This window comes from Streptomyces sp. NPDC006339 (assembly GCF_040612775.1).
GTDB lineage: Bacteria > Actinomycetota > Actinomycetes > Streptomycetales > Streptomycetaceae > Streptomyces.
The window spans coordinates 109,325-218,425 of record NZ_JBEXQW010000008.1 but is presented as its reverse complement, the minus strand read 5'-3'; the positions used below and the strand labels follow the sequence as shown (position 1 = coordinate 218,425).

92 protein-coding genes, 3 tRNA genes and 1 pseudogene (1 of these 96 running past the window's edge) are annotated in these 109,101 nt (G+C 73.0%); 46 read left to right on the top strand and 50 right to left on the bottom strand.

What is annotated here, in order from left to right; all coding sequences use genetic code 11:
• The 3 genes from ABZ135_RS09345 to ABZ135_RS09335 all read left to right on the top strand — a co-directional run.
• Positions 1–528: ATP-binding cassette domain-containing protein (locus tag ABZ135_RS09345; protein ID WP_356693467.1), on the top strand; the 528-nt coding region annotated here is incomplete at its 5' end.
• A gap of 42 nt (positions 529–570) precedes the next feature.
• A complete protein-coding gene (gene cutA / locus ABZ135_RS09340) occupies positions 571–891 on the top strand; it encodes a divalent-cation tolerance protein CutA (protein ID WP_356693465.1) in 321 nt (106 codons plus the stop codon).
• Positions 888–1,331: a gamma-glutamylcyclotransferase family protein gene (locus ABZ135_RS09335; protein WP_356693463.1), complete on the top strand. Its 444-nt coding sequence runs from the start codon at positions 888–890 to the stop codon at positions 1,329–1,331. The genes cutA and ABZ135_RS09335 overlap by 4 nt, the downstream gene beginning before the upstream one ends.
• On the opposite strand, the gene ABZ135_RS09330 is transcribed toward ABZ135_RS09335, so the two are convergent.
• The 3 genes from ABZ135_RS09330 to ABZ135_RS09320 form a co-directional block, all read right to left on the bottom strand.
• A complete protein-coding gene (locus tag ABZ135_RS09330) occupies positions 1,297–3,399 on the bottom strand; it encodes a molybdopterin oxidoreductase family protein (RefSeq protein ID WP_356693461.1) in 2,103 nt (700 codons plus the stop codon). The genes ABZ135_RS09335 and ABZ135_RS09330 overlap by 35 nt on opposite strands.
• Positions 3,400–3,471: 72 nt before the next feature.
• Positions 3,472–4,185 carry an ElyC/SanA/YdcF family protein gene (locus ABZ135_RS09325; protein WP_356693459.1) on the bottom strand — a complete coding sequence of 238 codons (714 nt, stop codon included), beginning with the start codon at positions 4,183–4,185 and terminating at the stop codon, positions 3,472–3,474.
• Between the two features lie 41 nt (positions 4,186–4,226).
• Entirely contained in the window at positions 4,227–4,952 is a 726-nt protein-coding gene (locus tag ABZ135_RS09320) for an aquaporin (protein WP_356693457.1), read from the bottom strand.
• Positions 4,953–5,027: 75 nt separating this feature from the next.
• Here ABZ135_RS09320 and ABZ135_RS09315 point away from each other — a divergent pair, with 75 nt between their 5' ends.
• From ABZ135_RS09315 to ABZ135_RS09285, 7 genes are all read left to right on the top strand, one after another.
• Complete coding sequence (locus ABZ135_RS09315; protein ID WP_356693455.1) at positions 5,028–5,735, top strand: hypothetical protein; 708 nt, start codon at positions 5,028–5,030, stop codon at positions 5,733–5,735.
• Positions 5,736–6,120: 385 nt separating this feature from the next.
• A complete protein-coding gene (locus tag ABZ135_RS09310; RefSeq protein ID WP_356693453.1) occupies positions 6,121–7,059 on the top strand; it encodes a sirohydrochlorin chelatase in 939 nt (312 codons plus the stop codon).
• 99 nt (positions 7,060–7,158) lie between these two features.
• The gene (locus tag ABZ135_RS09305; RefSeq protein WP_356693451.1) at positions 7,159–10,797 is read left to right on the top strand and encodes an NB-ARC domain-containing protein; all 3,639 of its coding nucleotides are present in this window, start codon (positions 7,159–7,161) and stop codon (positions 10,795–10,797) included.
• A 59-nt stretch (positions 10,798–10,856) separates the two neighbouring features.
• Entirely contained in the window at positions 10,857–12,206 is a 1,350-nt protein-coding gene (locus tag ABZ135_RS09300) for a deoxyguanosinetriphosphate triphosphohydrolase (RefSeq protein ID WP_356693449.1), read from the top strand.
• A gap of 160 nt (positions 12,207–12,366) precedes the next feature.
• The gene (locus ABZ135_RS09295) at positions 12,367–13,629 is read left to right on the top strand and encodes an FAD-dependent oxidoreductase (protein ID WP_356693447.1); all 1,263 of its coding nucleotides are present in this window, start codon (positions 12,367–12,369) and stop codon (positions 13,627–13,629) included.
• 66 nt (positions 13,630–13,695) lie between these two features.
• The gene (gene dnaG / locus ABZ135_RS09290; protein ID WP_356693445.1) at positions 13,696–15,585 is read left to right on the top strand and encodes a DNA primase; all 1,890 of its coding nucleotides are present in this window, start codon (positions 13,696–13,698) and stop codon (positions 15,583–15,585) included.
• Between the two features lie 179 nt (positions 15,586–15,764).
• The gene (locus ABZ135_RS09285) at positions 15,765–16,826 is read left to right on the top strand and encodes an RNA polymerase sigma factor (protein ID WP_356693443.1); all 1,062 of its coding nucleotides are present in this window, start codon (positions 15,765–15,767) and stop codon (positions 16,824–16,826) included.
• Here the strand turns inward: ABZ135_RS09285 and ABZ135_RS09280 are convergent.
• From ABZ135_RS09280 to ABZ135_RS09260, 5 genes are all read right to left on the bottom strand, one after another.
• Positions 16,823–18,022, bottom strand: coding sequence for a TerD family protein (locus ABZ135_RS09280; RefSeq protein ID WP_356693441.1), 1,200 nt, complete (start codon positions 18,020–18,022; stop codon positions 16,823–16,825). The genes ABZ135_RS09285 and ABZ135_RS09280 overlap by 4 nt on opposite strands.
• Before the next feature lie 33 nt (positions 18,023–18,055).
• Positions 18,056–19,981, bottom strand: a complete 1,926-nt coding sequence (locus tag ABZ135_RS09275) for an ABC transporter ATP-binding protein (protein ID WP_356693439.1) — start codon at positions 19,979–19,981, stop codon at positions 18,056–18,058.
• Entirely contained in the window at positions 19,981–21,714 is a 1,734-nt protein-coding gene (locus tag ABZ135_RS09270) for an ABC transporter ATP-binding protein (RefSeq protein ID WP_356693437.1), read from the bottom strand. Before ABZ135_RS09270 ends, ABZ135_RS09275 begins: the two co-directional genes overlap by 1 nt.
• Positions 21,715–21,811: 97 nt before the next feature.
• A complete protein-coding gene (locus tag ABZ135_RS09265) occupies positions 21,812–23,248 on the bottom strand; it encodes an FGGY family carbohydrate kinase (protein WP_356693435.1) in 1,437 nt (478 codons plus the stop codon).
• A 69-nt stretch (positions 23,249–23,317) separates the two neighbouring features.
• Positions 23,318–23,602: a YtxH domain-containing protein gene (locus ABZ135_RS09260; RefSeq protein WP_352080637.1), complete on the bottom strand. Its 285-nt coding sequence runs from the start codon at positions 23,600–23,602 to the stop codon at positions 23,318–23,320.
• A 135-nt stretch (positions 23,603–23,737) separates the two neighbouring features.
• Between ABZ135_RS09260 and ABZ135_RS09255 the strand changes: the two genes are divergently transcribed.
• From ABZ135_RS09255 to ABZ135_RS09245, 3 genes are all read left to right on the top strand, one after another.
• Positions 23,738–23,810, top strand: a tRNA-Asn gene (locus ABZ135_RS09255).
• A gap of 5 nt (positions 23,811–23,815) precedes the next feature.
• Positions 23,816–23,888, top strand: a tRNA-Asn gene (locus ABZ135_RS09250).
• A gap of 165 nt (positions 23,889–24,053) precedes the next feature.
• A tRNA-Ile gene (locus ABZ135_RS09245) sits at positions 24,054–24,130 on the top strand.
• A 177-nt stretch (positions 24,131–24,307) separates the two neighbouring features.
• Here ABZ135_RS09245 and ABZ135_RS09240 read toward each other — a convergent pair.
• The gene (locus ABZ135_RS09240) at positions 24,308–26,884 is read right to left on the bottom strand and encodes a glycoside hydrolase family 9 protein (RefSeq protein WP_356693493.1); all 2,577 of its coding nucleotides are present in this window, start codon (positions 26,882–26,884) and stop codon (positions 24,308–24,310) included.
• A gap of 416 nt (positions 26,885–27,300) precedes the next feature.
• Here ABZ135_RS09240 and ABZ135_RS09235 point away from each other — a divergent pair, with 416 nt between their 5' ends.
• Positions 27,301–28,326 (top strand): LacI family DNA-binding transcriptional regulator, encoded by a 1,026-nt coding sequence (locus ABZ135_RS09235; protein WP_356693433.1) that lies wholly within the window; start codon positions 27,301–27,303, stop codon positions 28,324–28,326.
• A 169-nt stretch (positions 28,327–28,495) separates the two neighbouring features.
• Here the strand turns inward: ABZ135_RS09235 and ABZ135_RS09230 are convergent, their stop codons facing one another.
• Together ABZ135_RS09230 and ABZ135_RS09225 are read right to left on the bottom strand one after the other, a co-directional pair.
• On the bottom strand, positions 28,496–30,709 hold the full coding sequence (locus ABZ135_RS09230) for a glycoside hydrolase family 6 protein (protein WP_356693431.1): 2,214 nt from the start codon (positions 30,707–30,709) through the stop codon (positions 28,496–28,498).
• 44 nt (positions 30,710–30,753) lie between these two features.
• On the bottom strand, positions 30,754–32,976 hold the full coding sequence (locus ABZ135_RS09225) for a glycoside hydrolase family 3 N-terminal domain-containing protein (RefSeq protein ID WP_356693429.1): 2,223 nt from the start codon (positions 32,974–32,976) through the stop codon (positions 30,754–30,756).
• A gap of 390 nt (positions 32,977–33,366) precedes the next feature.
• Between ABZ135_RS09225 and ABZ135_RS09220 the strand changes: the two genes are divergently transcribed.
• Both ABZ135_RS09220 and ABZ135_RS09215 read left to right on the top strand, forming a co-directional pair.
• On the top strand, positions 33,367–34,785 hold the full coding sequence (locus ABZ135_RS09220; RefSeq protein WP_356693427.1) for a cellulase family glycosylhydrolase: 1,419 nt from the start codon (positions 33,367–33,369) through the stop codon (positions 34,783–34,785).
• A gap of 132 nt (positions 34,786–34,917) precedes the next feature.
• Complete coding sequence (locus ABZ135_RS09215) at positions 34,918–35,571, top strand: DoxX family protein (RefSeq protein WP_356693425.1); 654 nt, start codon at positions 34,918–34,920, stop codon at positions 35,569–35,571.
• On the opposite strand, the gene ABZ135_RS09210 is transcribed toward ABZ135_RS09215, so the two are convergent.
• The 3 genes from ABZ135_RS09210 to ABZ135_RS09200 form a co-directional block, all read right to left on the bottom strand.
• Positions 35,521–37,092 (bottom strand): PQQ-dependent sugar dehydrogenase, encoded by a 1,572-nt coding sequence (locus ABZ135_RS09210; protein ID WP_356693423.1) that lies wholly within the window; start codon positions 37,090–37,092, stop codon positions 35,521–35,523. The two genes, ABZ135_RS09215 and ABZ135_RS09210, sit on opposite strands and share 51 nt — an antisense overlap.
• 184 nt (positions 37,093–37,276) lie before the next feature.
• The gene (locus ABZ135_RS09205; protein WP_356693421.1) at positions 37,277–37,948 is read right to left on the bottom strand and encodes a lytic polysaccharide monooxygenase; all 672 of its coding nucleotides are present in this window, start codon (positions 37,946–37,948) and stop codon (positions 37,277–37,279) included.
• A gap of 168 nt (positions 37,949–38,116) precedes the next feature.
• Entirely contained in the window at positions 38,117–39,265 is a 1,149-nt protein-coding gene (locus ABZ135_RS09200; protein WP_356693419.1) for a lytic polysaccharide monooxygenase, read from the bottom strand.
• Between the two features lie 473 nt (positions 39,266–39,738).
• Between ABZ135_RS09200 and ABZ135_RS09195 the strand changes: the two genes are divergently transcribed.
• The 3 genes from ABZ135_RS09195 (at position 39,739) to ABZ135_RS09185 (ending at position 42,498) form a co-directional block, all read left to right on the top strand.
• A complete protein-coding gene (locus ABZ135_RS09195) occupies positions 39,739–40,557 on the top strand; it encodes a methyltransferase domain-containing protein (RefSeq protein ID WP_356693417.1) in 819 nt (272 codons plus the stop codon).
• Positions 40,558–40,687: 130 nt separating this feature from the next.
• Positions 40,688–41,815 carry a histidine kinase gene (locus ABZ135_RS09190; protein WP_356693415.1) on the top strand — a complete coding sequence of 376 codons (1,128 nt, stop codon included), beginning with the start codon at positions 40,688–40,690 and terminating at the stop codon, positions 41,813–41,815.
• Complete coding sequence (locus ABZ135_RS09185; RefSeq protein WP_356693413.1) at positions 41,812–42,498, top strand: response regulator transcription factor; 687 nt, start codon at positions 41,812–41,814, stop codon at positions 42,496–42,498. Before ABZ135_RS09190 ends, ABZ135_RS09185 begins: the two co-directional genes overlap by 4 nt.
• Positions 42,499–42,522: 24 nt before the next feature.
• Here the strand turns inward: ABZ135_RS09185 and ABZ135_RS09180 are convergent, their stop codons facing one another.
• On the bottom strand, positions 42,523–42,690 hold the full coding sequence (locus ABZ135_RS09180) for a hypothetical protein (protein WP_356693411.1): 168 nt from the start codon (positions 42,688–42,690) through the stop codon (positions 42,523–42,525).
• A 207-nt stretch (positions 42,691–42,897) separates the two neighbouring features.
• Between ABZ135_RS09180 and ABZ135_RS09175 the strand changes: the two genes are divergently transcribed.
• Positions 42,898–43,968, top strand: a complete 1,071-nt coding sequence (locus ABZ135_RS09175; protein ID WP_356693409.1) for a glycosyltransferase family 2 protein — start codon at positions 42,898–42,900, stop codon at positions 43,966–43,968.
• A gap of 23 nt (positions 43,969–43,991) precedes the next feature.
• Here ABZ135_RS09175 and ABZ135_RS09170 read toward each other — a convergent pair whose 3' ends face one another.
• From ABZ135_RS09170 to ABZ135_RS09160, 3 genes are all read right to left on the bottom strand, one after another.
• The gene (locus ABZ135_RS09170; protein ID WP_356693407.1) at positions 43,992–44,342 is read right to left on the bottom strand and encodes a hypothetical protein; all 351 of its coding nucleotides are present in this window, start codon (positions 44,340–44,342) and stop codon (positions 43,992–43,994) included.
• 174 nt (positions 44,343–44,516) lie between these two features.
• Complete coding sequence (locus tag ABZ135_RS09165) at positions 44,517–46,571, bottom strand: phosphocholine-specific phospholipase C (protein WP_356693405.1); 2,055 nt, start codon at positions 46,569–46,571, stop codon at positions 44,517–44,519.
• A 280-nt stretch (positions 46,572–46,851) separates the two neighbouring features.
• Positions 46,852–47,268, bottom strand: a complete 417-nt coding sequence (locus ABZ135_RS09160; protein ID WP_356693403.1) for an organic hydroperoxide resistance protein — start codon at positions 47,266–47,268, stop codon at positions 46,852–46,854.
• A gap of 118 nt (positions 47,269–47,386) precedes the next feature.
• On the opposite strand from ABZ135_RS09160, the gene ABZ135_RS09155 reads away from it, so the two are divergent.
• Positions 47,387–47,845 carry a MarR family transcriptional regulator gene (locus ABZ135_RS09155; RefSeq protein WP_356693401.1) on the top strand — a complete coding sequence of 153 codons (459 nt, stop codon included), beginning with the start codon at positions 47,387–47,389 and terminating at the stop codon, positions 47,843–47,845.
• A gap of 193 nt (positions 47,846–48,038) precedes the next feature.
• Here ABZ135_RS09155 and ABZ135_RS09150 read toward each other — a convergent pair whose 3' ends face one another.
• On the bottom strand, positions 48,039–49,160 hold the full coding sequence (locus tag ABZ135_RS09150) for a nucleotide disphospho-sugar-binding domain-containing protein (protein ID WP_356693399.1): 1,122 nt from the start codon (positions 49,158–49,160) through the stop codon (positions 48,039–48,041).
• 170 nt (positions 49,161–49,330) lie between these two features.
• On the opposite strand from ABZ135_RS09150, the gene ABZ135_RS09145 reads away from it, so the two are divergent.
• From ABZ135_RS09145 to ABZ135_RS09135, 3 genes are all read left to right on the top strand, one after another.
• Positions 49,331–49,834, top strand: a complete 504-nt coding sequence (locus ABZ135_RS09145) for a GNAT family N-acetyltransferase (RefSeq protein ID WP_356693397.1) — start codon at positions 49,331–49,333, stop codon at positions 49,832–49,834.
• Positions 49,831–51,099, top strand: coding sequence for an MFS transporter (locus ABZ135_RS09140; protein ID WP_356693395.1), 1,269 nt, complete (start codon positions 49,831–49,833; stop codon positions 51,097–51,099). Before ABZ135_RS09145 ends, ABZ135_RS09140 begins: the two co-directional genes overlap by 4 nt.
• A gap of 222 nt (positions 51,100–51,321) precedes the next feature.
• A complete protein-coding gene (locus ABZ135_RS09135) occupies positions 51,322–51,501 on the top strand; it encodes a hypothetical protein (RefSeq protein ID WP_356693393.1) in 180 nt (59 codons plus the stop codon).
• Between the two features lie 31 nt (positions 51,502–51,532).
• Here ABZ135_RS09135 and ABZ135_RS09130 read toward each other — a convergent pair whose 3' ends face one another.
• The 6 genes from ABZ135_RS09130 to ABZ135_RS09105 all read right to left on the bottom strand — a co-directional run bounded on the left by ABZ135_RS09130 (position 51,533) and on the right by ABZ135_RS09105 (position 59,505).
• Complete coding sequence (locus tag ABZ135_RS09130) at positions 51,533–53,167, bottom strand: carboxyl transferase domain-containing protein (protein WP_356693391.1); 1,635 nt, start codon at positions 53,165–53,167, stop codon at positions 51,533–51,535.
• Positions 53,160–54,608: an acyl-CoA synthetase gene (locus ABZ135_RS09125; RefSeq protein WP_356693389.1), complete on the bottom strand. Its 1,449-nt coding sequence runs from the start codon at positions 54,606–54,608 to the stop codon at positions 53,160–53,162. Before ABZ135_RS09125 ends, ABZ135_RS09130 begins: the two co-directional genes overlap by 8 nt.
• Before the next feature lie 20 nt (positions 54,609–54,628).
• Positions 54,629–55,816 carry an MFS transporter gene (locus tag ABZ135_RS09120; RefSeq protein ID WP_356693491.1) on the bottom strand — a complete coding sequence of 396 codons (1,188 nt, stop codon included), beginning with the start codon at positions 55,814–55,816 and terminating at the stop codon, positions 54,629–54,631.
• A gap of 153 nt (positions 55,817–55,969) precedes the next feature.
• Positions 55,970–57,457: a GAF domain-containing protein gene (locus ABZ135_RS09115; RefSeq protein ID WP_356693489.1), complete on the bottom strand. Its 1,488-nt coding sequence runs from the start codon at positions 57,455–57,457 to the stop codon at positions 55,970–55,972.
• A gap of 155 nt (positions 57,458–57,612) precedes the next feature.
• Positions 57,613–58,731: a rod shape-determining protein gene (locus tag ABZ135_RS09110; protein ID WP_356693387.1), complete on the bottom strand. Its 1,119-nt coding sequence runs from the start codon at positions 58,729–58,731 to the stop codon at positions 57,613–57,615.
• 147 nt (positions 58,732–58,878) lie between these two features.
• Positions 58,879–59,505, bottom strand: coding sequence for a hypothetical protein (locus ABZ135_RS09105; RefSeq protein WP_356693385.1), 627 nt, complete (start codon positions 59,503–59,505; stop codon positions 58,879–58,881).
• Between the two features lie 122 nt (positions 59,506–59,627).
• Here ABZ135_RS09105 and ABZ135_RS09100 point away from each other — a divergent pair, with 122 nt between their 5' ends.
• Positions 59,628–60,494 carry a hypothetical protein gene (locus ABZ135_RS09100; protein ID WP_356693383.1) on the top strand — a complete coding sequence of 289 codons (867 nt, stop codon included), beginning with the start codon at positions 59,628–59,630 and terminating at the stop codon, positions 60,492–60,494.
• Positions 60,495–60,531: 37 nt separating this feature from the next.
• On the opposite strand, the gene ABZ135_RS09095 is transcribed toward ABZ135_RS09100, so the two are convergent.
• Complete coding sequence (locus tag ABZ135_RS09095) at positions 60,532–60,969, bottom strand: MarR family transcriptional regulator (protein WP_356693381.1); 438 nt, start codon at positions 60,967–60,969, stop codon at positions 60,532–60,534.
• Positions 60,970–61,082: 113 nt separating this feature from the next.
• On the opposite strand from ABZ135_RS09095, the gene ABZ135_RS09090 reads away from it, so the two are divergent.
• Entirely contained in the window at positions 61,083–62,102 is a 1,020-nt protein-coding gene (locus tag ABZ135_RS09090; RefSeq protein WP_356693379.1) for an NADP-dependent oxidoreductase, read from the top strand.
• 64 nt (positions 62,103–62,166) lie between these two features.
• Positions 62,167–62,589 carry an organic hydroperoxide resistance protein gene (locus tag ABZ135_RS09085; RefSeq protein WP_356693377.1) on the top strand — a complete coding sequence of 141 codons (423 nt, stop codon included), beginning with the start codon at positions 62,167–62,169 and terminating at the stop codon, positions 62,587–62,589.
• 89 nt (positions 62,590–62,678) lie between these two features.
• Here ABZ135_RS09085 and ABZ135_RS09080 read toward each other — a convergent pair whose 3' ends face one another.
• Positions 62,679–65,210, bottom strand: coding sequence for a M14 family zinc carboxypeptidase (locus ABZ135_RS09080; RefSeq protein ID WP_356693375.1), 2,532 nt, complete (start codon positions 65,208–65,210; stop codon positions 62,679–62,681).
• 108 nt (positions 65,211–65,318) lie between these two features.
• Between ABZ135_RS09080 and ABZ135_RS09075 the strand changes: the two genes are divergently transcribed.
• Together ABZ135_RS09075 and ABZ135_RS09070 are read left to right on the top strand one after the other, a co-directional pair.
• A complete protein-coding gene (locus ABZ135_RS09075; RefSeq protein WP_356693373.1) occupies positions 65,319–66,131 on the top strand; it encodes an EI24 domain-containing protein in 813 nt (270 codons plus the stop codon).
• 28 nt (positions 66,132–66,159) lie between these two features.
• Positions 66,160–66,288: pseudogene (locus tag ABZ135_RS09070) on the top strand (pectate lyase); the annotation flags it as partial.
• Positions 66,289–66,352: 64 nt separating this feature from the next.
• Here the strand turns inward: ABZ135_RS09070 and ABZ135_RS09065 are convergent.
• Complete coding sequence (locus ABZ135_RS09065; protein ID WP_356693371.1) at positions 66,353–67,066, bottom strand: carbon-nitrogen hydrolase family protein; 714 nt, start codon at positions 67,064–67,066, stop codon at positions 66,353–66,355.
• An 8-nt stretch (positions 67,067–67,074) separates the two neighbouring features.
• Complete coding sequence (locus ABZ135_RS09060; RefSeq protein ID WP_356693369.1) at positions 67,075–67,992, bottom strand: LysR family transcriptional regulator; 918 nt, start codon at positions 67,990–67,992, stop codon at positions 67,075–67,077.
• A gap of 58 nt (positions 67,993–68,050) precedes the next feature.
• Between ABZ135_RS09060 and ABZ135_RS09055 the strand changes: the two genes are divergently transcribed.
• Entirely contained in the window at positions 68,051–68,929 is an 879-nt protein-coding gene (locus ABZ135_RS09055) for an NAD(P)-dependent oxidoreductase (protein WP_356693367.1), read from the top strand.
• A gap of 185 nt (positions 68,930–69,114) precedes the next feature.
• Entirely contained in the window at positions 69,115–70,326 is a 1,212-nt protein-coding gene (locus tag ABZ135_RS09050; RefSeq protein WP_356693365.1) for a serine hydrolase domain-containing protein, read from the top strand.
• Here ABZ135_RS09050 and ABZ135_RS09045 read toward each other — a convergent pair.
• Together ABZ135_RS09045 and ABZ135_RS09040 are read right to left on the bottom strand one after the other, a co-directional pair.
• Positions 70,313–71,575, bottom strand: coding sequence for a pyroglutamyl peptidase (locus ABZ135_RS09045; RefSeq protein WP_356693363.1), 1,263 nt, complete (start codon positions 71,573–71,575; stop codon positions 70,313–70,315). The genes ABZ135_RS09050 and ABZ135_RS09045 overlap by 14 nt on opposite strands.
• 72 nt (positions 71,576–71,647) lie before the next feature.
• On the bottom strand, positions 71,648–72,226 hold the full coding sequence (locus ABZ135_RS09040; RefSeq protein ID WP_356693361.1) for a TetR/AcrR family transcriptional regulator: 579 nt from the start codon (positions 72,224–72,226) through the stop codon (positions 71,648–71,650).
• Positions 72,227–72,366: 140 nt separating this feature from the next.
• Here ABZ135_RS09040 and ABZ135_RS09035 point away from each other — a divergent pair, with 140 nt between their 5' ends.
• Complete coding sequence (locus tag ABZ135_RS09035; RefSeq protein ID WP_356693359.1) at positions 72,367–74,856, top strand: glycoside hydrolase family 3 C-terminal domain-containing protein; 2,490 nt, start codon at positions 72,367–72,369, stop codon at positions 74,854–74,856.
• An 80-nt stretch (positions 74,857–74,936) separates the two neighbouring features.
• Here ABZ135_RS09035 and ABZ135_RS09030 read toward each other — a convergent pair whose 3' ends face one another.
• A complete protein-coding gene (locus ABZ135_RS09030; RefSeq protein ID WP_356693357.1) occupies positions 74,937–75,827 on the bottom strand; it encodes an SGNH/GDSL hydrolase family protein in 891 nt (296 codons plus the stop codon).
• Between the two features lie 274 nt (positions 75,828–76,101).
• Between ABZ135_RS09030 and ABZ135_RS09025 the strand changes: the two genes are divergently transcribed.
• The gene (locus tag ABZ135_RS09025; RefSeq protein WP_356693355.1) at positions 76,102–76,596 is read left to right on the top strand and encodes a DUF3145 domain-containing protein; all 495 of its coding nucleotides are present in this window, start codon (positions 76,102–76,104) and stop codon (positions 76,594–76,596) included.
• A gap of 237 nt (positions 76,597–76,833) precedes the next feature.
• On the opposite strand, the gene fabF is transcribed toward ABZ135_RS09025, so the two are convergent.
• The 5 genes from fabF to fasR all read right to left on the bottom strand — a co-directional run bounded on the left by fabF (position 76,834) and on the right by fasR (position 81,721).
• Complete coding sequence (gene fabF, locus ABZ135_RS09020) at positions 76,834–78,096, bottom strand: beta-ketoacyl-ACP synthase II (RefSeq protein WP_356693353.1); 1,263 nt, start codon at positions 78,094–78,096, stop codon at positions 76,834–76,836.
• A gap of 79 nt (positions 78,097–78,175) precedes the next feature.
• Complete coding sequence (locus ABZ135_RS09015; protein WP_356693351.1) at positions 78,176–78,424, bottom strand: acyl carrier protein; 249 nt, start codon at positions 78,422–78,424, stop codon at positions 78,176–78,178.
• Between the two features lie 59 nt (positions 78,425–78,483).
• The gene (locus ABZ135_RS09010; RefSeq protein WP_356693349.1) at positions 78,484–79,515 is read right to left on the bottom strand and encodes a ketoacyl-ACP synthase III; all 1,032 of its coding nucleotides are present in this window, start codon (positions 79,513–79,515) and stop codon (positions 78,484–78,486) included.
• A gap of 14 nt (positions 79,516–79,529) precedes the next feature.
• Positions 79,530–80,450: an ACP S-malonyltransferase gene (locus tag ABZ135_RS09005; protein ID WP_356693347.1), complete on the bottom strand. Its 921-nt coding sequence runs from the start codon at positions 80,448–80,450 to the stop codon at positions 79,530–79,532.
• Between the two features lie 89 nt (positions 80,451–80,539).
• Complete coding sequence (fasR, locus tag ABZ135_RS09000; protein ID WP_356693345.1) at positions 80,540–81,721, bottom strand: fatty acid biosynthesis transcriptional regulator FasR; 1,182 nt, start codon at positions 81,719–81,721, stop codon at positions 80,540–80,542.
• Positions 81,722–81,800: 79 nt separating this feature from the next.
• Here fasR and ABZ135_RS08995 point away from each other — a divergent pair, with 79 nt between their 5' ends.
• The gene (locus ABZ135_RS08995; protein WP_356693343.1) at positions 81,801–82,472 is read left to right on the top strand and encodes a pirin family protein; all 672 of its coding nucleotides are present in this window, start codon (positions 81,801–81,803) and stop codon (positions 82,470–82,472) included.
• A 113-nt stretch (positions 82,473–82,585) separates the two neighbouring features.
• Here the strand turns inward: ABZ135_RS08995 and ABZ135_RS08990 are convergent, their stop codons facing one another.
• The 3 genes from ABZ135_RS08990 to ABZ135_RS08980 all read right to left on the bottom strand — a co-directional run bounded on the left by ABZ135_RS08990 (position 82,586) and on the right by ABZ135_RS08980 (position 85,369).
• Complete coding sequence (locus tag ABZ135_RS08990; RefSeq protein ID WP_356693341.1) at positions 82,586–83,179, bottom strand: hypothetical protein; 594 nt, start codon at positions 83,177–83,179, stop codon at positions 82,586–82,588.
• A gap of 451 nt (positions 83,180–83,630) precedes the next feature.
• Positions 83,631–84,158 carry a DinB family protein gene (locus ABZ135_RS08985; RefSeq protein WP_356693339.1) on the bottom strand — a complete coding sequence of 176 codons (528 nt, stop codon included), beginning with the start codon at positions 84,156–84,158 and terminating at the stop codon, positions 83,631–83,633.
• A 41-nt stretch (positions 84,159–84,199) separates the two neighbouring features.
• The gene (locus tag ABZ135_RS08980; protein ID WP_356693337.1) at positions 84,200–85,369 is read right to left on the bottom strand and encodes an Ig-like domain-containing protein; all 1,170 of its coding nucleotides are present in this window, start codon (positions 85,367–85,369) and stop codon (positions 84,200–84,202) included.
• Positions 85,370–85,600: 231 nt separating this feature from the next.
• Between ABZ135_RS08980 and ABZ135_RS08975 the strand changes: the two genes are divergently transcribed.
• The 5 genes from ABZ135_RS08975 to ABZ135_RS08955 all read left to right on the top strand — a co-directional run bounded on the left by ABZ135_RS08975 (position 85,601) and on the right by ABZ135_RS08955 (position 91,397).
• Positions 85,601–86,794 carry a peptidoglycan bridge formation glycyltransferase FemA/FemB family protein gene (locus tag ABZ135_RS08975; protein WP_356693487.1) on the top strand — a complete coding sequence of 398 codons (1,194 nt, stop codon included), beginning with the start codon at positions 85,601–85,603 and terminating at the stop codon, positions 86,792–86,794.
• Positions 86,791–88,506: a murein biosynthesis integral membrane protein MurJ gene (gene murJ, locus ABZ135_RS08970; RefSeq protein ID WP_356693335.1), complete on the top strand. Its 1,716-nt coding sequence runs from the start codon at positions 86,791–86,793 to the stop codon at positions 88,504–88,506. Before ABZ135_RS08975 ends, murJ begins: the two co-directional genes overlap by 4 nt.
• 64 nt (positions 88,507–88,570) lie before the next feature.
• Positions 88,571–89,254, top strand: coding sequence for a response regulator transcription factor (locus tag ABZ135_RS08965; RefSeq protein WP_356693333.1), 684 nt, complete (start codon positions 88,571–88,573; stop codon positions 89,252–89,254).
• Positions 89,251–90,738: a HAMP domain-containing sensor histidine kinase gene (locus ABZ135_RS08960; RefSeq protein ID WP_356693331.1), complete on the top strand. Its 1,488-nt coding sequence runs from the start codon at positions 89,251–89,253 to the stop codon at positions 90,736–90,738. Before ABZ135_RS08965 ends, ABZ135_RS08960 begins: the two co-directional genes overlap by 4 nt.
• A complete protein-coding gene (locus ABZ135_RS08955; protein ID WP_356693329.1) occupies positions 90,735–91,397 on the top strand; it encodes a hypothetical protein in 663 nt (220 codons plus the stop codon). The genes ABZ135_RS08960 and ABZ135_RS08955 overlap by 4 nt, the downstream gene beginning before the upstream one ends.
• 72 nt (positions 91,398–91,469) lie before the next feature.
• Here the strand turns inward: ABZ135_RS08955 and ABZ135_RS08950 are convergent, their stop codons facing one another.
• Complete coding sequence (locus tag ABZ135_RS08950; RefSeq protein ID WP_356693327.1) at positions 91,470–92,297, bottom strand: serine hydrolase domain-containing protein; 828 nt, start codon at positions 92,295–92,297, stop codon at positions 91,470–91,472.
• A gap of 52 nt (positions 92,298–92,349) precedes the next feature.
• Between ABZ135_RS08950 and ABZ135_RS08945 the strand changes: the two genes are divergently transcribed.
• Complete coding sequence (locus tag ABZ135_RS08945) at positions 92,350–92,772, top strand: MerR family transcriptional regulator (RefSeq protein ID WP_356693325.1); 423 nt, start codon at positions 92,350–92,352, stop codon at positions 92,770–92,772.
• The gene (locus tag ABZ135_RS08940) at positions 92,769–93,800 is read left to right on the top strand and encodes an aldo/keto reductase (RefSeq protein ID WP_356693323.1); all 1,032 of its coding nucleotides are present in this window, start codon (positions 92,769–92,771) and stop codon (positions 93,798–93,800) included. The genes ABZ135_RS08945 and ABZ135_RS08940 overlap by 4 nt, the downstream gene beginning before the upstream one ends.
• A 50-nt stretch (positions 93,801–93,850) precedes the next feature.
• Here the strand turns inward: ABZ135_RS08940 and ABZ135_RS08935 are convergent, their stop codons facing one another.
• The 7 genes from ABZ135_RS08935 to ABZ135_RS08905 all read right to left on the bottom strand — a co-directional run bounded on the left by ABZ135_RS08935 (position 93,851) and on the right by ABZ135_RS08905 (position 101,352).
• Positions 93,851–95,071 (bottom strand): acyltransferase, encoded by a 1,221-nt coding sequence (locus ABZ135_RS08935; RefSeq protein ID WP_356693321.1) that lies wholly within the window; start codon positions 95,069–95,071, stop codon positions 93,851–93,853.
• Complete coding sequence (locus tag ABZ135_RS08930; RefSeq protein ID WP_356693319.1) at positions 95,068–96,048, bottom strand: alpha/beta hydrolase; 981 nt, start codon at positions 96,046–96,048, stop codon at positions 95,068–95,070. Before ABZ135_RS08930 ends, ABZ135_RS08935 begins: the two co-directional genes overlap by 4 nt.
• 157 nt (positions 96,049–96,205) lie before the next feature.
• Positions 96,206–96,889, bottom strand: a complete 684-nt coding sequence (locus tag ABZ135_RS08925; RefSeq protein ID WP_356693317.1) for a response regulator transcription factor — start codon at positions 96,887–96,889, stop codon at positions 96,206–96,208.
• 8 nt (positions 96,890–96,897) lie between these two features.
• Entirely contained in the window at positions 96,898–98,157 is a 1,260-nt protein-coding gene (locus ABZ135_RS08920; RefSeq protein WP_356693315.1) for a sensor histidine kinase, read from the bottom strand.
• Between the two features lie 141 nt (positions 98,158–98,298).
• Positions 98,299–99,177 carry a DUF4429 domain-containing protein gene (locus ABZ135_RS08915; protein ID WP_356693313.1) on the bottom strand — a complete coding sequence of 293 codons (879 nt, stop codon included), beginning with the start codon at positions 99,175–99,177 and terminating at the stop codon, positions 98,299–98,301.
• Between the two features lie 75 nt (positions 99,178–99,252).
• The gene (locus tag ABZ135_RS08910; protein ID WP_356693485.1) at positions 99,253–100,533 is read right to left on the bottom strand and encodes an alpha/beta hydrolase; all 1,281 of its coding nucleotides are present in this window, start codon (positions 100,531–100,533) and stop codon (positions 99,253–99,255) included.
• Positions 100,534–100,719: 186 nt separating this feature from the next.
• On the bottom strand, positions 100,720–101,352 hold the full coding sequence (locus ABZ135_RS08905; RefSeq protein WP_356693311.1) for a TetR family transcriptional regulator: 633 nt from the start codon (positions 101,350–101,352) through the stop codon (positions 100,720–100,722).
• A gap of 129 nt (positions 101,353–101,481) precedes the next feature.
• On the opposite strand from ABZ135_RS08905, the gene ABZ135_RS08900 reads away from it, so the two are divergent.
• Positions 101,482–103,104 (top strand): MFS transporter, encoded by a 1,623-nt coding sequence (locus ABZ135_RS08900; protein WP_356693309.1) that lies wholly within the window; start codon positions 101,482–101,484, stop codon positions 103,102–103,104.
• Positions 103,105–103,232: 128 nt separating this feature from the next.
• Positions 103,233–103,667, top strand: a complete 435-nt coding sequence (locus tag ABZ135_RS08895) for a peptidase inhibitor family I36 protein (RefSeq protein ID WP_356693307.1) — start codon at positions 103,233–103,235, stop codon at positions 103,665–103,667.
• On the opposite strand, the gene ABZ135_RS08890 is transcribed toward ABZ135_RS08895, so the two are convergent.
• Together ABZ135_RS08890 and aceE are read right to left on the bottom strand one after the other, a co-directional pair.
• Positions 103,648–104,415, bottom strand: a complete 768-nt coding sequence (locus ABZ135_RS08890; protein ID WP_356693305.1) for an ion channel — start codon at positions 104,413–104,415, stop codon at positions 103,648–103,650. The genes ABZ135_RS08895 and ABZ135_RS08890 overlap by 20 nt on opposite strands.
• Positions 104,416–104,535: 120 nt before the next feature.
• Positions 104,536–107,268, bottom strand: coding sequence for a pyruvate dehydrogenase (acetyl-transferring), homodimeric type (gene aceE, locus ABZ135_RS08885; protein ID WP_356693303.1), 2,733 nt, complete (start codon positions 107,266–107,268; stop codon positions 104,536–104,538).
• A 417-nt stretch (positions 107,269–107,685) separates the two neighbouring features.
• Here aceE and ABZ135_RS08880 point away from each other — a divergent pair, with 417 nt between their 5' ends.
• The 3 genes from ABZ135_RS08880 to ABZ135_RS08870 form a co-directional block, all read left to right on the top strand.
• Positions 107,686–108,108 (top strand): DUF3052 domain-containing protein, encoded by a 423-nt coding sequence (locus ABZ135_RS08880; protein WP_356693301.1) that lies wholly within the window; start codon positions 107,686–107,688, stop codon positions 108,106–108,108.
• Between the two features lie 133 nt (positions 108,109–108,241).
• Entirely contained in the window at positions 108,242–108,712 is a 471-nt protein-coding gene (locus ABZ135_RS08875) for a peroxiredoxin (protein ID WP_356693299.1), read from the top strand.
• A gap of 187 nt (positions 108,713–108,899) precedes the next feature.
• A protein-coding gene (locus tag ABZ135_RS08870) for a TerD family protein (RefSeq protein ID WP_352080695.1) crosses the window boundary here: on the top strand, positions 108,900–109,101 show its 5' end (the start). It continues 374 nt past the right edge of the window; 202 of the gene's 576 nt are visible here — the first part of the coding sequence; its start codon is at positions 108,900–108,902; its stop codon lies beyond the right edge, outside the window.

The window sequence follows — 109,101 nt, the reverse complement described above, 5'->3', positions numbered from 1 at the left end:
TCCCGCGAGGACCTGCGCTCCGGCATCGGCATGGTCCTCCAGGACACCTGGCTCTTCGGCGGCACCATCGCCGACAACATCGCCTACGGCGCCACCCGCGAGGTGACCCGGGCGGAGATCGAGGAGGCCGCGAAGGCCGCCCACGCCGACCGCTTCATCCGCACCCTCCCCGACGGCTACGACACCCTCCTCGACGAGGAAGGCGGCGGCCTCAGCGCCGGCGAGCGCCAACTCCTCACCCTGGCCCGCGCCTTCCTCTCCGAGCCCGCCGTCCTCGTCCTCGACGAGGCGACGAGCTCCGTCGACACCCGCACCGAGGTCCTCATCCAGAAGGCCATGGCCCGCCTCGCCCACGGCCGTACGTCGTTCGTCATCGCCCACCGGCTCTCCACCATCCGGGACGCCGACGTCATCCCGGTGATGGAGAACGGCACGATCGCCGAACAGGGCACCCACGAGGAACTCCTCGCCACCGACGGCGCCTACGCCCGGCTGCACGCGGCCCAGTTCGCCCAAGGGGCGGCGTAGCAACGGCGCCCCCCGCCCCCCGCCCTGTCGTACCGTGGGCGGATGATCCTCACCGTCCTCACCACCACCGACGCCCGCGCCAAGGCCGAGGCCCTGGCGCGCGGGGCCGTCGAGGCGCGGGTCGCCGCGTGTGCGCAGATCTCGGGGCCGGTCACGTCCGTCTATCACTGGGACGGGAAGGTCGAGACCGCCGAGGAGTGGCAGGTGGTGTTCAAGACCACCGAGGCCCGTTACCCCGCCCTGGAGACCCATCTCCTCGCCGCCCACGACTACGACACCCCCGAGATCGTCGCGACGCCGGCGGTCCGGGTGAGCGCGGACTACGCGGCCTGGGTCGAGCGGGAGACCACGCCGGTCCCATGACGACCACCCGCGAGCTGCCGTTCTTCGTGTACGGGACGCTGCGCCCCGGCGCGTACAACCACGACCGTTACCTCCTCGGCCGCACCGCCGCCGAGGAGGACGCGGTGCTGCCCGGGGCGGTCCTCCACGAGGGCCCCGGGTATCCGTACGTCGTCCCCGGCGAGGGCCGGGTCACCGGCGCGCTGCTGACGGCCGCGCCCGGCGCGTACGGCGAACTGCTCGACGTACTCGACCGGATGGAGCTGCCCGCCGGCTACGAGCGCAGCGCGCGGGACGTGCTGCGGCTGCGGGACGGGGCGGCCGTGCGCGCCTGGGTGTACGAGGCGGCGCCGGGCGTGCGGCCCGGGCCGGTCATCGCGAGCGGCGACTGGTTCGACTTCAGCCGCTCCGGCCGCTCCGGCCGCTTCAACCGCGTTCCAGACGGACCGCGCACACCTTGAACTCCGGCATCCGGGAGACCGGGTCGAGCGCCGGGTTGGTCAGCGTGTTGGCCCGGCCCTCGCCCGGCCAGTGGAAGGGCATGAAGACCGTGTCCGGGCGGATCGCGGTCGTGATCCGGGCGGGTGCCACCGCCTTGCCGCGCCGCGAGAACACGGCGACCGGCTGCCCCTCCTCCACCCCGATCCGCTCCGCGAGCCGCGGGTGGAGCTCCACGAACGCGCCCGGCGCGGCCGCGTTGAGCTCGTCGACCCGCCGGGTCTGGGCGCCCGACTGGTACTGGGACACGACCCGCCCGGTCGTCAGGACCACCGGGTAGGCGTCGTCGGTCTCCTCGGCCGCCGCCCGGTGCACGACGGGCACGAACCGGGCCCGCCCGTCGGCGGTGGCGAAGCGGTCCAGGAAGAGGCGCGGGGTGCCCGCGTGCTCCGGCTCGCCCGGCCCGGTCTCGGGGCAGGGCCAGAACACGCCCTGCTCCTCCTCGATCCGGCGGTAGCTGATCCCCGCGTAGTCCGCCGGACCGCCCGCCGAGGCGCGCCGCAGCTCCTCGAAGACCTCCTCCGGGTCGGTCGGGAAGCCCTTCTCCCAGTCGAGCAGGGCCGCGAGCCCGTGCAGCACCTCCAGGTCGCTGCGGACCCCCGGCGGCGGGGTGAGCGCCCGGCGGCGCAGCAGCACCCTGCCCTCCAGGTTGGTGGTGGTGCCGGTCTCCTCGGCCCACTGGGTCACCGGCAGGACGACGTCGGCGAGTGCGGCGGTCTCGGACAGCACGACATCGGCGACGGCCAGGAAGTCCAGGGAGCGGATCCGCTCCTCGACGTGGGCGGCGCGCGGCGCGGAGACCACCGGGTTGGAGCCCATGAGGAGGAGGGCCTTCACGTCGCCGCCGAGGGCGTCGAGCAGTTCGTACGCGCTGCGCCCCGGCCCCGGCAGCGTATCGGGGTCGACCCCCCACACCCCGGCGACGTGTGCCCGCGCGGCCGGGTCGTCGAGCTTGCGGTAGCCGGGCAGTTGGTCCGCCTTCTGGCCGTGCTCGCGGCCGCCCTGCCCGTTGCCCTGGCCGGTGAGGCAGCCGTAGCCGCTGTAGGGGCGGCCGGCCCGGCCGGTGGCCAGGCACAGGTTGATCCAGGCGCCGACGGTGTCGGTGCCCTTGGACTGCTGCTCGGGGCCGCGCGCGGTCAGCACCATGCCACTGCCGGCCTCGCAGAACATCCGTACCGCCTCGCGCAGGTGCGGCACGGCGACGCCGGTGATCCGCTCCACGTGCTCGGGCCAGTGGGACATCGCCCCGGCGCGGGCGGCCGCCCAGCCGTCGGTGCGCTCGGCGACGAACTCCTCGTCGACCCGGCCCTCGGCGACGACGAGGTGCAGCATGCCGAGGGCGAGCGCCAGGTCGGTGCCGGGGCGGGGGGCGAGGTGGAGGTCGGCGTGCTCGGCGGTGCGGGTGCGGCGCGGGTCGACGACGATCAGCTTGCCGCCGTTCTCCTTCAGCTCGGTGAGATAGCGCAGCGCGGGCGGCATGGTCTCGGCGAGGTTGGAGCCGACGAGGATCACGCAGCCGGTCTTCGGGATGTCCTCCAGGGGGAAGGGCAGCCCCCGGTCGAGGCCGAAGGCGCGCTGGTGGGCGGCCGCGGCGGAGGACATGCAGAAGCGGCCGTTGTAGTCGATCTGCGAGGTGCCGAGCACCAGCCGGGCGAACTTGCCCAGGGTGTACGCCTTCTCGTTGGTCAGGCCGCCGCCGCCGAAGACCCCCACGGCATCGGCACCGTGGTCGGCGCGGGTCCGACGCAGCCCGTCGGCGACGGCGGCGAGTGCCTCCTCCCAGGTGGTGGGCTTCAGCGCCCCCGTGTCGGGGCAGCGGACCAGGGGCTCGGTGAGCCTGACCCGGGAGGAGAGCACGGCGGGGGCGGTGCGGCCCTTGCCGCACAGCGCGCCCCGGTTGACGGGGAAGTCAGGGCGGTCGACCACCTCGGCGGGCGGCTCCGGTGCGGGACCGGTGGCGGGACGAAGGTTCATCCCGCACTGGAGGGCGCAGTAGGGGCAGTGCGTGGGGACGGTGGTGACCTCTGACATGACCCGAGGATGCGACGGCCGTGTTACGGGCGGGGTCGCGCCGCATTACAAGCGCGATGCTCTGCGCTCAGGTCAGGGGGCGTCGGGAGGTGAGGCCAGGGCCTTCGCCACGCCGTCCTCGCGCGCGCCGAGGAACCGCGGGTCGGGCCGCAGGGCCGCGTCAAGGGCGGCCTTCCCGGCGGCGGCGAGCTCGCGGGTGGTGCCGTAGTACCAGGTGGCGTCGTGGGGTTCGCGGACCCCGACGCCGTACGACTCCACGCCCGCCGCCCCGCACAGCGCGACGGCCCGCTCGATGTGGAAGTCCTGGGTGACGAGGACGGCCCGGTCCACGCCGAAGATCTTCTTGGCGCGGACGCAGGAGTCCCAGGTGTCGAAACCGGCGTAGTCGCTGACGACCCGGTCGTCCGGCACGCCCCGGTCGGCCAGATAGCGGCGCATGGCGCTGGGCTCGTCGTACGCGGTGCGGCTGTTGTCGCCGGTGACGAGGAGGACCTTCACCTTGCCGGTGCGGTAGAGCTCGGCGGCGGTGTCGAGCCGGTGCGCGAGGTACGGGGTGGGGCGGCCCTTCCACAGCCCGGCGCCGAAGACGACGGCGACGTCCTCGGCCGGCACGTCGGCGGTGGTGCGCAGCCGGTCCTGGGCGGTGACGTGCATCCAGGTGGCCGGGGTGAGGGCGAGCACGGCGCCGAGCATGACGGCCTGGACGGCGCGGCGGCGGCCCCGGGTGGTGCGCGGGAGCCGGGGCCGGGAGAGCCGGGGCAGGCGGGGCAGGCGGACGCCGCGCATGCGGGAACCTCCGGGGTGCGGTTCGGCGGTGGAGTGGTCTGTCACACCGTCCGACGCGCGTCGGCGGCGTTCGGTTCGGCGGCGGCCCGCTCTGTTCCGTAGAGCACACCGGCCAGGCCCATGCCGATCAGCATGCCGAGCACCTGCGCGGCGGCGAAGGCGGGGACGGAGCCGGGCGCGATGCCGGTGAAGGAGTCGGAGAAGACGCGGCCGACGGTGGCGGCCGGGTTGGCGAAGGAGCCGGAGGAGGTGAACCAGATCGCCGCGCCGATGTAGCCGGCGACGGCGACCGGGGCGAGGGAGGGGCGGCCGACCCGGCGCAGGCCCTGGACGACGAGGACCAGGCCGGCGGTGGCGACGGCCTCGCCGAGCAGGAGGTGCGGCTGCGCGCGGTGTTCGGTGGCGAGGACGGCGCCGGGGGAGCGGCCGAACATGGCCTCGGCGAGCAGGGCGCCCGCGACGGCGCCGGCGAGCTGGGCGCCGATGTAGGCGAGGGCGTCGCGGCCGCCGCTCCGGGGGTGCCGGGACCACCACTCGGAGAGGGTGACGACGGGGTTGAAGTGGGCGCCGGAGAGCGGGCCGATCAGGGCGATGAGCAGGCCGAGGCCGATGGCGGAGGCGGCGGCGTTGGCGAGCAGCCGGACGCCGATGTCCTGGCTGAGGGAGTCGGCGCGGATGCCGGATCCGACGATGACGGCGACGAGGGCGGCGGTGCCGGTGAACTCGGCGAGGGCACGCCGGGGGAGCGACGCGGGGGACATTCTCATAGCGGAAAAGATATTCCGTGATTCGGAACGAAAAAAGAGGGGAGGGAAGGGGTGACCTCTCCGTAGGATCCGCGGGTGATCACTGATGCCGCCCTGCTCCGGGACGCCGCCGTCCGCAACAACGCCGACTGGTGCGAGACCATGTGCCGCGCCCACGGGCTCCCCGGCGCCTTCGGGCCCCGCGCCTGGACCAATCCGCGCCGCACCCCGCTCTACTACCCGGACGCCGTGACCCTGTCCGAGGACGCCGAGGCCGGCGACGTCCTGGCCGGCATCGACCGCACCGCCCCCGGCGCCTCCGTCAAGGACAGCCACGCCCGCCTCGACCTCGCCGCCGAGGGCTTCCGGCTGCTCTTCGAGGCCCAGTGGATCGCCCGCGCCCCGGGCCTGCCGGCCCCGCCGGCCCCCACCGGTGCGCGCCCTGTCCGCACCCCCGCCGAACTCGCCGCCTGGGCCCTCGCCTGGAGCGGCGGCGACGCCGACGAGGCATCCCTCTTCCGCCCCGAGCTCCTCGCCGACCCGGCCACCACGATCCTCGCCTGCCACGCCCCCGACGGCCGGGTCCTCGCCGGCGCGGTCCTCACCGACAGCGCGGGCGTCACCGGCGTCTCCAACCTCTTCGCCACTGGCGACGTCCCCCTCTCCTCCGCCTGGTCCGCCGCCCTCACCACCGCCGCCCCCGACCGCCCGGTCGTCGGCTACGAGTCGGGCGACGACCTGGCCGCGGCCTTGGCGGAGGGCTTCGAGCCGGTGGGCCCGCTCAGGATCTGGCTGGACGCGTAGGCGCGCGCCGCGCGGGGGCGGGCGGGCCCGGCCCCAGGGCCCGGCCCCAGGGCCTGGCCCGAGGGCCCGGGCCCGGGCGCAGGCCCGGAACCGCCGGCCGCCGGCTCGGGCCCTGTGGCTGGGCCCTTGCCGCTCGCGTCCGTCGGCGCGCCGGCGTGAGCGGCGTCCGATCCCCGGCTCCCGGCTCCGGACCGCGAGGCCACGACCGCCGGTGCGTCGGGCCGAGCGGACCCGGGCTCCCGGGACACGGCACCTGGGACCGCACCCGGTCGCACCGGCGGCGCCGCGCGGCGCCGCGCGGCGGCGCGAGGGCGGTGAGGGTGGTGGCAAACACCCGTGACCCGCGCGAAACGGCCAGGCAACGTGCCCCCGGCAGGATCGGCGCATGACGACGCAGGAGCCGGACCCCACGTGCGACAGCAGCGCCGCCGAGCTGCTCGGCAGGATCGTGAGCCGCGCCCAGAACCGGCTGCGCCGGCCGTATCCGCCGGCCGCCGCCGGCGGGAAGAGGGGCGACAGCACGCCCACGCCGGCCGGGGCCGGGGAGAACCCGCCGACGGACCCCCTCGCCCCCACCCTCATAGCCGTCGGCCACGGCAGCCGCGATCCCCGGGCCGCCGCCACCCTGCAGGGGCTCCTCGCGCGGGTGCGGGAGCTGCGGCCGGGACTCGACGTGCGGCTCGCGCACATCGAGCTGAACGCGCCGCTGCTCGGCGACACCCTCGCGGAGCTCGCCCGGGGCGACGCCGGCAGCGCCGTCCTCGTACCGCTGCTGTTCGCCCGCGGCTATCACGTGAAGCACGACCTGCCCGCCGCGGCCGCCGCCGCCCCCGCCGTACGGGCCCGGATCGCCGCCCCCCTCGGCCCGCACCCGCTGCTCGTCGAGGCCCTCGCCGACCGGCTCGCCGAGGCCGGCTGGACCCCCGAGGACGGCACCTCGCCCGCCACCGGCGTGGTCCTCGCCTCGGCCGGATCCCGCGACCCCGACTCCGCCGCCGACATCCGGCGGATCGCCGCCGGACTCCGCGAACGCCTCGGCGGCGTGCCCGTCGTCCCCGCCTACGCCTCCGCCGCCGCGCCCACCGTCCCCGACGCCGTCCGCGCCCTCGCCGCCCGCGGCCGCCACCGCGTCGCCGTGGCCTCCTGCTTCACCGCCCCCGGCCTCTTCGCCACCCGCGCCGCCGCCCACGCGCCCTGGATCGCCGCCGACCCCCTCGGCGCCCACCCGGCCCTCGCCCGGCTGATCCTGCGCCGCTACGACCAGGCCCTGACCGGCACCGCCGCCCCGTCCACCCCGCCCCGGGAGCTCGCCGGCAGCCGGTGAGCCCGGCCACGTCCGGCCGAAACCCCCTACCCGCCCGCCAACCCCCGGCTATCGTCGGCCCGTTGGTGCCATGGGGGCAGCAGGGACGGGAGGCGGGGCATGCGCGGTGCCGTCCGGGGCGCGTCGCTCGCCGGAACCGCGGCCGCCGTGGCCGTACTCGCCTCGCTCGCGGCCAACGCGGCCACGTCCGACGACCGTTGGCCCGGCGCGCTCGACCGGATCCGGCAACAGCCCTGGTGGTGGGTGGCCGGACTCGCCGCCCTCGGCGTCCTCGTCGCCGTCGTCGTCGCCTGGCGCCAGGAACGCGGCGCCGCGGTGGCCGGCGACCCGCCCCCGCCGGCCCCCCAGGCCGTCCCGGACTGGGTGGTCGACCGCGGCGAACGGGCCCGTACGGTCAAGGCGGTGTGCCGCGCCGGCCGCACCCGCCGCTCCCGACGCGGCCGTCCCGTCACCGCCGCCCGCCCCCTGGAGGCCCCCCGCCGCTTCGGCCGCCTCCGCCGGGCCCGGACCCGGTCCGGCCACGGCAGCCGTACGGTCGCCCTCACCACCTCCCTCGAAGGCGCCGGCGGCTTCGGCAAGACCGTCCTCGCCCACGCCGTCGCCGCGAGCCCGCGCGTCCGCAGGTACTTCCGCGGCCGCGTCTACACCGTCACCATCGGCCGGGACGTCCGCGGCCGGGCGGCGATCGCCGCGAAGGTCGCCGAAGCCACCCGCTTCCTCACCGGCGACACCACCGCCTTCGACGACCCGGGCCTCGCCGGCGACCACCTCGGCCGGCTCCTCGACCTCCGGCCCAGGACCCTGCTGATCCTCGACGACGTCTGGGACGCCGAACAGCTCGAACCGTTCCTGCGCGCCGGCGAGCGCTGCGTACGCCTCGTCACCACCCGCGTCCCCGGCGCCCTGCCGCGCGGCACCGAACGGGTCCGCGTCGACGAGATGTCCCCCGACCAGGCCCGCGCCGTCCTCACCTGGGAACTGCCCGAACTCCCCGAGACCCTCGTCCGGGACCTCCTGGAGGCCACCGGCCGCTGGGCCCTCCTGCTGCGCCTCACCAACCGGCTGATCACCCGCCGGATCGCCACCGGCACCGTTCCGGAGGAAGCGGCGGCCGAGGCCCTGCGCGATCTCGTCGCCAACGGCCCCGCCGTCGTCGACGCCGACCCGGCCGCGCTCGACCTGGACGACCCGGTCCGCCGCGCCCGGGCCGTACGGGCCACGGTCGAGGCGGCCCGGACCCTCCTCCCGCCCGGCGGCGGCCGGCGCCTCGCCGAGCTGGCCGTCTTCGCCGAGGACGAGTCCGTCCCCGTACCGCTGATCGCCCGCCTGTGGGAGGCCACCGGCGGCCTCACCGAGCAGGCGACCCGCTCACTGTGCGGCGAGCTCGACCGGCTGTCCCTGGTGTCGCTCACGGCCGAGCACGGCGGCCGGATCACGATGCACGACGTGCTCCGCGACTATCTGCTCAAGGAGTGGGACGAGGCGGACGTGACGGCCCTGCACGGCACGCTCGTCGACGCCATGGGTGCCCCGTGGGAGCCCGCCCCGACATTCCAGGGATACGTCCTCGACCACGCGATCGAGCACCTGCTCGCGGCCGGAAGAACGGACGACGCCGAGCGCGTCGCGAGCGACCTGCGCTGGATCGAGACCCGGCTGCACCAGCGGGGCCCCATGGCGCCCTGGGCGGACTTGGCCGCCGTCCCGACGCGTACGGCGGCCGAACGGGCCGATGACCTCACCCGCACCGCCCACCTCCTCACCCCCACCGACCCGCCCGAGCTCCTGACGAACGTCCTGCACAGTCGCTTGGAGTCGCTCCCGCTGTGGTGTGACCGGGTCACGCAACGCCGGGCCGGTTCCGTGCCCCGGCCCCACCTGCGCAATCGGCGCACGCCACCGGATCTCCCCGATCCGGCCCTGATCCGCACCTTCCTCGGCCACACCGGACCCGTGCGGTCGGTGGCGGTCTCGCCCGACGGCTCACTGGTCACCATCGGCGCCGACGGCATGGCCCGCGGACTCGACCCGAACAGCGGCGGCCGGCTCACCGTGGACGTCCGCGGCCCGGACCGCTTCCGTGCCCTCGCGATCTCCCCGGACGGTACAAGGCTCGCGACGGGCGGCTCGGGCCGTACGGTCCACCTGTGGTCCCTGGACCGGGCCACCCTCCCGACAAAGGCCATCGGACCGGTCGGGGACCGCGGAGCGTCGGTGCGTGCCCTGGCGTTCTCGGGGGCGCAAGAGGGGGGCCGGGTCGTGACCGTCGCCACCGACGGCGACCTGGACGTCTGGGACGCCGTCACGGGGGAGCACATCGCCGGAATGACGGGGTGGTCGGCCACGGACTACACCTGTGTGGCGCTGTACCCGAACGGTCGGTGGCTGGCCGTCGGCGGCCGCTGGGGCGTCACCGTGATGTCCACGGAGCTCACCCGCGAAGAACTTTGTGAGGCCGACTCCTACCCGGTGAACGCCGTCGCCGTCGCTCCGGACGGCAGGTGGGTGGTCTCCGCCGGAACGGACGGTGTGCTCAGGATCTGGGAGGAGACGACGCGCAGCAGCAGAGATCGGATCACCGCACACAGCGGCTCGGCCACCGCGGTCGCGATCTCTCCGGACGGCAGACGGCTGGTCAGCGGCGGCGAGAACGGCAGCGTGGCGCTCTGGGACCGGGAAACAGCGGCCTGCCTGGCCCGCTACAACGGTCACCGGGGCCCCGTCCACGCGGTCGCGTTCACCCCCGACGGCGAACGTCTGATCAGCACCGGTGAGGACGGCACGGTACGGATATGGCAGCAGCACGGGGAAGATCCCGCGCTTCCCGGAGCGAGCGACAGCGAGGGGATGCGAGCGGTCACGGTCGTCGGCGACGGCAGGCGGCTGTTGGTCGCCTACCACGACGGAACGACGAGGCTCTTCGAGTGGCGGGCGGACGACCGGGCCGTGCCACAGGCGTCGTACCAAGTGCCGATATGGGCGCCGGTCGCCTTCTCTCCGGACGGCGCGTGGTACGCCGTTGGCGACACGGTGAACAGGGCGGTGAAGGTCCACGGCCGGGTGTCAGGGACCGCGCCCGACTGGTTCCGGCTGAGCGGCTCCGCGCGTGCGGTCGCGCTGGCGGTCGCCCCCGACGGCACGTGGCTCGCCGTCGCCGACTCGGCGGGCGAGGTCTACCTGTGGGACCTGGCGACGGGGAGCCGGACCGTCACCTTGCCGGCCTCGCCGGGCGGCATCGGCCGCGTCGACACCGTGCTCATCGCTCCGGACGCCACCTGGCTCGCCGTGCTGAGGCGCGGGCGGGCCTCTGATCGCACCGAGGACGAGTCCTGGGCGCAGGTGTCCCTCCTCGCGTCCGGCGCCCCCGTCACCCATGACCTCCCTCATGACGGGACGGTCAACACCCTCGCCATCACCCCCGACGGCACCCGCCTCCTCACCGCCTCCGCGACCGGCACCGTCACCCTCTGGGACCCCTACACCGGCACCCTCCTCTCCTCCTTCACCGACCCCGACGGCCCGGTCCAGGACCTCGCCGTCTCGCCCGACGGTCGCTGGATCGCCACCGCCGGCACCATGCTCCGCGTCTGGGAGGCCGCCGCCGGCCGGACCGTCGCCGGTGTCCGGGCCGAGACGCCGCTGGCCTCGTGCGCCTGGCTGCCCGACGGACGCGGGCTCGTCGCGGTCGGCGAACGCGGCCTGTACTCCTACGAGTTCGTCCACGGGATCCGGCCCTGATCCCGCAACACCCACGCGTCCCGGTCCCGTTTGTCCGTCCCGCCCGTTACCTTCGGTGCATGGAAGGCATCACGGAACCCACGACCACAGGCAACGGCACAGGCAACGGCACCGACACCCCCGGCCACAACACCCCCGGCTACGACGCCGCCGCCACCGAACGCTGGGCCGCCGAGCCCGACAAACGGCCCGGACGGACCGCCTTCCAGCGCGACCGGGCGCGCGTCCTGCACTCCGCCGCGCTGCGCAGACTCGCCGGCAAGACCCAGGTCGTCACCCCCGGCACCCGCAGCCACGCCTGGGACGCCAGCCCCCGCACCCGGCTCACCCACTCCCTCGAATGCGCGCAGGTCGGCCGCGAGCTCGGCGCCGCCCTCGGCTGCGACCCCGACCTGGTCGAGGCGGCCTGCCTCGCCCACGACATGGGGCACCCGCCGTTCGGGCACAACGGGGAGCAGGCCCTCAACGACGTCGCCAAGGACTGCGGCGGCTTCGAGGGCAACGCCCAGTCGCTGCGGCTGCTCACCCGCATCGAGCCCAAGCGGTTCATCGCCGACCCGGCCACCGGCGACCCGCTGAGCGTCGGCCTCAACCTCACCCGCGCCACCCTCGACGCCGCCACCAAGTACCCGTGGACCCGCGGCGGCCACCCCACCGACCCCGGTTCGAACAAGTTCGGTGTCTACGAGGACGACCTGCCCGTCTTCGCCTGGATCCGCGAGGGCGCCCCCGCGCACCGCAAGTGCTTCGAGGCCCAGGTCATGGACTGGTCCGACGACGTGGCCTACTCGGTGCACGACTTCGAGGACGGCCTGCACGCCGGGCACATCGACCCCAACATGCTGCTCGCCGAGCCCGAGCGCGCCGACATCTGGGCCGTCGCCCTCGGCCGCTACGTACCGGAGGACACCGACCCGCAGGAGCTCGCCGAGGCCCTCGACCGGCTCCTCGACCAGGAGTGGTGGCCGCACGGCTACGACGGCTCGGCCGTCGCCCAGGCCCGGCTCAAGGACGCCACCAGCCAGCTCATCGGCCGCTTCTGCCTCGCCGCCGAGGGCGCCACCCGCCGGGCGTACGGATCGGGCCGCCTCACCCGCTACGGGGCCGAGCTCGTCGTCCCCCGCGAGACCCGCAACGAGTGCGCGGTCCTCAAGGCCGTCGCCGACCGGTACGTGATGCAGCGGGCCGAGCAGGAAGCCCTCCGCGCCGACCAGCGCATCGTCCTCGCCGAGCTGGTCGAGGCACTGGCCGCCCGCGCCCCCGACGGCCTCGAACCCCAGTTCCGCGCCCTGTTCGTCAGCGCCCCCGACGACCGTTCCCGCAAGCGGGTGATCGTCGACCAGATCGCCTCCCTCACCGACGCCTCCGCCCGCACCCTCCACGCCCGCCTCCGCACCCCGCACACGTAGGGGGCACCCCCCGGCCCGTTCGCCCTCTTTCGTCATCCCGGCCCGTGCGGGACCCTCGCATGCACGTCCCGAGGCGGCCCGAGGCGTCCCGAGGCGGTGCGGCTCGGGCCCGGGCCGGGGGCGTAGCGTAGAGAACCGGTCGCAACGAGGAGGAATCAACGTGGTCGACGCAGATCAGACCTTTGTCATCGTCGGCGGTGGCCTGGCCGGGGCCAAGGCGGCGGAGACGCTGCGCGCCGAGGGGTTCAACGGCCGGGTGATCCTCATCGGCGACGAACGCGACCACCCCTACGAGCGCCCACCCCTGTCCAAGGGCTACCTCCTCGGCAAGGACGAGCGGGACTCCGTCTTCGTCCACGAGCCCGCCTGGTACGCGCAGCACGACGTCGAGCTCCACCTCGGCCAGCCCGTGACCGCCGTCGACCGCGAGGCCCGCACGGTCCGCCTCGGCGACGGCACCGTCATCCGCTACGACAAGCTGCTCCTCGCCACCGGCGCCGAGCCCCGCCGCCTCGACATCCCCGGCACCGGACTCGCCGGCGTGCACCACCTGCGCCGGCTCGCCCACTCCGAGCGGCTGCGCGACGAGCTCAAGGCCCTCGGCCGCGACAACGGCCACCTGGTGATCGCCGGCGCCGGCTGGATCGGCCTGGAGGTCGCCGCCGCGGCCCGTACGTACGGCGCCGAGGTCACCGTCGTCGAATCCGCGCCCACCCCGCTCCACCAGGTCCTCGGCCCCGAACTCGGCCAGCTCTTCGCCGACCTGCACACCGAGCACGGCGTCCGCTTCCACTTCGGCGCCCGGCTCACCGAGATCACCGGACAGGACGGCATCGTCCTCGCCGCCCGCACCGACGACGGCGAGGAGCACCCGGCCCACGCCGTCCTCGTCGCCATCGGCGCCGCCCCGCGCACCGCCCTCGCCGAGAACGCCGGCCTCGCCCTCGCCGCCCGCGCCGACGGCGGCGGCATCGCCGTCGACGACGCGCTGCGCACCTCCGACCCCGACATCTTCGCCGCGGGCGACGTCGCCGCCGCCCAGCACCCCTTCCTGCACCAGCGCATCCGCGTCGAGCACTGGGCCAACGCCCTGAACAGCGGACCGGTCGCCGCCCGCGCGATGCTGGGACAGCCCGTCTCCTACGACCGGACCCCCTACTTCTTCTCCGACCAGTACGACCTCGGCATGGAGTACTCGGGCTGGGCGCCGCCCGGCTCGTACGACGAGGTCGTGCTGCGCGGCGACGCCGGCAAGCGGGAGTTCATCGCCTTCTGGCTCAGCGAGGGCCGGGTCCTCGCCGGCATGAACGTGAATGTGTGGGACGTCACAGACGCCGTCCAGCGGCTCATCCGCTCCCGGCAGGTCGTGGACCGGGACGCCCTGGCGGACCCGTCCGTCCCGCTGGAGAGCCTCGTCGAGTAGCCGGGGAGGCGCCGTCCGCCCCCGCGCGGCACCGGGGAGCGACCCCCGCCCCCGTAGAATCGACGCGTGGCAGGCAGGATCAACGATGACGACGTGAAGGCGGTCCGGGACGCGGTCCCGATCGACGCCGTCGTGTCCGAGTACCTCCAGCTCCGCAACGCAGGCGGCGGGAACCTCAAGGGCCTGTGCCCCTTCCACGACGAGAAGTCGCCCTCCTTCCAGGTCAGCCCCAGCAAGGGCCTCTTCCACTGCTTCGGCTGCCAGGAGGGCGGCGACACCATCGCCTTCGTGATGAAGATCGACCACCTCTCCTTCTCGGAGACGGTCGAACGCCTCGCCGCCAAGGCGGGCATCACCCTGCGCTACGAGGAGGGCGGCTACAACCCCGGCCACCAGCGCGGCGAGCGCACCCGCCTGGTCGAGGCCCACCAGGTCGCCGCCCAGTACTACGCCGAGCAACTCGGCTCCCCCGAGGCCGAGATCGGACGGAAGTTCCTCGCCGAGCGCGGCTTCGACCAGGCCGCCGCCGAGCACTTCGGCGTCGGCTACTCCCCGGCCGGCTGGGACCATCTCACCCGCTACCTGCGCGGCAAGGGCTTCACCGACCGCGAGCTGATCCTCTCCGGCCTCTCCCAGGACGGCCGCCGGGGCCCCATCGACCGCTTCCGCGGCCGGCTGATGTGGCCCATCAAGGACGTCGGCGGCGACGTCGTCGGCTTCGGCGCCCGCAAGCTCCGCGACGACGACAACGGGCCCAAGTACCTCAACACGCCCGAGACGCCGATCTACAAGAAGTCCCAGGTCCTCTACGGCATCGACCTGGCCAAGAAGGACATCGCCAAGGTCAGCCGCGCCGTCGTCGTCGAGGGCTACACCGACGTCATGGCCTGCCACCTCGCCGGCGTCACCACCGCCATCGCCACCTGCGGCACCGCCTTCGGCGGCGACCACATCAAGATCCTGCGCCGCCTCCTCATGGACAACGGCTCGGCCCGGGTGATCTTCACCTTCGACGGCGACGCCGCCGGCCAGAAGGCCGCGCTGCGCGCCTTCGAGGACGACCAGAAGTTCGCCGCCGAGACCTACATCGCCATCGCCCCCGACGGCATGGACCCCTGCGAGCTCCGCCTCGCCAAGGGCGACGAGGCCGTCGCCGACCTCGTCCAGCCCCGCACCCCGCTCTTCGAGTTCGCCCTGCGCCAGATCGTCAGCCGCTACGACCTGGAGATCCCCTCCGGCCGCGCCGCCGCCCTCGACGAGGCCGCCCCGATCGTCGCCCGCATCAAGAACGTCGCCTCCCAGCACGAGGTCGCCGTCCAGCTCGCCGGCATGCTCGGCATCCTCGACACCCAGTTCGTGGTCCGCCGGGTCGCCCAGATCGCCCGCTGGCAGCGCCAGGGCGGCGCCAAGGGCCCGGAGCAGGCCGCACCGCGCCGCCGCGGCTACGAGATCCAGGCGCCCACCGCGCCCGCCGGACCCGCGCTCAACCTGCGCAGCCCCGCCCACCGCACCGAGCGCGAGCTCCTCAAGCTCGCCCTCCAGCGCCCCGAACTGGTCTCCCCGGCCTTCGACGCGTACGGGGTCGACGAGTTCACCGCCCCGCCCTACGCGGCCGTCCGCCAGTGCATCCAGGACGCGGGCGGCGCCACCGGCGCCCCCGCCGACTACCTCGACGCGGTCCGCGAGGCCGCGCCCGACGACACCGTCCGCGCCCTCGTCACCGAACTCGCCGTCGAGGCGATCTTCGCCAAGACCGTCGACGAGGCGTACGCGGGCGACCAGCTCGTCACCGTCCGGCTGCGCGCCGTCGACCGCCGCATCCGCGACGTCCAGGGCACCCTGGCCCGCCTCGGCGCCCACGCCGACCCGGAGCGGCTCGCGGCCGTGCAGAACGAGCTGTGGGTGCTCACCCAGTACGGCCAGTCGCTGCGCAACCACGGCGCCGCCGCGCTCTGATCCCGGTCCGGGCCGCCGGCCCGGGCCGAGCCACGCTCGGTCACGTACCGGACTCAAAAAGTCACCGCACGCCCCTCGTGGCGGCGATGTGTCGTACCCCACACTGGGACACGGTGCCGTCCCGCTGCCCCTACGCCCCCCGAACCGGCAGCGATCACCCGCCCTGGAGGTCGCCCCCCGTGCAGACCCAGACCCAGACCCTGTCCGTCTCCCAGGAACCGTCCCCCGTGGAGCTCTCCCCGGTCGAGCTCGGGGCCGCCGAGGAAGACCCCGAGGTGCCCGAGATCCCGCCCCAGCGCCGACGGGCGGCCGCCGACCTCGGCGGCAACGGGCCCTCGTCCGACCTGTTCCGCCAGTACCTGCGCGAGATAGGCCGCGTCCCGCTGCTCACCGCCGAGGAGGAGGTCGAGCTCGCGCGGCGCGTCGAGGCCGGGCTCTTCGCCGAGGAGAAACTCGCCAACACCCCCGATCTGGACTCCCGTTTGGCGCACGACCTGGACCGGCTCGTGGTCCTCGGACGGATCGCCAAACGCCGGCTCATCGAGGCGAACCTGCGGCTCGTCGTCTCCGTCGCCAAGCGGTACGTGGGCCGCGGCCTCACCATGCTCGACCTGGTCCAAGAGGGCAACCTCGGCCTCATCAGAGCCGTGGAGAAGTTCGACTACGCGCGCGGCTACAAGTTCTCGACGTACGCGACCTGGTGGATCCGCCAGGCCATGTCCCGGGCCCTCGCCGACCAGGCCCGGACCATCCGCGTCCCCGTGCACGTCGTCGAGCTCATCAACCGCGTCATCCGCGTCCAGCGCCGGATGCTCCAGGAACGCGGCTACGAACCCACCGCCGAAGAGGTCGCCGCCCATCTCGACCTGCCGCCCGAACGGGTCGGCGAGGTGCTGCGGCTCGCCCAGGAACCGGTCTCCCTGCACGCCCCCGTCGGCGAGGAGGAGGACGTCGCCCTCGGCGACCTCATCGAGGACGGCGACGCCACCTCCCCCGTCGAGTCCGCCGCCTTCCTGCTGCTGCGCGAACACCTGGAGGCCGTGCTCTCCACCCTCGGGGAACGCGAACGCAAGGTCGTCCAGCTCCGCTACGGCCTCGACGACGGCCGGCCCCGCACCCTGGAGGAGATCGGACAGCTCTTCGGCGTGACACGCGAACGCATCCGCCAGATCGAGTCCAAGACCCTCGCCAAACTGCGGGACCACGCCTACGCGGACCAGTTGCGCGGCTATCTGGACTAGAGCCCCGTTTCGCGGACGGTGAGGGTCCACGGGCCGTCCGCGTGGTAGTCCACCACCACCGGGCCGTCCATGATCGGAACGGTCCGCCGCAGCGCCCCGGAGTCGCTGAGCAGATGGGCCGGATCGAGCCGCATCCGGTAGTGGCCGGCGACCTCGTGGGCGCGGACGCCGACGTAGCCGCCGTTGTGGCCGGGACCGCCCTGGAAGTCGACTCGCAGGTCGACGCCCTTGCCCGGATGGATGAGGAGCTCGGAGCCGTAACCGTGCAGGACCCCCTCCAGTCGGCGGGCGGCGGCGATCGGCTTCACCCGCAGGATCCACCGGTTCTCGGCGACGACCCGGAACCGCAGCGGCCTGCCCTTCGGCGCGTGGACGGCCCGGCTGCCCCGGAAGTCGGGCAGCGAACCGGTGAAGACGTACTCCTCGTCCTTGTTGCGCTCGTCGAGCGGACAGAGGGCGACGTACCCCTCGCCCTCGTGGGCGACCTCGACGAGGACCGGCCCGGGCGGCGGTCCCGGGGCGACGGTCACCACCTGGCTGCCGTGCCCCTCGGCCGTGAACGGCTCGAAGACCGGCCCGAACTCCCAGCCCTCCACGAGCCGGTACGGCCGCTCCGGCGGCGGGAAGAGCCCCGGCACGTACGCGCCCTCCTCGGGCGGCGCCTGACCCGGCATCTTCACCACGCCGGACAGCGGCACCGGCCCCGCGAGGACCGAGGGCCGGTCGGCGTCGGCCACCTCGATCCCGTACTCCGTGACGAGCCCCGCGAGCCCCGAGCCGTACCCCTGCCCCAAGCCGTCGAACTTCCAGCCGCCCGCCTCCCGGAAGAAGACGCCGAAAGCGACCGCGTACACGCCCGGCTCCTCCGCCACCGTGTACGCGACGACCTCTGTCCCGTCCGGCGCGACGGCCCTCAGAGCGGGCATCGACGCGAAACCGGCCTGCCGGGTCCAGGCGGCGATCACGATCCGCTCGAGCGCCGGCTCGACCTCGTTCAGATCCAGAACGAGCCCGGACGGGCCGAGCAGGACGGCACCCGACGGATGCGCCGGCTGACCGTGGAAGACGAGATCCGCGTCTCCCCGGACCCGGCCGGAGGCGCCGAGGAGCAGAGCTGCCGGCTCCGCGCCGCCCGTGTCGAGGCGCAGCGTGACCGACGGCACCCAGTGGCCGGTGACCTTCGCTATGCGATCCATGCCGCACATCCTGCGGCATGGATCACCCCTCCGTCAGTCGACCTCCACCACCGCCTGCGCGAACTGCGCCGCGTACAGCCGGGCGTACGCCCCGCCGGAGGCCAACAGCTCCTCATGCGTGCCCTGTTCGACGATCGAGCCGTTCTCCATCACCAGGATGACGTCGGCGTCCCGGATGGTGGAGAGCCGGTGGGCGATGACGAACGACGTACGGCCGTGGGCGAGGCGGGCCATGGCCTTCTGGATGAGGACCTCGGTGCGGGTGTCGACGGAGCTGGTCGCCTCGTCGAGCACCAGGATCACCGGGTCGGACAGGAACGCCCGCGCGATGGTGATCAGTTGCTTCTCGCCCGCGCTGACGCCCGAACCCTCGTCGTCGAGGAGGGTGTCGTAGCCGTCGGGGAGGGTGCGGATGAAGCGGTCGGCGTGGGCGGCCCTGGCGGCCTCCTCGATCTCCGCCCGGGTCACCTCGCGCGTGGCGCCGTAGGCGATGTTGTCGGCGATGGTGCCGCCGAAGAGCCAGGTGTCCTGGAGGACCATGCCGATGCCGGAGCGCAGGTCCTCGCGGGACATCTTCGCGATGTCGACGCCGTCGAGGGTGATCCGGCCTCCGGTCACCTCGTAGAACCGCATCAGCAGATTGACCAGGGTGGTCTTCCCGGCCCCGGTCGGGCCGACGATCGCGACCGTCTGACCCGGCTCCACCGCGAGCGACAGGTCCTCGATCAACGGCTTGTCCGCCTCGTAACGGAAGGACACCCGCTCCAGCGCGACCCGCCCCTTCAGCTCCCGCGGCCGCTCGCTCACCGGCGCGTCCGGCTCCTGCTCCTCCGCGTCGAGCAGCTCGAAGATCCGCTCGGCGGACGCGACACCCGACTGCACCAGGTTCGCCATCGACGCGACCTGCGTCAACGGCATCGAGAACTGCCGCGAGTACTGGATGAACGCCTGCACGTCACCGATCGACAGACTGCCGGTCGCCACCCGCAGACCACCCACCACGGCCACCAGGACGTAGTTGATGTTCGAGACGAAGAACATCACCGGCTGCATCACACCGCTGTTGAACTGAGCCTTGAACCCGGCCTCGTACAGCGCCTCGTTCTGCTCGTGGAAGTCCTTCGCGGACTCCTCCTGCCGGCCGAACACCTTCACCAGCGCGTGCCCGGTGTACATCTCCTCCACATGGGCGTTGAGCCGGCCCGTGGACTTCCACTGCTGCACGAAGTGCGGCTGCGAGCGCTTGCCGATCCGCGTCGCCACCACCACCGACACCGGCACCGTCACCAGCGCCACCAGCGCGAGCAGCGGCGAGATCCAGAACATCATCGCGAGCACGCCGACGATCGTGAGCAGCGAGTTGATGAGCTGGCCCATCGACTGCTGGAGGGTCTGCCCGATGTTGTCGATGTCGTTGGTCGCCCGGGACAGCACCTCGCCGCGCTTGGCCTTGTCGAAGTACGACAGCGGGAGCCGCGCCAGCTTCGCCTGGACATCCTCGCGCATCCGGTAGATCGTCCGGTTGATCACCTTGATCGACATACGGGTGGAGACCAGCATCAGCAGCCCGGCCAGTACGTAGATCGCCAGCACCAGGCCCAGGACCTCGCCGACCGCCGGGAAGTCGATGCCCTGCCCCGGGGTGAAGTCCACCCCGGACAGCATGTCCGCCATCCCGCCGTCACCCTCGGCGCGCAGCGCCGCCAGCGCCTGCTCCTTCGTGGTGCCCTCGGGCATCTCCCGTCCGACCACACCCGCGAAGACCAGGTCGGTCGCCCGGCCCAGGATCTTCGGCCCGATCACGGAGGCCGCCACCGACAGCACGCCGGCGACCAGCATCACCCACAGCGCGTTCCGCTCCGGCGCCAACTGCTTCAGCAGCCGCTTGCCGGAGCCCTTGAAGTCCATCGACCGCTCACCCGGGCCGCCCCCGGCCATGGGCATACGTGGTCCGGCCATCAGGCTGCCTCCGCCTCGGTCAGTTGGGAGAGCACGATCTCCCGGTACGTCTCGTTCTCCGCCATCAGCTCGTGGTGCCGTCCGGTGCCCACGACCCGGCCCTCGTCGAGGACCACGATCCGGTCGGCGTCCCGGATGGTCGACACCCGCTGGGCGACGATGACCACCGTCGAGTCGGCCGTCTCCTCGGCGAGCGCGGCCCGCAGAGCCGCGTCCGTCGCGTAGTCGAGGGCGGAGAAGGAGTCGTCGAAGAGATAGATCTCCGGCCGCTGCACCAGCGTCCGCGCGATCGCGAGCCGCTGGCGCTGACCGCCGGAGACATTCGTGCCGCCCTGCGCGATCGGGGCGTTCAGACCGCCCTCCAGCTTCGCGACGAAGTCCTTGGCCTGGGCGACCTCCAGGGCGTGCCACAGCTCCTCGTCGGTCGCGTCCGGCTTCCCGTACCGCAGATTGGTCGCGACCGTCCCCGAGAAGAGGTACGGCTTCTGCGGGACGAGCCCGACCGTCCGCGCCATCAGGGCCGGATCGAGGCTCCGTACGTCGACGCCGTCGACCAGGACCTCTCCGCCGGTCACGTCGAACAGCCGGGGCACGAGCCCGAGCAGCGTCGACTTGCCGCTGCCGGTCGAGCCGATGATCGCGGTGGTCTCGCCCGGCCGGGCGACCAGCCCGACGTCCTTGAGGACCGACTCCTCCGCCCCCGGGTACCGGAAGTCCGCGCTCCTGATCTCCAGATGGCCCCGTCGCCGCAGCTCGCGCACCGGCTCGGCCGGCGGCACCACACTGGAGTCGGTCGCCAGGACCTCCTGCACGCGCTCGGCGCACACCTCGGCCCGCGGCACCATCATGAACATGAAGGTGGCCATCATCACGGCCATGACGATCTGCATCAGATAGGCGAGGAAGGCGGTCAGCGCGCCGATCTCCATCCCGCCGCTGTCGATGCGGTGCGCGCCGAACCACACGACGGCGATCGACGACACGTTCACGACCGTCATCACGGTCGGGAACATCAGCGCCATCAGCCGGCCGGTGGCCGTCGACACGTCGGTCAGCTCGGTGTTGGACCCCTTGAACCGCTCGCGCTCGTAGTCGTCCCGCACGAAGGCGCGGATCACCCGGTTGCCGGTGATCTGCTCGCGCAGCACCCGGTTCACCGTGTCCAGGCGCTCCTGCATGGTCCGGAACAGCGGCCGCATCCTGCGCACGATCAGCGAGACGGCGATGCCGAGCACCGGCACCACCGCGATCAGCACCGCCGACAGCGGCACGTCCAGACCGAGCGCCATGACGATGCCGCCGACACACATGATCGGCGCGGAGACCATCAGGGTGAACGCCATCAGGACCAGCATCTGGATCTGCTGCACGTCGTTGGTCGTCCGGGTGATCAGCGACGGCGCGCCGAAGTGCCCGACCTCCCGGGCCGAGAAGGACTGCACCCGGTCGAAGACGGCGGCGCGGACGTCCCGCCCGAGCGCGGCCGCGGTCCGCGCCCCGTAGTGGACCGCCCCGATGTTGCAGGCGACCTGGAGCACGGACACGCCGATCATCACCGCGCCGAACCGCAGGATGTAGCCGGTGTCCCCGTGCACGACACCGTTGTCGATGATGTCGGCGTTCAACGTCGGCAGGTAGAGGGTGGCGCTGGTCTGGAGCAACTGCAGGAGCACCAGCAGGCCGATGGGTCTTCTGTACGGTCGGAGGAAGGTTCGGAGCAGTCTTATGAGCACGGGCTCTACTATCGCCCGCACTCCCGAGACGTGACGACTCGTTTTGTGGCGCGCTGACGAGCCCTGGCGAAGACTTTACGAACCGGGCCCGGGGCCCTCAGGAGCTGAACGCCCCCGGGTGGATCTGCTCCCGGGTCGCGGTGTACTGCTGCCGCACCGCCTGGCCGACGGCCAGCTCCTCGCCCGGCTCGAAGACCTGGGCCGCGGCGCCCTGCCAGGCCGGGGGAGCGGACGGGGAGAGCGTGCCCTGGGAGACCCCGAGCGCCCAGGCGGCCTGCCGGGCGGCGCCGAGCGCCGCGTAGTCGGCCGGCTGGGGGACGACGACCTGCGCGCCGAACAGCATCGGCGCCATGGCCTGCACGGCGGGCAGCCCGGCGGCCGCGCCGAGGAGGAAGACCCGGCGCACCTCGACGCCCCGCCCGCGCAGCACGTCCATGGCGTCGGCGAGCGAGCAGAGCATGCCCTCGAAGGAGGCCCGGGCGAGGTGCTCGGGCTTCATCGACTCGCGGCGCAGCCCGGCGAGGGTGCCGGCGGTGTGCGGCAGCGCCGGGGTCCGCTCGCCCTCCAGGTAGGGCAGCAGGACGAGCCCGGAGGCGCCGGGCGTGGACTTCAGCGCGAGCGCGGAGAGCTCGTCGAGTCCGTCGAGGCCGAGCATCTCCGCGGTCCCGCGCAGCGCCCGTACGGCATTGGAGGTGTGCACGACCGGCAGGTGCATGCCGGCGGCGTCGGCGAAGGCGGTGATCATCCCGTTCGGGTCGGCCGGGACCTCGTGGTGGACGGCCATCACGGAGCCGGAGGCGCCGAGGGAGACGACCGCGTCGCCCGTGCCGAGGCCGAGGCCGAGGGCGGCCGCCATCGTCTCGCCGGTGCCGGCGGAGATCAGCAGCCCTTCCGGGGTGGTGCCGGCGGCCTCGGCGGGCCCGAGGACCTCGGGCAGCACGGCCTGGTGGCCGAGCGCCAGTTCCACCAGATCGGGGCGGTAGGCGCCGCTGCGCGCGGACCAGTAGCCGGTGGCGGAGGCGGCGCCGCGGTCGGTGGTGCGCCGCGCGGGCCGGCCGAGCAGTTGCCAGACCAGCCAGTCGTGCGGCTGGAGGACCATGGCGACCCGCTGGGCGTGCTCGGGCTCGCTGCGGGCGAGCCAGCGCAGCTTGGCGACGGGCAGCCCGGACTGCGGCACGGTGCCGACGGCGTCGGCCCATGCCTGCCGCCCGCCGAGGGCCTCGACGAGATCGGCCGCGGCGACCTGCGCCCGCTTGTCGTTGCCGACCATCGCGGGCCGCACCAGGCCGCCCTGCGCGTCGAGCGGCACGAGACCGTGCCGGGCGGAGACCCCGATGGCCTGCACCCCTTCGAGCAGCCCGCCGGCGGCGGCCTCCCCGAGGGAGAGCAGCCATGCCTGCGGGTCGACGTCGGTGGCCTTGGGATCCACGGGGTGCGGGGCATGGCCCTGCCGCAGTACGGCACCCGTGTCCGTGTCACAGACGACGATGCGTGTGGAGTCCGAAGAGCTGTCCAGGCCGGCGACTATCCCCATGGCACATGATTCTGCCGTATTGCGGGGACCGGCGAGGTCAGGTGCGGGCGGGACCGGGTCCCGGGGGGGTCAGGTGTTGGTGGGACCCCAGTCCTCCTCCTCGTAGGAGGCGACCTGCCCGTCGTGATGGCGCCGCGACCGGATCCGGTGCGCCTGGTCCCCGACGACGTGCATCGCCCGGCCGGCGACCTGCCGCCCGGACTGCGCGGCGGACTCGGCGGCGTTGCGCACCGCGGGGTTCTCTGCGACCTGCTTGGCGGACGTCTTCATCCGCTCGTAGACCTCACGCCCGGCTCGCGTCCCGATGACGAAACCGAGGCCCAGTCCGGCGACGAAGACCAGCTTGTACCGCACGCTGCGATCCTTCCCTGGAGCCCCTGGGGATACCGATTGGCGGAGCACCCCCCTGCTTGCGCTAATGTATGTGTCGCAGCGAGCGACCGCCGCCCGGGAAGGCCCGAGGTGGACCGTTCGGTGCAACCGCAGCAATCCCCTGTAGCTCAATTGGCAGAGCAGCCGGCTGTTAACCGGCAGGTTACTGGTTCGAGTCCAGTCGGGGGAGCGCGATCCCCTGTAGCTCAATTGGCAGAGCATTCGGCTGTTAACCGGAGGGTTGCTGGTTCGAGTCCAGCCGGGGGAGCGAAACGGAAGAGGACCCTTCGGGGTCCTTTTTCGTTTCCCCGGGAACCATGGGCGCGGCCTGGGAGTCTTCTGGATCGAGCATGGCCGACCATCCGGAGCAGGAGATCGTATGAGCGGCTATGCTGCGGCAGACGGCGCGCACACTTGTACGCGCCGTGGTGTCGGGGCGGTAGCTCAGCCGGTTAGAGCAGCGGACTCATAATCCGTCGGCCGTGGGTTCGAGTCCCACCCGCCCCACCAGAGCAGAAACGTCGTGACCAGCGAGAACGCCGGTTTCACGCTAGCACCGGCGAGGTGTGCGCCCCAGGAGCGACACACCGGAGCCGCCGTACGATTTCTCTCCTGCCGAGAGCGGGCCGGTCCCGCCGTACGGGACGGCGGGACCGGCCTCGTTCGGCCGGCGTCAGGTGCCACCGGTCATCGCGGCGGTGCCACCGCGCACGGGCGGTCGTTCAGCCGGAAGACCCGGGGGTCGTTCACGAGCCCGGTCGACACCCCGTTGAAGCCGAAGCGGACGTGTCCGCCGGCCGCAAGAGTGGCGTTCCAGCTCAGCGCCCGGGCGCCGATCCGCGGGCCGCTCTGCTCGACGGCCGCCCCCCAGGGGTCGGACACCCGCTGGCGGTCGGCGAAGGTCCAGTCGAGTCGCCAGTCCTGGACGGCCTGGGTACCGGTGTTCTTCACCACGACCTGGGTGGTGAAGCCGCCGCCCCAGCGCTGCGAGGTGTAGGTGACCTCGCACTGCGGTGTCCGGGTCCGGCCGCCGCCCAGGTCGTCCACGTAGGAGGCCACCCAGGCGAGCGGGGCGTTCCAGTTGATGGTGATCTCGTTCGTGGACCAGGACTCGATGTCGTCGATGTAGCACATCGCCGGTGCGCAGCCCTTCAGCCTGGCCTGGGCGACCGGGTCCTGGATGGCGTCGTTCGGGCCGCCGGCCAGGGAGCCGGGCGCCGGGTGGGGCAGGCTGGGGTCGAGCTGGTTCGCCCAGAACCGGTGGTGCTGGTTGCGCGAGTCCCGTTCGCCGTAGCCGGTGACGTACGACTGGTTCAGGGGGTTGCGCCCCAGCAGGTAGTCGAGGCCGCGCAGGACGGCGTCGCGGTAGACGGTCTTGCCGGTGAGGTCGTGTGCCGAGCCCAGGACGACCATGTTGTTGGCGACCTGGCTGTTCGAGCCCCACACGTAGTGTCCGTCGTCGGGTGCGTAGGGAAGGCCGTACGCGGCCCGGGCGGAGTCGGCCGCGTAACCGTCGGCGGCCTGCGTCACCATGTTCCGCACCGCTTGGAGCTGGTCGGCGGTGAGCTTGTTCGGCACGCTCGCGAGGTCGAGGGCGCCGAGTCCGGCGACCGATCCCCAGGACATGCCACTGCGCGGGAAGACCGCGTCGGTGTCACCGTGCAGCGGGGAGCGGAGGACCGCCTGGCGGAAGACGTCCTCGCCGGTGGTGAGGAAGAGCTCCGCCGCGGCCCAGTAGAACTCGTCCCGCACGTCGTCGTCGGGGTAGGCGCCGCCGCCCGTGCCGTCGTTCGGATCGGCGAGGATGCCGGGGTGGGCCACGGCGGCCGCCCACGCGGTCCGCGCGGCCTTGCGGCACCGCTCGGCGAAGTCCGCGTCGTAGACCTGGAAGAGCCGGGCGCACTGGGCGGCGGTGGCCGCCAGGTTGAGGGTGGCCGCGGTGGTCGGCGGGTGCAGTTCCCTGGGCTGCGGGTCGCGGTCCGGCCGGGTGGGCAGTCCGGTCCACGCCTTGTCGTGCAGCTTGTGGTGGACCATGCCGGCCAGCGGCTGCCCGGCGGGCACCTGCATCCGCATCAGGAACTCCATCTCCCAGCGGGCCTCGTCGAGGATGTCGGGAGTGGCGTTGCCGTGCTCGGGCAGCCGCAGCCGGCCGTCGCCGAGGGGTGCGGCGTCGGCGTTCTCCTCGTACAGGGTCCGCTCGAAGGTCGACATGAGCTGGGCGACGGAGATGCCCCCGTTGACGACGTACTTGCCGTGGTCGCCGGCGTCGTACCAGCCGCCCGCCGCGTCGAGGCGGTAGTCGCACACCCCCGGTTGGCAGGGCACGTCGTTGTCGCCCTGATTGGGGCTCACATTGACATGTCCGGCGGGCCGGGCGTACTCCTCGCCCACGAGGTCGGCGTCGATCTCGATGCCGCTGCGGTTGTGGTAGAAGTACGCGAGCGCGTCGGTGCGCAGGGACGCGTAGAGGTCGTCGCCGATGGCGAACGGCTCGCTCTTGTGGCCCGCGACCGTGACGGTGTAGTCCTCGCCCGGGGTGGTCACGGCGCTGAAGTCGAACGTGTGGGTGTTCTGCCGCGAGCCGGCGTCCACACCCGCCGGAACGGTGGTGCCGGCGGCCAGACGCGTTCCGTCGGCCGCGTCGAGGGTCCAGGGCAGCGGGGTGGTCTCCTCCGTGACGAAGGTGCCGCTCTTGGGGCCGTCGGTGAGGTAGCCGACCTGATTGACGCGGACCGGGGAACCGGTGTCCGGCTCGTAGGGCGGCGGTGCGGTCCCGCCGGTCAGGGAGACGTCGTCGATGCAGAAGGTGAGGGCCTGCGGGCTGCCGCCGATCTGGAAGACGAGTTGCGCGGCGTCGTGGTCGGCTCCGGCCGTGAAGTGCGAGGTGACCCGCGCGGCGGTCTCGTCGACCCGCTGGGTGGCGGCCAGTTCCGCGGTCCACGGGTCGCTCGCCATCTGCACGTTGGTGCGGATGGTGACCGGCGCGGTGGACGTCGCCGTGTAACTGAGGGTGTATCCCTCCCCGGCGGTGAGGCCGAGTCCGTTCTGCCCGACGATGGCGTCCCAGGCGTTCTCGGTGCCGGCGGGGACGTCGGCGCACAGACGTCCGTCCACGACGGTGACGGGGCTGTTGGCGGTCGACCACCACGGGGCGGTGCCCGCGGAGAAGTCGCCGTTGACGAGGAGTTCGGGAGCCTCGGCGGCGGGCGCGGCCGCCGCCGAGGGCACCGCGAGAGCGGCGGCCAGCAGGCAGGCGGTGGTCATGCCGCCCAGGAGCGCACCGGCGCCTCGGGGCCGGCCCGCTCGGCGCGGGCCGGGGGAGGGGCGGGAGCTGCGGGCGTCGGAAGACTGATGTCGTGGCACGCGGGGGTCCTTAAAGGGTAGGGAGGGAGTGCTCGTTGACAGGGTGTGGGAGCGCTCCCAATCTCAAGGAGCCGCGCGACCCCGTCAAGACGTCGTACGGATTTCGCGGCGGAGACGTACCGGGCCGCCCGGTGTGCGCTCGTCTCTCTCCGGCTTTCGGACGACGGTGCCGGTGAGGGATCCTCCATAATCGACAACCGATCGACGCGGTGGGAACCGACGGGGTGAGGAGTGGGCGCCCGCGGTGGTTCGATGGGCACGTCTTCGCGCCGAGAAGCGGCCGCAGAACGGAACATTTCTCCTGGAGGTCCCGCACGATGGAGGCGAAAGGGCGCACGGGTCCGCCCACGCTGGAGGAGGTGGCCGCGCTCGCGGGCGTCGGACGGGGCACGGTGTCCCGCGTCGTCAACCGCGCCCCCGGCGTGAAGGCCGCCACCCGGTTGCTGGTCGAGCAGGCGATCACCGAGCTCGGGTACGTCCCCAACCGGGCCGCCCGCGCCTTGGCCGGCAGCCGCACGGGCGCGGTGGCGCTGGTCGTCGCCGACAGCGAGCGGCGCTTCTTCGCGGAGCCCTTCTTCTCCGACATCGTCCGGGCGGTCGGCTCCGAACTCGCCGACCACGAGATGCAGTTGCTCCTGACCCTGGTGCGGAACGACAAGGAGCGCGTGCGCTTCGCACAGTACGCGCGGGCGGGCGGGGTGGACGGAGCACTGCTGGTCTCCGTGCACGGCGAGGACCCGCTGCCCGACATGCTCGCCGAGCTGGACCTGCCGACCGTCCTCAGCGGCCGCCGCTCGGCCGAGGAAACCCTCTCCTACGTCGACTCGGACAACGCGGGCGGGGCGCGGGCGGCGGTCCAGCACCTCGTGGAGTCCGGACGGCGGGCGATCGCCACCATCACCGGGCCGTCGGACATGTACGTCGCGCAGAGCCGGCTCCGCGGGTACCGGGACGCGATGACGCGGGCCTTCGGTGACGTGGACGCGTCCTGGATCGCCGAAGGCGACTTCTCCGAGGAGAGCGGGGCCCGCGCGACGGCCGACCTGCTCCGACGCCATCCCGACCTCGACGCGGTGTTCGCCGCCTCGGACATGATGGCCGCGGGCGCGCTGCACACACTGCGCGCGGCGGGCCGGCGGGTGCCGCAGGACGTGGCCGTCGTGGGCTTCGACGACTCTCCCTTCGCCCGGCACACCGACCCCCCGCTCACCAGCGTCCACCAGCCGGTGGAGGAGATGGGCCGCACCCTGGTCCGGCTGCTCCTCGAGGACATCGACGCCCCGGGTTCCGCCTGGCGCCAGGTCGTCCTGCGCACGACGCTGGTACGGCGGGGCTCGGCCTGAGACGTCGTCCGGCGCACGGAACGCCGGACGGGAATCGCGGAGTGCCGAGGGACGCGGCGGGCCCCTGGAGAACTCCGGGCGGCCCGGTGCCGATTCCGCCCAGGACGACCCCCGCCCGCCCGGGCACGTGTCGACCGGGCGGGCGGGGAGCCTGGGGGGACGGCAGGGACTACGCGGGCGGCGTGCCCCAGGCCAGGGCGGCGCCGAGATAGGCGGGAACCGTCGGGGCGTCGACGTAGGACGTTCCGGCGGAGCGGCTGTAGTCACCGACCTCGTTGAACGCCGACCAGTCGGACTTGTTCATCCGGAGCTGGATGTCGCCGGTGTCCTTGCCGGCCGCGAGGGAACCGCCGCTGAAGCCGACCTCCAGGTAGGCGTCGGCACCCGCGACCGGGGTGCTCAGCGGGACCACCCTCAGCTTGAGCTGCGCGCATCCGAGGGCCGCGTAGTCACACACGGCGTTGACCGTGGGCGAGCCGCCGTCGCGTGTGAAGTAGTAGCGGACCGTGACCTTGGTCAGGTCGAGCGCACCGCTGCCGGTGTTGACGATCTGCAGGCCGGGACGGATGCCGTTGTCCGTGGCGGAGGAGTCGTTGTTCTTGTACCGGACCTTCACGCCCCCGGTCGGGTCGGGGTTCCCCCCGCCCGCTTCCGTGGTGACGCTCAGCGCCGCCGAGGCCGGGGACGTGTTGCCCGCGGCGTCCCGGGCCCGCACGGTGTAGCTGTAGGCCGTGCTCGCGCTCAGCCCGGTGTCCGTGTACGCGGTGCCCGGGACCGCCGAGGCGGTGACCTTGGTGCCGTCGCGGTAGACGTCGTAACCGCTCACGCCCACGTTGTCGGTGGCCGCCGTCCAGGCCAGCGAGACGCTGGTCGCGGTCTTCGCCGTGACCTTCAGACCGGTGGGCGCGGTCGGCGCGGTGGTGTCGCCGGGGTCGGTGCCGCCGGTGGGCACGGCCGGGTAGGCGTTCTGCACCAGCATGGCGAACTGGTTGTGGAACCAGTGCCCGGCCAGCGGCGCGCCGGGCAGCGCGCCGGTCTTGTTGTTGCCGGCGTTGGGCGCGGTGTAGGCCGGGTCGCACATCGGGTCCTGGCGCTTGCCCTCGTTGTTCGGGATGTCCTCGCTGGCCCCGTCGGACTCACCCGGCGGCTTGATCCACAGGAAGGCGTCCAGGTGCGCGTCCGGGTAGCCGGACGGTGCGCTCTGCGGAGGCTGCCCGAGACCCGCGCCGCTGAGGTTGCACCACAGGCCGCGGTGCGCCCGCCGGTCGGCCTTGGACTCGGTGACGTAGGTGTCCAGGGTGGTGCTGGTGCTCTCGGCGGTCGGCCGCGCGGAGCCTCCCCAGCCGTTGCGCGAGGTGTCGATCACCATGCCGGTGGAGGCGGGCCAGCCGGCGGCGACCAGGGTCCGGTGCAGGTTCCTGGTGAAGTCCGACTCGTCGAAGTTCGGGTTCCACTCGTAGAACTTGCCGGACTTCACCATGTTCCCGCCGACCGTCTTGTCGGGGTTGGTCAGGAACGGCTCTTCCAGCGGCGTGTAGTTGGAGACGTTGGTGATCAGCCCGTCGACGCTGCCCAGCCCGGCCGCGGTGCCCTTGGCGACGTCGGTGTACAACTGCGCGGTCTGGGTGAGGTTGTTGTCCCAGCCGAGCCAGCCCGAGTGGGCGAAGTCCATGTACGTGTAGACGTTGGGGATGGCGTGCAGCTTGTCGAGGGCGTACTGGACGGCCTTGACGTAGAGACCGCTGCTCTTGGCCTGGGCGCACTCGGGGTCGGCGGTGTTGGTCACCAGGTTGGGCAGACCGTCCGGCTCGATGACCGTGGTGATGCGGATGTCCTGGTACTTGGGGTTGCCGAAGACGCTCGCGATGGCGTCGATGTACTCGCTCTTGTAGCGGTCCAGGCCGGCCTGGGTGAGCGGCAGTTCACCGTTGGAGGCCAGGGCCGCGCAGTCCCGGCCCGGCAGGTCGTACACGACGAACGTCGCCGTGATCGGCTGTCCGGGCTTCTTCTGGGCCAGGGCGAGGTCGAGGTGGTCGGCCAGGCTCTTGCGGCCGGCGTTCGCGGCGCCGCCGTGGATCGCCGCGATCCGGTCCAGCCAGACGGCGGTGGGGTAGCCCTTCACCTTCTCCATCTTGGCCTTGAGGACGGGGTCTGAGGTCTTGGCGATGGATCCGTCGACGCTGGTCGCGTAGTCCGGGTTGACGTAGAAGGTCGCGCCGGCGAACGGATTGTCGACGTGTGCCTCCGCGGCGGCCGCGGGCTGTGCCGTGGCCTGGCCGGCCAGCCCGAGCATCGCGGTGGCCAGTGCGGTGGCCAGGAGCGCTGATCCTCGTCGGCGCGCGCGCCGCGGGCGCCTGCCGGCAAGGCTGGTCCGATCGGTCATGTCTTCTCCTCGTGGGTACGGTGCGGGTGGTGCCGGTCGTACGGTCAGGAGCCGGTGCACTGCGGGGCGGGCGTGCCCGCGACGCCGTTCGCGGTGAAGCCGAACGATGCGGTGCCGCCCGGTGACAGCGCGCCGTTGTGGGTGGTGTTGCGGACGGTGGCCCGGCCCGACGTCACCGTGAGCGAGCCGTTCCAGAGGTTCGTGACGGTCGAGCCGCCCAGGTCCCACTCGGCCGCCCAGCCGGTCAGGGAGGCGGTCCCGGTGTTCTTCACGGTGACCTCCGCCTGGTAGCCGCCCGACCAGGAGGAGGCCACCCGGAACTGGGCACTGCACGCCTTGGACGCGGGGGGTGTGGGGGTCGGGGTGGGCTCCGGCGTCGGCGTCGTGCCGTAGGACAGGCCGTAGCCGTACGGAAAGAGCGGGGTCTTGCCGTCACCGTCGTTGATGGGCTGCTGAGAGGCGCTGTTCATCCAGGTCACCGGCAGCTTGCCGGTCGGCGGGTGGTCTCCGAACAGCACGTCCGACACCCCGTTGCCCTCGGTGCCCGGCAGCCAGGCGGCCAGGAGCGCCTTCCAGTCGGGCAACTGGGCGCTGATGTCGAGCGGACGCCCGGAGACCAGGACCACGACGACGGGTACGCCGGCGGCCTTGAGCCGGGCGAGCGTCTGCACGTCCTCCTGGTCCAGCCCCATGCTCCCGGGGCGGTCGCCCCGTCCCTCGGCGTACGGGGTCTCGCCGACGACCGCCACGGCGGCGGTGTAGCTGCCGTCGATTCCGTTGCCGTAGCGGTCGTAGGTGACGCGGGAGGGGTCGGTGACCGCCGACCGGATGCCCTGGAGGATCGTCGTGCCGGGGGTGACGGCGCCGCTGCGGCCCTGCCAGCTCAGCGTCCAGCCGCCGCTCTGGTTGCCGATGTCGTCGGCGGACTTGCCGGCCACGAACAGCTTCGCGTTCTTCGCCAGCGGCAGGACGCCGTCGTTCTTCAGCAGCACCTGCGAGGCGCGGACGGCCTGCCGGGCCAGGGCGCGGTGCTCGGCCGAACCGACCCCCGAGGTGAACGTGCGATCGGTCAACGGCCTTTCGAACAGCCCCAGTTGGAACTTCTTGGTCAGGATGCGCCGGTTGGCGTCGTCGATGCGGGCCGGGGAGATCCGGCCGGCGCTCGCCTCGGCGCGCAGCAGGCTCAGGAACTTCTTGTAGTCGTGCGGCACCATCACCATGTCGACGCCCGCGTTGACGGCCGTGGTGATCTCGGCGGCGGTGAAGCCGCTCTGGCCGTCGAGCTGGTCGACCGCCGCCCAGTCGGAGACGACGAAGCCGCCGAAGCCCAGCTCGCCCTTGAGCACATCGGTGACCAGGTACTTGTGGGCGTGGGACCGCACACCGTTCCAGGTGCTGTAGGAGAGCATCACCGAGCCGACTCCCCGGCGCACCGCCTCCCGGAACGGCGGCAGGTGGACGGCTCGCAGCTCGGCCTCGGACACCTGCGTGTCGCCCTGGTCGACGCCGCCGGTGGTGCCGCCGTCGCCCAGGTAGTGCTTGGCGGTCGCGAGCACCGAGGCCGGGTCCGCACCCAGGGTCTGCCCCTGCAGGCCGGTCACGAACGTGGCCATGGAGGTGGGCAGTTCGGGCTTCTCGCCGAACGACTCGTAGGTCCGGCCCCACCGGTCGTTGCGGGCCACGCACAGGCAGGGGGCGAAGTCCCAGTCGATGCCGGTGCCGGCCATCTCCTCGGCCACGGCGCGGCCGACGCGCTGGACCAGCGCGGGGTCGCGGGTCGCGCCGAGGCCGATGTTGTGCGGATAGATCGTGGCGCCGCGCACCGCGTTGTGCCCGTGGACGGCGTCGATGCCGTAGATCATCGGGATGCCCAGCGGGGTCCCCAGGGCGGTGCGCTGGAGGGAGTCGTACGTGTCCGCCCAGGTCTGGGCGTTGTTGGGGCTGACCGTGGAGTCGCCCCCGGAGAGAACCGAACCGATGCGGTACGCGGCGAGGTCGGACTGCGGGACGAGCGCGTCCTTCTCGATCTGCGTCATCTGGCCGATCTTGTCGTCCAGTGTCATGCGGGACAGCAGGTCGGTGACGCGGTCCGACACGGCCAGGGACGGGTCCTGGTAGGGCAGAACCGCGGCTGAACGTTCGGCGGCTGAGGGTTCGGCGGCTGAAGGTGCGGCGGACGAGGTGGCGGTCAGCCCGGTCAGGGACAGCGCCACGGCGCACAGCGCGGCGACGACCGCCGGGCGGCGGGGGGACGGCGAGCGGCTCATGCGGAAAGCCTTCCGAGGACGGGTCCTTCGAGGTGGGGTCCGGGGCCCGCTCTGTCGGCGCGGGATGGGGAGAGCGGGCCCCGGAGCAGGAGGCCGGCGGTGTCGGTGACCCGCCGACCGGGTGGCGCGACGGTGCGGCGTTCCGGGAGCGCTCCCACCCCCCGGATGGGAGCGCTCCCATAAGCGATTCGAAGGGGACTGTAGGAGGCTTCCATGTTCCTGACAAGAGGGTGCGCGCGGGTAACTGTTCGGCCTGTCGGATCCCTGTACGCGTCCGGAGGGGCGGTGTACCGTCTCGGCCCGATGGATCCGCTCGGCATGAAATGGGAGCGCTCCCATCATCGGTTCGCCTCAGATGACCCACTTGGCACCGCATCAGAAGGAGTCGCTTTGAGACGCTTCATGGCTTTACTGGCCGCCTGCGCGACAACGCTCGGGCTCATGGCCCTCTTCGGTTCGGCGGCGAGCGCCGCGGCCGGCTGCCGGGTCGACTACACGGTCACCAACCAATGGCAGGGCGGTTTCCAAGCCGGGGTGAAGGTCACCAACCTGGGTGACCCCGTCTCCGGGTGGACGCTCAAGTTCACGATGCCGGACGCCGGCCAGAAGGTCGTCCAGGGCTGGAGCGGCACCTGGTCGCAGACCGGGTCCGCGGTCACCGTCACCAGCGCCGACTGGAATCACACACTGGCCACCGGCGCCACGGCCGACATGGGCTTCGTGGGCTCCTTCACGGGCGCCAACCCCAAGCCCACCGCCTTCACCCTGAACGGCGTCACCTGCACGGGCTCCACCGGTGAGCCGACACCCACGCCCACCCCCACGCCGACGCCCACCCCCACGCCCACGCCGACGGATCCCGGTGGCAGCGGCACTCCCGTGAGCGTGAACGGACAGCTCCACGTCTGCGGCGTGTACCTGTGCAATCAGTACAACCGGCCCATCCAGCTCCGCGGCATGAGCACGCACGGCCTCCAGTGGTTCGACAAGTGCTACACCAACGCATCCGTGGACGCGCTGGCGAAGGACTGGAAGTCGGACCTGCTGCGCATCGCCATGTACGTGCAGGAGGGCGGCTACGAGACCGACCCGGCCAGGTTCACCAGCCGGGTGAACAGCCTCGTCGACATGGCCGAGGCGCGCGGCATGTACGCCATGATCGACTTCCACACCCTGACGCCGGGTGACCCGAACTACAACCTCGAACGCGCGAAGACGTTCTTCAAGGCCGTCGCCACCCGCAACGCCGCCAAGAAGAACGTGATCTACGAGATCGCCAACGAGCCCAACGGTGTGACCTGGGCGGCCATCAAGAGCTACGCCGAGCAGGTCATCCCGGTGATCCGGGCCGCCGACCCGGACGCCGTCGTCATCGTCGGCACCCGCGGCTGGTCCTCGCTGGGAGTCTCCGACGGCTCCGACGAGACCGAGATCGTCGACAACCCGGTCAACGCGACCAACATCATGTACGCGTTCCACTTCTACGCCGCCAGCCACAAGGACAACTACCGCGCCACGGTGAGCCGGGCGGCCTCGGTGCTGCCGCTGTTCGTCACCGAGTTCGGCACGGTGACCTACACCGGCGGTGGAGCGGTGGACCGGGAGAGCACCACGGCCTGGCTGGACCTCCTCGACCGGCTGAAGATCGGCTACGCGAACTGGACCTACTCCGACGCCAATGAGGGCAGCGGGTCCTTCAAGCCCGGCACCTGCAACGGCACGGACTACAGCAGCAGTGGCGTGCTGAGCGAGTCCGGGGCACTGATGAAGAGCCGGATCAGCACTCCCGACTCCTTCCCCACGAGCTGATCGCCTCCGCGGTCGACGGGGCTCCGGCTCAGCCGGGGCCCCGTGCGGCGTCCGCCTCCCGGTGCGGTGCAGTGCGGTGCAGTGCCGTGCCGTGCCGGGAGAGGGCGAAGCCCCCTCGACAGGAGATGCCCCATGACCAGCCCCACCGGAAAACGGCCCGTCAGGAATTCCTCGCCCCACCCCGATGCCACCACCGGCCGGCCGGTCCCCGCCGCGCCGCCCGGTGGCGGCCGCCGCGGGCTCCGCGGTGCACGGCAAGCACTGGCCGTGCTGCGGGACCACTACCGCCCGCACAGCACAACGGCCCTCAGAGTCTCCGTAGGCATGGTGTTCGTCTGGTTCGGCGTGATGAAGTTCTTTCCCGGGCTCAGTCCCGCCGAAAGCGTCGCCACCAGGACCATGGACGTTCTGACCTTCGGCCTCGTGCCGGCGCGCGTGTCGTATCCGCTGCTGGCGCTTCTGGAGACCGCGATCGGCGTCGGGCTGATCACCGGAGTGTGGCTGCGGCTGACCCTGGCCGCGTTCTTCGCGCACATGGCAGGGGTGTTCTCGGCGCTTCTCTCCTGGCCGACGAGATGTGGCACGGCGCCGTACCCGCACCCACCCTCGAGGGGCAGTACATCATCAAGAACGTGGTGCTGGTCGTCGCCGGCCTCGCTGTCGCCGTCGACGAACGAAGCGCCCGACGGCGTCGGCCGTCGAGCGCTTCCGGTCACCGATGAACGTGCCGACGGTTCAGCGGCCGACGGCGCAGGCGTCTCCGTTGAGCGTGAACCGCACGGGTGACGACGCGTCGCCCGTGTGGTGGGCGAGGTATCCGAGGGTGATGCTCGCGCCCGGAGCGATCGTGGCGTTGTACGAGGTGTTCGTCGCCGTGATCGTGTTGCTCCCCTGGGTCAGCTCGGTGTTCCAGTCGGAGGCGACGGTCTGCCCGAGAGCCAGAGGGAACTCGAGCGTCCAGCCGTTCACCGGGGTGCTGCCGGTGTTGGTGACGGTGAGGTCGACCGTCATGCCCGTGCCCCACGCCTTCACGGTGCGGTCGACCCGGCAGGTGGGTTCCTCGCGCGTGAACGACACGCGGTGCAGGCCGCCGGGCAGGTCGTTCACCACGTAGAACTCGCCCTCGGCGGTCGTGCCGATCGACGTCACCTGGGTGGGCATCTCGCCGATCTCGGCCTGCTCGTAGCCGCCCGTGCCGTCGGGGCGCAGCGCCCAGACCGTGGACGAGCAGTAATCGGTGGCGATGTACGTGCCGCCGACCAGGCCGCTGTACTTCTGGCCCCGGTAGACATGGCCGCCGATGACCGAGCAGCCGCCGGTGTACGGGGAGTAGGTGAAGACCGGTCGGGTGTACGTCGCACCCGGCTCGCAGTGGCCGCCGGCGAACTTCTCCAGCCCCTCGTAGCAGGACCAGCCGAGGTTCGCCCCGCCCTGGCCCGGGGCGAGGTGGTCGATCTCCTCCCACCGGCCCTGTCCGACGTCGCCGATCCACATCGAGCCGTCGGCGCGGTCGAAGGAGAACCGCCACGGGTTGCGCAGCCCGTACAGCCAGATCTCGGGGCGCGCGCCGGGGGTGTTCACGAAGGGGTTGTCACCGGGGACGCAGTAGGCGAGTGAGCCGCAGCCGCGGCTCACGTCGACGCGCACGATCTTGCCCAGCAGGGTGTCCAGCCGCTGGCCGGCACGCAGGGGGTCCGCGGAGCCGCCGCCGTCGCCGATGCTCCAGTACAGCGTGCCGTCGGGGCCGAACGCGAGCTGGCCGCCGTTGTGATTGCTGTACTCGGCGTGCTCCTGGGAGAGCAGGACCTCCAGGCGGGACTCGTCGAGCCGGTAGCGGGCGAGCGTGACCGCGCCGTCGGGCAGGGCCGTGTACGACAGGTACAGGTCCTGGCTGTCGGCGAAGTCGGGCGGGAGCGCGATGCCGAGCAGGCCGCGCTCGTTGCCCGACTCGTCCACGGCGGAGGAGATGTCGACGAGCGGGGTCCGGGCCAGGCCGGTGTCCGGGTGGTAGACGCGGACGGTGCCGGGCTTCTCCGTGACGAACAGCCGGCCCGTGCCGTCGTCGGGGGCGGCGAGGGCGGTGGGCCGTCTCAACCCGGAGGCGACCTGGGTGGTGGTCGCACGGAGCGACGGCAGGGGGACGGGTGACGTGCCCTGCGCCGCTTCCGTCCGGGGCGGCGCGGCTTCCGCCGTCGTAGGGGCGGGCGCCGCGAAGGACGGGGTCGCGGCGGCGGGCAACAGAGTGAGGGAGGTCAGCAGGAGGGCGGCGGCCGGCAGGAGCTGCCCGGTCCAACGGCGTCGTAGCATGTCGGCTCCAGAAAAGGGGACACGTGCACGGCGGTGGCGCGTGCACGGCGGTGGCACGTGCACGGGTGGCGTCTCGGCGGGCCGGGTCCGTCTTCCGGGCCCGCGCAGCGGACAGGCCGCCGGGGTCACCCGACGGCCTGCCCACTGCCGGAACCGGCGGCTGCGCCGTGACGCGGTGGCGCGATCAGCCGAAGTTCACATCGCTGCACAGGAAATACGTCTGGTCCATGTGCGATGCCTGCCAGATCGTGTAGACGACGTGACGACCGCTGTAACCGGACGTACTCACGGGGATCGAGTAGTTCTGGCTGGGCGGGTACTTCCCGGTGCGGGCCACGAGCTGGAGGTCGCTCCAGCGCAGCGGCTGCGTGGTGGGGTCGTAGCCCTGCCGGGAGACGTAGACCAGGAAGTAGTCCGCGCCGTGACTGGCCTGGTCGTACAGCTTGACGGTGAAGTTGCCGCCCACGTTCGTGGTCTTCCAGGGCCCCACGGCGTCCATCGCGTTGTAGCGACCGCCTTCGGTCCGGCCGCCGCTGCAGAGCTGCCCGTCCGGGACGACCGCCTGGAAGTTGCCGCCGGAACCGTTGCGGTAGAGGCCGTTCCAGTTCCACATGGCATTGGGGTCGGCCCGCCACGCCTGCCAGCACATGGGGTCCTGCTGGGCCATGGCCGGGTTCTGGAAGTCGCTGCCCCAGCGCAGCCAGCAGCCGTAGTTGCGCGAGCCCGGATCCACGACCGATCCGTGGGCCACGGCGGTCCCGCTCCAGGGGATGAGGCTGAGCAGCACCGCGACGAGTGTGCCGAGGACGAGCGTCAGCCGACGCGGCGTCGTGTGGGCACGTAAGTGACGATCCATGAGCTCCTTCTTTCTGTGAGGGGATGTCGCCTTGTGGAGGGTGGGGAGGGAGAGGGGGAGAGGGGGGGGGAGGGCGGGACGACGGCTGGGAGGTGCCCGCGTTCGCGGACCGGGCGTCGCGTGACGGCCGCGGAGGCGGCGAAGGCCGGCGCCGTCGTCGCCGCGGTGTTACGGGTTGACGCAGGTGACCGAGCCGACCGGCAGGTTGTTTCCGGTCGAGGTGGCGGTGAAGCCGAAGGTCACGGTGCCGTCCGGCGGGATCACGCGGTTGTGGTCGACGTTCCTGACCGTGACCGTGCCGTCGGATCCGGTGCTGAGGGTGCCGTTCCAGACCTGGTTGATCCTGGTACCGGCGCCCGGCTGCCAGCGCACGGCCCATCCGTCACGTGCCGTGGTGTTGTGGTTCATCACCTCGACGGAACCCTGGAAGCCGCCGTTCCAGTAGTTCGTGATCCTGTAGAGGGCCATGCACCCGGTGTGCGGGTCGCCCGGGGTCGGCGTGGGAGTGGGCGTCGGGGTCGGCGTCGGGGTCGGCGTCGGGGTCGGCGTCGGAGTCGGCGTGGGGGTCGGGGTCGGGGTCGGCGTGGGGGTGCTCCCCGAGCCGCGGATACCGGTCACCTCGCCGTTGCCGCCGTCGAAGACGATGTCGGAGCAGGAGAAGAAGTTCTCCTGGCTGTCCGAACGCACCCACTGGATGAACATCATCGCGTCACCCGAGCGGCCCGAGGGCAGCTTCAGGTCCCAGTAGTAGTGACCGCCCTCCGAGCCCACCGAACCCGACTGCGGCGGGTCGGTGACCGTCTGGATCAGCTCCAGGTCGCCCCAGCCCAGCGGGGAGGTGGGCGAGTAGCCGGGCTTGGAGACGTACACCCGGAAGGAGCCCGGGTGCGCCGCCCAGTTGCTGTGCTTGATCCGGATCGTCGCCCCGGAGGTCAGGTGCGTCCTGGGCCAGTCCGCGCGGGCCGCGTTGTAGCCGGTGAAGTTGTACGGGGAGCGGTCACCGGCACTGCACAGCTTGCCGTCCGGGACGTACCCCGGGCCGCGTCCGCCGGCGTTGGAGTCCAGCACGGCGAACCAGTTGTACAGCGCGGTCGAGCCGCTCTCCGCGAGCGCCGCCTTGCACGCGGGGTTCGTCGGGTCCAGGGCGCCGGTGCCGGTCTTGGCGTCCAGCCAGCAGAGGTAGGTCCGCGAGCCGGGCGTCATCGTCACACCGTGCGCCTGCGCGTTGTTCTGGCCGATCAGAACGAGCCCGAGCCCGCCGAGCAGGGTGGCCAGCACCGCCAGTATGGACAGTGGTCGTCTCGTGCTTCGATCCATGATGTCTCCTGTGATGGGTGGGGCTGTGTCTTCTCCTCGGCAGCCGCCGGCCTCGTCGACCCGCGGGAGGACAGGGCGCGCCGACGGCGGAGCGTTCGCGGGGCTTCGGGAGCGCTCCCAAAAGAGCATGGGAGCGCTCCCAATCAGGGATACGCCTGCGACTGTAGGAGTCCTCGATTCCTCTGACAACCCCGTGGACGTCAATCCGTCGAAGGGAAGAAGAAGGGCCGGGTCAACGGGCAAGATCACGGCTTCTTCGATCAACGGCCAAGCTGAAAAAGGGGTTTGGGAGCGCTTCCGAGGATCGGTGTGCCCGGACCGTACGGAGGCGGCGGTGGCAGTGACCTGCCGCGCCGGGCCCTCGTTGCCCAGGTGGTGACCACGCGTCCACCGGCACGCGGACGGCTGCGCGGCGGGGCGCTTTCAGGAGGTGCGGCACGGTGTCAGGCGGTGCTCAGCGGGCTCGCCCCGCCATGCGACCCGCGGTGCGGGAGACGTACGGCCCGGCCGATCTGAGCGGCCATCAGATCTTCGCCGGGGGATTCATCAACTTCGGGTACTGGCAGGCGGTGGACCTGGGCCTGCCGCTCACCGAGGTGGAGCGGATCCGCAGCCAGGAGGATCTCTACCGTCACGTCCTGAACGCCGCCGGACTGCCGCGGGGGGCGGACGTTCTGGAAGTGGGCTGCGGCCTCGGCATGGGTTGCGTGGTGGCGCTGCGGGAGTACGGCTGCACCACGGTCACCGGCATGGACATCCATCCGGAGCAGGTGCGGCGGGCGCGCGGCGCGCATGCCGATCTGCTCCGGGAGGAGCCGGCACGGCTGCGGTTCGTCCAGGGCGCCGCGGAGAGCATGCCGTTGGAGGACGGCGGGTTCGACGCCGTCATCAGCGTGGAGGCCGCCCAGCACTTCCCCGATCTCGGCGCCTTCGCAACGGAGACGTGGAGGGTGCTGCGGCCGGGTGGCCGGGCGGCCGTCACCAGCTTCTTCACCGTGGACGACGCGCCCGGCCGGCCCGAGGAACTCGCGCAACTGCTGGACACGTACGCCGGCGGCCTGGACATCGCCCGGCCGGTCCGGGCATTCGCTGACGCGCTCACGGAGGCCGGGTTCGCCCATGTGCGGGTCGAGTCGATCGGGCCGCATGTCTGGCCGGGGTGGGACCGGTGGCTCAGCCGGTGGTGGGCGCCCGGGACCTGGCCGCGGAACTTTCTGCGCGCCTACGAGCAACGGATCCTCGACTACTACGTCGTCACGGCGGCCCGCCCCGGGACGCCGGCGGACACCTGAACACCCACCCGCCCGACTGATCGTGTCCTGCGTGGTGCGGCCGACGCCTGACAGCCTCCGGCAGAGCCGGATCGAGGGGCCCGGGTCTTCTGCGGTGGCTGGGGTCACCCCGCTCTTCTAGGGTCGGGACATGGCGCGCGCCTTGAGGGCATGGCCGGCCGCGGCCGGCCTGTTCGCACTCGTGGCCTTCCTCCCCGGGGTGACCGAAGGCGAGGGGCCGACCTGGCCGGCGGTCGTCGCGGCGGCCGTCGGCTGCGGGGCGCTGCCCCTCTGCCGCCGGTTCCCCGTGATCGTCTTCGTGGTCGCGACGGTCGGCACGCTCGCCTCCCTGTACGTCACCAAGCTGGTGTTCCCGGCCGGCGCACCCCTGCTGGTCGCCCTGTACGCGGTCGGTGCGCGCCGGTCCCTCCGGGTCACGGCCGCGTGCACGCTGGTGGCGGTGGCGGCGGTGTTCACCCAGGTACAGATGGTGCGGCACATCCCCGGCTTCACCCTGCGCAACGGCACCCAACTGGGCTGGTTCGTCGCCGCCGCGGCGATCGGTGTGGCGGTACAGAGCCAGCGCAGGTTCCGGGAGATGGCGGAGGAGAGGACCCGTAAGGCCGAGCAGTCGCGCGAGGCCGAGGCGCGACGCCGGGTCGACGAGGAACGCCTGCGGATCGCCCAAGAGCTCCATGACGTGATCGGCCACAGCATCGCGGTGATCAACGTGCAGGCCGGGGTCGCCGCCCACCTGGTGCACAAGGACCCGGCCACCGCCCAGAAGTCCCTGGAGCTGATCCGCACCACCAGCGGCACGGCTCTCGAGGAGATCCGCACCACGCTCGGGCTGCTCCGAGCCGCCGAGCACGAAGAGCCGCCGCGCGGCCCGGTGCCGGGGCTCGGTGAGGTCCCGGACCTGATCGACCGGGCGCGGGCCGCCGGGCTCACCATCGAGCACGTCCGGCACGGCGAGGTCAGACCCCTGCCGGCGGTCGTGGGGACGACCGTGTACCGCCTGGTGCAGGAGACCCTGACCAACGCGCTCAAGCACTCCGGGGCCGGCACCGGCGTGCTGGTCTCCATGGACTTCCTGGACCACGAGCTACGGGTGGCCGTGGAGGACGACGGCCGGGGTGGCGGTGGTCCCGGCGGAGGCGGCGGCCTGGGCCTGCGGGGCATGCGCGAGCGGGTCGAGGCGGCCGGCGGGACCCTGTATGTGGACCGGTTGTCGCCCGGCTTCCGGGTGACCGCGCGCATTCCCACGGAGGCGTCATGACGGTGCGGGTGCTGCTGGCGGACGACCAGGCTCTGATCCGCGGCGGTCTGCGGGCCCTGATCGAATCGGAGCCGGGCCTCGACGTCGCCGGCGAGGCGGCCGACGGCGGCCAGGCCGTGGACCAGGCGCGTGCGCTGCTGCCCGATGTGGTGTTGATGGACATCCGCATGCCCGGCATGGACGGGCTGGAGGCCACCCGGGAGATCTGCGCGGATCCGGCGCTCACCGGGGTCAAGGTCGTGGTCCTGACCACCTTCGGGCAGGACGAGTACGTGCTCACCGCCCTGAAGGCGGGCGCGAGCGGCTTCATGATGAAGGACACGGCGCCCGAGGAACTGCTCTCGGCCATCCGGACCGTCGCCGCCGGAGACAGCCTGCTGCTGCCGCAGCGCACCCGTCACCTCGTCGAGAAGTTCGTCCCCCGTGAATCCGCCGCCCAGGACGAGGCCGTGCCGCCGGAACCCGTCGGGCTCGACCCGCTCAGCCCCCGCGAGCGGGAGGTCCTCGCCCTCGTCGGCCGCGGCCACTCCAACGACGAGATCGCCGCCCTGCTGCACGTGTCGCCGCTGACCGCGAAGACGCACGTCAGCCGCGTCATGACCAAGCTCACCGCCCGCGACCGCGCCCAGCTCGTCGTCATCGCGTACGAGAGCGGCCTGCTGCGGCCCGGCCGCGAGGGGTGACCGGGCCGCGGCAGGCCGCACCGTTCACGCCGGCCCGGTTCCCCTGCGGCGCCGGGGCAGGATCTTCATCAGCGCCAGCCCGGCGAACAGCAGCGTCGACGCGGCGACCGTCCAGGCCAGAGCGGTGAGACCGCTCGTGGCGAGCGCACCGGTGAATCCGGCTCCCGAGACCCCGGCAGCACTTGTGTACATCGATGACCCTCTCTCTTTGCGTGGGGGAGACAGGGACCACCGTGCCCCGTGGTCCGCCCGCGCCGCGTCCGCTCCGGGATGACAAACCGGCGTACTCCCCCGGCGGTATGCCCCGCTCCGGTTGTCTTCCGTGGCCGGACGTGCGGACACCCCCGCGGCGCGCACGGTGGTGGTCCCCCTCCACGCGACTGCCGGAAGGACCTGCTCGTGGAACTGATCGCGCTCATTCCCGCCCACAACGAGGCGGCGGGGATCACCGCCACGCTCGACTCGCTGCGGGCCCAGCGCCGGGTACCCGACCGTGTCGTGGTCATCAGTGACAACAGCACCGACGACACGGTCGCCGTCGCCGAGGCCGCGGGCGCGGAGGTGTGGGAGACCCGGCACAACCGGGCCCGCAAGGCCGGCGCGCTGAACCAGGCGCTCGCCCGTCTGCTCCCCGAACCGGGTGACGACGCCGCGGTTCTGGTCATGGACGCCGACTCGGTGATCGACAGGGAGTTCCTCGCGACGGCGGAGCGTCTCCTGACCGCCTCCGACCGGCTCGGTGCGGTGGGCGGAGTGTTCTACGGGGCGCCGGGCGCGGGTGTCCTGGGCCAGTTCCAGCGCAACGAGTACACCCGCTACGGGCGCGAGATAGCCCGCCGGGACGGCAGGGTGATGGTCCTGACGGGTACGGCCTCGGTCATCAAGGCGCGGGCGCTGCGGGAGGTCGCGGACGCGCGGGGGGACCTCCTGCCCGGCACCCGGGGTCACGTCTACGACACTCTGGCCCTCACCGAGGACAACGAACTCACCCTCGCGCTGAAAACGCTGCGCTGGGACCTCGTCTCGCCGCCCGAGTGCCGGGTGGTCACGGAGATCATGCCGAGCTGGAAGGACCTGTGGCACCAGCGACTGCGCTGGCAGCGCGGCGCACTGGAGAACCTGCGCCACTACGGCCTCACCTCGGTCACCTGGCGCTACTGGGGCCAGCAGGCGGGCATCGGCGCCGGCACCGTCGCCTTCTTCCTCTACCTGCTCCTGGTGCTGATCACCGCCGTCACGAACACATGGGGCTGGCATCCGCTGTGGCTCGCGGTCGGCGGCCTCTTCCTGGTGGAACGCCTGCTCACGGTGTGGCGCGCCGGCGGCCCGGCCCGCCTGCTCGCCCTGCCGCTGATCCCGGAGCTTCTCTACGACGCCTTCATCCAGGCGATCTTCGTCCGCTCCCTCCTGGACATCCTCCGCGGCCGCACGGCCCGCTGGCACCACGTGGGCCAGCAGGCGGCGACCTGACGTCCGGCCGGTCCCCTACGGGATCACGGCGTGTCCAGGAGCCCGGCGAAGACCATCCCCGCGAGGACGACCGTCGCCGGCGCGGCGAGTGCGAAACCCACCCGGCGCGCCGAGTGCCGGACCCGCCGGGGCAGGGCCCAGGCGGTGACCAGCAGGCCGAGGGCCACCAGAAGCCCTGTCACGACGACCGGAAACGCCACGGCGAAACTCGCGTCGAACCGGTCCGCCTCGGCGCCGTTGCAGGAGTCGCAGGCCATCGGGGACAGCCCGGCGAAGAAGAGCGTCAGAAGGCCCAGGGGCACGGTCACCAGAGTGGAGACGAGCGGGGCGATCCAGGCCCCGGTGGCGCGTGCGTCGGGATCGTTCGAGGTCATGGGGCCAGCCAACCGCGCGGCGGGTACGGGCACATGAGTGTCCGTACTCAAATCGATCCTCGTCTCGCTCGCCGTCGGTGGTGTGGCGCGGTGGGTGGTGCAGACGTGGCTGGGTGAGTGAGGCGGACGGCCCGGCGCCTCTCGGGTGCCGGGCCGTCGGTGGGGCGGTACGGCTCAGTACGTCAGGATGCCCGGGTCCGTCACGCCCGGGGTGCCCGTTTCGACGTGGCCCGCGAGGCGGCGGAGGTAGTCCGGCGAGGACGGGGTGGTGAGGGTGAGGTCGTACCAGCGGGCGGAGGCGGTCAGGGGGACGGTGTGGGTGACCGTCGCGCCCTGGGGGAGGGAGAGGGTGGTCGGGGTGCCCCCGTAGGCGTTGGTGAGGGTCACGGTCGTGGCGGGGCCCGGGTTGGTGAAGGTGAGGGTCAGGTTGCCGGTGGTGGCGTCGTGGCGGGCCCGGACCTCGGGGACGGGGGTCTTGCCGGGGGAGCGGAAGCGGCGGAGGAAGCCGTTGGGGCCGTGGACCGTGAGGTCGGTGAGGCCCTTGGAGTACTTGGTGTTCCAGGTGTCCGAGAGGGACTTGCCGGCGTCGGTCGTGTACGTCCACGGCGCGTCCGTGCGGTTCGCCGAGGTCACGTAGAACTGGGCGCCCGCCGCCGGGCCGCCGCTGAAGGTGAGGCGGTAGGTGCCCGCCGTCACGTCCGCCGCGCCGTCGACGTGCGGCGCGTACTTCAGCGGGCGGGTCGGCTTGCTGCCGCGTTCCTGCCGGGGCATCGTGCCGACGGCCGGAGCCGTGGCCAGGAAGTCGGGGTGGCGTTCGCGGTCCGGCGGGTAGTAGCCGTCGGTCGGGGGCAGCGGGGCGGCCTGGGTGTCCGTACGCGTGAAGTCGAAGGCGGAGGTCAGGTCGCCGCACACGGCCCGGCGCCACGGGGAGATCTGCGGCTCGCGGACGCCGAAGCGGCGCTCCATGAAGCGGATGATCGACGTGTGGTCGAAGGTCTCCGAGCAGGTGTAGCCGCCCTTCGACCAGGGCGAGACGACGAGCATGGGGACGCGCGGGCCGAGCCCGTACGGGCCGGCCACGTAACCCGTCTTCCCGGGGAAGTAGTCCAGCGCGGTGGGGACGGTCGACAGGCCCTGCGCCGCGGAGGCCGGGACGTACGGCGGGACCACGTGGTCGAAGAAGCCGTCGTTCTCGTCGTACGTGATGAACAGGGCGGTACGGGCCCACACGTCCGGGTTCGAGGTCAGCGCGTCCAGGACCTGCGCGATGTACCAGGCGCCGTAGTTCGAGGGCCAGTTGGAGTGCTCCGTGAAAGCCTCGGGCGCCGCGATCCAGGAGATCTGGGGGAGGGTGCCCGCCTGGACGTCGGCGCGGAGCTTGTCGAAGAAGCCCTCGCCCGCCTTGGCGTTCGTGCCCGTGCGCGCCTTGTCGTAGAGCGGGTTGCCGGGCTGGGCGTTGCGGTAGGTGTTGAAGTACAGCAGCGAGTTGTCGCCGTAGTTGCCGCGGTAGGCGTCGTTGATCCAGCCCCAGTGGCCGGCGGCGTCCAGGCCGTCGCCTATGTCCTGGTAGACCTTCCAGGAGATGCCGGCCGCCTCCAGGCGCTCGGGGTAGGTGGTCCAGCCGTAGCCCGCCTCGGCGTTGTTGAGGACGGGGCCGCCGCCGGTGCCGTCGTTGCCGGTGTGGCCGGTCCACATGTAGTAGCGGTTGGGGTCGGTCGAGCCGATGAACGAGCAGTGGTACGCGTCGCAGATCGTGAAGGCGTCGGCGAGCGCGTAGTGGAAGGGGATGTCCTCGCGGGTCAGGTAGGCCATGGTGGCCTTGGTCTTGGCCGGCACCCACTGGTCGTAGCGGCCCTTGTTGAAGGCCCGCTGGCCGCCCGCCCAGTCGTGGTTGAGGCCCTGGAGGAACTCCATGCCGAGGTCGTCGCTCGGCGGCCGGAAGGGCAGGGTCTCGGTCCTGCCGTCGGACTGGTGCCAGACCGGCTTGCCGCTGGGGAGCGTGACCGGGCGCGGGTCGCCGAAGCCCCGTACGCCCTTCATCGCACCGAAATAGTGGTCGAAGGAACGATTCTCCTGCATCAGGACGACGATGTGCTCGATGTCCTGGATCGTGCCCGTGGTGCCCTGCGCCGGGATGGCGGCGGCGCGGGCGATGCTGTCGGACAGCATCGTGAAGGCGGCGGTGCCGCCCGCCAGTTGAAGGAAGCGGCGGCGGTTGAGTTCGGCCATGGGGGAGTGGTCCTCCGGGCGTGAGTACGGACGGGGGTGCGGGTGCGGTGCGCGTGCTGTGCGGTGCGGTGCGGTGCGGTGCGCGTGCTGTGCCGTGCGGCAGCCGTGCGACCGGCCGGCGAGCGCCCCAAGGAGAGCGCCTGTGAACCACCGCCCGGCGGCCGTCCCATGACTTCCCGTCGTACGCCAGACGAATCCCCCGTGCCCGAACGTGAAAACTCACAAGCGAACGCCCCCGGTGGTTGAACTCCACCGGGGGCGTGCACGGATGAACAGAAAACTACTCGACGACGAGCTCGACCTTGATGTTGCCGCGGGTCGCCTTCGAGTACGGGCAGAAGGCGTGGGTCTTCTCCAGGAGCGCGGCGCCCGCCTCGCCCTGGAGGTGGTCGGGGAACTCGGCGCGCATGACGACCGCGAGGCCGAAGCCGCCGTCGGCCGGGTCCTTGCCGATGGAGACCTCGGCGGTGATGGACGCGTCCGAGATGTCGATCTTCTCCTGGCGGGCCACCACGCCCATGGCGCTGGCGAAACAGGCGGCGTAGCCGGCGGCGAAGAGCTGCTCGGGGTTGGTGCCCTGGCCGTTGCCGCCGAGGGCCGCGGGGTGGGCGAGGGGCAGGTCGATGTGGCCGTCGGAGCTGACGGCGCGGCCCTCGCGGCCGTTGGCGGTGGCGACGGCGGTGTAGATCGCGTCCATGGGTTCTTCCGTTCCTGTCCGTGGTCCGTGCGGGAGGTGCTGCCCTTCATTTGTAGCGCGCCATTGAATTGTGCACAACTTAATCGCTTGTGACGGTCGTCTCCCGTACCCTGGACCCATGGACGAGGACTTCCTCCGGCTCGACAACCAGATCTGCTTCTCGCTGCACGCCGCCGCCCGCGCCTTCAACGGTGTGTACCGCGACGCGCTCAAGGAGCTCGGCCTCACCTACCCCCAGTACCTGGTGATGCTGGTCCTCTGGGAGCACGGCGAGCTGCCCGTGAAGGGCATCGGGGAGCGGCTGCGGCTCGACTCCGGCACCCTGTCGCCGCTGCTCAAGCGGCTGGAGGCGGCCGGTCACGTCGAGCGGCGGCGCAGTGCCGAGGACGAGCGGTCCGTCACCGTACGCGTCACCGCCGAGGGTGCCGCCCTGCGCGAGAAGGCCCTCGGCGTGCCCCGGCGGATCGCCGCCGCGTCCGGCCTGTCCGTGGACGAGATGCGCGCCCTGCGCGACCGGCTCGACGGCCTCGCCGCCCGGCTCGACACCGCCGACCCCGGCGCCCTGGACTGCCGCTGACGCCGGGCGGTCACCCGCGCCCGGGCCCTCACCCGAGCCCGGGCCGTCACCCGAGGGGCGCCCACGACTCGCGCCCACCCCCGGCCCCCGGCCCGCCTCTCCCCACCCCCCCCACCATGATCGAAAGTGGCCGGAACGCACCCCTCCTCGTGCCCCCTCCTCGTGCCCCGGCCACCCTCCGCCGTACCCCGCCCTACCGGGCGACCAGCGCCTCCAGGGCCGGGACCGTCTCCGCCGGGGACGGCAGGGCGGCGTTCTCCGCCCGCAGCCGGGCGGCCGCCTCGCCGAGGGACCGGTCGGTGAGGAGGCGGGTCAGCAGCGCGGTGTCGACGTCCTCGGCGGTGGAGCGCAGGGCGGCGCCGGTCGCCGTGAGGGCGTCGGCGTTGATGAAGTGGTCGGCACCCTGGGGAAGCAGCAACTGGGGCAGGCCGGCCTGGAGCGCGGTGAGCATCGTGCCCGAACCGCCGTGGTGGATCAGCGCGTCGGAGGCGGTCAGCAGCTCGGCGAGCGGGACCCAGGGCAGCGGGCGGACGTTGTCCGGAAGCGTGCCCAGCGGGGCGAGGTCGGCGTCGCCGACGGCGAGCAGGAAGTCGGCGTCCACCGACGCGGCGGCCTCCATCAGGCGGACGATGGCGTTGACGCCGTCCACTTCCGTGAGCACGGTGCCCAGGGTGACGACGACCCGGGGCCGGGCGCCGCGCCGGAGCAGCGCGGCGGGCACGGTGCCGCCGCCGTTGTACGGGAGGTAGCGCATCCGCAGGCTGCCCCGGTCGCCGCCGAGCGAGGCCGGGATGATGTCGAGCGCGGTGGCGTCGGCGGGACCCGGCACGCCGTGGGCCTCGTACACGTCGGTGAAGTGACCGGCGAGCCGGCGGACCATCTCGAGGCCCGAGGTGACACCGAAGTTCTGGATCACCGAAGGGATCTTGAGCTTGGCCGCGACCAGCGGGGCGGACGCCTGGAAGGAGTCGTGGACCAGCAGGTCGGCGCCCCAGTTGTCGGCCGTCTCCAGCAGGTCGTCGACCGTCGGGCGCGAGACGAGCGAGAAGGCGTGGGCCGCCCGGTCGAGGATCTGGTCCGAGGTCAGCTCGGGGGCGACATAGCGCGCCTCCTCGCCCGTGGCCTGCCGGAACACCTCCCGGATGTCACGGCCGTCGCCGATCTCGACGAGCGGGAAGCCGGCCTCGCGGAGCCGGTCCAGCGGCCGCGAGCTCGCGAACAGCACCTCGTGGCCCGCGGCGCGCAGCGCCTGCGCCGTCGGGATCATCGGGAAGAGGTGGCCGGCCGCGGCCGGTCCGGTGAAGAGTACGCGCACGGTGTCTCCTTGCCATGGTCTGCCGGGCGAGGACGAGCCGTGCCGGATCGTCCCGCTGCCCGGCGAACCCGCGCGAGGCCGCCGCGTGTTCCACGGGGGATCGATAATCGGACGCACGAGCATCGATTTTGTAAGGAGCCACACCGCATCGCGCTCCTATACTCGACTCCATGCCCGACATCACCCTCCGGCGCGCCACCGCCGACGACTCCAAGCGGCTCACCCGGCTCGTGCGGACCTCCTCCGCCTACGCCGGCGCGTACGCCCCCATGGTCGCCGGCTACCAGGTGGGCGGCTCGTACATCGAGCACCACCCCGTCTACGTCGCCGTGGGTGCCGACGGGCGGGTCCTCGGCTTCTACGCCCTCCTCCTCGACGAGGCCGAGCTCGACCTCGCCTTCGTCGCCGACGAGGCCCAGGGCCTGGGCATCGGCCGGATGCTCGTCGAGCACATGATCGGCCAGGGGCGCGCCGCCGGGCTGGAGTCCATACGCGTCGTCGCCCATCCCCCCGCCGAGGAGTTCTACCTGCGCACCGGCGCCCGCCGCACCGGCACCGTCCGGCCCACCGGACGGATCCACTGGGAGCGCCCCGAGCTCCACTACGACCTCACCGCCACAACCGGCGGCACCACCACAACCGCCGACACCGCCACCACGGCCGGCGCCGCGTGAGCGCCACCGCCACCCCGGAGCACCAGCGCGAGAGCGGCGGCCGGAAGGTCTTCGCCGACCTCACCCCGCTCCGCACCTCGGCCGACTACCGGCGCCTCTGGTTCGGCAACACCGTCACCTGGGTCGGCCAGGGCATGACCACCCTCGCCATCTCCCTCCAGGTCTATGACATCACCCGCTCGCCGTTCTCCGTCGGCCTCGTCGGGCTCTTCACCCTCGTCCCGCTCGTCGTCTTCGGCCTCTACGGTGGTGCCATCGCCGACACCGTCGACCGCCGCAAGCTCGGCCTGGTCAGCGCCACCGGCCTGGCCGTGCTCTCCGCCGCGCTCGCCACCGCCGCGCTCGTCGGCTTCCACCGGGTCTGGTTCCTCTACGGGATCGTCTCCCTCCAGGCGGTCTGCGCCGCGCTCAACGCGCCCGCCCGCAGCGCGATGATCCCCCGGCTGCTGCCCGCCGAGCAGTTGCACGCCGCCAACGCGCTCAACTCGATGACCACGACCTTCGGCACCCTGGTCGGCCCCAGCCTCGGCGGCCTCATCGTCGGCCTGGCCGGCTACCAGACCGCGTACCTCATCGACGCCGTCGCCTTCTCGGCCTCCCTCTACGCGATGTGGCGCCTGCCGTCGATGCTGCCCGACCGCACCGGCACCAAGCGCGCCTCCGTCCTCGACGGACTGCGCTTCCTCGCCACCCGCCCCAACCTGCGCATGACGTTCTTCTCCGACTTCTGCGCGATGATCCTCGCCCACCCCCGGGCGCTCTTCCCGGCCGTCGCCGTCCTCTGGTACGGCGGCGACGCCCGCACCACCGGACTCCTCGTGGCCGCACCGCCGTTCGGCGCGCTGCTCGGCGGCGTGCTCTCCGGCTGGCAGGGCCGGATCCGCCACCACGGGCAGGCGATCCTCCTCGCCGTCGCCTGCTGGGGCACCGCGATCGCCGTCTTCGGCCTCACGCGCAACCTCTGGCTCGGGCTGCTGCTGCTCGCGGTCGCCGGCTACTCCGACACCGTCTCGATGATCTTCCGGAACACGATGATGCAGGTCGCGGCCCCGGACGAGATGCGCGGCCGGCTCCAAGGCGTCTTCATCGTGGTCGTCGCGGGCGGACCCCGGCTCGGCGACTTCCTGGCCGGCTCGGTCGCCGACCTCACCTCCCCGACGGTGGCCATCACCGGCGGCGGACTCGCCTGCGTCCTCGCGATCGGTCTGCTCGCCCTCTACGGCAAGGGCTTCCGGCGGTACGACGCCCGCAACCCCACCGCCTGAGCGCAACCCCACCGCCTGAGCGCAACCCCACCGCCTGAGCGCGACGCCAACGACACCCGGGCGATCGGGTCACGCCGAAGGTCATCCGGGCGGTGGGCGTGAAGGCGTGATGCGCCGCCCATACGGGTCATCCAGCGGCCCGGTCACCGCGCGCGCACTTGCCGCCGTCCTGTGCCGGAGTCAGGCTCCGACATGAGCAACCCCGCTCGTCAGGAGGTTTTCATGCGTAAGCTCATCGCCACTGTCACCCTGGCCGCAGCCGCCGTTCTCGCCGGCTCCGGATCGGCCCTCGCCCACAGCGGCGGCGGCGAGTTCTTCGCCGAGGGACCCGACGTCGTCGTCGTGGACCACACGGTCGTGGTCTGCGGCGACTTCAGCATCTGCCAGGGCGACGGCGCCTGAGCCTTTCCCGTCGCGACGGCCGGAAGCCCCCTCACTCCGAGGGGGCTTCCCGCTGCCCGCTCCCGGTCCGCGTCCGGCTCCCGCTCCCGCTCCCACTCCCGGTCCCGCTCCCTGGCCGGGAGTCCCTCCGCCCGTCTCCTCCGACGATGCCCCGCACGACGCCGAGCTCCAGCAGGTCCTCGGGGCGCAGCCGCAACTGGTCGGCGGTGTCCGGGACCCGGTCCGGCGGGCGCTTGAGGATGGCGGCGGCGAGCTCGGGGGCGATGACCGAGAAGTAGCCGTCCGGCGTGGCCCAGGTGCGGTCCGGCGCGGCCAGCGCGAGCGCGCCGCCGGAGCCGCCCTCTCCGACGAGGAGCGAGGTGACCGGCGTGCGGGCCTCGGCGATCGCCGTGAACGCCTCCGCGATGGCCGGGCCTGCGCCGGCCCGCTCGGCCTCGGCGTCGTTGGCGGCGCCCGGCGTGTCGATCAGGGTGAGCACCGGCACCCCCAGCCGGTCCGCGAGCCGCACCAGCCGGGCCGCGGTCCGGAAACCCGCGGGCCGGGTGGCCCCGCCGCCCTGCGCCGCGTACGCCACGACCCTGCCCTCGTGGATGCCGAAACCGCACTCCACGCCCGGGTCGACGCCGCCGGCCCGGTCGCCGCGGATGGCCGCCCGCACCTCGAAGTAGGCGTCCAGATACGCGCCCGCGCGGGGCCGCCCGGCGGCCCGGGCCCGGCGGACGGCGTCCCAGCCGGTGCCGGCCGGGGCGAGCTCACCGAGGGCGTACGGCGGAGGCGCGGGCGGTGGGGGAGTGGACGGTCGGGGAGCGGACCCCGGGCCGCCGGTGGGTGCGGCCGCCGGGGCCGGGGCGAGCAGCCTCAGCCACAGCGCCAGTGTCTCCCGGAGGCGGTCGGGCGGGACGATCGCGTCCACGTGGCCGTGGGCGAGCTGTTCCTCCGCCGTGTACGCGGAGGGGTCGGCGTCCCGCGGCCGGACCCGGGAGCCCGCGAAGGCGACCTGGGCGCCGGGCAGGGCCAGGACGACGTCCGCGCCCGCGCCGACGGTGGCCCAGCCGCCTCCGGTGGTCGGGTCGCGCAGCACGGCGACGTGCGGAAGGCCCGCGGCCCGGAGGCGGACGGTCTCGGCGGCGACGCGCTGGAGCTGGGTGAGGGCGATCATGCCCTCCTGCATGCGGCTGCCGCCCGTCGCGACGAGCGAGACCAGCGGGAGGCGCCGCTCGACGGCCGTACGGTACGCGGCGACGAGCCGGTCACCGGCCGCCCGGCCCAGCGAGCCGCCGAGGAAGCCGAACTCGAAGGCCACCAGGACGCAGGGCCGTCCGCCGATCGTGGCCGTGCCGTGGAGCACCGACTCGTCCTCGCCGGTCCGCTCGGCGGCGCGGGCCCGGGAGTCGCCGTAACCGGCCCAGCCGATCGGCCCGTCCCCGGCGGCCGGAAGCCCCGCGCCCGATTCCCGTACGCCCGGTTCGTACCCGGCCGGTGCACTCTCGGCCTGTTCGTGCCCGCCCGGTTCACGTACACCCGGTGCACTCTCGGCCCGTTCACCTACGCCCGCCGGCTCGCCCATCGCGTAGGCCGCGCCCATCGCGCCCGCCCCGCCTCCCCCCGGGGCGAAGTCGTCCGTCACCAGCGCGATCGCCTCGCGGGCGGAGAGGCGGTCAGCCATGGAGGGCCTTCTTCAGGATCTTGCCCATGTCGTTGCGGGGCAGCGCCTCCAGGTAGCGGACCTCGCGCGGCCGCTTGTGCGGGGCGAGGAGGGCGGTGACGTGGTCGGCGAGCGCCGCGGGCGCGGGCGGGGCGGCCGGGTCGGCCGGGACCACCCACGCCACGATCCGCTCGCCCAGGTCCGGGTCCGGCTCGCCCGTCACCGCCGCCTCCCGGACGCCGGGATGGTCGAGGAGCGCGTTCTCTATCTCGCCCGCGCCTATCTTGTAGCCGCCGCTCTTGATCAGGTCCGTCGCCTTGCGGCCGACGATCCGCACCGAGCCGTCGGGCTCCCGCACGGCCATGTCCCCGGTGCGGAACCAGCCGTCGTCGGTGAAGGCCGCCGCCGTCGCGTCGGGGCGGTTGAGGTAGGCGGTGAAGAGGTTCGTCCCCTTCACCTGGATCTCGCCGACCGTCTCGCCGTCGTACGCCTCCGTGCCGAGCACGCCGCCGTCCTCGTCCACCAGCCGCAGCTCGACGCCCGGCAGCGGCGGCCCCACCGAGCCGGGACGCGGGCCCGCGCCGGGACGGACGGACGTGTTCATCAAGGTCTCGGTCATCCCGTACCGCTCGATCACCGTCCGCCCGGTCGCCGCCGTGATCCGCTCGTGGTCGTGCACCGGCAGGGCCGCGCTCCCCGAGACCAGCAGCCGCGCGCCCGCCAGCGCCCGGACGAGCGCCGGGTCGTGGGGCAGCGCCTCCGCGAGCCGGTGGTACATCGTCGGCACCCCGAAGAGCACGGTCCCGCCGCCCTCCCCGAGCTCCTTCGCCACGCCCTCCGCCGAGAACGCGCCCAGGTGCCGCACCTTGCCGCCGCGCCGCAGCGGGCCGAGGACGCCGAGGACGAGACCGTGCACGTGGAACAGCGGGAGCCCGTGCACGAGGACGTCCTCGGCCGTCCACGCCCAGGCGTCGGCGAGGGCGTCCAGGGAGGCGGCGATCGCGCGCCGGGAGAGGACGACTCCCTTGGGCGGGCCGGTGGTGCCGGAGGTGTAGACGATCAGCGCGGCCGCCTCGGCGTCCGCCGGTTCCCGGGCGGGCGGGCCGGACGCGCGGACGTCCACGTCGGTCCTGGGCAGTCCGGCGAGCCCGCCCGGCAGTTCGTCCCCGGCGCCCGCGAGGACCGCGCCCGGCGCGCTGTCGGCGACGATGTGCGCCAGCTCGCGCTCGCCGATCCGCGGGTTGAGCGGTACGGCCGGCACGCCGGCGAGCAGCGCGGCCACCACCGCGACCGCCGTCTCCGCCGTGGGCGTGGCCCACACGGCGACGCGGCCCGCGCCCCCGATCCGTACCGCCAGGGCTCCGGCGGCCCGGGCCAGTTCGCCGTACGTCAGTGTGTCGGCGCCGAAACGCAGGGCCGGCCGGTCCGAACCGGCCGCCAGGGCCGGGAAGAGGGCGCTCATGGGGGCATTCTGCCCAGCCGTCAGGGCCGGCGCGCTGCGACCTTGGTCACCTCGGGCGCGGGAGCGCCGCCGCCCTCGGGCCGAACGGTCCGCATCCGCCCGTACGCGTAGACGCAGCCGGCCAGCGCCAGGTCGGACAGCAGCATGAAGCCGATCGAGTAGGAGTCCTTGGCGCTGTAGATCGCGCCCATGACCAGCGGCGGCACGAAGCCGCCGAGGCCGCCCATGGCGCCGACGATGCCGGTCACCGAGCCGACCTGCGGCTGCGGGGTCACCTGGGAGACGAGCGCGAAGACGGAGCCGCTCGCGGTGCCGAGGCCCGCGGCCATGACCAGCAGGGCGAGGGTGCCGCCCGGGTTCAGCGGCGGGTCGAACGCCTGGACGACGGCGAGGAGGGCGACGACGCCGAGCGCGACGGCCGTCACCACGGCCGGATGGATCCGGTCCGAGAGCCAGCCGCCGAGCGGCCGGAAGACGACGGTCACGAGCGCGAACCCGGCGGCCTTGGTGCCCGCGTCCGTCGGGTCGAGCGCGTACCAGGTCTTCAGATACGTCGGCAGATAGACGCCGAAGGCGACGATGCCGCCGAAACCGATCGCGTACAGCGCCGACAGCTCCCAGGTGACCCGCAGCCGGCCCGCGCGGCCGAGGCGGCTCGCGAGGGAGGCGGACGGGACGGTCCGGCCGGGGTGGTCGGTGATGAGGACGGCACCGAGCACCGCGAAGGCGGCGAGGGCGACGGCGACCACGACGAACGGCAGGTTCTCGCCGTGCCGGGCGATGCGCGGGGTGAAATAGCCGGAGAGCGCCACGCCGCCCATGCCCATGCCGAACACACCCAGCGCGAAGCCCCGTTTGACGGGCGGGAACCAGGCGTTGACCAGCGGCACGCCGATCGCGAACGTCGTGCCGCCGAGGCCCAGGAGGAAGGCCACGACCAGCATCAGGCCGTAGGAGTCCTTGACGACGATCAGCAGCAGCACGGGCACGATCGTGAGCGCCGACACGAGCGGGAACATCACCTTGGCGCCGTACCGGTCGGTGAGGGCGCCGGCCGGGATCCGGCCGAGCGAGCCGACGAGGACGGGGATCGCGACGAGCAGCGACTGCTGGAAGGAGCTGAGGGCGAGCCGGTCCCCGTACCAGCTTCCGATCGGGGCGATCAGAGCCCAGGCCCAGAAGGTGAGCGTGAAACCGACCGTGGCCATGACGAGGTTGCGGTAGGCGGCCGCGGGGATCTTCGCCGGGTCCGCCGGGGCGGGCTGCGCTTCGGTGTCCACCCCTTCAGTCAAGATCGGGCCGCGGGGCGGGGCGCGCGGGACTACTCCGTACGAGGGCCGGCGCTTCCCGCGCGGCGGGGTTCACGGCTCCGGGGGCCAGGTGACCGTCGTCGGCGGGTCCCCGTCGTCCTCGACCCGCAGCCGCAGTCCGGTGTCGCCCGCGGTCACCTCGACCGTGACGGAGCCGACGCCGGGGCGGCGGTGGGCGGCGGCGAGGGCACCGCGGAGCGCGCCGAGCAGTCGGTCGGCGGAGGGCTCGTCGGCGAGGGTGTCGACGGCGCCGGAGAAGTGCACGGAGGGCTGGAAGCCGAGCAGGGCCGCCGCCCCGCCGGTCTCGCGCAGCACGCGGCCGCGGAAGGAGGTCGGCGCGTCGGCGGGCGGCTGCTGGAGGGCGAAGATCGTGGTGCGGACCTCCTGGATCGTCGAGTCGAGCTCGTCGACCGCACGCCCGAGCAGGGTGTCCACCTCGTGCACGGACGCCCGGCGCCGGGTCGACTCCAGCATCATCTCGGTGGCGAAGAGCCGTTGGACGACGAGGTCGTGCAGGTCACGGGCGATCCGGTCGCGGTCCTCGTAGACGGCCAGCCGCTCGCGGTCGTGCTGGGCGTCGGCGAGGACCAGGGCCAGGGCCGCCTGGGAGGCGAACTGGGAGGCGAGCAGCCGGTCCACCGCCGTGTACGGGCGGCCGCCGCGCCGCCGGGGCAGGGCGAGGGTGCCGATGAGCTTTCCGCCGCTCTGGAGCGGCAGCATCATCGAGGGTCCGAACCGGCTGCGTACGCGGGTGGTCATCCGGGGATCGGTCGCCGAGTCCTCGACGAAGACGGGCTCGCCGCCGAGCAGTTGGGTGAGGACGGGGGAGCCGGGCGCGATGGTCGTGCCGACCAGGTCGCCGGGGTCGCCGGGGGTGGAGGCGGCGACGATCTCCATGCCGCCCTCCTGGGTCGGCTGGAGCACCACACCGGCCGAGGCGTCGGCGAGCAGCCTGGCCCGTTCGGCGACGATCGTCAGGGCGTCCTGGGCGGGTTCGCCGGCGAGCAGCGCGGTGGTGACGGCGGCGGCGCCCTCGATCCAGCGCTCGCGCTGCCGGGCGGTCTCGTACAGCCGGGCGTTGCCGATGGCGATGCCGGCCTGGGAGGCGAGGACGCGCAGCAGGGCCAGGTCCTCGTCGGTGAAGGGGCCGGTGCGCTTGTCGGTGAGGCAGAGGTTGCCGAACACCTCGGTGTGGACGCGGATGGGCACGCCGAGGAAGGAGCGCATCTCCGGATGGCCCTCGGGCACGCCGGAGGAGCGGGGGTCGGCGGTCAGGTCGTCGAGCCGCAGCGGCCGCGGGTCCCGGACGAGGACGCCGAGGAGGCCGCTGTGGCCGTCGGGGAGGCGGCCGACGCGCCGCCGTTCCTCCTCGGTCATGCCGGAGGTGTACAGGTCGGTGAGCCGGCGGCGCTCGGGGTCGACGACCCCGAGCGCCCCGTAGCGGGCATCGGTCAGGGCGGTGGCGGTCTCCACGAGGTGCTGGAGCGTGCCGCGCAGTTCGAGCTCGCTGCCGACGCCGAGGACGGCTTCGAGGAGCATCGGCAGACGGGGCGCCGCGCCGGGCACCGTCCCGGGTGCCGTGCGGGACGCGTCCGCCGCGCCGGGTGCTTCCGTCACGCCGGGCGCGTCCGCCGTGCCGCCTTCGTCCATGATCGACATGGTGTCATCGTCGTACAAAACGCCCGGACCGGGGGTCAGTCGACCTCGGACCGCTCGCTCTCCGACCGCTCGCTCTCGGACCGTTCGCTCCCCGACCGTTCGTTCCCGGACCGCTTCCTCTCCGTCAGCGGGTCGAGGACGAGCGGCTGGACGCGGCCCTCCAGCATCGCGCCGAGTCCGAGCACGGCGCACACGTCGGGCCGCTCGGCGATCTGTACGGGCATTCCGGTCGCCTCGCGCAGCATCTGGTCGAGGCCGGGCAGCAGTGCGCTGCCGCCCACCATCATGATCCCGCGGTCGGCGAGGTCGGCGACCAGGTCGGGCGGGCAGTCGCGGAGCACCTTGCCGATGCCGTCGAGGACGGCGGTGAGCGGGGTCTGGATGGCCTCGCGCACGGCGGCGGTGTCGACGGTCACCGAGCGGGCGAGGCCGGTGGCCACGTCACGGCCGTGGATCTCGGTGAAGGTCGGACCCTGGAGCGTCAGCCCGTTGCCGTGCAGCGCCACTTGGAGCGGGCGGACCGACTGGCTGGGCAGCATCAGTTCGTGCTGGTGGCGCAGGTGCTGGATGACCGCGTGGTCGATGGCGTCGCCGCCGACGGGCATGCGCTCGGCGGTGACGATGGCGCCGAGCGAGAGCACCGCGACCTGGGTGGTGGCCGCCCCACACACCAGGATCATGGTCGCGGTGGGCTGCTCGACCGGGAGCCCGCAGCCCACGGCGGCGGCGATCAGGGTGTCGACCAGTTCGACGCGGCGGGCGCCGAGGCCGACCAGGGTCTCCACGGCGGCGCGCTGGGCGAGCGGGTCGCTGTCGTGCGGGGTGCAGGCGGCGGCCCGCAGCCGGGGCTTGCGGCGCAACTGGCGGCGGAGCTTGTCGCCGAGGAGGTGACGGAGCATCCGCTGGGCCATCTCGATGTCGACGACGGTGCCGCCGGAGACCGGGCGGACCACCCGGATGTAGTCGGGGGTGCGGCCGGTCATCTTCTCGGCGAGGGCGCCGACGGCGATGAGCGCGCCGGTGCGGGTGTTCACGGCGGCGACGGACGGCTCGTCGACGACGAGTCCGGCGCCCTTGACGAAGACCCGGGTGCGGGCGGCGCCCAGGTCTACGGCGACATGGCAGCGGCGAAGCTGCTCAAGGCTGACGGTCACGGCGGTCCTCCGGAGTGCGGTGCTGGCACGGGCGAGGCGGCGCGCGGCGCGCGGTCCTCCTTCGCATCGTCCTGCGGCCCCGCCCGGGGCGCGCGCTGAGCTGAGCCGCCCGAGGGTCGGACGGGCTGACGGCCGGTCAGCTCCGGGTCAAGGCGACGCGCCGCCGCCCCCGGTGCCCGCGGCGCCGGGGGAGGACGGCCGGGCGAGCGGCGGAAGGAGGCGCTGGAGCAGACCCCAGGCGAACTCCGCGGCGCACTCGGTGCCGTCGGGGAGGGTGAAGTCGAGCCGGACGAGGGCGGGGCCGACGCCCTCGCGCGGGCGGGGGTCGCGGCTCAGGCGCCAGACCTCGTCGGCCGTGAACCGCCACGGGCGCAGGTCGGCCGGGGTGCGCAGCTCCGGGACGGCGGCGCCGGGGGCGCGGGTCAGGGAACGGGACCAGACCGCCCGGCGGGGTCCGACGAGCACGGTGAAGCGCAGGTCGGGCCAGAGCGGCACCGGCCAGGTCCACGCCTCGCCGTCGGGCAGGCCGGGCGGGCCGGTGACGGCCCGGCGGCTCTCCGGTTCGCCGAGGGCCCCGCGATAGCGGTCGAACTCGCCGGGACCGCGGCCGGCGTGCGCCCACGCCTGCCAGCGTTTGTTCGCCGCCCGCATCTCGGTGTGGGTCGCGCCCAGTTCGCGCAGGGCCTCGTCGACCAGACCGGCCTGGTGGTCGGCCATCCGGCGGAGCAGGACGAGCTGGAACTCGTACGGCCCAAAGGGGGCGGCAGGGGTCATGCGCCCATCCTGCCCGAAGGGGGAGAATCGCGACGGCACGCCGACGAACTGCGGTTTCCTCACAGGATCCTCACGTTCGCGCCTATCAGGCGTGTCCTCGGGCCGCATAGCCTGCGGGCGCCATGGATTACTGCAACCAGTGCCGACGGCATCTCAACGGCGCCCTCGCCTGCGCTGGCTGCGGGACCCCCGCCGAGGAGCTGCGGTACTTCACGCCCCAGGCTCCGGCGAGCCCCCACGCTCCTGTGCGCCCCCATGAGCTCGCGGAACCGGCCGAGAACCTGCCGCCCGTCGCGCCGGAGTTCAGCTATGAGCTCGACCCGCTCGAGCCGCCCCGGCCGGCCGAGGGGCGCGCCGCCGCGCGCCGACGCCAGAAGGGTGGCGGGAGCGGCAAGGGGGACAGGGGTGCGAGGGGCGGTCGTCGGGGGCGCTCGCGGCGCGGACGCACGATCCTGCTCGGCACGCTCGGCTTCGCGCTCGCGGCCGGTTCGATGGGCATGGCCAAGCTGGCCCTGGAGCGGCCGGGCGACGGGGCCGCCACCGCCGTGGAGCAGGAGGACGTCCCCGAGGCCACCCTCGATCCGGATCCGCCCGCGCCGTCGGAGAGCGCCGGGCCGCCGGACGGCGGCCCCGACGCCGTCGAGTCGGCCGGGCCGAGCCCGACGGGCAGCCGTCAGGCCGCGCCCGGACCTTCGCGCGGGGCGGGCTGGAGCGGCGGTACCGGCGGCTCCGGCGACGGCACGGGCACCGGTACGGGGACGGGCTCCGGTACGGGCACGGGCTCCGGGGACGGGCCGGGCGCCTCGCCCGACACGACCGCCAGTGGCCCCGCGACGCCGTCGAGCACGCCCCCGGGCACCCCGTCGGGCAGCCCCTCGGCCACCAGGAGCGGCGGCCCGGTCCCGACCACCGGCGCCCCGACGCCGAGCGCCAGCCCCACCCCCAGTCCGCAGCCGCCCTGCACCCGCTTCCTGTGGTGGTGCGTCTAGACGGCTGGACGGCTGGACGGCCTCCGGGCGGCGCTCGTCAGGCGGTCGTCTCCTCGCCCAGCATCCGCTTCAGCAGGTCGCGCAGCAGCGTGCGCTCGACCTCGGTGAGCTCGCCGAGCGGTTCGCGGGCGAAGTGCAGCGCGTCGCGCAGGCGGCGGGCGGTCTCGCGGCCCTCCTCGGTGGGCGCGGCCACCTTGACCCGGCGGTCGGCGGGGTCCGGGCGGCGCTCCACCAGGCCCCGGGACTCCAGGCGGTCGATGATGCCCGTCACGTTCGACGGCTCGCACTTCAGCTTGTCGGCGATCTTCCGCATCGGCGTGGGCTCCAGGGCCAGCAGGCCGAGGACCCGGGCCTGGGCGCCGGTGAGGGCGTGGGCGGCGGCGGCCTGCTCGTACTCCTCGTGGTAGCGGGCCACGACCGTGCCGATGAGTTCCACGACTTCCAGCGTCAGGGGGTCCGTGCGTGAGGTGGGCATGGAAGACATCCTACCCCGATACTTGACAACCTGAAATATCCAGGCGCATGGTTGTTTTAATTCATGAAGCATTTCTGTGTGAAGCAGAGAAGCACTTCCAGGAGGCTCCGCCGATGTCCGTACTCCCCGCGTCCAGCCGTGAGTGGCACCTCGTCTCCCGTCCGCACGGCTGGCCCGTGCCCGCGGACTTCGCGCTCCGTGAGGTCCCGGTCGCCGAGCCCGCCGAGGGCCGGATCCTCGTGCGCAACGTGCACTTCTCCGTCGATCCGTACATGCGCGGCCGGATGAACGACGTGAAGTCCTACATCCCGCCCTTCAAGCTCGACCACCCCATGGACGGCGGCGCCGTCGGCGAGGTCGTCGCCTCCAACGCCGAGGGCTTCGCCGTCGGCGACCACGTCCTGCACGGCCTCGGCTGGCGCGAGTACGCGGACGTGCCCGCGCAGCACGCCACCAAGGTCGACCCGGAGCTCGCCCCGCTCTCCGCCTACCTCGGCGTGCTCGGCATGCCCGGCCTCACGGCCTACGCCGGCCTCTTCGAGGTGGCCTCCTTCAAGGAGGGCGACGCCGTCTTCGTCTCCGGCGCCGCCGGCGCCGTGGGCAGCCAGGTCGGCCAGATGGCGCGGCTCAAGGGCGCCTCCCGGGTCATCGGCTCCGCCGGCTCCGACGAGAAGGTCAAGTGGCTCGTCGAGGAGCTCGGCTTCGACGCCGCCTTCAACTACAAGAACGGCCCGGTCAAGGACCAACTGCGCGAGGCCGCCCCGGACGGCGTCGACGTCTACTTCGACAACGTCGGCGGCGACCACCTCGAAGCCGCGATCTCCTCGCTCAACGTGCACGGCCGCGCCACCATCTGCGGCATGATCGCGCAGTACAACGACACCGAGCCGGTCCCGGGCCCGCGCAACATGGCCCTGATCATCGGCAAGCGGCTGCGCCTCCAGGGCATCCTCGTCGGCGACCACTACGGCATGCAGCAGCAGTTCGTCGAGGAGGTCGGCGGCTGGCTGCGCTCCGGCGAGCTGAAGTACGGCGAGACCTTCGTCGAGGGCATAGAGAACGGCGTGGACGCCTTCCTCGGCATGCTCCGCGGCGACAACACCGGAAAGATGATCGTCTCGGCGACCCGTTAGTCTTCCCTCAGCCGTCGCGATCGTGGGCGCGAGTCGCGGCGAACGGAAGAAGGAAGACAACAGCATGTCGATACAGCAGTCCGACGTCCTGTACACCGCCGTCGCCACCGCCGAGAACGGTCGCGACGGCCGGGTCGCCACCGACGACGGCCGCCTCGATGTGGTCGTCAACCCCCCGAAGGCCATGGGCGGCTCCGGCGAGGGCACCAACCCGGAGCAGCTCTTCGCCGCCGGCTACAGCGCCTGCTTCCAGGGCGCCCTGGGTGTCGTGGCCCGCAACGAGAACGCGGACATCTCCGGCTCGACGGTCACCGCCGAGGTCGGCATCGGCAAGAACGACGACGGCTTCGGCCTCATCGTGAAGATCTCGGCGACCATCCCCAACGTGGACGCCGAGACCGCCAAGGGTCTGATCGAGAAGGCCCACCAGGTCTGCCCGTACTCCAAGGCGACCCGGGGCAACATCACGGTCGAGCTCGCCGTCTGACGAGCCGGTTCGACGTACGGGCGTTCGACCCGCACACTGAAGGAGGGCCGCACCCTGACCGACCAGGGTGCGGCCCCCTCTTCGCGGGGTCAGCGGGCCAGCAGTGCCCGCCCCACCAGGGCGAACGAGCCCTTCGGGTGGGTACGGAACAGCGGCTCCGTGCCGATCAGCACCACCGGGGCGCCGGACGCCGCCCGGCCGCTCACCACCGCGGCCCGACCGGCCGCGTCCGCCGGACCGCCGCCGCCCGCCGCGGCGGGGCGCCAGTGCCCCGAGACCAGCGGCGCGCCCGGCGCGTAGGCCAGCTCCGTCCGCACCCCCGCCCCGAGCCCGGTGAACCACAGCGGTGAGTACACGAAGGTGTGCGCCGGGGCGCCCGCGGCCAGCGGCCCGCCGGTGCCCCGCACCGCCACCACCCCGTTCGCGTCCCCGTTGCCCTCGACGGCCGTCACCGGCAGCAGCCCCGCCGCCGCGTTGAACGCGGCACCGGCCGCACCCGCGCCGACCACGCCCACCCCGCTCCGGCGCAGCGCCTCGCGCGCCGCCGGGGTCAGCTCCGCCCAGTCCAGACCCTGCGACACATAGAGCACATCGGCCCCGGACGCCCCGGACGGGCCCGAGGCCCCGGACCAGTCGAAGCCCGCGTTCAGGACCTTCGCCGACACCGGCACCACCTCGAAGCCCATCTCCCGCAGCGCGAACAGCTCACCCGCCGTCGCCGAGGCCGCCACCCGGGTCCGCTCCAGCGGCGCCGCGCCCCGCTCCTTCGTGGCCCGGAACACCACCCCGTAGCGCTCCGCGAGCTCCCGGGCCACCGCCCGCGCCGCACCCGGCACGACCGCCGCCCCGTCCGCCGTACGGCGCACCGCGACCCCCCGGGCGAGGAGCGCGTTCACCGCCACCAGCTCCTTCGGGTCGTCGAGCCGCAGCAGCAGATCACCGAACGGGGCGACCGAGCCGGTCGGCGCCGCCGCGTGCACCGTGCGCACCACGGCCGGCACCGGGCCGCGCTCCACCTTCCGCACGGTCGCGCCCCAGAGCAGCCCGAGGCTCCACCCCGAGATGTCGTACATCGTGGACACGTCGGCGCTGATGTCCCGGCCCTCCGCCAGGATCACGTTCGCCAGGCCCCGCTTCGGCTGGCGCATGTCGACCACGTACGAGCCGTCCTTCGCCCGCCCGACCCGCACGTCGTTGGCGACCAGATGGTCCACGAGCCGTGCCGCCGCCACCGCCGACCGCTGAGCCCGCCCCGCCGGGATGACGTACGCGCGCGGGAAGGTGGTCGTGTACACGTCCTCCGGTCCGATGCCGGGCACCCCCGGCACCGTCTCCTCGGACACCGGCCGCTGCGGCTCGCCCGCCGCGCCCCGCCGGAAGGTCTCGATCTGGTCGGCGATCACCGCGGCCCGGTGCGTGTCGGCGTAGTCGAGCGCGGCCCGCATCACCGCGCCCGCGATGCCGACGTTGATCGCCGCCCGGCGCCGCAGCTCCGCCACCGGCAGTGTCTGGTACGCCCGGTTGTTGACCTGGAGCGGGAACTCGATCGTGTGCGCCGCGACCGCGCCCTGGAACGGCATGTACTGCGGGGTGAAGATCGGCGGCCAGTCGTCCCAGCCCTCCCGCTGGTCGCGGAAGGGGATGACCGCCGGCTCGACGCCGTCCTTCGCGGGCGTGTGGCCGAGCCCGTTGACGGCCCGCTCCATGCCGAGGGCGTTGGCGTAGGAGTGCTTCAGGAAGAGGTCGTACTCGTAGTTCTCGCCGTGCGGCGGGGTGGTCGGCTCGATCAGGGTCCCGTTGACATAGCCGTGCAGATCCAGCATCACGGCCGGCTGCTTGTCGATGGCGATCCGCCGGATCGCGCGGGACTCCGGCTGGGAGGCGGTGATGAAGTCCCGGTTGAGGTCGAAGCCGGCCGCGTTGGCGCGGGTGCCCGCGATCCGGCCGTCCGGATTGGCCGTCACATTGAGGTGGATCCGGGTCCGCGCGAGCAGACCGGCCGTCTTGCGGTCGGTGGCGGTGGCCAGCTCCTCGACGAGCCGCAGCGCCGCGTCCGTGCCCTCCCACTCGTTGCCGTGGATGTTGTTGTTGATGAACACCGGCGTCTTGTACGCGGCCTTGATCCGCGCGTCCCCGGCCGCCGCGGCCGGCGCGTTCTCGATGCGCTCGCGCATCCGCTCCTGCGCGCGGGCCTGGGCGGGGGACTCCGGCGCGGTGACCGTCACCAGATACAGCTCGCGCCCGCCGGCCGAACGCCCGACGACCTCGACGCTGACCCGGTCGCCCAGTCGCTGCAGGGCGTTGAGGCGCGGCGCGAGCGAGTGGTACGGCGCGAGGCCCAGCTTGAGCGACGCGTCGGCCGGGTTCTCGGGCGGCACGGCCAGGGCCGTCCGGCGCGGATAGCCGCCGCTCGCGGGCCGCGCGGCGGGCGAGACCACGGGGGAGGAGAGGGCCGCGGTCCGGGGCGGGAGGGGCGCGGCCGGCTCGGACCCGCCCCTCTCCCGTACGGGGTGGGGGCCGGGCCCCGGCGGCGGCGCGGCGCTCGCGGGCAGCGCGGTCAGGAGCAGCGCGCCGAGGACCGTACCGGCGGTGGCGATCGGAAGGGAACGGGGTCGTGCCATGCGTGCGAACCTCCGTGGATGATCCGATGATCATTACGGAGGGGTCTACCGTCTCAACTCGGGAACAACAAGAGGGCCTCACCCGGACCCGCGACTAGGGTGATCGTCATGCGTGATTTCGGGGCGGGTTTCGGATACCTGCTGCAAGGTCAGAAGTGGGTCGGCAGGAACGGACGGTGGTTCGGCTTCGGACTGCTGCCCGGGCTCGTCACCTTCGTGCTCTACGTCGGCGCGCTCGTCGGACTCTCCTACGGCGCCGACGACCTGACGGCCTGGGCGACACCGTTCGCCGACGACTGGGGTTCGCCCTGGCAGGGCCTGCTGCGGGGCACCCTGACCTTCCTGGTCTTCGCGCTCGGCCTGTTCCTCGCCGTGGTCACCTTCACCGCCGTGACCCTGCTGGTCGGCCAGCCCTTCTACGAGTCGCTGTCCGAGGCGGTCGACCGCGGCGAGGGCGGCGAGGTGCCCGAGTCGGGGCTTCCGCTGTGGCGCGAGCTGTGGATCTCCGCCCGCGACAGCCTCCGCGTCCTGGTGCGGGTCGTGTTCTTCGGCGTCCTGCTGTTCGCGGCCGGTTTCATTCCGGTCGTGGGCCAGACCGTCGTGCCCGTGCTCGGTTTCTGCGTCTCCGGCTTCTTCCTCACCCAGGAACTCACCTCGGTCGCGCTCCAGCGGCGCGGCGTCGAGTTCAAGGAGCGCCTCGCGATGCTGCGCGGCCGCCGGATGGCCGCCCTCGGCTTCGGCGTCCCGCTCACCCTCTCCTTCCTGATCCCCTTCGTCGCCGTCCTGCTGATGCCCGGCGCGGTCGCCGGAGCCACCCTGATGGCCCGTGAGCTCAACGGCGAGACGGCCGGGGACGCGGCGGCGGACGACGACGCGCGGGACCCGTCGAGCCCCGGCCCGGTGCGGTTCCGCAAGAACTGACGCTCAGGCGGCAACCTTTCCCCTTCCGGCGGCGAAGAAGATCAAGCCGTGCGTCCGCTACCGGGGCACCAGCACGGGCAAGGAGCCGACCGAGCTCGGCAGCGGCCCCGACGGCACCACCTGCCGCTACACGGCCGCCGACCTCTCCTACGCGTAGGCCGGGCGGGTCCGCGCCGGGCCCGTACGGGAAGCGGGGCGCACCCGCTTCCCGTACGGGCGGGTCAGCCGACGTCGGCGAGCACGAAGCCCGGCTTGTCCGGGCCCGCGTCGGCGATCCGCCCGCCGTCCGGCCCCCAGGCCCCGGCCATGCCGCCGCCCACGCCGTCCTCGTTGGGCCCGAGCACATTGCCGAGGACCACGTACAGGCCGAAGTCCCGGGCCCGCACGGGATAGACCCGCTCGAAGGAGTCGTTGTCGGCGGCCAGCACCGAACTCGCCAGATAGACGGCGCAGCCGTCGGCGGCGGCCCGCTCGGCGAGCTCGGGGAAGCGGTTGTCGTAGCAGGTGGCCAGCGCGAAGCGGAGCCCGTCGAGCGCGAACCGGCCGTCGGCGGTGCCCGGCGCGAAGACCTCCGCCTCCACCCCGTACAGATGCCGCTTGTCGTAGCGGGTGAGCAGGCCGCCGTCCGGGCCGATGACGAGGCTCGTGACGCCGGGGCGGCCCGCGGCCGTGCGGACCGGCCCGTTGACCACGGCCGCCGCTCCGGTCGCCCGGCACGCCTCCCGTACGGGATCGAGCCGGGGGTCGTCCTCGGCGAGGACCAGCTCGGGGGTGGCGCGGATCAGGCTCGGCTCGTAGCCGGTGAGGGACAGCTCCGCGAAGACCACGAGGCGGGCGCCCTCGGCGCCGGCGGCGCGGACCAGACCGGCGAGGGTGCGGACGTTGGCGTCGATGTCCCCGGCGACCGGGGCGAACTGCGTGGCGGCGACGATCATGGCCTTCATCATCGCACCCCCCGCTCCACCGACGACCGGGCCGTCTCGCGCAGCAGCCCCAGGAAGGCGGTCGCCGCCACCGTCGGCGCGGGCGGAGTCGCGGCGTGGACGCGGCGGTAGGGGACGTCGTCCGGGTGGATCGTCACCAGGGCCACGTCCGGTCGCACGGACGCGGCCGCCAGCGCCGGTACGAGGGTGACGCCGAGCCCGGCCGCGACCGCGCCCAGCTTGGCGATCCAGTCGTGCGCGACCAGGCCCGTGCGCGGGCGGAACCCGGCGGCCACGGCCGGCCGGAGCAGGGTGTCCTCCAGGCGCTCGTCGCCGACGATCCACTCCTCGTCGGCCAGGTCCGCGAGCCGCACGTCCCGCCGCTCCGCCGCCGGATGCCCGCGCTCCAGGGCCACCAGCATCGGCTCGTCCAGGAGGTGATGCAGCGTCACCCCCTCCGGCGCGGGCGCCCCCGCGGCCGGGCTGACCACGGCGAGGTCCTCCTCGCCGGCCGCGACGAGCCGCAGGTGCTTCACCGAGGGCCCCTCGACGCGGGTCACCACCACGCCCGGGTGCCGCTCCCGGAAGACGGCCTGGGCGCGCGGGACGAGCGAGGCGCCCGCGCTGGCGAAGGCCCCGAGCCGCAGCAGCCCGCCGTCCAGGGTGCGCAGGGCCTCCAGCTCCGCGCGCGCCAAGGAGAGCCGGTCCCGCACCGCCTCCGCGTGCGGCAGCAGCACCCGGCCCGCCTCGCTGAGCCGCACCCCGCGCGGCAGCCGCTCGAACAGCGCCGCGCCCGTCTCGTCCTCCAGGGCCTGGATCTGGCGGGAGACCGCGGACTGGGTGTAGCCGAGGTCCCGGGCGGCGGCGGTGAAGGAGCCCGCGCGGGCGACGGCCAGGAACACCTCGTACAAGCTCTGCGAACCATGCGGAGTGGGCATGGGCGCCATGCTAGACATTCGCTTGTCGCATGACGCGCCACTGCCTAGCGTCGACGCCATGCAGAACGAGACCACGCAGGAGCCCGGCCCGAAGCCCGCCCGGAAGTCCGCTCCGGAGACCGCCCCGAAGCCCGGCCCGAAGCCCGCCGAGAGGATCGCCTTCCTCGGACTCGGCGCCATGGGACGGCCCATGGCCCGCCGCCTCCTCGACGCCGGCCACCCGCTCACCGTCTGGAACCGCACGCCCGGCAAGGCCGACGACCTCGTCGCGGCCGGCGCCGTGCGCGCCGCGACACCCGCCGAGGCCGTCGCGGACGCCGACATCGTCCTCACCATGCTCGCCGACCCGGCCGCCGCCCTCGCCGTCGCCGACACCATGATTCCGGCGCTGCGCCCCGGCACCCACTGGATCGACACCTCGACCGTCGGCCCCGACACGGTGCGGGAGCTCGCCGGCCGGCTCCCCGAGGGCGTCACCCTCATCGACGCGCCCGTCATGGGCAGCGTCGACCGGGCCGCCACCGGCGACCTCCTCGTCTTCGCGGGCGGCGACACCACGCCCGTCGCCGCCGTCCTCGAACGGCTCGGCACCGTCACCGCCTGCGGCGGCCCGGGCACCGGCGCCGCCCTCAAGCTCGTCCTCATCAACGCCGTCATCGGAGGCGTCGCGCTCATCGGCGAGGCGCTCACCCTCGCGGACTCCCTCGGCCTGCCCCGCGACCTGGCCCTGCGCACCCTCGGCGCGGGCCCCCTCGCCGGCGCCGTCGGCCGCGCCACCGCGACCGGCGTCCACTTCCCCGTCGCCCTCGCCGCCAAGGACGTGGCCCTGGCAACCGGCGCCACCACGGCGAAGCTCCCCGTCCTGGAGGCCGTCCACGAGGCCCTCACCGCCGACCCGGCCCTGCTGGGGGAGGACCTGGCGGCCGTGGCGCGCTGAGCGGCAGGGCGGCAGGGCGGCGGGGCGGCGGGGCGGCGGGGCGCGGACGGTGCGGGTCGGCGCGGGGGCGGCGGCGCCGAACGAGTGGACTCGCCGAGGCGCGGTCGGGCGGTCTGCCGTCCGCGCCGGATCCGGTGCTGATCTGTCGCCGTCCGCGTCCCTGACCTGGAAGAGGCGCCCCCGCCATGAGACGAACCTCCCCCCGCCGCCTGCTCGCCGCGACGCTCCTCGTGGCGTCCGTCCTGGCCCCGGTGGCGGCCACCCCCGCCACTCCCGTCCACGCCGCCGCTCCCGCCACGGCCGCCGGCCCGCAGCACGGCGACGACTGCCCTCCCGGCGGCCTCGGCCCGGAGCTGACCGCCCGGCTGGACCGGACCGTCGAGGACGTCCGCAAGCAGGCCCGTGTCCCGGGACTCGTCGTCGGCCTGTGGATGCCCGGCAAGGGCTGCTACGTCCGCGCGACCGGCGTCGCCGACAAGACCACCGGCCGGCCGATGTTCGCCGACACCTACGTCCGGATCGGCAGCGAGACCAAGACCTTCACGGTCACCGCGCTGCTCCGGCTCGTCGACGAGGGCAAGGTCGGGCTCGACGACCCGATCGACGACTACATCCGCGGCGTCCCCAACGGCGACCGGATCACCCTGCGCCACCTCGCCGAGATGCGCAGCGGCCTCTTCCCGTACACCGCCGACCCCGACTTCGTCCGCGACCTGCTCAGCGACCCGAAGCGCGCCTTCAACCCGTGGGAGGTGCTCTCCTACGGCTACCGCCACCCGAACACCGCCGCGCCCGGCACGGCCTTCCAGTACTCCAACTCCAACCTGGTGCTGCTCGGCCTGGTGATCGAGAAGGTGACCGGCCGGCGCCTCGCCGACGTGCTCCACGACCACGTGATCCGCCCGGCCGGCCTGCGCCACAGCTTCCTGCCCGAGGGCGCCGAGTTCCCCGAGCCCCACGCGCGCGGCTACACCGACCAGACCCTGAGCGGCGCCGTCGAGGACGCCACCGACTGGAACCCGAGCTGGGCCTGGGCGGCCGGCGGGATGATCTCCACCCTGGAGGACCTGCGCCGCTGGGCCCCGGTCCTCGCCACCGGGAAGCTGCTGAAGCCCGAGACCCAGGCGCAGCGGCTCGAGGTGCTGCCGACCGGCCTGCCCGGCACCGGCTACGGCCTCGGCATCCTGGAGACCAACGGCTGGATCGGCCACAACGGCTCCCTGCCCGGCTACGAGACCGTCACCGTGTACCTGCCCGCGCAGAAGGCCACCCTGGTCCTCATCCTGAACACCGACGCCCTCGTCGACGGCCAGGAGCCGTCGACCCTCGTCGCCCGCGCCGTCACCTCCGTCGTCACCCCGAAGAACGTGTACGCCGGCGCGATCACCCCTCGCTAGACCGGACCGCCGCGGCTGCGGAACCGGCGGCGACGGCCACGATCGCCCGTACCTGGGCGACGATGTCGAGCCGGTTCCGTACGAACTCCGGGTCGGTCACCTCGCCCGTCGCCGGGTCGGTGTTGCCCGCCCCGAACCGCAGCACCGGGGTGTGCACATGGCCGCCCGGCAGGCCGGTCAGGCCGAGGCGGTCGCGCAGGAGGGTGGCGCGGTAGGCGATCTCGTTGGAGAGGTAGTCGCCGCCGCCGCCCGCCCGGGCGAGGGAGCCGGGCGTCGGCCCGTCGGGCCGGACCACGGGGGTGGCGGAGCCGGCCGGGACCTCGGTTACCGCGGTGTTGTCGTACACCGGGAAGCGCCCGGTCGCCGCGGCCGTGATCGCCGCGTACGGAAGGGTCGTCGACGTCCACTGCGGCTGCGTCGCCGGATCGTCCACCGGCACCGTCTCCGTACGGGAGACGTTCGCGTTGTCCGGGAAGCCGCCGCGCCAGGCCCCGTTGGTCCGCTCGATGTCGAAGCGGCCGGGCCGGCCCTGGCTCACGGTGGTGAAGAGGTCCACCTCCGGCAGGTGCGGGCGCAGGGTGCGCTCGACCGTGCCGTCGGCGAAGTCCTGCCAGCGGACCGGGAAGACGGCCGTCTCGATCCGGGCCAGGCCGCCGTCGGCGGTGCGCAGCCAGGTGCCGTCGAGGGCGAGCGCGGTGGCCCCGGAGGGGTTGCTGATCCGGGTGTCGCGGTCGAGCGTGAACGGGTCGAAGCCGGTCAGCAGGATCCGCTTGACGCCCTTCCCGGCCGGCCAGCGGAGCGCGTCCTGGCCGCGCGAGGAGCGTTCGAGCCGGTCGAGGAGCCGGGCCCGGCCCTCCTCGGTGACGCCGAACGCGGGCTGCCACAGGCGCAGTTCGCGGGTGAGGGCGAGCCGCGCCCAGTACAGCGGACGGTCGTCGTCCCGGCTCAGGTCACCGCCCGCCGGACCCCGCCCCTGCGCCCGGTCCACCGCCCGCCGCCAGAGCGCCGACCCGTGCCGTACGACGGCCCGCTCGGCCTCGGCGAAGGAGCCGGCCCGCGCGAGCGAGCGGGCGAACTCCGGGGCGACCGCGTCGAATCCGGAGCGCCGCAGGATCTCCCGCGGCGCCGCCCGGTCGAGCCGGGCCTCCTCGACGGTGGCGGGCGGCGCCTCCGTGGCGACGGCCGGACCTGCGGGCGCCACGGCGGCCAGGGCGGCCAGGGCCAGGGCGAGGGCGAGCGTGCTGCGCATCGGGGGCACGGGGGTCCTTCCGTACGGCGGTGACGGGCCGCCGGAAGTATCGCTTCCCCCGCACGACTCCCGCTACGGGGCCTTGACCTGACCGTCCTTCAGGAGCGCAAGGAAGTCCCGGAAGGAGGCCGGCATGTCGACCGCGTCCGGATCCAGCAGCCACTGGAACTGCAGGCCGTCCATCACCGCCGTCAGCAGCGGCGCGGCCCGCTCCGGGGTGAGACCGCCGGGCAGTTCGTCGCCGAACTCGGCGCGCAGCACCTCCGCCATGTTGGCCCGCACATGGGTGTAGCGCTCGGTGAAGAAGGCCCGGGCCGGGTGGTCCTCCGTGACGCTCTCGCCGAGCAGGGCGGAGAAGGTCTGCACGATCCCGGGGCGCATCGCGTTGTACTCGACCAGCGACTCCATGAGGTCGAGGCGCCAGCGCTCCCGGTCCCGGCCGCCGCTGGTGTCCCAGCGGTCGCGCTCCTCCAGGACGGCGACGAGCAGCGCCTCCTTGGTCGGGAAGTAGTGCAGCAGGCCCTGCTGGGTCAGTCCCACCCGCTCGGCCACGGCGCCGAGGGAAGCGCCCCGGTAGCCGCGCTCGGCGATCACCTCGAGGGCGGCGCGGACGATCTCCGCCCGCCGCTCCTCGCTCCTGGCCCGTGCCATCGCCGCGTCCCCCTTCCGAAGGTCCCTGTGAGGAGGACCGTACGACATCGGGCGATAACGAAACGGTAACGTAACCTACCGATCTACAGGTAGGCGCGTCACCATGACCGCACCACCCACTTCTACGAGGAGGTACGGCCGTGCCGGAGACGAACGCGGACCGAGGCGCCGAAACCCCCGTCGACGCAGCCGCCGACACCGCGCGCGAAGAGGCCGTCGAGGCCGCCCTCGCCAAGCTCGACCTGGACACCAAGGCCCGGCTGCTGGCCGGCCGGGACATGTGGTCGCTGCCGGCCCTGCCCGAGATCGGCCTCGCCTCCCTGGTCATGTCCGACGGCCCCATCGGCGTCCGCGGCGTCCGCTGGACCGCCGACGACCCCTCCGTCGCCCTGCCGTCCCCCACCGCGCTCGCCGCCGCCTGGGACCCGGCCCTCGCCCGCCGCGCCGGCCGGCTGCTCGCCCAGGAGGCCCGCCGCAAGGGCGTCCACGTCCTGCTCGCCCCCACCGTCAACCTGCACCGCTCGCCCCTCGGCGGCCGCCACTTCGAGGCGTACAGCGAGGACCCCCACCTCACCGGCGCCATCGGCACCGGCTACGTCCGGGGCGTCCAGGACGGCGGCGTCGGCACCACCGTCAAGCACTTCGTCGGCAACGACGCCGAGACCGACCGCTTCACCGTCGACAACAGGATCGCCCCGCGCCCGCTGCGCGAGCTCTACCTCGCCCCCTTCGAGGCCATCGTCACGAACGCCCACCCCTGGGGCGTCATGACCGCCTACAACCAGGTCAACGGCGCGACGATGACCGAGCACCGGTACCTGGTGAACGAGGTCCTGCGCGGCGAGTGGGGCTTCGACGGCCTCAACGTCTCCGACTGGATGGCCGCCCGCTCCACCCGCGGCGGCATCGAGGGCGGCCTCGACGTCGCCATGCCGGGCCCCCGGACCGTGTACGGCGAGGCCCTCGCCGCCGCCGTCCGGGCCGGCGAGGTCGACGAGAGCGCCGTCGACACCGCCGTCCGCAACGTCCTCCGGCTCGCCGCCCGCGTCGGCGCCCTCGAAGGCGCCCCGCCGGTCGTCACCGAACCCCCCGCCGGCATCGACGGAGACGCGCTCGCCCGCGAGATCGCCCGCCGCGGCTTCGTCCTCGTCCGCAACGAGAACGGCGCCCTGCCGCTCGCCCCCGGCACGTCCGTCGCCCTCTCCGGCGCCGCCGCCCGCGACGCCCGCGTCCTCGGCGGCGGCTCCGCCCAGGTCTTCCCCGACCACACCGTCTCCCCGCTCGACGGCCTGACCGCCGCCCTGCCCGACGGCACCCTCGGCTTCTGCGTCGGCGCCGACCCCAGCGACGAACTCGCCCCCGCCGACCAGGGCTTCACCCTCCGCGCGGTGTGCCGCGACGCCGACGGCACCGTCCTCGGCGAGGGCAGCCTGCCGAGCGGCCAGGTCCAGTGGATCGGCGACGACCTCCCGGCCGGCGTCACCCACGACACCCTCGCCTCCATCGAGGTCACCGGCACCTTCACCCCCCGCGAGAGCGGCGAGCACTCCTTCGGCACCCGGGGCCTCGGCGCCTTCACCCTGACCGTCGCCGGGCAGACCCTCTTCGACGGCGTCCAGGGCATGGGCCCCGAGACCGACCCCTTCGAGGCGTTCTTCGGCGCGCCCGTCGAGCGCGGAAAGGTCGCCCTCACGGCCGGCGAGACCGTCGAGGTCTCCCTGCGGCACACCCTCTCCCAGGAATTCGCCGCACCCCTGCCCGCCGTCATGTTCTCCTTCGTCCACCTCGGTCCGCGCCGTGACCCCGACGAACTGATCGCCGAAGCGGTCGAAGCCGCCCGCACCGCCGACACCGCCGTCGTGGTCGTCGCCACCACCGAGCGCGTCGAGTCCGAGGGCTTCGACCGCAAGGACCTCGCCCTGCCCGGCCGGCAGGACGACCTCGTCCGCGCCGTCGCCGCCGTCAACCCGAACACCGTGGTCGTCGTCAACGCCGGGTCCCCCGTGGAGATGCCCTGGCGCGACGAGGTCGCCGCGATCCTCCTCACCTGGTTCCCCGGCCAGGAGGGCGGCGCCGCCCTCGCCGACGTCCTCACCGGCGCCGAGGAGCCCGGCGGCCGGCTCCCCACCACCTGGCCGGCCGCCCTCGCCGACGCGCCCGTCACCGAGGTCACCCCGACCGACGGCGAACTCTCCTACGACGAGGGCGTCTTCATCGGCTACCGGGCCTGGGACAAGGCCGGCGCCGTCCCCGCGTACCCCTTCGGCCACGGACTCGGCTACACCACCTGGTCGTACGACTCCCTCGTCGTCACCCCACGGGACCCAGGGCGGGCGTCCGCCACCGTCCGCCTCACCAACACCGGTGCGCGCCCCGGCCGCGAGGTCGTCCAGATCTACCTGGCCCCGGTCGAGGACCCGGTCGAACGCCCGGCCCGCTGGCTGGCCGGCTTCGCGAACGCCGAGGCCGCGCCCGGCGAGAGCGTCGAGGTCACCGTCGAACTCCCGCGCCGCGCCTTCGAGATCTGGGACGAGGACGCCGGCGACTGGACCCTCGTGCCCGGTGATTACGAGGTGCTGGCCGCCCACTCCCTGGCCGACGCCCGGCTGACCGCCGCCCTGGAGCTCTGACCCGCGCCGAGACCGGCCCCGGAGCGGAACCTGACACCGCTCCGGGGCCCCGGCCGGCTCCGGCCGGCCCCGCCGGGGACCTACCGCAGGGTGATCCGCCGGTACGCGATCTCCGCGAGCCGCGCCTGACCGTCCCGGCTCGGGTGGAACCAGTCCCAGGGGCTCAGCTCCGTACCGTCGAAGGCGAAACCGAAGACCGCCCCGCCGTCGTCCCGGCACCGCGCGTCCTTCGCGCACTCCTCCCGGAGGACCCGGTTGTACGCCATCACCCGCTCCCGCACCTTCGTCCGGCGCGCCTCGGCCGCCGGGCCGAGATCCTCCGCGTCCGCCAGCATCGAGGCGCACACGCCCAGGCGCCACACCCGAAGGCTCGCCGGACTGACCCGGCCCGTCTCCCACAGCCGCTTCAGGTCCGGCACGCTCGCCACGTACACCTGCGCCTTCGGCACCCCGGCCCGCAGCCGGGCGAGCGCCGCCTTGAAGGAGGCGCGGAACTCCTCGACCGGCGTCATGTCCGCGACCCGGGTCCGGCACGCGTCGTTCGCGCCCATCATCACCGTCACCAGCTCCGGCCGCTCGGCCGCCGCCGCGGCCATCTGCTCCGGCAGCTCCGCCATCCGCGCCCCGCTGCGGGCCAGGTTCCAGCTCCTCGCCGCCACCCGCTCCGGGCCGAGCAGCCGCAGCGCGAGGCTGTTGACCGCCGCGTCCGTGCCCGTCGCCCAGGAGACCTCGGGGCAGTCCGCCAGGAGCGTGCAGGCGTCGAAGGCGCGGGTGATGGAGTCGCCGACGGCGGCGACCGAACCGGGGGAGGCGTTCCACACCGGCGTCGGAGCGGGAGCGGGCTTCGGGGTGGCGGCCCGCTGCGGGACGGGGGCCGGCTCCGGGCCGGCCGAGCAGCCGCCGGCGAGCGTCGCCGCGCACAGCAGCGCCACCGCGGCCGCGGTGGTACGGAAACGTCGTCGCCCGCGCATCCCGGTCGCCCCTCCTCGATGTCCCGTCGGCGTCCTGGCGAGTGAAAGCTTCGTGTCCACCCGCCCCTGACCGACCGTACGGCACCCCGACACGGGCGCGGCACGGTAGCTTTTCCCCCGTCGAACCAGAGGCGCCCCACGCCGATCGGCTCCGGTAAATTACATCACGTCACATGCTGTCCCCTTTTTGGGGGTTTGCGAAGCCCTTTCTTCGTGATGTTGTTTACTGAGGCCGCTGGGAAAAGGCGAACCTCGTCCCACACTGGAGGTCCCGGTGACGACACGTGGAGTCCTGTACGTACACTCCGCACCGCGCGCGCTCTGCCCGCACGTCGAATGGGCGGTCGCGGGCGTCCTCGGTGCGAGGGTCCAGTTGGACTGGATCCGTCAGCCGGCGTCCCCCGGGACCTGGAGAGCGGAATTCTCCTGGAAGGGAGAGACCGGCACCGCCTCCAAACTCGCCTCCGCCCTGCGCGGCTGGCAGATGCTCCGCTTCGAGGTCACGGCCGAGCCCTGCCCCACCGCCGAGGGCGAGCGCTACAGCGCCACGCCCGAACTCGGCATCTTCCACGCCGTCACCGGCATCCACGGCGACATCCTGATCCCCGAGGACCGGCTCCGCGCCGCCCTCGCCCGCGCGGCGCAGGGCGAGACGGTCCTCGAGGCCGAGATCTCCCGTCTCCTCGGCAAGCCCTGGGACGACGAGCTGGAACCCTTCCGCTACGCGGGCGAGGGCGCGCCGGTGCGGTGGCTGCACCAGGTGGTCTAGATTCCCCGCCGGGGCCCGCGGGGCGGGTCCGGGTGGGGGTGTGCGGTGACGCGTGTCCGTACGGCGGCCGGGACGGCCGCCGTTCTGCTGTCCGGAGCGGCCTTCGGCGCCGCGGCCGCCCTGCTCGGCGCCTTCGCGGTGCGGGGCCTGGGCGAGATGCGCTGACCCCTTCCGTACAGCCCGAAGGCCCCTGCCGAGACGTTCCGGCAGGGGCCTTCGGGGACGGACGCGACGGCGTCACACGGTGCGGAACGCCAGCACCACGTTGTGGCCGCCGAAGCCGAACGAGTTGTTGATCGCGGCGATCGTGCCCTGCGGCAGCTCGCGCGGCTCGCCGCGGACGATGTCGGCATCCACCTCGGGGTCGAGGTCGTCGACGTTGATGGTCGGCGGGGCGAGGCGGTGGTGCAGCGCCAGGACCGTCGCGACGGTCTCGATGCCGCCCGCGCCGCCCAGGAGGTGACCCGTCATGGACTTGGTCGCGGAGACCGCGACGTGGTCCAGGTCGTCGCCCAGGACCTTGCGCAGCGCCTTGATCTCGGCGACGTCGCCCTGCGGGGTCGACGTGGCGTGGGCGTTGAGGTGGACGACCTCGGACGGCTTCAGGTCCGTGGCGTCCAGCAGGTTCTGCAGCGCCGCGGCGATGCCCCGGCCGGTCGGCTCGGGCTGCGCGATGTGGTGGCTGTCGGCCGACAGGCCCTGGCCCAGCACCTCGCAGTAGATCCGCGCGCCGCGCGCCTTCGCGTGCTCCTCGGACTCGATCACGATCACGCCGGCGCCCTCGCCCAGGACGAAGCCGTCACGGGCCTTGTCGTAGGGGCGCGATGCCTTCTCGGGCTCGTCGTTGCTCTTGGACATCGCCATCATGTTGGCGAAGGCCGCGATCGGCAGCGGGTGGATCGCCGCCTCGGTGCCGCCCGCGACGACCACGTCGGCACGGCCGGTACGGATCATCTCGACGGCGTAGCCGATCGCCTCGGCACCCGACGCGCAGGCGGAGACCGGGGTGTGGACGCCCGCCCGGGCGTTCACCTCCAGGCCCACGTTGGCGGAGGGGCTGTTGGGCATCAGCATCGGCACGGTGTGCGGGGAGACCCGGCGGACACCGGACTCCTTCAGCACGTCGTACTGGTCGAGCAGAGTGGTGACACCGCCGATGCCGGAGGCGATGACGGAGCCGAGCCGCTCGGGCACGACCTCGCCCTCCTCGCCGGCGGGGGCGGTGAAGCCCGCGTCGGCCCACGCCTCACGGGCCGCGATCAGCGCGAACTGCGCCGAGCGGTCCAGCTTGCGGGCCAGCGGACGGGGCAGGACCTCGGAGGGTTCCACCGCGACGCGCGCGGCGATCCGGACGGGCAGCTCCTCGAAGCGCTCGCCCTCCAGGGGCGTGACGCCGGAGCGTCCCGCGATCAGACCCTCCCAGGTCGATGCGGAGTCGCCACCCAGCGGAGTGGTTGCGCCGATACCGGTGACGACCACGGTGCGATTGGTCGGGCTCACAGGAATTCTTTCTCCATGTGTGTGATGGTCGAAAAACGGCGCCACCGCTGGGTGGCTCACCGAGTCAGCAGGGACCGGGTCAGTCCTGGTGCTTCAGGATGTAGTCGGTCGCGTCGCCGACGGTCTTGAGGTTCTTGACGTCCTCGTCCGGGATCTTGACGTCGAAGCGCTCTTCGGCGGCCACGACGACCTCGACCATGGACAGGGAGTCGACGTCCAGGTCGTCGGTGAAGGACTTGTCGATCTCGACGTCCTCGACCGGGATGCCGGCGATCTCGTTCACGATCTCGGCGAGACCCTTGACGATCTCTTCCTGGGTGGCGGCCATGGTGGCGCTCCTTCTTGTGTGTGCTGAGGAAAACAGGGCTTCCGGAAGATCCGGTGTGCCTAGGGGAGAGTAACGACCGTCGCGGCGAAGACGAGACCCGCCCCGAAGCCGATGATGAGCGCCGTGTCGCCGCTCTTCGCCTTGCCGGTCGCCAGGAGCCGCTCCATCGCGAGCGGGATCGAGGCGGCCGAGGTGTTGCCGGTGGTCTCCACGTCACGGGCGACCGTGACGTGCTCCGGCAGCTTCAGCGTCTTCACCATCGAGTCGATGATCCGCATGTTCGCCTGATGCGGAATGAAGACGTCCAGGTCGTCCGCCGAGATGCCGGCGGCGTCCAGCGCCTGCTGGGCGACCTTCGCCATCTCGAAGACGGCCCAGCGGAACACCGCCTGGCCCTCCTGCGTGATGGCAGGGAACTTGATCTCGCCCTGCTCGTTGAGGGGCAGCTTCGAGACGTCGCCGACGTGGAACTCGTTCCACGGCACGGTCTGCTTGATGGTCTCGGACTTGTCGCCCTCCGAACCCCACACCGTGGGGCCGATGTGCGGCTCGTCCGAGGGGCCGACGACCACGGCACCGGCGCCGTCGCCGAACAGGAAGGCCGTCGCGCGGTCCTCCAGATCCGTCAGGTCGCTCAGCCGCTCCACGCCGATGACGAGGACGTATTCGGCCGAACCCTCGACGATCATGCCCTTGGCGAGGGTCAGGCCGTAGCCGAAGCCCGCGCAGCCGGCGGAGATGTCGAAGGCGGCGGGCTTCCCGGCGCCGATCTTGTCGGCGATCTCGGTGGCCACGGCCGGGGTCTGCTTGAAGTGCGAGACCGTGGAGACGATGACCGCGCCGATCTGCTCCGGGGCGATCCCGGCATCGGCGATGGCCTTGCCCGAAGCCTCCACCGACATCGCGGTGACGGTCTCCTCGGGGGACGCCCAGTGACGGGTCGCGATCCCGGAGCGCGAACGGATCCACTCGTCGGACGAGTCGATCTTCTCCAGGATCACCTCGTTCGGCACCACACGCGTCGGACGGTAGCCGCCGACACCGAGGATGCGCGCGTACGGGGCACCCTTACTGGGCTTGATCTTCGCCATGCTTCTCGACACTCCTACTCAGCCGTGGTCGTCTCAGCGACGAGCGTGCGGGCCGCGTCGAGGTCGTCCGGGGTCTTCAGGGCCACGGTGCGGACACCGGGCAGGGCGCGCTTGGCGAGGCCGGTCAGGGTGCCGCCGGGGCACACCTCGATCAGGCCGGTCACACCGAGCTCCTGGAAGGTCTCCATGCACAGGTCCCAGCGGACCGGGTTGGCGACCTGGCCGACCAGGCGGGCGATGACCTCCGCGCCGCCGGTGACGACCCGGCCGTCCTTGTTGGACACGTAACGCACGGCCGGGTCCGCCGGGGACAGCTCCTTGGCCGCCGCCTCCAGGGTCGCGACCGCCGGGGCCATGTGGTGCGTGTGGAACGCGCCGGCGACCTTCAGCGGGACGACCCGGCGGACGCCCTCGGGCTTGTCCTCGGCCAGGGCGGCCAACTGCTCGAGCGTGCCGGCGGCCACGATCTGGCCCGCGCCGTTCACGTTCGCCGGGGTGAGACCCAGCTTCTCGAGGTGGGGGACGACCACCTCGGGTTCGCCGCCGAGCAGCGCCGACATGCCGGTCGCGGTGATCGCGGCGGCCTCGGCCATCGCCAGACCACGCGTCCGTACGAGACGCAGCGCGGCGGTGTCGTCGAGGACGCCCGCGAACGCGGCCGCGGTGATCTCACCGACGCTGTGGCCCGCGACGGCGCCGGGGGACACCTCACCGAGGGCCGTGGCGGACAGCAGACCCGCGGCGACGAGCAGCGGCTGGGCCACGGCGGTGTCGCGGATCTCGTCCGCGTCGGCCTTCGTGCCGTAGTGGGCAAGGTCGAGCCCGATGGCGTCGGACCAGGCCGCGACGCGGTCGGCGGCACCGGGGAGTTCGAGCCAGGGAGTCAGGAAGCCGGGCGTCTGGGCGCCTTGGCCGGGAGCGACGAGTACGAGCACCCTCACACTCTCTCTTGTGGACGGTCCTGGACGCCCGTGGGGACAAGGACGAAGAACCGTCGGTCGAATTGTTGGTGTTCGACAAAAGTCTAGGACTGCGTCTCCGCGTCGGCCAAGCGCCCGAGGATCAGCGCGATCCGCAGCGTGAAGGCGGAGCGCACATCGGAGGGTGACCAGCCGGTGACATCGGTCACACGTCGAAGCCGGTAGCGCACGGTGTTGGGATGCACGAACAGCATGCGTGCCGCGCCCTCCAGGCTGCTCGCCTGCTCCAGATAGACGCTCAACGTCTCCAGCAGGGCCGAGCCCGCCTCCTCCAGCGGTCTGTAGATCTCCTCCACCAACTGCTCGCGGGCCGAAGGGTCGGAGGCGATCGCGCGCTCCGGAAGGAGATCGTCCGCGAGGACCGGCCGCGGGGCGTCCTGCCAGGCGGAGCACGCCTTGAGGCCGGCCGCGGCCGCCTGCGCGGACCGGGTCGCGGCGAGCAGGTCGGGGACGACGGGGCCGGCCACCACCGGCCCGGCCGCGTACGGCCCGATCAGCGCCTTGGCGACGGCCAGCGGATTGTCGTTGCCGCCCGCGATGACGACGAGCCGGTCGCCGAGGACACCGGTGAGGACCTGGAGCTTGGCGTGCCGGGCCGCCCGCCGGATCGCCTCCACGGTCAGCTCGCTGTCGCCGTCGGGTGCCGTGCCGAGCACCACGCACACGTTCTCCGGCGAGTTCCAGCCGAGGGCCGCGGCCCGGGACACCGCGCCCTCGTCGGCCTCGCCGGACAGCACAGCGTTGACCACGAGCGACTCGAGCCGGGCGTCCCACGCGCCACGGGCCTCCGCGGCCTGCGCGTACACCTGGGCGGTCGCGAACGCGATCTCCCGGGCGTACACGAGCAGCGCCTCCCGGAGGACCGACTCGTCACCGGGCGCCGCGACCTCCTCGATCGCCGACTCCATGACCTCGATGGTCGTGCGCACCATCTCCACGGTCTGCCGCAGCGTGATCGCCCGGGTCAGCTCGCGCGGCGCCGTCCCGAAGACATCGGTGGAGATCGCCTGCGGCGTCTCCGGGTGCCGGAACCACTCGGTGAACGCGGCGATACCGGCCTGCGCCACCAGACCGATCCACGACCGGTTCTCGGGCGGCATCGCCCGGTACCACGGCAGCGTCTCGTCCATGCGGGCAATGGCGTTGGCGGCGAGCCGGCCGGAGGACTGTTCGAGGCGCTTGAGGGTGGCGGGGTGCGGGTGAGCGGCGTTCACGGGTTCAGACACGGGGACAAGACTGCCTTATCGGGACGGCCGTGTGCGGGGTCGGGGCGGTTTCGCCCGGGTCGTGACCTACCGTGATCCCGTGATACGCATCCAGAGCGGCGGGGAGCGGTACCCCGGAGGCGACCCGGACGCCGGGATCGACACCCGGCACGCCTTCTCCTTCGGCCGGTTCTACGACCCCGACAACCTCCGCTTCGGCGCGCTGCTCGCCTGCAACGAGGAGCGCCTCGCGCCGGGCGCCGGCTTCGACGAGCACCCGCACAGTCACACGGAGATCGTCACCTGGGTCGTCGAGGGCGAGCTCACCCACCGCGACTCGACGGGCCGCGCGACGCTCGTCCGGCCCGGGGACCTCCAGCACCTGAGCGCGGCGGCCGGGGTGCGGCACGTGGAGCGCAACGACGGTCCCGAGCCGCTCGTCTTCGTCCAGATGTGGCTGGCCCCGCTGGAGCCGGGCGGCGAGCCGTCGTACGCGGTGGTGCGCGGCATCGCCGACGCCACCCCGTACGCGGTGCCGGCGTCCGGCGCGCTGCTCCACGTCCGCCGCCTCCAGCCGGGCGACCTGGCGGCCCTCCCGGACGCGGACCTCCTCTACGTCCACGTGGCCCGCGGCACGGTCCGCCTCGCCGGTGAGGAACTCTCGGCGGGCGACGCGGCCCGCGTCACGGGGGAGACGGGGCCGGCGCTGCTGGCGACGGGGGACGCGGAGGTCCTGGTGTGGGAGATGCGGGGCGCGTCGGGCGGTGTCTGACCCGGGCGGGCTGCCGCGTGGGCCCTCGGACCGGCGGCGTTCGCGGTAACTTGGGGGTGGCTCCCGGCACTTCGACTGCCGGGAGCCACCCTGCTCGGCGCGGGCTCAGGGCCTCAGCAGTTCTTGCAGTTGGCGTGGCAGGCCGGGTCCTTGGCCGGCTTGGGGTACTGGCGGATGCGGTGGTGGTGCAGCCAGTTGTCGTTGTCGCCCCCGTTGGGCAGGATCACCGGCGGGATGCGGTCGCAACCGCTCGTGGTGGACGGGTTGTTGGTGTAGGGCGCGAGGGACAGCTCGGTGAAGCGCGCCGGGCTGATGATGTGCGAGCGGTCGGCCACCGGCTGGAAGATCCAGAGCTGGGACAGCGCCGCGATCGTGTTGCTGTCCTTGTCGGGCGTCGGGTCGGGGAAGACGATGCCCTGGTTGATGGGCGCGTTCTGGGGGTTGTTCGGGTCGAAGGGGATGGCCATCACCTTCTTGGTCGAGACGTTGTGGATGCGGTAGGCGACCACCCCGTCGGTGATGAGGTACGCCTCCAGGCTCCAGAGGGCGGCGGCGTCGTGGTTCATGTCGCCCATGAGGGGGTCCTGCTTGAGCTGCAGGTCACCGGCCTGGGCGAGGTAGCTGCCGCTGAGGCGGTGCTGGAAGACGACCGGGGTCTGCAGACAGGCGGAGGCCACGATGTCGTTCGTGGGGTCGTAATAGACCATGGGATTTCCCTTTCTTCTGTCGCGAAACAGCCCGCGAGTGCCGGGCTGTTTTCGTGTCGACCGGAAAGCGAAGAGTGCATTCCGCTTCTGTCGTGAATTTCCCCGGTGGCGGGAACGGGTAATCCGGGATTCGGCGGCGCACGGATAGGTGGGCGGAATCAATTCGGATTGTATGACTGAGTGGTGGTGTGCCCGGCGTACACCGGCTCATGGGGATCGCCGTCTCCGTACGGGGCCGTGCGCCTGCTCAGCGACGGCGCGCGGACCGGCGCGAGACCGGCCGGCGGCGGTGCACACCGAAAAGGGGGCGTTCCCGTAAGGAGGAGTCCCGGCCCGGCGATTCGGTTCCCGAAGCGGGCGACATTTTTCGGTACGGAAAACAGCGACGGGCACGACCGGGGAAAACGGTCGCGCCCGTCGCGGAGCAGGAAACGTCGGAACGGGAAAAGCCTCAGACGCCCGTCCGGCCGTCGAGGAGTTCGCGGATGATGTCCAGGTGGCCGTTGTGGCGGGCGGTCTCCTCGATGAGGTGGAGGAGGATCCAGCGCAGGTCCACGTGGCGGCCGTCGCGGACGGGACGCCGGGCCTTGGTGTCCAGGTCGTGGTCGGCGACCAGGCGGCGCAGGCGGGCGCTCTGCTCCTCGTAGTCGGCGAGGAGCTGGGCCAGCGGGATGTCGACGGCCGTGCGCATCTCCGGGTCGGGGTCCTCGTCGGTGGCCTCGGCGAGGGGGCCCTCGAGGGTGCCGTCGAGGAAGACCACGTCCAGCCACCAGTGTTCGGCCCAGCGCAGATGGCTGATCAGGCCGCAGATCGTCATCAGCGGCGAGCCCGGGAGGGGCGCCGTGCGGGCGTTCTGTGCGGACACGCCCTCGCACTTGGCGAGCGCCGTGGCGCGGGCGTAGTCCAGGAAGGTGGTCAACTGCGTGCGCTCGTCCCAGGCGGGAGGCGTATCGGTGCGTGATGTCTGAGTCTGGGTCATCGCGGCGAAGTCTGCCCCCGCCCCGCGAGGCTGTCGAACGGTTATCGCAGCGCGCTCTTCTTCTGCCAGTCCGCCCAGCTCACGTTCCACGCCCCGTAGCCGTTGCCCTCCGCCACCGTGCCCTTCGTGTCCGCGCCCTCGATCTCGAAGGGGTCGCCCGGGCGGACCGACGCGTAGAAGGACGAGGCGTCGGCGGTGCTCATGCCGATGCAGCCGGAGCTCTTGTTCGCGACGCCGAAGTAGCGCGCGTTCCAGGGGGCCGCGTGCGCGTACATGCCCGACCAGGTCAGCCGCATCGAGTAGTCGACCATCTTGTCGTAGGCGTCGCCCAGGCCGACCGTCTCCGAGTTCATGCGGATCGTGCCCTCCTTCGCCATGAGGACGGCCGTGCCCCGCCAGGAGCGCTTGTCGCCGCCGGGGGTGCCGCCGGAGACCGGGATCGTGCGGACGGTACGGCCGTCGCGGACCACGGACAGCTTCTTCGCGTCCAGGTCGACCTTGATCACCTGGGCCTGGTCGGAGACGGTGAAACCGGTGCGGTAGTCCCGGACGAACCAGCCGCCGCTGCCGCCCGAATCCGTACCGTTCAGCGTCGCGTCCAGGGTCACCTTGGTGCCGGGCTTCCAGTACTCCTTCGGCCGCCAGTCCACCCGGTCCCGGCCCGACCAGTCCGTCAGCCAGCCCCACGAGCCCTCGGTGGCGTTCGACGTGGTGACCTTCAGCCGTCGTTCCACCTCCGCCTTGTTCTTCACCGGGTGGTCGAAGACGATCGACAGCGGCTGCGCGATGCCCACCGTCGTGTTCTTGCCGGGCGCCAGGGTCAGCTTGTTGACCTTGTCCGGCTCCGGGAGGGCGTGCGTCGACCGGGCCGTCGTCTCCTTGCCGCCGCTGCCGCGCGACGTCACCTCCACCGTGTACGTCGTGCCGGGCGCCGCGGTGCGCTCGGACACCCACGAGGCGCCGCCCGAAGCCGTACGGCCCGCCAGCTCGGCGCCGTCCTCGTCGACGACCCTCACCCGGGCGAGGCTGCCGCCGCTCGCGGTCACCGTCAGCGGCCGGCCGGCCACCGGCGGGGCCACGGTCACCTTCGCCGGCGTGTCCGGAGAGGCGGCGGCCCGCGGCGGGGCCTCGTCCGCCGTCGCCGCCGAACAGGCGGTCAGCGAGGCCGCGGTGAGGAGGAACAGGGGAATGCGTATGCGCGTCCGCAGCACGGGACAGACCTCCGCGGTGGAGCCGGTCGAGCCGGAAAAGGTGGGATGCGTCGGACTGTAGGACGCCCACGGCGGCCCGCGCCCGGCCCGGCGCCCATGTGACGACCGCTGATGAGAAACGGTCATCGTCCGGTGACATTCCTCGCGCGGAGCGGTCAATACCGGCTGTGAGCCTGCTGTGCGCCCCACCACCGACCGGGGCGGAACAAGGAGGCTCCCGTTGTGTCAGCGATGCTCGTGACGCCCGCGCCCGCACCCACGCCCGCATCCGCGCCCGGCCCGGCGCCCGCCCTCCGGCTCGGGCCCGTGACCCCCGAGGCGTACCGCGCGTTCCTCGCCGCCCGCTCCACCGGCCCCGACGGGCCGAGCTTCCTCCAACTCCCCGCCTGGGCCCAGGTGAAGGAAGGCTGGACCCACCAGCTCCTCGGCTGGGGCCCGGAAGGCGGGCGGCTCACCGGTGTCGCCCTCGTGCTGCTGCGGAACTTCCCCAGGACCCGCAAGTACTTCGCCTACCTCCCCGAAGGCCCCGTCGCCGACTGGGCCGACCCCGACCTCGACGGCTGGCTCCAGCCCCTCCTCGCCCACCTGCGGGGCGCCGGCGTCTTCGCCGTACGCATCGGACCCGGGCCCGCCCACCGCCGCTGGACCGCCGCCACCCTCAAGGCCCACACGGGCCCCGGCCGGCGCCTGGCCGACGTCCTCGCCAGCGAGGTCGACCCGCTCGGCTCCGCCGTCGCCGAACGGCTGCGGGCCCGCGGCTGGCGCAAGTGCGGCGGCGACTCCGACGACGGCGCCGACGCCCAGCCGCGCCACGTCTACCAGGTGCCCCTCACCGGCCGCACCACCGACGACCTGTGGTCCGGCCTCAACCAGGAGTGGCGGCGCAACATCCGCAAGGCCCGCAAGTCCGGCGTGGAGGTCGTCGTGGGCTCCGCCGCCGACCTGCCCGAGTTCCACCGGCTCCTCGGCATCACCGAGCGGCGCGACGGCTTCCGGCTCGGCCGCTCGCTCGCGTACTACGAGCGCCAGTACGCCGTCCTCAACGCCGAGCACCCCGGCCGGATGAAGCTCTACCTCGCCCGCCACGAGGGCGAGATCCTCGCCGCCCACACCATGATCACCGTCGGCCGGCGGGTCTGGTACCAGACCGGCGCCTCCGCCGACCACCGCCGCGAGGTCCGCCCCTCCAACGCCCTGCAGTGGCGCATGATGCTCGACGCCCACGCCCTCGGAGCCGACGTCTACGACCTGCGCGGGGTACCCTCCACCCTCGACCCGGACGACCGCGCCCACGGGCTGCTGCGCTGGAAGCTCGGCACCGGCGGACACGTCGTCGAGACCCTGGGGGAGTGGGAGACACCGTTGCCCGGCACGACCAACCACACGCTGTACCGCGCCTTCCAGGCGTACCTGGCCCGCCGATGACGACGCCGGGCGCGGCGCCGGCCGCGGCGACGGCGACCGGCGGCGGGGCCGCGACGACGACCGGTGACGCGACGGCGACGACGACCGACGGTGACAAGACGGCGACCGGCGGGGCCGCGCCCCGCCCCTCCGTGCTGCGCAGCGGCGCGCTCATGGCCGCCGGCTCGCTCGTCTCGCGCGCCACCGGCTTCGTACGCTCCGCCGTCGTCGCCGCGGCCATCGGCACCGGCCTCGTCGCCGACGGCTACGCGCTCGGCAACTCCCTCCCCACCATCGTCTACATGCTGCTGCTCGGCGGCGCGCTCAACGCCGTCTTCGTGCCCGAACTCGTCAAGGCCGCCAAGGAACACGAGGACGGCGGCGTCGCCTACACCGACCGGCTGCTCACCCTCTGCGTGCTCGCCCTCACCGTCCTCACCGCCGCCGCCGTGCTCGCCGCGCCCGCCGTCGTCGACGCCTACGCCGACTACACCGGCGCCCAGCGCGACATGACGATCGCCTTCGCCCGCTCCTGCCTGCCGCAGATCTTCTTCCTCGGCCTGTTCACCCTGCTCGGACAGGTCCTCAACGCGCGCGGCCGGTTCGGCGCCATGATGTGGACCCCCGTCCTCAACAACCTCGTCGTCATCGCCGTCTTCGCCCTCTTCCTCACCGTCTCCGACGGCGGCGCCCTCACCCCCGGCGAGACCGCCCTCCTCGGCTGGGGCACCACCGCCGGCATCGCCCTCCAGGCGCTCGCCCTCCTGCCCTCGCTGCGCGCCGCCCGCTTCCGCTGGCGCCCGCGCCTCGACTGGCGCGGCAGCGGACTCACCGCCCCGCTGAAGTCGGCCGGCTGGCTGGTCCTCCTCGTCCTCACCAACCAGGCCGCCTACTGGGTCACCACGAAGATCGCCACCGCGGCCGGCCAGCGGGCCGAAGGCGCCGGGCTCAGCGCGTACAACAACGCCTACCTGCTGTGGGCCGTCCCGCACGGCATCGTCACCGTCGCCCTCGTCACCGCCCTCATGCCCCGGATGAGCGGCGCCGCGGCCGAGGACGACCTCACGGCCGTACGGAAGGACGTCGCCTACGCCCAGCGCACCAGCGCCGCCGCGATCGTCCCCGCCGCCTGCGCCCTCTTCGCGCTCGCGGTCCCGCTGACGGCCACCGTCTTCCAGTACGGCCGCACCGACGCCGGCGCCGTCCGCTCCATGGCCTGGATCCTCATGGCCCTCGCGCCCGGCCTCGTCGCCCTCTCCGGCCAGTACGTGTGCACCCGCGCCTTCTACGCCCTGCGCGACACCCGCACCCCGTTCCTCCTCAACCTGGTCATCGCCGGCCTCAACGCCCTGCTCGCCGTCTGCGCGTACGGGCTCCTGCCGGCCCGCTGGGCCGTGACCGGCATGGCCGCCGGCTACTCCCTCGCCCTGTGGGCCGGCTGGGCCCTCACGGCGTACGTGCTCGGCCGCCGCCTGCGCGCGGGCGCCGCGCCCCAGGGCCCGGGCGCCGGGGCGGCCCTCCTGCGGCTCCTCGTGGCCGCCGTCCCCGCCACCGGCCTCGGCCTCCTCACCGCCGACCTGACCCCGCCCGCCGCCGGACCCGTCCCCTCCGGCCTCGCCGGCGCACTCGCGATCCTCGCCGTCTTCGCCCTCCTGGCCCGCCCCCTGCGCCTCACCGAAGTGCGGGCCCTGCTCACCGGCGCCACCGGCCGTCTCGTACGGCGGCGGGGATGACGGCCGGGACGCCACCCCCGACCCGGCCCGCCCCCCACGCTCTCGACCTTGGGATACTCCACAGATGCCACGCGTGCTGCTGATCGAAGACGACCCCTCCGTCCGCGAAGGCGTCGAGCTCGGGCTCCGGCGCCGAGGACACGAGGTGCGGACCGCCGCGACCGGCGAGACCGGGCTCGCCGCGCTCGGGGAGTTCCGGCCCGACCTGCTGCTGCTCGACCTGATGCTGCCGGGCATGAACGGCGTCCAGGTCTGCCGCCGGGTCCGCGAGACCAGCCTGCTGCCGATCATCATGCTCACCGCCCGCGGCGACGACTTCGACGTCGTCGTCGGCCTGGAGGCCGGCGCCGACGACTACATCGTCAAACCCGCCCGCACCGAGGTCATCGAAGCCCGCATCCGCGCCGTGCTCCGCCGCATCGAGGAGCCCGGCGGCGGGCGGCCCGCCGTCGAGTTCCACGGCGAACTCGCCGTCGACCGGGCCGGGCTCACCGTCGCCAAGAACGGCGAACGGATCGCCCTCGCCCCCTCCGAACTCAAACTGCTGCTCCACCTCACCGCCGCCCCCGAACAGGTCTTCAGCCGCCAGCAGCTCCTCGAACACGTCTGGGAACACAGCTTCCACGGCGACGCCCGCCTCGTCGACGCCTGCGTCCGCCGCCTCCGCAACAAGATCGAGGACACCCCCGGCGAGCCCCGCTACATCCAGACCCTGCGCGGCTTCGGCTACCGCTTCGGACCGCTGTGAGGGCCCACGTCCCCGGCGACGACCGGCCCCCGAGACGACGACGCCGCCCCCGCCCCTTCGGCCTGCGCACCCGCCTCGTCCTCGCCTTCCTCCTCGTCGCCGCCGTCGGCTGCGGCACCACCGCCGCCCTCACCTACCGCGCCGCCCGCAACGCGATCCTGGAACAGACCCAGGACACCGCCGTCACCGCCTTCCGCCAGCAGGTCGAGACCCTCAACGTCCAGCTCCCGGTCGACCACGACGGCCTCCAGAACGAGCTGCGGCGCATCGCCCGGCAGGGCAAGCCGCGCCCCTGGCGGGTCTACGCCGAGTACGGCGACGTCCGCGTCTCCTCCACCGACCGGCCCGGATCCACCGTCCTCACCCCCGAACTGCGCCGCCGGGCCGGCGCGCCCGGCGCCACCCACGGCAGCTTCCAGCGCGTGGTCAAGAACGGCACCCCGTACCTCACCGTCGCCGTCCCCACCGTCTTCGGCAACTTCCGCGGCCTCCCCGAGGACCACCCCACCGGACTCGTCCTCTACGCGGTCATGGACCTCGGCGAGGAGGAGGCCAACATCGAGGCCATGGTCGTCGCCGCCCGCGACGGCGCCCTGCCCGCCCTGCTCGTCGCCCTCGTCCCCGCCCTCCTCGCCGCCCGGGGCGTGCTGCGCCCCGTCCGCGAGCTGCGGCACGCCGCCCACAGCATGGGACGGGGCCGCCTCGACACCCGCATCCACGCCAAGGGAAGCGACGAACTCGCCGACCTCGCCCGCACCTTCAACGAGTCCGCCGCCGCGCTGGAACGATCCGTCACCGAACTGCGCCGCGCCGAGGCCCGCGCCCGCCGCTTCGCCTCCGACGTCTCCCACGAGCTCCGCACCCCGCTCGCCGGCATGCTCGCCGTCACCGAGGTCCTCGACGAGGACGCCGGCACGCTCGACTCGGACACCGCCCGCGCCGTGCGCCTGATCAGCGCCGAGACCGGCAAACTGGCCGTCCTCGTCGAGGACCTGATGGAGATCTCCCGCTTCGACGCGCGCGCCGCCGAACTGCACACCGACGAGGTCGACGCCGCCGAGACGGTCCGCAGGACCCTCCAGAGCCGGCACTGGGCCGGCCCCGGACCGGCCGCCGCCCAGGTCGACACCGACCTCACCGACGGCATCCGCGTCCGCCTCGACCCGCGCCGCTTCGACGTCGTCGTGGCGAACCTGGTCGGCAACGCGCTCCGGCACGGCGGCCCGCCCGTCACGGTCCGGCTGTACGAGGAGGAGGGCCGGCTCGTCACCGAGGTCGCCGACCGGGGCCCGGGCATCCCGGACGACGTGCTGCCGCACGTCTTCGACCGCTTCTACAAGGGCGACCCGGCCCGCACCCGCTCGGCGGGCAGCGGCCTCGGCCTCGCCATCACCCTGGAGAACGTCCGGCTGCACGGCGGCACCGTCGACGCCGCCAACCGCCCCGACGGCGGCGCCGTCTTCACCGTGAGGATCCCGCTGTGAGCCGGGGCGCGGGCGGAGACACGGGCCGGGGCGCGGGCCGGGGCCAGGGCGTGGGCCGGGGCCGGGGGGTGCGGACGGTCCTGGGCCGTACGGTCCTCGGTCTCGCCGCGCTGCTGAGCCTGCCGTCGCTCGCCGCCTGCGGCATACAGAAGAGCGACGTCGTCGAGGCCGGCGGCCCCGCCCCGGTCACCGTGCACCCGACCGGCGGCATCCGGATGCTGCTGTTCTTCGTCGACCGCGACGGACGGCTCATGCCGGTCGCCCGCGACCTCCGCCCGGACATCGGGATCGGCCCCGACACGGAGGAAGGGGCCCAGGGGATCGAACCGACGACGCCCCCCGAGGTCGACTACCGCGTTCCCTCCGACAAGCTCCTCAGCGCCCTCCTCGAAGGCCCCGAGGACAAGGAACGCGCCGCCGGGCTCACCACCCGGCTCACCCCCCACGGCTCCTACCAGGTACAGGTGACCCCCTCCAAGAACGCCGGCACCCCGGTCGTCCTCGTCCGGGTCGCGACCCGGGTCAAGGACCTCGACCCCGTGGCCGTACGCCAGCTCGTGTGCACCGCCGCGTACGCCGAGGACCCCACCGGCGCGGTGCCGGTCGGCATCCGCGGACTCGACGGGGAACTGGCCGCGACCGGCTGCCGGATGGACTAGGGAACGCGCTTGGCGACGTGCTGCCGGATGGACTGGGGCACGCGTCTGACGACGTGCTGCCTCACGGCCGCGTCAGGCGCGCAGGTCCGCGAGCACCGCGTCCGTGAACGGCGGCCACGCCTCGATCGCCCACGGCCCGAAAGGCCGGTCGGTCAGCGCCACGCACGCGGCGCGCGCGTCCGGGTCGACCCACAGGAAGGTGCCGGACTGGCCGAAGTGCCCGAAAGTGCGCGGCGAGGACGAGGCCCCCGTCCAGTGCGGCGCCTTCGAGTCGCGGATCTCGAAGCCGAGACCCCAGTCGTTGGGCTTCTGGTGCCCGTAGCCCGGCAGGATGCCCGTCAGCCCCGGGTACGTCACCGTCATCGCGTCCAGGACCGTACGCGCGTCGAGCAGACGCGGCGCCTGGACCTCGGCGGCGAAGCGCACCAGGTCGTCCACGGTCGAGACGCCGTCCTTCGCGGGCGAGCCGTCCAAGGTCGTGTCCGCCATGCCGAGCGGCTCCAGGACCGCCTGGCGCAGATAGTCGGCGAAGGGGATGTCCGTCGCCTTGGCGACGTGGTCGCCGAGCGCCTCGAAACCGGTGTTGGAATAGATCCGGCGGGTGCCCGGCGCCGCCATCACCCGGTCCTCGTCGAAGGCCAGACCCGACGTGTGGGCGAGCAGATGCCGCACCGTCGCGCCCTCGGGCCCGGCCGGCTCGTCCAGATCGATCGCCCCCTCCTCGTACGCCACGAGGACCGCGTACGCCGCGAGCGGCTTGGTGACGGAAGCGAGCGGGAACCGCCGCCCGGTGGGGCCGTGACGTCCCGCCACGGTGCCGTCCGCGCGGACGACGGCGGCGGCCGCCGTGGGAACGGGCCAGTTCTCGATCGACGCCAGACTCGGCACGCTGCTCTGCATGCCGCCGAGCCTACTTGCTTCGAGTGCACTCCAACCTTTTAGCGTGGTGGCCATGAGCGTGATCGAGAGCACGAGCGCGGCGAACGCCACCCAGGAGCGGTTCACGATCAGCGAGGTCGCGGCCCTCACCGGCCTCTCCGCGCACACCCTGCGCTGGTACGAGCGGATCGGACTGATGCCCCACATCGACCGCTCCCACACCGGGCAGCGCCGCTTCACCCGGCGCGACCTGGACTGGCTCGGCTTCGTCGGCAAACTGCGGCTCACCGGCATGTCCGTCGCCGACATGGTCCGCTACGCGGAACTCGTGCGGGCCGGCGACCACACCCACGACGCGCGGCGCGAGCTCCTGGAGACCACCCGGCGCGACGTCCGCGCCCGCATCGCCGAACTCCAGGACACCCTCGCCGTGCTCGACCTCAAGATCGGCTACTACAGCAACCGGACGCCCACCTGCGGAGAGGCCCCCTCATGAGCACCACCCCCAGCGGCAGGATCGCCACCGTACGCCTCGGCGGCCCCGACGGGCCGGAGACCGGCGTCCAGGGCTTCGGAGCGATGGGCATCAGCGAGTTCTACGGGGACACCGACGAAGCCGCCGCCCGCGACACCCTCGAAGCGGCCCTCGAGGCCGGTGTCACCCTCATCGACACGGCCGACGTCTACGGGCAGGGCGCCAACGAGGAGTTCCTCGCCCCCTTCGTCGCCGCCCACCGCGACGAGATCGTCCTCGCCACCAAGTTCGGCATGGAGCGCCGGGCCGACGACCCCGTGTACCGCGGCATCAACAACCACCCCGCGTACCTGCGGCGCGCCGTCGAGGCGAGTCTGCGCCGCCTCGGCGTGGAGACCATCGACCTCTACTACATGCACCGCCGCGACCCGGCCGTGCCCCTCGAGGAGTCGGTGGGCGCCATGGCCGAGCTCGTGAAGGAGGGCAAGGTCCGGCAGTTGGGCCTGAGCGAGGTGACGGGACCGGAGCTGCGCGAGGCGCACGCCGTGCACCCGATCGCGGCCCTCCAGTCGGAGTGGTCGCTGTTCTCCCGGGACGTGGAGCACAGCGCGGTCGGCGCGGCGGCCGAACTCGGCGTCACCTTCGTGCCGTACTCGCCGCTGGGCCGCGGCTTCCTCACCGGGGCCTTCGCCGACGCCGCCAAGGACCTGGCGGACGACGACTTCCGGCGCCGCCAGCCGCGCTTCACCGGCGAGAACGCGGAGCGGAACGCGGCCCTCCTCGCCCCGCTCCGTACGATCGCGGCGGAGCACGGGGCGACCCCCGCGCAGATCGCCCTGGCCTGGGTCCAGCAGCGCGCGGCCGTGCACGGCCTGACGGTCGTCCCCATCCCCGGCACCCGCAAGCGGTCCCGTCTGGAGGAGAACGCGGCGGCCACCCGGATCACGCTCACGGACGCGCAGCTCGCCGCCCTGGAGCCGATCGCCGCCCGGGTGACGGGGGACCGCTACCCGGACATGACGTTCACGTCGGTGGCGCGGGAGGCGTAGCCGGGGTGGAGCGGGAGGCGTGGGCCCGTGGGGTGGCGGGGGCCGGGGTCTCACGCGAGGCCCAGGGCGAAGACAGCGAAGCCCGCCGCCAGGACGCCCGCCGCCGCCCGCCGGGCCGTGCCGGCCCCGGTCCACGGGGACTCGAAGCCCCGCGCGTACCGGCCGATGAGGAGCAGCAGTCCGGCGAAGAGCGGCATCCACGCGAGCCGGGCCAGGATCCAGCCGACCGAGTCGGGCGCGCCGACCAGGCCGGGGACCTCCCCGGCGTACGAGGCGGGGATCGCGGCGGCCAGCATCGCGGTCTGGTGCCAGCACAGGATCGTCATCGCGGAGAGGTTGACGATGACGGTGGGGGCCCAGAGGGTGGGCCGCCGTCGCAGGAGCCGGCCGAGCCGGTCGCGGAGCAGGACCGCCGCGCCGCTCTGCGTGGCGGCGAGGGCCAGGACGAGCAGCGACGGGGGGTGCGAGTTGGTGCGCGCCTCGCCCGGGACGCCCACCATCGAGGCCGGGTAGCCGAAGTGCAGGAGCAGGGCCGCGAAGAGCGCGGCGCCGCCGAGCAGCAGAGCCCAGGCGTGGCCGCGGGTGACCCGGGCCTCGCCCCAGGAGACGCCGAGCTGGTAGGCGAACAGCCAGCCGGGGACGATGGTCAGGACGCCCAGCCAGGACGGCACGGCATCGGCGTACGGCCCGTAGCGCAGCAGGTCGACCACGGCGACCGAGCCGAGCAGCGGGGCCGCCGCCCACACGCCGAGCCGGCGCGCCGCGCGGACGCAGTACGGGGTGAGCGCGGTGACCACGGTGTAGACGCCGACGAACCACAGCGGCTGGATCACCAGCGTGGACGCCGTGCGCAGGGTGGCCTCGGGCACGCCGAAGCCGTGGTGCAGCAGGGGCAGCAGCGCCGCCCACACGGCGGTGACGCCGAGCACGGGCCGTCCGAGCCGGACGAGGCGCCCCCTCAGCCACGCGCCCGTGGAGCCCTCGTGGCGGCGGAAGGAGAGGACGGAGGCGTAGCCGCCGACGAGGAAGAAGATGCCCAGCATCTGGAGGATCCAGCTCACGGGGGCGAGGCCGCCGAACGCGGACAGCGGGCTGGCGTTGTGGATCGCGCCGTCGGAGGAGAGCGTGAACCCGCCGAGCAGCCAGTGCCCGGTGGGCACGGCCAGAAGGGCCAGGGCACGCAGTCCGTCGATCGCGCGGTCGCGGTGGGTGGGTGTGTGTTCCTCGATGCGGTCGAGGGTCCGCCGGAGCGTGGTGCGCAGGGGGGTCATCGGACGGCTCCGGTGGCGATGGCGGCGAAGGTGCGGAGCGAGGCCGTGCCGGGCGTGAAGTAGCCGTCGTGGCCCTGGGCGTCGGCCGCCGGAACGGGGCGGGCGCCGAACTCGGGGGCGGTGGGGTCGGTGCCGTGGCCGAGGCCGGCGAACGCCACGTTCGGGACCCGGTCGATCCAGTCGGTGGGATCCTTGGCGGCCCAGACCCGGGCGGTCGTGTTCAGGGCGGCCACGTCGTCCGCCCGCATACCGGGGGAGGCGACGGCGACCAGGTCCTTCGCCTTGATCCGGTGCGCGGCGAGCCCGCAGACCACCGACCCGTAGCTGTGGCAGAAGAGGGAGGGTTCCGGGGCGCCGACGGCGGCGAGCCCCTCGGTGAACCGGACGAGCCGCTCGGCGCCCGCCTCGGCGAGGTCCCCGGAGGCGGCGTCGAGGCCGACGCCCACGGGCGTCGTGTAGCCGGCCCAGGCGACCACCGCGGTCCGGTCGCCGGTCGCCGCGCGCAGGGCGGTGGCCTTGCGGGTGAGGGACGCCAGGTTCCCGGCGTCGACGTCCGATCCGGGCACGATCACCGCCACGTGCTCCGCCCGCGCCAGGTCTCCGTACGCGAGGACGACCTGGCCCCGGCCCCGGGGGTCGTACGCGAGGACCTGCTGACCGGCGAACCGGCCCCCGGCGGTACGGGCGTTGGCGGCGTACCGCAGGGCGAGCGGGGCGCCGTCGAGGTTGCCGACGACGCCCGGGTGGGCGGCCGCCAGATCCCGCCGGCGGGAGGGAGTCGTCCCGGCGAAGAGGGCCCGCACCTGGGCGGGTGTCATGCGGCCGGGGTCGGGGAGCCCGTCGGCCTGCCACGCCGCCGTTCCCACCGGGGGCCCGGTGACGGCCCGCTGGCTGTTTCCGGCCGCCCAGCCCGCCGTTCCCGCCACCGTGGTGGCGGTCAGCGCGGCGGCGACCAGGGTCCTCGTGAACCGGCGCATGGACGTCTCCCCTTCCGTTCCTGTCGTGAGCGAGAGGAAGGTAAGGAAACGAGGGGAGAGCGGACGTCACACCGGGGCGCCAACCCCGAACCCCTACCGGGGTAGGGGTCGGACGAGCAGCGGGCCTCAGGGCGGTGGTGGGGACAACCCCCGGGGGCTACCTCCCCTGACCCGGCGTCACCAGGCCCGACTCGTACGCGAAGACGACCGCCTGCGCCCGGTCGCGCAGGTCCAGCTTGGCGAGCACCCGGCCGATGTGGGTCTTCACGGTCTGCTCGGCGAGGACGAGATGGTCGGCGATCTCCTGGTTCGACAGGCCCCGGGCGATGAGCTCCAGGACCTCCGTCTCGCGCGGGGTGAGGCCGTTGAGGCGCAGGGCCGCGCGGTCGGCGCGCGGAGCGGGCCTGGAGGCGGCGAAGTCGGCGATGAGGCGCCGGGTCACGGACGGCGCGAGCAGCGCGTCACCGGCCGCGACCACCCGCACCGCGGCGATCAGGTCGGCGGGCGGCGCGTCCTTCAGGAGGAAACCGGAGGCACCGGCGCGCAGCGCCTCGTACACGTAGTCGTCCACGTCGAAGGTGGTGAGCATCAGCACCTTGGGGCGGTGGACCACGCCGGGCGGGGGGTTGAGGATCTCCCGCGCCGCCGAGAGCCCGTCCAGCTCCGGCATCCGCACGTCCATGAGGACCACGTCGGGGTGCGTGGAGCGGGCCACGTCCACGCCCTGCCGCCCGTCCGGAGCCTCGCCCACGACGTCGATGTCGGACTGCGCGGCGAGCAGGGCGGCGAAGCCCGCCCGCACCATGGCCTGGTCGTCGACGATGATCACGCGGATGGTCACGGGCTTCCTCAGGTGTCGGCGGTACGGGTCGGCAGCCGGGCGGCGACCCGGAAGCCCCCGTCCGGCAGCGGCCCGGTGTCGAGCGAGCCGCCCGTCAACCGTACGCGCTCGCGCATGCCGACCAGCCCGTGGCCGGTGCCCGTACCGCCCTCCAGCGGCGAGGTGCGGCCCTCGGCGGGGCCGTTGACGACGAGGATGTTCAACCAGCCGTCCGCGTCGGGCCGTACGGACACCCGGGTCGTCGCGCCCGGCGCGTGCCGGACGACGTTGGCCAGCGCCTCCTGCACGATCCGGTACGCCGACAGGTCCACCGCCGGCGGCAGCTCGCCCAGGTCCGCCGCCATCGACAGCTCGGCCGGCACACCCGCCCGTACCGTCGCCTCCACCAGATGCTGCACCCGGTCGAGGCCCGGCTGCGGCGCCCGCTCGCCCTCCGTGCCCTCGCTGCGCAGCACCGCGAGCAGCCGCCGCATCTCGGCCAGCGACTCGCGCGCCCCGGCGGCGATCGAGGCGAACTCCTCGCGGGCGGCGTCCGGGAGTTCCGGGATGCGGTACGGGGCCGAGTCGGCCTGCACGGTGATCACCGACATGTGGTGGGCGACCACGTCGTGCAGCTCGCGGGCGATCCGGGTGCGCTCCTCCAGGAGGGTGCGGCGGGCCCGTTCCGCCTCGCTGATGGTCTCCTGCTCGACCAGCCGCCGCTCGGCCTCGCCGCGCCCGCGCAGGGTCGCCGTCAGCAGCAGGACGATCCCGCTGAGGACGAAGAGCAGGACGACGACGCCGGTGCCCGGCCGCTGCGGCGAGACGAGCTCGAAGACGGCCCCGGCGGCTCCGGTCACCAGCCACACGCCGAGGAGGGCGCGCCGGGACTCGCGCAGCCCGAGGGGCAGCATCAGGAAGAGATAGCCGATGACGGCCATGGGGGTCCACGGCCAGGGCAGGTCGTGGCGGGGATCGGAGGCGAGGAGGACGAAGCCGCCGATCACGTCCGCCGCGAAGATCACCCACCACGCCTGGAGCGGCCGGCTCACCGCGAGCAGCAGCGGTGCGGCCTGCGCGGTGCCGAGCGCGCCGGCGAGGGCCCCGTTCACGTGGTAGTCCTGCGCGAGCACGGTGATGGTGACCGGCAGCAGCGTGGCGACGAGCACCAGGGCGACCCCGTACGGCAGCCACCGCAGCCACGGCGACGCCGCCCGCGCCAACAGCGCCTCGCCGGGCCCGCTCGGCGTCGCGAGCGCGACCCCGAGCCCGCGCACCAGCTCTGACATGGGCGGCCGACGCCGCTGTGCATCCTTCATGACGGCCCCAGCGTAGGCACCCCGCCCGCCGGCCCACGTCATACCGGAGGCCCGTCCGCCGGGTCATACCGGAGTACGAGCTCCCGGGCGCGTCCGAGCCCGGGAGCGCCGCTAGAGCTCCGCCAGGAGTTCCGCCTTCTTCGCCGAGAACTCCTCGTCCGTCACCAGGCCGGCCCGGTGCAGTTCACCGAGGTGGCGAATCCTTTCGGCAACACCGGCGGGGTCGTGGGGGCGGGCCGCGGCGCCCGGGAGGGCGGGGACGCGGAGGGTGGAGGCGCGGACGGCGGAGAGGACGGCGGCGGCGAAGGGCAGGGACTCGTGCACCGGGCCGTAGCCGAGGCCGAAGATCACGGACGCGGGGTCGTGGTCCGGCTGGACCGGCCGCTCGTCCTGGCCCTCGCGCGGCACCAGCCGCAGATAGCCGTCCAGGACCTCCGGCGAGCGCCACTCGACACCGCTCAGCTCGCCGACCCGGAAGGTCTGGTCGCCGGCCTTCCACTTCTCCGAGGACGCCCCCGACCAGGACCAGCGGAAGGTCACCTCCGCCGTCCCGTCGAAGCTCGCCTTCCCGTCGTACGCCTTGAAGGACTGCGGCCCCTCCGGCGCCGCCACCAGGAAGCGGTCCGCGGGCCACTCGGCGTCGTACGGACTGAGGACGGAGCGCAGCTCGTCGCGGTAGTACTCGGCGAGCGTCTCCCGGTCGGCGGGCAGCACCAGACGGTACGGATCGCACTCGTCCTTCAACTGTCCCGCCGCCGCCTCCATCAGGGGATCGGCGCCCGCCCTCGGCGCGGCGCGCAGCACGACGGTGCCCCGCTTGCCCGGGGCGAGCGTCACGGACTCCAGCGCCTCGTACGGCACGCGCCGCTCGCGCAGTGCCGCGAAGAGCTTCGGAATGCGGTTCGTGCGGTTCCCCCGATCGAAGCGGATGACGACGGCGTCGCTATCGAACTCCCAGGTGGCATGAATTCCGGCCAGCACATCACCCATACGCCTCATCGTATGCGGCGTATGCCCCGACGTCGCCCCTCCGCAACCATCGTAAATTCGCCGTAATCACGCGCGTCAGGAGACCGGAGCGCCGGAGATTCCACGGAGACAAGCGCTGTCACCGCCGGAAGCCCCGCCTCCGGCACCCTCCGTGACCCCCTCCGCCGGGCCGCCCGGCGTATCGGACTCGGCCACTCCGCAGATCACCCGCCCGTACGCGCCGACTCCTATCGCCGCGAGGTTCTCCAGGCTGCGCGTGCCCGGTTCGAAGTAGCCCGTGTGCCCTCCGGCGCCCGCCGCCGAGAGCAGCCGCGCCCCGAACTCCGGTGCCACCGGGTCCGCCCCGTGCCCGACCCCGCCGAACGCCAGGTGGGGCACGTCCGCGATCCAGTCCTCGGCGTCCCGCATGGCCCAGACGCGGGCCGGGGTGCCGAGCTCGGCGGCGTGCTCCACGCGCATGCCGGGGCTGCCGGCGACGACCACGTCGGTGACCCGCGCGGGCAGCCTGGGCGCGGCGACCCCGCACAGCACGGAGCCGTAGCTGTGGCAGAAGAGGGTGACGCGCGCGTCGCCGGGCAGCGCGGCGGTGAGGCCGACCAGCCGGACGGCGCCGCTCTCGGCGAGCCGCCCGAGGGCGGCCTCGATGCCGACGCCGACGGGGGCGGTGTAGTCGGCCCAGGCGATGACGGCCGTACGGGTCCCGGGGGCCGCACGCCGTTCGGCGGCGTAGAGGGAGTCGGCCATGCCGGCCGGCGCGGAGTAGCGGCGCGCGGTGCGCTGGAAGGTGAGGAGGTTGGTGTCGACCCCGGGCACGATCACCGACACCCGCCGGGCCCGCTCCAGGTCGCCCAGGACCTCCGCCGCCCGGCCCGTGCCCGTCGGGTCGAAGGCGAGGATCTGGCGTCCCGGCCGCAGGAGGGAGGCGAAGCGGTGGGCGAGGCGCCGCGCCTGGAGGCGGCCGTCGGCGGTGAGCCGCGGGTCGTCGACCCGCTCCCGCTGGGTGGCGAGGGCGCGGGTGAGGGAGACCCGGTTGGCGCGGTAGCGCAAGGAGACGGGGGCTCCGTTGAGGTTGCCGACCACGAGGGGGTGGGTGTCGGCGAGCCGGGCGCCCTGCGCGGCCCCGATGGTGGCGAAGAACGCGGCGACCGTCCGGGCCGGGGCCGTCGGAGCGGGCGGGGCGCGGTGGCCGATCCGGTCGTGCGCCCAGGCGGCGAGGGCCTGCTCCCGGGTCTGGCCCGGGGCGGGAAGGTTCCGGATCGTGGTCCACCCGGTGGTCGCGAGGAGCACGAACACGACGGCGAGCGCGAGCAGCATCCGCCACAGGGAGAGGGTGGGGGAGGAGTCGAAGGAAGGCAGCATCGGCCGCCACCCTAGGGGGCGCCGAGGCCGGGCCGCGCACGGGCGTGACGTGGATCACCCGGGCCGCCGGGGTGTGGTGACGGGGTGTGCGCGCGGTCGTACGCGGGGTCGTGTGCGTGCTCGGGAGTACGGTCGGGAGTGCGGGCGTACGCGGGGTCGTGCGCGAGCTCGCGGAGGGGTGGCTCAGGTGCGCCAGCGGGGCGCGAGCGCGGGGCCGAGGTGGTCCAGATAGCGCTCGGTGAGGGCGCGGATCGCCTCCAGGGTGGGGTCCTCGCCCCGGCCCCAGAGCTGCCCGGTGACCCGCATGACGCCGCTGAACGCGGCGACCGCGATCCGGGGGCGCGGGTCCTCGTCGACGTCGAGCCCCTCGCGTTCGGCGATCAGGCGGGCGATGGTCTCCTCCATCTCCGTGGAGCGGCGCAGGTGCACGGCGAGGAGGGCGGGGGTGGACTCGATGAGCTGGAAGGTGCGCAGGTACAGCTCGACGGGGACGACCTCGGCGATGGCCTCGCCGATGGTGTCCCAGGCGCTGAGGACGGCGTTGCGCAGGGCGTCGAACGGGCCTTCCTCGGCGGGCCGTTCGCCGAGCGCGGCGATGAACCGCTCCTCCACCATCTGCTGGACGGCGAAGGCCACGTCCTCCTTGGTGGCGAAGTAGCGGAAGAAGGTGCGCTGGGAGACGTCGACGGCGTCGGCGATCTCGTCGACCGTGGTCCGCTCGTACCCCTGGGTCGTGAACAGCTCCAGGGAGACCCGGATCAGAGCGTCGCGGGTGCGCTGCTTCTTGCGCTCGCGCAGACCGGGGACAACGGTCACGTCGGCGGTCCTCTTTCCGGTCCTCTTTTGGCCACTTCGTCCGGCTCAGCGTACCTGTGAGCTACGTGACAGTTACCGGCGCGTGAATCGCTTTGTCAATTGTCAGTGGCTGACACTAGCCTCGTGGGTATGACTAGTCAGACCACCGTGGAAAAGGCCCCGCAGGGTCAGGGGGGTGACCGGGAGCCGCTCGCGGGCCCGGCGAAGGGACTGCGCGGGCACCCGTGGTTGACGCTGTTCGGCGTTGCCGTAGGCGTGATGATGGTCGCGCTCGACGGCACGATCGTCGCCATCGCCAACCCCGCCATCAAGGACGACCTCCAGGCATCGCTCGCCGAGGTCCAGTGGATCACCAACGGCTACCTCCTGGCCCTCGCCGTCGCCCTGATCACCGCCGGCAAGCTCGGCGACCGCTTCGGGCACCGCCAGACCTTCCTCATAGGCATCGCCGGCTTCGCCCTCGCCTCCGGCGCCATCGGCATGTCGAGCTCGATCGGGCTCGTGATCGCCTTCCGTGTCCTGCAGGGCCTCTTCGGCGCCCTGCTCATGCCGGCCGCGCTCGGCCTGCTGCGCGCCACCTTCCCGGCCGAGAAGCTGAACATGGCCATCGGCATCTGGGGCATGGTCATCGGCGCCTCCACCGCCGGCGGGCCGATCCTCGGCGGCTTCCTCGTCGAGCACGTCAGTTGGCAGTCCGTCTTCTTCATCAACGTGCCGGTCGGCGTCGTCGCGCTCGTCCTCGGCCTGGTGATCCTCAAGGACCACCGCGCCGAGAACGCCCCGCGCTCCTTCGACGTCTTCGGCATCGTGCTGCTCTCGGCCGCGATGGGCTCCCTCATCTGGGGCATCATCAAGGCCGGCGAGTCCTGGGGCTGGGGCAGCGCCAACACCTGGGGCTGTCTGATCGGCGCCGTCGTGCTCTTCGCGGTCTTCGCCGTCTGGGAGACCAAGGTCAAGGAGCCGCTCATCCCGCTGGCCATGTTCCGCTCCGTGCCGCTGTCGGCCGGTGTGGTGCTGATGGTCCTGATGGCCTTCGCCTTCATGGGCGGCCTGTTCTTCGTGACCTTCTATCTCCAGGGCGTGAAGGGGCTCGGCCCGATCGACGCCGGACTGCGCCTGCTGCCGCTGACCGCGATGATGATCGTCTCCTCGCCGCTGGCTGGCGCGCTCATCACCAAGTTCGGCCCGCGGGTCCCGCTGGTCGGCGGCATGGTCTGCACGGCCGTCGCCATGTTCGGCATGATCACCCTCGACGCGGACACCGGCACCCTCGCCATGTCCCTCTGGTTCGCCCTCCTCGGCCTCGGCCTCGCCCCGGTGATGGTCGGCGCCACCGAGGTCATCGTCGGCAACGCGCCGCTGGAGCTGTCCGGTGTGGCCGGCGGTCTCCAGCAGGCCGCGATGCAGGTCGGCGGCGCGCTCGGTACGGCGGTGCTGGGCGCGGTCATGTCGTCGAAGGTGTCCGGCGTCTTCGCCGAGAACTGGAAGGACGCCGGGATCCCCGTCCCCGCCGACCCGCGCCTGGAGCAGGCGGCCGAGTTCGGGATGGTGCCGCCGGAGCTCGCCAAGGCACCGGGCATGACGCCCGACATGCTCTCGGCCATCGGCAAGGTCATCCACGAGACCTTCCTCCAGGGCATGGGCCTCGCCTTCACCGTCGCCGGCGCGGTCGCCGTCGTCGCGGCGCTCGTCGCCACGCTCACCAAGCGCGGCGCCAACGCGGAGGCGGGCGCCGGAGCCGCCCACATCTGACGTCCGTCAGGGTTCCCTTAAGGGGCCGTCACCCGTTCGAAGGAACGGGGGCGGCCCCTCTTCCGTCGGAGGGGTGCGGTGAGCCATTCTCGTGACTACGGAGAGTTACGAAACGGGGGTTTACCTGCATGAACACGAAGACCTTTCTGGGTGCGGCGGTCGTCCTGACCGCCCTTCTCGCGGCCCCGGCGGCCGCCGCACCGACGACCGCACCGGGGGCCGTAGCCACGACCGCACCCGCGGCCGCACCTGGGGCCGTCACCGCCGCCACGGCCACGGCCCTCGGGAGCTGCGGGCCCGGCCAGCTCTGCCTGTGGCCCAAGGCGGACTTCAAGGGCCGGGCGCTGACCCACGAGCTGGCCTCGGTCGACATCGAGAGCTGCACGGCCTTGCCGGCGGGCGTGAGCGCCCAGGCGCTCGCCAACCGCACCGGGCGGCCGGTCACCGCCTACCAGTCCGCCGAATGCGCGGAGACCGGCGAGTTCGAGACCTATCCGGGGCGGGGGACCTGGGTGCCCCAGACGCCCTACAAGGTCAGAGCCTTCAAGATCTGGGAGCGATAGGGGAGGGGATGTCGGGGGCGGCCTGCGCCGGCGGGACCGAGAGACGCGCGACCTCGGCCCGCAGCTCCCGCACCTCCCGGGTCAGCGCCTCCAGCAGCTCCGTCTGCCGGCGCTCGGCCGCGTCGTCCCGCTCGAAGCGGGAGATGAACCAGGCCGCGATGTTCGCCGTCACCACACCGAGCAGAGCGATCCCGGACAGCATCAGGCCCACCGCGAGCACCCGGCCGAGACCGGTGGTCGGGGCGTGGTCGCCGTAGCCGACGGTGGTCATCGTGGTGAAGGACCACCAGACGGCGTCCCCGAGCGTCTTGATGTTGCCGTCGGGTGCGTCCCGCTCCACATGGAGCACGGCCAGCGAGCCGAACATCATCAGCCCGACCACCGCGCCCGCCACATACGTGGTGAGCGTGATCTGCGGCGCCATCCGGGCCCGCCGACCCACCAGGAGGAGCGTGGCGACCACCCTGAGCAGCCGCAGCGGCTGCACCATCGGCAGCACCACCGCCAGCAGGTCCAGCGGATGGCTGCGCACGAAGGCCCACCGGGCCGGCGCGAGCGCGAGCCGGACCACGTAGTCCACGGCGAACGCGGCCCACACCGCCCACTCCACGTGGCCGCACAGCCGGTGCACCCACGGGTCGGCGCCCGGTGCCACGATCGGCACGGCGTAGGCGATGCCGAACGCCACCGCCAGTGCCAGCAGCGGCATCCGGGTCCGCTCTTCCCACTGTTCCTTCATGCCCGGCATCGTAAGGAACGCCGAAGGGCGGCGGGACCACGGTCCCACCGCCCCTCACCAGGCGCTCCGTGCTACCGGCCGTCGGCTACCGGCCGTCACCACCGGTCCGGACGCGGCCGGCGCACCGCGTCACGCGTCGCCGCCCGCCGGGCCCGGGTCGGCGGCCGCGACGTCCAGGAGCCGGTAGCGGTCCACGGCCTGCTTCAGGGCCGAGCGGTCGACCTTGCCGTCGCGGGCCAGCTCCGTCAGGACCGCGAGCACGATCGACTGGGCGTCGATGTGGAAGTAGCGGCGGGCCGCGCCCCGCGTGTCCGCGAAGCCGAAGCCGTCCGCACCGAGGGAGGTGTAGCTGCCCGGCACCCAGCGGGAGATCTGGTCCGGCACCGCGCGCATCCAGTCCGAGACGGCCACGAACGGGCCCTGGGCGCCCTGGAGCTTGCGCGTCACGTACGGGACGCGCTGCTCCTCGTCCGGGTGGAGCAGGTTGTGCTCCTCGACGGCCACCGCGTCGCGGCGCAGCTCGTTCCAGGACGTGGCGGACCAGACGTCGGCGCGGACGTTCCACTCCTCGGCGAGGATCCGCTGCGCCTCCACCGCCCACGGCACGGCGACACCGGAGGCCATGATCTGCGCGGGGACGGCGCCGGCCTCGCCCGCCCGGTAGCGGTAGATGCCCTTGAGGATGCCGTCGGCGTCCACGTCGGCCGGCTCGGCCGGGTGCTGGATGGGCTCGTTGTAGACCGTGAGGTAGTAGAAGACGTCCTCGGCGTCGGGCCCGTACATCCGGCGCAGACCGTCCTGGACGATGTGCGCGATCTCGTAGCCGAAGGCGGGGTCGTAGGCGACACAGGCCGGGTTGGTCGAGGCGAGCAGGTGCGAGTGGCCGTCCGCGTGCTGGAGGCCCTCGCCGGTCAGCGTGGTGCGGCCGGCGGTGGCGCCGAGCACGAAGCCGCGGGCGAGCTGGTCCGCCATCTGCCAGAACTGGTCGCCGGTGCGCTGGAAACCGAACATCGAGTAGAAGACGTAGACCGGGATGAGCGGTTCGCCGTGCGTGGCGTACGCCGAGCCGGCGGCGATCAGCGAGGCGGTGCAGCCCGCCTCGGAGATGCCGTCGTGCAGCATCTGGCCGGTCGGGGACTCCTTGTAGGCGAGGAGCAGCTCCCGGTCCACGGCCTCGTACTGCTGGCCCAGCGGGTTGTAGATCTTGGCGCTCGGGAAGAACGAGTCCATGCCGAAGGTGCGGTACTCGTCCGGCGCGATCAGCACGAAGCGCTTGCCGATCTCCTTGTCCCGCATCAGGTCCTTGAGCAGCCGGACGAAGGCCATGGTGGTGGCGATCGACTGCTGGCCCGAGCCCTTCTTCACCGCCGCGTAGGTCTTGTCCTCGGGCAGCGCCAGCGGCTTGGCGCGGACCACACGGGTGGGCACGTACCCGCCGAGCGCCTTGCGGCGGTCGTGCATGTACTGGATCTCCTCGGAGTTCCGGCCCGGGTGGTAGTACGGCGGCAGGCCGTCCTCCAGTTGCCTGTCCGAGATCGGGATGTGCAGCCGGTCGCGGAAGCGCTTGAGGTCGTCGACCGTCAGCTTCTTCATCTGGTGGGTGGCGTTGCGGCCCTCGAAGTTGGGGCCCAGCGTCCAGCCCTTGACGGTCTTGGCGAGGATCACCGTCGGCTGGCCCTTGTGGGCCTTGGCCGCCGAGAACGCCGCGAAGATCTTCCGGTGGTCGTGACCGCCGCGGCCCAGGTGCAGGATCTGGTCGTCGGTCATGTTCTCGACCATGGCCCGCAGCCGATGGTCGTCGCCGAAGAAGTGGTCGCGGATGTAGGCGCCGGTCTCCGTCGCGTACGTCTGGAACTGGCCGTCCGGCGTGGTGTTCATCTTGTTGACGAGCACGCCGTCGCGGTCCTGGGCGAGCAGTGGGTCCCAGGAGCGGTCCCAGACCAGCTTGATGACGTTCCAGCCGGCGCCGCGGAAGACGGACTCCAGCTCCTGGATGATCTTGCCGTTGCCGCGCACCGGGCCGTCGAGCCGCTGGAGGTTGCAGTTGACGACGAAGGTGAGGTTGTCGAGGCCCTCGCGGGCCGCGATGGTGAGCTGGCCCAGCGACTCCGGCTCGTCCATCTCGCCGTCGCCGAGGAAGGCCCACACATGCGACTTGGAGGTGTCGGCGATGCCGCGCGCCTCCATGTAGCGGTTCATCCGGGCCTGGTAGATCGCGCCGAGCGGGCCGAGGCCCATCGACACCGTGGGGAACTCCCAGAAGTCCGGCATCAGACGCGGATGCGGGTAGGAGGACAGCCCGTTGGGGAACTTCGACCGCTCCTGGCGGAAGGCGTCGAGCTGCGTCTCGTTCAGCCGGTCGAGGAGGAAGGCGCGGGCGTAGATGCCGGGGGAGGCGTGGCCCTGGAAGAAGATCTGGTCGCCGCCGTCGCCCTCGTCCTTACCGCGGAAGAAGTGGTTGAAGCCGACGTCGTACAGGGAGGCGGAGGAGGCGAAGGTCGCGATGTGGCCGCCGACGCCGATGCCGGGGCGCTGGGCGCGCGAGACCATCACGGCCGCGTTCCAGCGGGTGGCGTTCAGGACCTTGCGCTCGATCTCCTCGTTGCCGGGGAAGAAGGGCTCGTCCTTGGTGGCGATGGTGTTGACGTAGTCCGTGCTGCGCATCTCGGGCACGGCGACCCGCTTCTCGCGGGCGCGCTCGATCAGCCGCAGCATCAGATAGCGGGCCCGCTCCCGGCCCCGCTCGTCGACGGCGGCGTCCAGGGAGTCGAGCCACTCCTGGGTCTCTTCGGGGTCGAAATCCGGGACCTGGCTGGGAAGGCCGCCAATGATGATCGGGTTGCGATCGGATGCGGGAGCCACGCTGTTCCTTCGCTGGTCGGTGGAGCCCCCGGGGGAGGGGAGCCCCGCTGAGGCCGGGATGTTCATCGTGTACCCCGCCGGTGGCAAACGTCATCTTTACCGAGGGGTAACCCTCCCGGGGCGCCGTGTTCGGTCAAATCGCAACCTTACGCCCATCCCGCGCATGCGTTCCGGCGGCATGTTCGGCAGACTGAAGCCGCAGAGCCCCATAATGCGGGGCGAAGAGTGCGTGACTCGTCACGGAGCGCGACGGGCACTCGCCGGAGGTTGCGGCGAGACAGCCCCAAACGTCACCGTTTCGGCGGTCTCATCGGCCGGGTACTTGCGCGATCCGCCCCGGCACGTGTGGACTACGGCCAGCGCCGCGCGCCCGCGCGCGGCCGAAGCATTTTCCGATACATGATCAGGAGGCAAGCCGTGAGCGCGACCGCGGACCACGCGGAGGAGCGGACCAACCCGGCAGCGAGGCTGGGGTTCGAGCCCGGACAGGTGGTCCAGGAGATCGGCTACGACGACGACGTCGACTTCGATCTCCGCGAAGGCATCGAGTCCATCATCGGCCAGGACCTCGTGGACGAGGAGTACGACGACGTCGCCGACGTCGTGCTGCTCTGGTTCCGTGACGAGGACGGTGACCTCACCGACGCCCTGGTGGACGCCATCGGTCTCCTGGAGGAAGGCGGCCAGATCTGGCTGCTCACGCCGAAGACGGGCCGCGACGGCTACATCGAGCCGAGCGACATCAATGATGCCGCGCAGACCGCTGGTCTCTCCCAGACCAAGAGCATCAGCGTCGCCAAGGACTGGGTCGGCACTCGACTCGGCACCCCGAAGCGCTGATCCCCCGATACGCTGCAGGAAGCCCCCGCCGGTCCCGACCGGCGGGGGCTCCGTGCATCCCCGGCCGACCCTTAGGGTGGGTTTCACCGTTTCGGCCCAACCCCGGGCCGCCGCGCGAAGGGATACGCACGCGATGGCGATCGAGATCGGAGCCGAGGCCCCGGACTTCGAGCTGAAGGACAACCACGGCCGCACCGTACGGCTCTCCGACTTCTTCGCGGACCCCGCGACGAGCAAGAACGTCGTCCTCTTCTTCTATCCCTTCGCCTTCACCGGCGTGTGCACCGGCGAGCTGCGCGAGCTGCGCGACCACCTGGACCGCCTCGTCAACGACGACACCCAGCTCCTCGCCGTCTCCAACGACTCCATCCACACGCTGCGCGTCTTCGGCGAGCAGGAGGGCCTGGAGTTCCCGCTGCTCTCCGACTTCTGGAAGCACGGCGAGGCATCCCGCGCCTACGGCGTCTTCGACGAGGACAAGGGCTGCGCCGTGCGCGGCACCTTCGTCATCGACAAGACCGGCAGGGTCCGCTGGTCGGTGGTCAACGCCCTCCCCGACGCCCGTGACCTGGACGCCTGCCTCGACGCCCTCGCGGCCCTCTGACCGGCCCTCCGGCCGGCCCTCCGGCCGGCCCTCCGCCCGGACCGCCGACCGGCCCTCCGGGGGGTCCGGCGCCAACACTCGGGCGAAACGTCTGTTTCCACGGGGAACCCGTCACTAGGATCCAGACGTTGATCCGATGCCAACGCACGACTGGGGGCGCTGCCCCTGGAAACCAATGGAGGGACTCGTGGGAGTCAGCCTCAGCAAGGGCGGCAACGTCTCGCTGACCAAGGAGGCCCCTGGCCTGACCGCCGTCACCGTCGGTCTGGGCTGGGACGTCCGTACCACCACCGGTACGGACTTCGACCTCGACGCCAGCGCCATCCTGGTGAACGCGGAGGGCAAGGTCCGCAACGACCAGGACTTCGTCTTCTTCAACAACCTCAAGA

Excerpts from the sequence above, each read along its gene's own strand:
- cutA (WP_356693465.1), top strand. The coding sequence starts at position 571 with ATGATCCTCACCGTCCTCACCACCACCGACGCCCGCGCCAAGGCCGAG.
- ABZ135_RS09335 (WP_356693463.1), top strand. The coding sequence starts at position 888 with ATGACGACCACCCGCGAGCTGCCGTTCTTCGTGTACGGGACGCTGCGC.
- ABZ135_RS09330 (WP_356693461.1), bottom strand. The coding sequence starts at position 3,399 with ATGTCAGAGGTCACCACCGTCCCCACGCACTGCCCCTACTGCGCCCTC.
- ABZ135_RS09325 (WP_356693459.1), bottom strand. The coding sequence starts at position 4,185 with ATGCGCGGCGTCCGCCTGCCCCGCCTGCCCCGGCTCTCCCGGCCCCGG.
- ABZ135_RS09320 (WP_356693457.1), bottom strand. The coding sequence starts at position 4,952 with ATGAGAATGTCCCCCGCGTCGCTCCCCCGGCGTGCCCTCGCCGAGTTC.
- ABZ135_RS09310 (WP_356693453.1), top strand. The coding sequence starts at position 6,121 with ATGACGACGCAGGAGCCGGACCCCACGTGCGACAGCAGCGCCGCCGAG.
- ABZ135_RS09305 (WP_356693451.1), top strand. The coding sequence starts at position 7,159 with ATGCGCGGTGCCGTCCGGGGCGCGTCGCTCGCCGGAACCGCGGCCGCC.
- ABZ135_RS09300 (WP_356693449.1), top strand. The coding sequence starts at position 10,857 with ATGGAAGGCATCACGGAACCCACGACCACAGGCAACGGCACAGGCAAC.
- ABZ135_RS09280 (WP_356693441.1), bottom strand. The coding sequence starts at position 18,022 with ATGGATCGCATAGCGAAGGTCACCGGCCACTGGGTGCCGTCGGTCACG.
- ABZ135_RS09275 (WP_356693439.1), bottom strand. The coding sequence starts at position 19,981 with ATGGCCGGACCACGTATGCCCATGGCCGGGGGCGGCCCGGGTGAGCGG.
- ABZ135_RS09265 (WP_356693435.1), bottom strand. The coding sequence starts at position 23,248 with ATGGGGATAGTCGCCGGCCTGGACAGCTCTTCGGACTCCACACGCATC.
- ABZ135_RS09240 (WP_356693493.1), bottom strand. The coding sequence starts at position 26,884 with ATGACCACCGCCTGCCTGCTGGCCGCCGCTCTCGCGGTGCCCTCGGCG.
- ABZ135_RS09235 (WP_356693433.1), top strand. The coding sequence starts at position 27,301 with ATGGAGGCGAAAGGGCGCACGGGTCCGCCCACGCTGGAGGAGGTGGCC.
- ABZ135_RS09230 (WP_356693431.1), bottom strand. The coding sequence starts at position 30,709 with ATGACCGATCGGACCAGCCTTGCCGGCAGGCGCCCGCGGCGCGCGCGC.
- ABZ135_RS09225 (WP_356693429.1), bottom strand. The coding sequence starts at position 32,976 with ATGAGCCGCTCGCCGTCCCCCCGCCGCCCGGCGGTCGTCGCCGCGCTG.
- ABZ135_RS09215 (WP_356693425.1), top strand. The coding sequence starts at position 34,918 with ATGACCAGCCCCACCGGAAAACGGCCCGTCAGGAATTCCTCGCCCCAC.
- ABZ135_RS09210 (WP_356693423.1), bottom strand. The coding sequence starts at position 37,092 with ATGCTACGACGCCGTTGGACCGGGCAGCTCCTGCCGGCCGCCGCCCTC.
- ABZ135_RS09205 (WP_356693421.1), bottom strand. The coding sequence starts at position 37,948 with ATGGATCGTCACTTACGTGCCCACACGACGCCGCGTCGGCTGACGCTC.
- ABZ135_RS09200 (WP_356693419.1), bottom strand. The coding sequence starts at position 39,265 with ATGGATCGAAGCACGAGACGACCACTGTCCATACTGGCGGTGCTGGCC.
- ABZ135_RS09195 (WP_356693417.1), top strand. The coding sequence starts at position 39,739 with ATGCGACCCGCGGTGCGGGAGACGTACGGCCCGGCCGATCTGAGCGGC.
- ABZ135_RS09190 (WP_356693415.1), top strand. The coding sequence starts at position 40,688 with ATGGCGCGCGCCTTGAGGGCATGGCCGGCCGCGGCCGGCCTGTTCGCA.
- ABZ135_RS09185 (WP_356693413.1), top strand. The coding sequence starts at position 41,812 with ATGACGGTGCGGGTGCTGCTGGCGGACGACCAGGCTCTGATCCGCGGC.
- ABZ135_RS09180 (WP_356693411.1), bottom strand. The coding sequence starts at position 42,690 with ATGTACACAAGTGCTGCCGGGGTCTCGGGAGCCGGATTCACCGGTGCG.
- ABZ135_RS09170 (WP_356693407.1), bottom strand. The coding sequence starts at position 44,342 with ATGACCTCGAACGATCCCGACGCACGCGCCACCGGGGCCTGGATCGCC.
- ABZ135_RS09165 (WP_356693405.1), bottom strand. The coding sequence starts at position 46,571 with ATGGCCGAACTCAACCGCCGCCGCTTCCTTCAACTGGCGGGCGGCACC.
- ABZ135_RS09160 (WP_356693403.1), bottom strand. The coding sequence starts at position 47,268 with ATGGACGCGATCTACACCGCCGTCGCCACCGCCAACGGCCGCGAGGGC.
- ABZ135_RS09155 (WP_356693401.1), top strand. The coding sequence starts at position 47,387 with ATGGACGAGGACTTCCTCCGGCTCGACAACCAGATCTGCTTCTCGCTG.
- ABZ135_RS09145 (WP_356693397.1), top strand. The coding sequence starts at position 49,331 with ATGCCCGACATCACCCTCCGGCGCGCCACCGCCGACGACTCCAAGCGG.
- ABZ135_RS09135 (WP_356693393.1), top strand. The coding sequence starts at position 51,322 with ATGCGTAAGCTCATCGCCACTGTCACCCTGGCCGCAGCCGCCGTTCTC.
- ABZ135_RS09130 (WP_356693391.1), bottom strand. The coding sequence starts at position 53,167 with ATGGCTGACCGCCTCTCCGCCCGCGAGGCGATCGCGCTGGTGACGGAC.
- ABZ135_RS09125 (WP_356693389.1), bottom strand. The coding sequence starts at position 54,608 with ATGAGCGCCCTCTTCCCGGCCCTGGCGGCCGGTTCGGACCGGCCGGCC.
- ABZ135_RS09120 (WP_356693491.1), bottom strand. The coding sequence starts at position 55,816 with ATGGCCACGGTCGGTTTCACGCTCACCTTCTGGGCCTGGGCTCTGATC.
- ABZ135_RS09115 (WP_356693489.1), bottom strand. The coding sequence starts at position 57,457 with ATGCTCCTCGAAGCCGTCCTCGGCGTCGGCAGCGAGCTCGAACTGCGC.
- ABZ135_RS09105 (WP_356693385.1), bottom strand. The coding sequence starts at position 59,505 with ATGACCCCTGCCGCCCCCTTTGGGCCGTACGAGTTCCAGCTCGTCCTG.
- ABZ135_RS09100 (WP_356693383.1), top strand. The coding sequence starts at position 59,628 with ATGGATTACTGCAACCAGTGCCGACGGCATCTCAACGGCGCCCTCGCC.
- ABZ135_RS09095 (WP_356693381.1), bottom strand. The coding sequence starts at position 60,969 with ATGCCCACCTCACGCACGGACCCCCTGACGCTGGAAGTCGTGGAACTC.
- ABZ135_RS09090 (WP_356693379.1), top strand. The coding sequence starts at position 61,083 with ATGTCCGTACTCCCCGCGTCCAGCCGTGAGTGGCACCTCGTCTCCCGT.
- ABZ135_RS09085 (WP_356693377.1), top strand. The coding sequence starts at position 62,167 with ATGTCGATACAGCAGTCCGACGTCCTGTACACCGCCGTCGCCACCGCC.
- ABZ135_RS09080 (WP_356693375.1), bottom strand. The coding sequence starts at position 65,210 with ATGGCACGACCCCGTTCCCTTCCGATCGCCACCGCCGGTACGGTCCTC.
- ABZ135_RS09075 (WP_356693373.1), top strand. The coding sequence starts at position 65,319 with ATGCGTGATTTCGGGGCGGGTTTCGGATACCTGCTGCAAGGTCAGAAG.
- ABZ135_RS09065 (WP_356693371.1), bottom strand. The coding sequence starts at position 67,066 with ATGATCGTCGCCGCCACGCAGTTCGCCCCGGTCGCCGGGGACATCGAC.
- ABZ135_RS09060 (WP_356693369.1), bottom strand. The coding sequence starts at position 67,992 with ATGCCCACTCCGCATGGTTCGCAGAGCTTGTACGAGGTGTTCCTGGCC.
- ABZ135_RS09055 (WP_356693367.1), top strand. The coding sequence starts at position 68,051 with ATGCAGAACGAGACCACGCAGGAGCCCGGCCCGAAGCCCGCCCGGAAG.
- ABZ135_RS09050 (WP_356693365.1), top strand. The coding sequence starts at position 69,115 with ATGAGACGAACCTCCCCCCGCCGCCTGCTCGCCGCGACGCTCCTCGTG.
- ABZ135_RS09045 (WP_356693363.1), bottom strand. The coding sequence starts at position 71,575 with ATGCGCAGCACGCTCGCCCTCGCCCTGGCCCTGGCCGCCCTGGCCGCC.
- ABZ135_RS09040 (WP_356693361.1), bottom strand. The coding sequence starts at position 72,226 with ATGGCACGGGCCAGGAGCGAGGAGCGGCGGGCGGAGATCGTCCGCGCC.
- ABZ135_RS09030 (WP_356693357.1), bottom strand. The coding sequence starts at position 75,827 with ATGCGCGGGCGACGACGTTTCCGTACCACCGCGGCCGCGGTGGCGCTG.
- ABZ135_RS09015 (WP_356693351.1), bottom strand. The coding sequence starts at position 78,424 with ATGGCCGCCACCCAGGAAGAGATCGTCAAGGGTCTCGCCGAGATCGTG.
- ABZ135_RS09010 (WP_356693349.1), bottom strand. The coding sequence starts at position 79,515 with ATGGCGAAGATCAAGCCCAGTAAGGGTGCCCCGTACGCGCGCATCCTC.
- ABZ135_RS08990 (WP_356693341.1), bottom strand. The coding sequence starts at position 83,179 with ATGGTCTATTACGACCCCACGAACGACATCGTGGCCTCCGCCTGTCTG.
- ABZ135_RS08985 (WP_356693339.1), bottom strand. The coding sequence starts at position 84,158 with ATGACCCAGACTCAGACATCACGCACCGATACGCCTCCCGCCTGGGAC.
- ABZ135_RS08975 (WP_356693487.1), top strand. The coding sequence starts at position 85,601 with ATGCTCGTGACGCCCGCGCCCGCACCCACGCCCGCATCCGCGCCCGGC.
- murJ (WP_356693335.1), top strand. The coding sequence starts at position 86,791 with ATGACGACGCCGGGCGCGGCGCCGGCCGCGGCGACGGCGACCGGCGGC.
- ABZ135_RS08965 (WP_356693333.1), top strand. The coding sequence starts at position 88,571 with ATGCCACGCGTGCTGCTGATCGAAGACGACCCCTCCGTCCGCGAAGGC.
- ABZ135_RS08950 (WP_356693327.1), bottom strand. The coding sequence starts at position 92,297 with ATGCAGAGCAGCGTGCCGAGTCTGGCGTCGATCGAGAACTGGCCCGTT.
- ABZ135_RS08945 (WP_356693325.1), top strand. The coding sequence starts at position 92,350 with ATGAGCGTGATCGAGAGCACGAGCGCGGCGAACGCCACCCAGGAGCGG.
- ABZ135_RS08940 (WP_356693323.1), top strand. The coding sequence starts at position 92,769 with ATGAGCACCACCCCCAGCGGCAGGATCGCCACCGTACGCCTCGGCGGC.
- ABZ135_RS08935 (WP_356693321.1), bottom strand. The coding sequence starts at position 95,071 with ATGACCCCCCTGCGCACCACGCTCCGGCGGACCCTCGACCGCATCGAG.
- ABZ135_RS08930 (WP_356693319.1), bottom strand. The coding sequence starts at position 96,048 with ATGCGCCGGTTCACGAGGACCCTGGTCGCCGCCGCGCTGACCGCCACC.
- ABZ135_RS08920 (WP_356693315.1), bottom strand. The coding sequence starts at position 98,157 with ATGTCAGAGCTGGTGCGCGGGCTCGGGGTCGCGCTCGCGACGCCGAGC.
- ABZ135_RS08915 (WP_356693313.1), bottom strand. The coding sequence starts at position 99,177 with ATGGGTGATGTGCTGGCCGGAATTCATGCCACCTGGGAGTTCGATAGC.
- ABZ135_RS08900 (WP_356693309.1), top strand. The coding sequence starts at position 101,482 with ATGACTAGTCAGACCACCGTGGAAAAGGCCCCGCAGGGTCAGGGGGGT.
- ABZ135_RS08895 (WP_356693307.1), top strand. The coding sequence starts at position 103,233 with ATGAACACGAAGACCTTTCTGGGTGCGGCGGTCGTCCTGACCGCCCTT.
- ABZ135_RS08890 (WP_356693305.1), bottom strand. The coding sequence starts at position 104,415 with ATGCCGGGCATGAAGGAACAGTGGGAAGAGCGGACCCGGATGCCGCTG.
- ABZ135_RS08875 (WP_356693299.1), top strand. The coding sequence starts at position 108,242 with ATGGCGATCGAGATCGGAGCCGAGGCCCCGGACTTCGAGCTGAAGGAC.